General features: G+C 30.6%; 140 protein-coding genes, 2 tRNA genes and 2 pseudogenes (1 of these 144 running past the window's edge). 138 read left to right on the forward strand and 6 right to left on the reverse strand.

Annotation, left to right across the window (positions count from 1 at the left end; translation table 4 throughout):
- The first annotated feature begins 218 nt into the window (after nt 1–218).
- The 16 genes from P344_RS01125 (at nt 219) to P344_RS01170 (ending at nt 10,719) form a co-directional block, all read left to right on the forward strand.
- Nucleotides 219–479 (forward strand): hypothetical protein, encoded by a 261-nt coding sequence (locus P344_RS01125; RefSeq protein WP_038677548.1) that lies wholly within the window; start codon nt 219–221, stop codon nt 477–479.
- Nucleotides 480–493: 14 nt separating this feature from the next.
- The gene (locus P344_RS07785; protein WP_269078606.1) at nt 494–628 is read left to right on the forward strand and encodes a hypothetical protein; all 135 of its coding nucleotides are present in this window, start codon (nt 494–496) and stop codon (nt 626–628) included.
- Between the two features lie 481 nt (nt 629–1,109).
- Entirely contained in the window at nt 1,110–1,748 is a 639-nt protein-coding gene (locus tag P344_RS05950) for a hypothetical protein (RefSeq protein ID WP_025317058.1), read from the forward strand.
- A gap of 15 nt (nt 1,749–1,763) precedes the next feature.
- Nucleotides 1,764–2,057 (forward strand): hypothetical protein, encoded by a 294-nt coding sequence (locus P344_RS05955; protein WP_025317059.1) that lies wholly within the window; start codon nt 1,764–1,766, stop codon nt 2,055–2,057.
- Complete coding sequence (locus P344_RS05960) at nt 2,057–2,368, forward strand: hypothetical protein (protein WP_025317060.1); 312 nt, start codon at nt 2,057–2,059, stop codon at nt 2,366–2,368. Before P344_RS05955 ends, P344_RS05960 begins: the two co-directional genes overlap by 1 nt.
- The gene (locus P344_RS06270) at nt 2,355–2,510 is read left to right on the forward strand and encodes a glycoside hydrolase domain-containing protein (RefSeq protein ID WP_158500447.1); all 156 of its coding nucleotides are present in this window, start codon (nt 2,355–2,357) and stop codon (nt 2,508–2,510) included. Before P344_RS05960 ends, P344_RS06270 begins: the two co-directional genes overlap by 14 nt.
- Nucleotides 2,511–2,560: 50 nt before the next feature.
- Entirely contained in the window at nt 2,561–2,725 is a 165-nt protein-coding gene (locus P344_RS06540) for a hypothetical protein (RefSeq protein WP_156028506.1), read from the forward strand.
- 63 nt (nt 2,726–2,788) lie between these two features.
- Nucleotides 2,789–2,935 (forward strand): hypothetical protein, encoded by a 147-nt coding sequence (locus P344_RS06545; protein WP_156028507.1) that lies wholly within the window; start codon nt 2,789–2,791, stop codon nt 2,933–2,935.
- A 57-nt stretch (nt 2,936–2,992) separates the two neighbouring features.
- Entirely contained in the window at nt 2,993–3,178 is a 186-nt protein-coding gene (locus P344_RS01135; RefSeq protein ID WP_025317061.1) for a hypothetical protein, read from the forward strand.
- A 556-nt stretch (nt 3,179–3,734) separates the two neighbouring features.
- Entirely contained in the window at nt 3,735–3,974 is a 240-nt protein-coding gene (locus tag P344_RS01140) for a hypothetical protein (RefSeq protein WP_025317062.1), read from the forward strand.
- A gap of 17 nt (nt 3,975–3,991) precedes the next feature.
- Entirely contained in the window at nt 3,992–4,300 is a 309-nt protein-coding gene (locus P344_RS06550; RefSeq protein ID WP_148552276.1) for a hypothetical protein, read from the forward strand.
- Nucleotides 4,301–5,047: 747 nt separating this feature from the next.
- Nucleotides 5,048–5,230, forward strand: a complete 183-nt coding sequence (locus P344_RS01150) for a hypothetical protein (RefSeq protein WP_025317064.1) — start codon at nt 5,048–5,050, stop codon at nt 5,228–5,230.
- A gap of 225 nt (nt 5,231–5,455) precedes the next feature.
- Nucleotides 5,456–6,817, forward strand: a complete 1,362-nt coding sequence (locus tag P344_RS01155; protein WP_148552277.1) for a hypothetical protein — start codon at nt 5,456–5,458, stop codon at nt 6,815–6,817.
- A gap of 83 nt (nt 6,818–6,900) precedes the next feature.
- Nucleotides 6,901–8,901, forward strand: coding sequence for a type I DNA topoisomerase (gene topA / locus P344_RS01160; RefSeq protein ID WP_025317066.1), 2,001 nt, complete (start codon nt 6,901–6,903; stop codon nt 8,899–8,901).
- 142 nt (nt 8,902–9,043) lie between these two features.
- Complete coding sequence (locus P344_RS01165; RefSeq protein WP_025317067.1) at nt 9,044–9,367, forward strand: S1 RNA-binding domain-containing protein; 324 nt, start codon at nt 9,044–9,046, stop codon at nt 9,365–9,367.
- A 68-nt stretch (nt 9,368–9,435) separates the two neighbouring features.
- The gene (locus P344_RS01170; RefSeq protein WP_025317068.1) at nt 9,436–10,719 is read left to right on the forward strand and encodes a glucose-6-phosphate isomerase; all 1,284 of its coding nucleotides are present in this window, start codon (nt 9,436–9,438) and stop codon (nt 10,717–10,719) included.
- A 26-nt stretch (nt 10,720–10,745) separates the two neighbouring features.
- On the opposite strand, the gene coaD is transcribed toward P344_RS01170, so the two are convergent.
- Complete coding sequence (coaD, locus tag P344_RS01175; protein ID WP_025317069.1) at nt 10,746–11,168, reverse strand: pantetheine-phosphate adenylyltransferase; 423 nt, start codon at nt 11,166–11,168, stop codon at nt 10,746–10,748.
- Nucleotides 11,169–11,364: 196 nt separating this feature from the next.
- Between coaD and P344_RS01180 the strand changes: the two genes are divergently transcribed.
- From P344_RS01180 to P344_RS01280, 22 genes are all read left to right on the forward strand, one after another.
- Entirely contained in the window at nt 11,365–13,032 is a 1,668-nt protein-coding gene (locus tag P344_RS01180; RefSeq protein ID WP_025317070.1) for a ribonuclease J, read from the forward strand.
- A 113-nt stretch (nt 13,033–13,145) separates the two neighbouring features.
- Nucleotides 13,146–16,079 carry a DNA translocase FtsK gene (locus P344_RS01185; protein ID WP_025317071.1) on the forward strand — a complete coding sequence of 978 codons (2,934 nt, stop codon included), beginning with the start codon at nt 13,146–13,148 and terminating at the stop codon, nt 16,077–16,079.
- A 139-nt stretch (nt 16,080–16,218) separates the two neighbouring features.
- Nucleotides 16,219–16,401, forward strand: coding sequence for a hypothetical protein (locus P344_RS01190; RefSeq protein ID WP_025317072.1), 183 nt, complete (start codon nt 16,219–16,221; stop codon nt 16,399–16,401).
- Between the two features lie 381 nt (nt 16,402–16,782).
- Nucleotides 16,783–17,217: a hypothetical protein gene (locus P344_RS01195; protein WP_025317073.1), complete on the forward strand. Its 435-nt coding sequence runs from the start codon at nt 16,783–16,785 to the stop codon at nt 17,215–17,217.
- A gap of 30 nt (nt 17,218–17,247) precedes the next feature.
- The gene (locus P344_RS01200) at nt 17,248–17,481 is read left to right on the forward strand and encodes a hypothetical protein (RefSeq protein WP_038677551.1); all 234 of its coding nucleotides are present in this window, start codon (nt 17,248–17,250) and stop codon (nt 17,479–17,481) included.
- 3 nt (nt 17,482–17,484) lie between these two features.
- Entirely contained in the window at nt 17,485–17,682 is a 198-nt protein-coding gene (locus tag P344_RS01205) for a hypothetical protein (RefSeq protein ID WP_025317075.1), read from the forward strand.
- Between the two features lie 44 nt (nt 17,683–17,726).
- Nucleotides 17,727–17,924 carry a hypothetical protein gene (locus tag P344_RS01210; RefSeq protein ID WP_025317076.1) on the forward strand — a complete coding sequence of 66 codons (198 nt, stop codon included), beginning with the start codon at nt 17,727–17,729 and terminating at the stop codon, nt 17,922–17,924.
- Between the two features lie 498 nt (nt 17,925–18,422).
- On the forward strand, nt 18,423–19,289 hold the full coding sequence (locus P344_RS01215) for an energy-coupling factor transporter ATPase (protein ID WP_025317077.1): 867 nt from the start codon (nt 18,423–18,425) through the stop codon (nt 19,287–19,289).
- The gene (locus P344_RS01220) at nt 19,277–20,188 is read left to right on the forward strand and encodes an energy-coupling factor transporter ATPase (RefSeq protein ID WP_025317078.1); all 912 of its coding nucleotides are present in this window, start codon (nt 19,277–19,279) and stop codon (nt 20,186–20,188) included. The genes P344_RS01215 and P344_RS01220 overlap by 13 nt, the downstream gene beginning before the upstream one ends.
- 17 nt (nt 20,189–20,205) lie before the next feature.
- Nucleotides 20,206–21,171 carry an energy-coupling factor transporter transmembrane component T family protein gene (locus P344_RS01225; RefSeq protein WP_025317079.1) on the forward strand — a complete coding sequence of 322 codons (966 nt, stop codon included), beginning with the start codon at nt 20,206–20,208 and terminating at the stop codon, nt 21,169–21,171.
- A gap of 2 nt (nt 21,172–21,173) precedes the next feature.
- Entirely contained in the window at nt 21,174–21,911 is a 738-nt protein-coding gene (locus P344_RS01230; RefSeq protein ID WP_236681407.1) for a tRNA pseudouridine synthase A, read from the forward strand.
- An 80-nt stretch (nt 21,912–21,991) separates the two neighbouring features.
- On the forward strand, nt 21,992–23,263 hold the full coding sequence (locus tag P344_RS01235) for a hypothetical protein (RefSeq protein WP_025317081.1): 1,272 nt from the start codon (nt 21,992–21,994) through the stop codon (nt 23,261–23,263).
- A gap of 119 nt (nt 23,264–23,382) precedes the next feature.
- Nucleotides 23,383–23,459 (forward strand) — tRNA-Ile (locus P344_RS01240).
- Nucleotides 23,460–23,468: 9 nt separating this feature from the next.
- Nucleotides 23,469–23,544 (forward strand) — tRNA-Ala (locus P344_RS01245).
- 105 nt (nt 23,545–23,649) lie between these two features.
- Nucleotides 23,650–23,877: a FeoA family protein gene (locus P344_RS01250; protein WP_025317082.1), complete on the forward strand. Its 228-nt coding sequence runs from the start codon at nt 23,650–23,652 to the stop codon at nt 23,875–23,877.
- Nucleotides 23,864–25,882: a ferrous iron transport protein B gene (gene feoB / locus P344_RS01255; protein ID WP_025317083.1), complete on the forward strand. Its 2,019-nt coding sequence runs from the start codon at nt 23,864–23,866 to the stop codon at nt 25,880–25,882. Before P344_RS01250 ends, feoB begins: the two co-directional genes overlap by 14 nt.
- A gap of 113 nt (nt 25,883–25,995) precedes the next feature.
- Nucleotides 25,996–26,778, forward strand: coding sequence for a hypothetical protein (locus P344_RS01260; RefSeq protein ID WP_248679161.1), 783 nt, complete (start codon nt 25,996–25,998; stop codon nt 26,776–26,778).
- Complete coding sequence (locus tag P344_RS07300; protein ID WP_248679163.1) at nt 26,735–26,926, forward strand: hypothetical protein; 192 nt, start codon at nt 26,735–26,737, stop codon at nt 26,924–26,926. The genes P344_RS01260 and P344_RS07300 overlap by 44 nt, the downstream gene beginning before the upstream one ends.
- A 73-nt stretch (nt 26,927–26,999) precedes the next feature.
- On the forward strand, nt 27,000–27,449 hold the full coding sequence (gene rplI, locus P344_RS01265; protein WP_025317084.1) for a 50S ribosomal protein L9: 450 nt from the start codon (nt 27,000–27,002) through the stop codon (nt 27,447–27,449).
- Between the two features lie 2 nt (nt 27,450–27,451).
- Entirely contained in the window at nt 27,452–28,819 is a 1,368-nt protein-coding gene (gene dnaB / locus P344_RS01270; protein WP_025317085.1) for a replicative DNA helicase, read from the forward strand.
- A gap of 121 nt (nt 28,820–28,940) precedes the next feature.
- The gene (locus P344_RS01275; RefSeq protein WP_025317086.1) at nt 28,941–30,092 is read left to right on the forward strand and encodes a lipoprotein; all 1,152 of its coding nucleotides are present in this window, start codon (nt 28,941–28,943) and stop codon (nt 30,090–30,092) included.
- Between the two features lie 12 nt (nt 30,093–30,104).
- Nucleotides 30,105–30,572 carry a 23S rRNA (pseudouridine(1915)-N(3))-methyltransferase RlmH gene (locus tag P344_RS01280; protein ID WP_025317087.1) on the forward strand — a complete coding sequence of 156 codons (468 nt, stop codon included), beginning with the start codon at nt 30,105–30,107 and terminating at the stop codon, nt 30,570–30,572.
- A 24-nt stretch (nt 30,573–30,596) separates the two neighbouring features.
- Here P344_RS01280 and P344_RS01285 read toward each other — a convergent pair whose 3' ends face one another.
- A complete protein-coding gene (locus tag P344_RS01285; protein ID WP_025317088.1) occupies nt 30,597–31,073 on the reverse strand; it encodes a hypothetical protein in 477 nt (158 codons plus the stop codon).
- Between the two features lie 261 nt (nt 31,074–31,334).
- On the opposite strand from P344_RS01285, the gene rpsJ reads away from it, so the two are divergent.
- The 90 genes and pseudogenes from rpsJ (at nt 31,335) to P344_RS01710 (ending at nt 105,764) form a co-directional block, all read left to right on the forward strand.
- Nucleotides 31,335–31,640, forward strand: a complete 306-nt coding sequence (rpsJ, locus tag P344_RS01290; RefSeq protein WP_025317089.1) for a 30S ribosomal protein S10 — start codon at nt 31,335–31,337, stop codon at nt 31,638–31,640.
- 69 nt (nt 31,641–31,709) lie between these two features.
- Nucleotides 31,710–32,504 (forward strand): 50S ribosomal protein L3, encoded by a 795-nt coding sequence (rplC, locus tag P344_RS01295; protein ID WP_025317090.1) that lies wholly within the window; start codon nt 31,710–31,712, stop codon nt 32,502–32,504.
- 21 nt (nt 32,505–32,525) lie between these two features.
- On the forward strand, nt 32,526–33,152 hold the full coding sequence (gene rplD, locus P344_RS01300) for a 50S ribosomal protein L4 (protein WP_025317091.1): 627 nt from the start codon (nt 32,526–32,528) through the stop codon (nt 33,150–33,152).
- Nucleotides 33,152–33,439 carry a 50S ribosomal protein L23 gene (rplW, locus tag P344_RS01305; RefSeq protein WP_025317092.1) on the forward strand — a complete coding sequence of 96 codons (288 nt, stop codon included), beginning with the start codon at nt 33,152–33,154 and terminating at the stop codon, nt 33,437–33,439. Before rplD ends, rplW begins: the two co-directional genes overlap by 1 nt.
- Nucleotides 33,440–33,488: 49 nt before the next feature.
- Nucleotides 33,489–34,325, forward strand: a complete 837-nt coding sequence (rplB, locus tag P344_RS01310) for a 50S ribosomal protein L2 (RefSeq protein ID WP_025317093.1) — start codon at nt 33,489–33,491, stop codon at nt 34,323–34,325.
- Between the two features lie 108 nt (nt 34,326–34,433).
- The gene (gene rpsS, locus P344_RS01315) at nt 34,434–34,709 is read left to right on the forward strand and encodes a 30S ribosomal protein S19 (protein WP_025317094.1); all 276 of its coding nucleotides are present in this window, start codon (nt 34,434–34,436) and stop codon (nt 34,707–34,709) included.
- Nucleotides 34,710–34,732: 23 nt separating this feature from the next.
- On the forward strand, nt 34,733–35,071 hold the full coding sequence (gene rplV / locus P344_RS01320) for a 50S ribosomal protein L22 (protein ID WP_025317095.1): 339 nt from the start codon (nt 34,733–34,735) through the stop codon (nt 35,069–35,071).
- Between the two features lie 18 nt (nt 35,072–35,089).
- Nucleotides 35,090–35,818 (forward strand): 30S ribosomal protein S3, encoded by a 729-nt coding sequence (gene rpsC / locus P344_RS01325; RefSeq protein ID WP_025317096.1) that lies wholly within the window; start codon nt 35,090–35,092, stop codon nt 35,816–35,818.
- Nucleotides 35,819–35,821: 3 nt separating this feature from the next.
- Entirely contained in the window at nt 35,822–36,235 is a 414-nt protein-coding gene (rplP, locus tag P344_RS01330) for a 50S ribosomal protein L16 (RefSeq protein ID WP_025317097.1), read from the forward strand.
- The gene (rpmC, locus tag P344_RS01335) at nt 36,235–37,134 is read left to right on the forward strand and encodes a 50S ribosomal protein L29 (protein WP_025317098.1); all 900 of its coding nucleotides are present in this window, start codon (nt 36,235–36,237) and stop codon (nt 37,132–37,134) included. Before rplP ends, rpmC begins: the two co-directional genes overlap by 1 nt.
- Entirely contained in the window at nt 37,131–37,391 is a 261-nt protein-coding gene (rpsQ, locus tag P344_RS01340) for a 30S ribosomal protein S17 (protein WP_201773804.1), read from the forward strand. The genes rpmC and rpsQ overlap by 4 nt, the downstream gene beginning before the upstream one ends.
- Nucleotides 37,392–37,417: 26 nt before the next feature.
- Nucleotides 37,418–37,786: a 50S ribosomal protein L14 gene (gene rplN, locus P344_RS01345; RefSeq protein ID WP_025317100.1), complete on the forward strand. Its 369-nt coding sequence runs from the start codon at nt 37,418–37,420 to the stop codon at nt 37,784–37,786.
- A 10-nt stretch (nt 37,787–37,796) separates the two neighbouring features.
- Nucleotides 37,797–38,117, forward strand: coding sequence for a 50S ribosomal protein L24 (rplX, locus tag P344_RS01350; RefSeq protein ID WP_025317101.1), 321 nt, complete (start codon nt 37,797–37,799; stop codon nt 38,115–38,117).
- Between the two features lie 22 nt (nt 38,118–38,139).
- Nucleotides 38,140–38,679 (forward strand): 50S ribosomal protein L5, encoded by a 540-nt coding sequence (gene rplE, locus P344_RS01355; protein ID WP_025317102.1) that lies wholly within the window; start codon nt 38,140–38,142, stop codon nt 38,677–38,679.
- Between the two features lie 11 nt (nt 38,680–38,690).
- Nucleotides 38,691–38,876 (forward strand): type Z 30S ribosomal protein S14, encoded by a 186-nt coding sequence (locus P344_RS01360; protein WP_025317103.1) that lies wholly within the window; start codon nt 38,691–38,693, stop codon nt 38,874–38,876.
- A 19-nt stretch (nt 38,877–38,895) separates the two neighbouring features.
- Nucleotides 38,896–39,285 (forward strand): 30S ribosomal protein S8, encoded by a 390-nt coding sequence (gene rpsH, locus P344_RS01365; protein ID WP_025317104.1) that lies wholly within the window; start codon nt 38,896–38,898, stop codon nt 39,283–39,285.
- Nucleotides 39,286–39,305: 20 nt separating this feature from the next.
- Nucleotides 39,306–39,845, forward strand: coding sequence for a 50S ribosomal protein L6 (gene rplF, locus P344_RS01370; RefSeq protein WP_025317105.1), 540 nt, complete (start codon nt 39,306–39,308; stop codon nt 39,843–39,845).
- Nucleotides 39,846–39,866: 21 nt separating this feature from the next.
- Complete coding sequence (gene rplR / locus P344_RS01375; protein WP_025317106.1) at nt 39,867–40,223, forward strand: 50S ribosomal protein L18; 357 nt, start codon at nt 39,867–39,869, stop codon at nt 40,221–40,223.
- Between the two features lie 153 nt (nt 40,224–40,376).
- The gene (rpsE, locus tag P344_RS01380) at nt 40,377–40,850 is read left to right on the forward strand and encodes a 30S ribosomal protein S5 (protein WP_038677668.1); all 474 of its coding nucleotides are present in this window, start codon (nt 40,377–40,379) and stop codon (nt 40,848–40,850) included.
- 13 nt (nt 40,851–40,863) lie between these two features.
- Nucleotides 40,864–41,301: a 50S ribosomal protein L15 gene (gene rplO / locus P344_RS01385; protein ID WP_025317108.1), complete on the forward strand. Its 438-nt coding sequence runs from the start codon at nt 40,864–40,866 to the stop codon at nt 41,299–41,301.
- Nucleotides 41,298–42,731: a preprotein translocase subunit SecY gene (secY, locus tag P344_RS01390; protein ID WP_408069011.1), complete on the forward strand. Its 1,434-nt coding sequence runs from the start codon at nt 41,298–41,300 to the stop codon at nt 42,729–42,731. Before rplO ends, secY begins: the two co-directional genes overlap by 4 nt.
- A 21-nt stretch (nt 42,732–42,752) precedes the next feature.
- Nucleotides 42,753–43,391, forward strand: a complete 639-nt coding sequence (locus P344_RS01395) for an adenylate kinase (protein ID WP_025317110.1) — start codon at nt 42,753–42,755, stop codon at nt 43,389–43,391.
- A 23-nt stretch (nt 43,392–43,414) separates the two neighbouring features.
- Complete coding sequence (gene infA / locus P344_RS01400) at nt 43,415–43,633, forward strand: translation initiation factor IF-1 (protein ID WP_025317111.1); 219 nt, start codon at nt 43,415–43,417, stop codon at nt 43,631–43,633.
- Nucleotides 43,634–43,659: 26 nt separating this feature from the next.
- The gene (rpmJ, locus tag P344_RS01405) at nt 43,660–43,773 is read left to right on the forward strand and encodes a 50S ribosomal protein L36 (RefSeq protein WP_025317112.1); all 114 of its coding nucleotides are present in this window, start codon (nt 43,660–43,662) and stop codon (nt 43,771–43,773) included.
- Between the two features lie 18 nt (nt 43,774–43,791).
- Nucleotides 43,792–44,157: a 30S ribosomal protein S13 gene (gene rpsM, locus P344_RS01410; RefSeq protein WP_025317113.1), complete on the forward strand. Its 366-nt coding sequence runs from the start codon at nt 43,792–43,794 to the stop codon at nt 44,155–44,157.
- A gap of 13 nt (nt 44,158–44,170) precedes the next feature.
- A complete protein-coding gene (gene rpsK / locus P344_RS01415) occupies nt 44,171–44,560 on the forward strand; it encodes a 30S ribosomal protein S11 (RefSeq protein ID WP_025317114.1) in 390 nt (129 codons plus the stop codon).
- 16 nt (nt 44,561–44,576) lie between these two features.
- Nucleotides 44,577–45,530, forward strand: a complete 954-nt coding sequence (locus P344_RS01420; RefSeq protein WP_025317115.1) for a DNA-directed RNA polymerase subunit alpha — start codon at nt 44,577–44,579, stop codon at nt 45,528–45,530.
- A gap of 20 nt (nt 45,531–45,550) precedes the next feature.
- Nucleotides 45,551–45,910, forward strand: a complete 360-nt coding sequence (gene rplQ / locus P344_RS01425; RefSeq protein WP_025317116.1) for a 50S ribosomal protein L17 — start codon at nt 45,551–45,553, stop codon at nt 45,908–45,910.
- An 86-nt stretch (nt 45,911–45,996) separates the two neighbouring features.
- Complete coding sequence (gene map, locus P344_RS01430; protein ID WP_025317117.1) at nt 45,997–46,740, forward strand: type I methionyl aminopeptidase; 744 nt, start codon at nt 45,997–45,999, stop codon at nt 46,738–46,740.
- Between the two features lie 147 nt (nt 46,741–46,887).
- Nucleotides 46,888–47,589: a hypothetical protein gene (locus P344_RS01435; RefSeq protein ID WP_025317118.1), complete on the forward strand. Its 702-nt coding sequence runs from the start codon at nt 46,888–46,890 to the stop codon at nt 47,587–47,589.
- A gap of 38 nt (nt 47,590–47,627) precedes the next feature.
- Nucleotides 47,628–51,728, forward strand: coding sequence for an ABC transporter permease (locus tag P344_RS01440; protein WP_025317119.1), 4,101 nt, complete (start codon nt 47,628–47,630; stop codon nt 51,726–51,728).
- A gap of 12 nt (nt 51,729–51,740) precedes the next feature.
- Complete coding sequence (locus P344_RS01445) at nt 51,741–52,700, forward strand: lipoprotein (RefSeq protein WP_025317120.1); 960 nt, start codon at nt 51,741–51,743, stop codon at nt 52,698–52,700.
- A gap of 30 nt (nt 52,701–52,730) precedes the next feature.
- Nucleotides 52,731–53,891 (forward strand): Vmc-like lipoprotein signal peptide domain-containing protein, encoded by a 1,161-nt coding sequence (locus P344_RS01450; RefSeq protein ID WP_025317121.1) that lies wholly within the window; start codon nt 52,731–52,733, stop codon nt 53,889–53,891.
- Between the two features lie 171 nt (nt 53,892–54,062).
- Nucleotides 54,063–54,248 carry a hypothetical protein gene (locus P344_RS01455; RefSeq protein ID WP_025317122.1) on the forward strand — a complete coding sequence of 62 codons (186 nt, stop codon included), beginning with the start codon at nt 54,063–54,065 and terminating at the stop codon, nt 54,246–54,248.
- A gap of 303 nt (nt 54,249–54,551) precedes the next feature.
- Nucleotides 54,552–55,523 (forward strand): glycosyltransferase family 2 protein, encoded by a 972-nt coding sequence (locus tag P344_RS01460; RefSeq protein WP_025317123.1) that lies wholly within the window; start codon nt 54,552–54,554, stop codon nt 55,521–55,523.
- Between the two features lie 23 nt (nt 55,524–55,546).
- Nucleotides 55,547–56,368, forward strand: a complete 822-nt coding sequence (locus tag P344_RS01465) for an RDD family protein (RefSeq protein ID WP_025317124.1) — start codon at nt 55,547–55,549, stop codon at nt 56,366–56,368.
- A 40-nt stretch (nt 56,369–56,408) separates the two neighbouring features.
- Complete coding sequence (locus tag P344_RS01470) at nt 56,409–58,613, forward strand: ATP-dependent helicase (RefSeq protein ID WP_025317125.1); 2,205 nt, start codon at nt 56,409–56,411, stop codon at nt 58,611–58,613.
- Nucleotides 58,614–58,686: 73 nt separating this feature from the next.
- Nucleotides 58,687–59,550 (forward strand): LacI family DNA-binding transcriptional regulator, encoded by an 864-nt coding sequence (locus P344_RS01475; RefSeq protein WP_025331841.1) that lies wholly within the window; start codon nt 58,687–58,689, stop codon nt 59,548–59,550.
- Nucleotides 59,551–59,666: 116 nt separating this feature from the next.
- Nucleotides 59,667–59,930: an HPr family phosphocarrier protein gene (locus tag P344_RS01480; protein ID WP_025317127.1), complete on the forward strand. Its 264-nt coding sequence runs from the start codon at nt 59,667–59,669 to the stop codon at nt 59,928–59,930.
- 135 nt (nt 59,931–60,065) lie between these two features.
- Nucleotides 60,066–61,016, forward strand: a complete 951-nt coding sequence (gene tsaD / locus P344_RS01485) for a tRNA (adenosine(37)-N6)-threonylcarbamoyltransferase complex transferase subunit TsaD (protein WP_025317128.1) — start codon at nt 60,066–60,068, stop codon at nt 61,014–61,016.
- A gap of 29 nt (nt 61,017–61,045) precedes the next feature.
- The gene (locus tag P344_RS01490; protein WP_025317129.1) at nt 61,046–61,858 is read left to right on the forward strand and encodes a MurR/RpiR family transcriptional regulator; all 813 of its coding nucleotides are present in this window, start codon (nt 61,046–61,048) and stop codon (nt 61,856–61,858) included.
- A gap of 4 nt (nt 61,859–61,862) precedes the next feature.
- Nucleotides 61,863–62,705 carry a MurR/RpiR family transcriptional regulator gene (locus tag P344_RS01495; protein WP_025317130.1) on the forward strand — a complete coding sequence of 281 codons (843 nt, stop codon included), beginning with the start codon at nt 61,863–61,865 and terminating at the stop codon, nt 62,703–62,705.
- Nucleotides 62,706–62,787: 82 nt separating this feature from the next.
- The gene (deoD, locus tag P344_RS01500) at nt 62,788–63,498 is read left to right on the forward strand and encodes a purine-nucleoside phosphorylase (RefSeq protein WP_025317131.1); all 711 of its coding nucleotides are present in this window, start codon (nt 62,788–62,790) and stop codon (nt 63,496–63,498) included.
- A gap of 21 nt (nt 63,499–63,519) precedes the next feature.
- Complete coding sequence (gene asnS, locus P344_RS01505) at nt 63,520–64,887, forward strand: asparagine--tRNA ligase (RefSeq protein ID WP_025317132.1); 1,368 nt, start codon at nt 63,520–63,522, stop codon at nt 64,885–64,887.
- A 320-nt stretch (nt 64,888–65,207) separates the two neighbouring features.
- Nucleotides 65,208–65,519, forward strand: a complete 312-nt coding sequence (locus tag P344_RS01510; protein ID WP_025317133.1) for a hypothetical protein — start codon at nt 65,208–65,210, stop codon at nt 65,517–65,519.
- A 266-nt stretch (nt 65,520–65,785) separates the two neighbouring features.
- Complete coding sequence (locus P344_RS06560) at nt 65,786–65,935, forward strand: helix-turn-helix transcriptional regulator (RefSeq protein ID WP_148552279.1); 150 nt, start codon at nt 65,786–65,788, stop codon at nt 65,933–65,935.
- An 11-nt stretch (nt 65,936–65,946) separates the two neighbouring features.
- Nucleotides 65,947–66,105, forward strand: a complete 159-nt coding sequence (locus P344_RS01515; protein WP_156028509.1) for a hypothetical protein — start codon at nt 65,947–65,949, stop codon at nt 66,103–66,105.
- A 106-nt stretch (nt 66,106–66,211) separates the two neighbouring features.
- A complete protein-coding gene (locus P344_RS01520) occupies nt 66,212–66,700 on the forward strand; it encodes a hypothetical protein (RefSeq protein ID WP_236681408.1) in 489 nt (162 codons plus the stop codon).
- Nucleotides 66,700–67,170 (forward strand): hypothetical protein, encoded by a 471-nt coding sequence (locus tag P344_RS01525; protein ID WP_025317135.1) that lies wholly within the window; start codon nt 66,700–66,702, stop codon nt 67,168–67,170. Before P344_RS01520 ends, P344_RS01525 begins: the two co-directional genes overlap by 1 nt.
- Nucleotides 67,171–67,388: 218 nt before the next feature.
- Complete coding sequence (locus P344_RS01530) at nt 67,389–67,637, forward strand: hypothetical protein (protein WP_025317136.1); 249 nt, start codon at nt 67,389–67,391, stop codon at nt 67,635–67,637.
- A 269-nt stretch (nt 67,638–67,906) separates the two neighbouring features.
- Complete coding sequence (locus P344_RS06565; protein WP_148552280.1) at nt 67,907–68,200, forward strand: hypothetical protein; 294 nt, start codon at nt 67,907–67,909, stop codon at nt 68,198–68,200.
- 70 nt (nt 68,201–68,270) lie between these two features.
- The gene (locus tag P344_RS06570) at nt 68,271–68,510 is read left to right on the forward strand and encodes a hypothetical protein (protein WP_025317137.1); all 240 of its coding nucleotides are present in this window, start codon (nt 68,271–68,273) and stop codon (nt 68,508–68,510) included.
- Between the two features lie 314 nt (nt 68,511–68,824).
- Nucleotides 68,825–70,183 carry an FAD-dependent oxidoreductase gene (locus tag P344_RS01540; RefSeq protein WP_025317138.1) on the forward strand — a complete coding sequence of 453 codons (1,359 nt, stop codon included), beginning with the start codon at nt 68,825–68,827 and terminating at the stop codon, nt 70,181–70,183.
- Between the two features lie 3 nt (nt 70,184–70,186).
- Entirely contained in the window at nt 70,187–71,176 is a 990-nt protein-coding gene (locus P344_RS01545; protein ID WP_025317139.1) for a lipoate--protein ligase, read from the forward strand.
- 32 nt (nt 71,177–71,208) lie between these two features.
- Complete coding sequence (gene pdhA, locus P344_RS01550) at nt 71,209–72,312, forward strand: pyruvate dehydrogenase (acetyl-transferring) E1 component subunit alpha (protein WP_025317140.1); 1,104 nt, start codon at nt 71,209–71,211, stop codon at nt 72,310–72,312.
- The gene (locus P344_RS01555; RefSeq protein ID WP_025317141.1) at nt 72,312–73,301 is read left to right on the forward strand and encodes an alpha-ketoacid dehydrogenase subunit beta; all 990 of its coding nucleotides are present in this window, start codon (nt 72,312–72,314) and stop codon (nt 73,299–73,301) included. Before pdhA ends, P344_RS01555 begins: the two co-directional genes overlap by 1 nt.
- A gap of 15 nt (nt 73,302–73,316) precedes the next feature.
- Nucleotides 73,317–74,606, forward strand: coding sequence for a dihydrolipoamide acetyltransferase family protein (locus P344_RS01560; protein WP_025317142.1), 1,290 nt, complete (start codon nt 73,317–73,319; stop codon nt 74,604–74,606).
- A gap of 15 nt (nt 74,607–74,621) precedes the next feature.
- The gene (lpdA, locus tag P344_RS01565) at nt 74,622–76,007 is read left to right on the forward strand and encodes a dihydrolipoyl dehydrogenase (protein WP_025317143.1); all 1,386 of its coding nucleotides are present in this window, start codon (nt 74,622–74,624) and stop codon (nt 76,005–76,007) included.
- Nucleotides 76,008–76,074: 67 nt separating this feature from the next.
- Nucleotides 76,075–77,160 carry a DUF3137 domain-containing protein gene (locus P344_RS01570; protein WP_025317144.1) on the forward strand — a complete coding sequence of 362 codons (1,086 nt, stop codon included), beginning with the start codon at nt 76,075–76,077 and terminating at the stop codon, nt 77,158–77,160.
- Entirely contained in the window at nt 77,130–77,627 is a 498-nt protein-coding gene (locus tag P344_RS01575; RefSeq protein WP_148552281.1) for a hypothetical protein, read from the forward strand. Before P344_RS01570 ends, P344_RS01575 begins: the two co-directional genes overlap by 31 nt.
- A gap of 327 nt (nt 77,628–77,954) precedes the next feature.
- Nucleotides 77,955–79,214 carry a fructose PTS transporter subunit IIB gene (locus tag P344_RS01580; RefSeq protein ID WP_051413760.1) on the forward strand — a complete coding sequence of 420 codons (1,260 nt, stop codon included), beginning with the start codon at nt 77,955–77,957 and terminating at the stop codon, nt 79,212–79,214.
- Nucleotides 79,215–79,227: 13 nt separating this feature from the next.
- Nucleotides 79,228–79,707 carry a hypothetical protein gene (locus P344_RS06575; protein WP_148552282.1) on the forward strand — a complete coding sequence of 160 codons (480 nt, stop codon included), beginning with the start codon at nt 79,228–79,230 and terminating at the stop codon, nt 79,705–79,707.
- Nucleotides 79,707–79,874 carry a hypothetical protein gene (locus P344_RS07305; RefSeq protein ID WP_236681409.1) on the forward strand — a complete coding sequence of 56 codons (168 nt, stop codon included), beginning with the start codon at nt 79,707–79,709 and terminating at the stop codon, nt 79,872–79,874. The genes P344_RS06575 and P344_RS07305 overlap by 1 nt, the downstream gene beginning before the upstream one ends.
- Nucleotides 79,875–79,907: 33 nt before the next feature.
- Nucleotides 79,908–80,435, forward strand: a pseudogene (locus P344_RS07310) (aminotransferase class I/II-fold pyridoxal phosphate-dependent enzyme); the annotation flags it as partial.
- A gap of 174 nt (nt 80,436–80,609) precedes the next feature.
- Nucleotides 80,610–80,903, forward strand: a complete 294-nt coding sequence (locus tag P344_RS07315) for a hypothetical protein (protein WP_025317147.1) — start codon at nt 80,610–80,612, stop codon at nt 80,901–80,903.
- Nucleotides 80,904–81,070: 167 nt separating this feature from the next.
- Nucleotides 81,071–83,152 (forward strand): hypothetical protein, encoded by a 2,082-nt coding sequence (locus P344_RS01595; RefSeq protein ID WP_025317148.1) that lies wholly within the window; start codon nt 81,071–81,073, stop codon nt 83,150–83,152.
- A gap of 66 nt (nt 83,153–83,218) precedes the next feature.
- Nucleotides 83,219–85,462, forward strand: coding sequence for a hypothetical protein (locus P344_RS01600; RefSeq protein ID WP_025317149.1), 2,244 nt, complete (start codon nt 83,219–83,221; stop codon nt 85,460–85,462).
- A 128-nt stretch (nt 85,463–85,590) separates the two neighbouring features.
- Nucleotides 85,591–86,253 carry a hypothetical protein gene (locus P344_RS01605; RefSeq protein WP_025317150.1) on the forward strand — a complete coding sequence of 221 codons (663 nt, stop codon included), beginning with the start codon at nt 85,591–85,593 and terminating at the stop codon, nt 86,251–86,253.
- A 12-nt stretch (nt 86,254–86,265) separates the two neighbouring features.
- Nucleotides 86,266–87,012 (forward strand): hypothetical protein, encoded by a 747-nt coding sequence (locus tag P344_RS01610; RefSeq protein WP_025317151.1) that lies wholly within the window; start codon nt 86,266–86,268, stop codon nt 87,010–87,012.
- Between the two features lie 29 nt (nt 87,013–87,041).
- Nucleotides 87,042–87,764 (forward strand): hypothetical protein, encoded by a 723-nt coding sequence (locus P344_RS01615; protein WP_025317152.1) that lies wholly within the window; start codon nt 87,042–87,044, stop codon nt 87,762–87,764.
- A 36-nt stretch (nt 87,765–87,800) separates the two neighbouring features.
- A complete protein-coding gene (locus P344_RS01620) occupies nt 87,801–90,785 on the forward strand; it encodes a hypothetical protein (protein ID WP_025317153.1) in 2,985 nt (994 codons plus the stop codon).
- A gap of 18 nt (nt 90,786–90,803) precedes the next feature.
- Nucleotides 90,804–91,475 (forward strand): hypothetical protein, encoded by a 672-nt coding sequence (locus P344_RS01625; protein WP_025317154.1) that lies wholly within the window; start codon nt 90,804–90,806, stop codon nt 91,473–91,475.
- A gap of 12 nt (nt 91,476–91,487) precedes the next feature.
- Nucleotides 91,488–92,963, forward strand: a complete 1,476-nt coding sequence (locus P344_RS01630; RefSeq protein WP_025317155.1) for an AAA family ATPase — start codon at nt 91,488–91,490, stop codon at nt 92,961–92,963.
- Nucleotides 92,964–92,978: 15 nt separating this feature from the next.
- Nucleotides 92,979–94,541 carry a VWA domain-containing protein gene (locus tag P344_RS01635; RefSeq protein ID WP_025317156.1) on the forward strand — a complete coding sequence of 521 codons (1,563 nt, stop codon included), beginning with the start codon at nt 92,979–92,981 and terminating at the stop codon, nt 94,539–94,541.
- Nucleotides 94,528–95,010: a dUTP diphosphatase gene (locus P344_RS01640; RefSeq protein ID WP_248679165.1), complete on the forward strand. Its 483-nt coding sequence runs from the start codon at nt 94,528–94,530 to the stop codon at nt 95,008–95,010. The genes P344_RS01635 and P344_RS01640 overlap by 14 nt, the downstream gene beginning before the upstream one ends.
- A 249-nt stretch (nt 95,011–95,259) precedes the next feature.
- Nucleotides 95,260–95,862, forward strand: a complete 603-nt coding sequence (locus tag P344_RS01645; RefSeq protein WP_025317157.1) for a helix-turn-helix domain-containing protein — start codon at nt 95,260–95,262, stop codon at nt 95,860–95,862.
- Between the two features lie 25 nt (nt 95,863–95,887).
- Nucleotides 95,888–96,535 carry a hypothetical protein gene (locus P344_RS01650; protein ID WP_025317158.1) on the forward strand — a complete coding sequence of 216 codons (648 nt, stop codon included), beginning with the start codon at nt 95,888–95,890 and terminating at the stop codon, nt 96,533–96,535.
- 254 nt (nt 96,536–96,789) lie between these two features.
- On the forward strand, nt 96,790–97,611 hold the full coding sequence (locus P344_RS01655; protein ID WP_025317159.1) for a hypothetical protein: 822 nt from the start codon (nt 96,790–96,792) through the stop codon (nt 97,609–97,611).
- A gap of 616 nt (nt 97,612–98,227) precedes the next feature.
- Entirely contained in the window at nt 98,228–98,512 is a 285-nt protein-coding gene (locus P344_RS01660) for a hypothetical protein (protein WP_025317160.1), read from the forward strand.
- Nucleotides 98,467–98,982, forward strand: coding sequence for a hypothetical protein (locus P344_RS01665; RefSeq protein ID WP_025317161.1), 516 nt, complete (start codon nt 98,467–98,469; stop codon nt 98,980–98,982). Before P344_RS01660 ends, P344_RS01665 begins: the two co-directional genes overlap by 46 nt.
- Nucleotides 98,939–99,295, forward strand: a complete 357-nt coding sequence (locus tag P344_RS01670) for a hypothetical protein (protein ID WP_025317162.1) — start codon at nt 98,939–98,941, stop codon at nt 99,293–99,295. Before P344_RS01665 ends, P344_RS01670 begins: the two co-directional genes overlap by 44 nt.
- Nucleotides 99,296–99,353: 58 nt before the next feature.
- Nucleotides 99,354–99,563: a hypothetical protein gene (locus P344_RS01675; RefSeq protein WP_148552284.1), complete on the forward strand. Its 210-nt coding sequence runs from the start codon at nt 99,354–99,356 to the stop codon at nt 99,561–99,563.
- Nucleotides 99,564–100,081: 518 nt separating this feature from the next.
- A complete protein-coding gene (locus P344_RS01680; RefSeq protein ID WP_025317164.1) occupies nt 100,082–100,996 on the forward strand; it encodes a hypothetical protein in 915 nt (304 codons plus the stop codon).
- 36 nt (nt 100,997–101,032) lie between these two features.
- Nucleotides 101,033–101,623, forward strand: a complete 591-nt coding sequence (locus P344_RS01685; RefSeq protein WP_025317165.1) for a hypothetical protein — start codon at nt 101,033–101,035, stop codon at nt 101,621–101,623.
- A 1,032-nt stretch (nt 101,624–102,655) separates the two neighbouring features.
- A complete protein-coding gene (locus tag P344_RS06580; protein ID WP_156028510.1) occupies nt 102,656–102,802 on the forward strand; it encodes a hypothetical protein in 147 nt (48 codons plus the stop codon).
- Between the two features lie 11 nt (nt 102,803–102,813).
- On the forward strand, nt 102,814–103,155 hold the full coding sequence (locus P344_RS01695; protein WP_025317167.1) for a hypothetical protein: 342 nt from the start codon (nt 102,814–102,816) through the stop codon (nt 103,153–103,155).
- A 380-nt stretch (nt 103,156–103,535) separates the two neighbouring features.
- The gene (locus P344_RS06585) at nt 103,536–103,676 is read left to right on the forward strand and encodes a hypothetical protein (protein ID WP_156028511.1); all 141 of its coding nucleotides are present in this window, start codon (nt 103,536–103,538) and stop codon (nt 103,674–103,676) included.
- Between the two features lie 111 nt (nt 103,677–103,787).
- Nucleotides 103,788–104,606: pseudogene (locus tag P344_RS01700) on the forward strand (IS30 family transposase); the annotation flags it as partial.
- Between the two features lie 201 nt (nt 104,607–104,807).
- Nucleotides 104,808–105,305 (forward strand): hypothetical protein, encoded by a 498-nt coding sequence (locus tag P344_RS01705; RefSeq protein ID WP_025317168.1) that lies wholly within the window; start codon nt 104,808–104,810, stop codon nt 105,303–105,305.
- Nucleotides 105,306–105,383: 78 nt separating this feature from the next.
- A complete protein-coding gene (locus P344_RS01710; RefSeq protein ID WP_025317169.1) occupies nt 105,384–105,764 on the forward strand; it encodes a hypothetical protein in 381 nt (126 codons plus the stop codon).
- Between the two features lie 28 nt (nt 105,765–105,792).
- Here P344_RS01710 and P344_RS01715 read toward each other — a convergent pair whose 3' ends face one another.
- The gene (locus P344_RS01715) at nt 105,793–106,050 is read right to left on the reverse strand and encodes a ferredoxin (protein ID WP_025317170.1); all 258 of its coding nucleotides are present in this window, start codon (nt 106,048–106,050) and stop codon (nt 105,793–105,795) included.
- 106 nt (nt 106,051–106,156) lie between these two features.
- Here P344_RS01715 and P344_RS01720 point away from each other — a divergent pair, with 106 nt between their 5' ends.
- The 6 genes from P344_RS01720 (at nt 106,157) to P344_RS01745 (ending at nt 111,016) form a co-directional block, all read left to right on the forward strand.
- Nucleotides 106,157–106,858, forward strand: a complete 702-nt coding sequence (locus tag P344_RS01720; protein WP_025317171.1) for a hypothetical protein — start codon at nt 106,157–106,159, stop codon at nt 106,856–106,858.
- 18 nt (nt 106,859–106,876) lie between these two features.
- Nucleotides 106,877–107,548 (forward strand): (d)CMP kinase, encoded by a 672-nt coding sequence (gene cmk / locus P344_RS01725; protein ID WP_025317172.1) that lies wholly within the window; start codon nt 106,877–106,879, stop codon nt 107,546–107,548.
- Nucleotide 107,549: 1 nt separating this feature from the next.
- Nucleotides 107,550–108,866 (forward strand): ribosome biogenesis GTPase Der, encoded by a 1,317-nt coding sequence (der, locus tag P344_RS01730; protein ID WP_025317173.1) that lies wholly within the window; start codon nt 107,550–107,552, stop codon nt 108,864–108,866.
- A 13-nt stretch (nt 108,867–108,879) separates the two neighbouring features.
- The gene (locus tag P344_RS01735; RefSeq protein ID WP_025317174.1) at nt 108,880–109,884 is read left to right on the forward strand and encodes an NAD(P)H-dependent glycerol-3-phosphate dehydrogenase; all 1,005 of its coding nucleotides are present in this window, start codon (nt 108,880–108,882) and stop codon (nt 109,882–109,884) included.
- A 415-nt stretch (nt 109,885–110,299) separates the two neighbouring features.
- Nucleotides 110,300–110,539 (forward strand): hypothetical protein, encoded by a 240-nt coding sequence (locus P344_RS01740; protein ID WP_025317175.1) that lies wholly within the window; start codon nt 110,300–110,302, stop codon nt 110,537–110,539.
- A 213-nt stretch (nt 110,540–110,752) separates the two neighbouring features.
- Nucleotides 110,753–111,016 (forward strand): hypothetical protein, encoded by a 264-nt coding sequence (locus tag P344_RS01745; protein ID WP_025317176.1) that lies wholly within the window; start codon nt 110,753–110,755, stop codon nt 111,014–111,016.
- Between the two features lie 613 nt (nt 111,017–111,629).
- On the opposite strand, the gene P344_RS06275 is transcribed toward P344_RS01745, so the two are convergent.
- The 3 genes from P344_RS06275 to P344_RS07325 all read right to left on the reverse strand — a co-directional run bounded on the left by P344_RS06275 (nt 111,630) and on the right by P344_RS07325 (nt 112,796).
- Complete coding sequence (locus P344_RS06275) at nt 111,630–111,773, reverse strand: PTS transporter subunit EIIB (RefSeq protein ID WP_081717380.1); 144 nt, start codon at nt 111,771–111,773, stop codon at nt 111,630–111,632.
- A gap of 312 nt (nt 111,774–112,085) precedes the next feature.
- Nucleotides 112,086–112,370 carry an SIS domain-containing protein gene (locus P344_RS07320; RefSeq protein WP_025317177.1) on the reverse strand — a complete coding sequence of 95 codons (285 nt, stop codon included), beginning with the start codon at nt 112,368–112,370 and terminating at the stop codon, nt 112,086–112,088.
- Nucleotides 112,371–112,445: 75 nt separating this feature from the next.
- A complete protein-coding gene (locus tag P344_RS07325; RefSeq protein ID WP_330216934.1) occupies nt 112,446–112,796 on the reverse strand; it encodes a hypothetical protein in 351 nt (116 codons plus the stop codon).
- Between the two features lie 595 nt (nt 112,797–113,391).
- On the opposite strand from P344_RS07325, the gene P344_RS07330 reads away from it, so the two are divergent.
- From P344_RS07330 to P344_RS01760, 4 genes are all read left to right on the forward strand, one after another.
- Nucleotides 113,392–114,315, forward strand: coding sequence for a PTS N-acetylmuramic acid transporter subunit IIBC (locus P344_RS07330; RefSeq protein ID WP_236681411.1), 924 nt, complete (start codon nt 113,392–113,394; stop codon nt 114,313–114,315).
- Nucleotides 114,316–114,486: 171 nt separating this feature from the next.
- Nucleotides 114,487–114,903 (forward strand): PTS N-acetylmuramic acid transporter subunit IIBC, encoded by a 417-nt coding sequence (locus P344_RS07335; RefSeq protein WP_236681412.1) that lies wholly within the window; start codon nt 114,487–114,489, stop codon nt 114,901–114,903.
- 193 nt (nt 114,904–115,096) lie between these two features.
- A complete protein-coding gene (locus tag P344_RS07340) occupies nt 115,097–115,297 on the forward strand; it encodes an N-acetylmuramic acid 6-phosphate etherase family protein (RefSeq protein ID WP_236681413.1) in 201 nt (66 codons plus the stop codon).
- Between the two features lie 41 nt (nt 115,298–115,338).
- Nucleotides 115,339–115,343 carry the beginning of an N-acetylmuramic acid 6-phosphate etherase gene (locus P344_RS01760; RefSeq protein WP_236681427.1) on the forward strand. Its footprint extends 661 nt past the window's final position, so only the first 5 of its 666 coding nucleotides appear in the window; the start codon lies at nt 115,339–115,341; the stop codon falls past the right edge of the window.

The following is a 115,343-nucleotide window of genomic DNA, read 5'->3' on the forward strand; positions in this document are numbered from 1 at the left end:
GAAGATAATGACCATATTACAATAACTGAAATTTATTTAGTTATCTTCTTAATAAACTTCGTGCGGCTTTACTTAAAATTCCAGCAAATAATTTTCTACTACCCGTTGGTCAAGAAAATAATGTTAAAATTAAGGATATTAAAGATAACGGTTATGATTATAGTTATTTAGATTATGAGGTTACCCTAGACTTAACTTTAGAAGACTTATTAATTCCAATGTGCAATTATTTGATAACAATTATTAATAATATTTATCACAAGGAAATTGATCCTAATACTTTTAGTGTACAGTTTAAAAAGAATAGTTATGCAGATCCAACATTATTAGCTTTAACAACTCCAATTAGAAATTTATCAACTTTCACTAATCCCGAGGGGGATAAAAAACACTGGATATGAATTGAAATGTTTAATTCAATAGACACCTTGTTAAATATTTCATCAATTCCCGGGCTTCACTTAGCATTTAAGATTTAAAGGAGGATGCAAATATGGCATTAACATTACGTAATTTAACCACAACTTTTTTACTAACCACTTTGGTTGGTTTCTTAACTACTTTAACAGTTGCTTGTGCTCGGACATTTACAAACGCCAGTGGTGGAAACCATAGTTATGAGAATTAATAAAATTTTAGAAATATCAAAAATACTACTAATTACTTTTTTATTTTCCCCAATAAAAAATATATTATTGTCTTTTGTAAAACCATAAAGCGCTTGGCTAACATTAATTTCACCCAGTATGGTTGTGATGATTGCGGACCGGTTCCGGATGATAATGTTTATTTTCATACTTTTTTGGAAATGCTAAATTTACTTATTCTGTTTATTTAGCTGAATTGCAACCGTAATTTTATGGAATTCGCGATAATTTATTTAATTGTCAAAATGATAACCCGATCTTAACAACTTGAAAAAATAAATATACTAATTTAAAGTTAATTATTTTAAATAAACTTAGTTTGGATAAATTTAATGATCTATCACTAAGAGTAATTGACAATGATGATCCTAATATTGAAGTTCAAGCAAATTTTTAATATTTATTAAAGTGCATAATAATGCTTCTGGTTGCGACAAGGATATTTATCAAGGAACCCAATATATGCCTGATGCCATTGGTCCAAGTAAGTTGTCTACTTTAAGTTTTGATGTGCAGCCAATTTGAATTAGTATCTATACAAAGAATGATGCTCGTAGTGGCTTTCATAATTTAAAATTAGAATTAAAATTCAATGTTAACGGGCAAAATATTACCTTAACCCGTCCGTTACAATTGAATGTTAAAAATTATCAGTTAGTAATGGATGATTCCCAACAAGAGCCAAGTGAACGGTTTGGTTTTAATGCAACTTCTTATTCCTCAAATGCAATGAATTATGTTGAAAAAACGACTAATAATTTAACTACAAATAGTTTGAGTACAACAGCTGATCAAATTGGCTCCCGACCAACGAACATTCCCTATTATTTAACTGACACTTATCAGCCATATTTAATTGAACATTTAAAAACCTTAAAAAGAACAAATAACTTTTATTTATATGGAACTGGTTTTAGTCACCAGTTAATTCAATGAACAGGAAAATTATCAAAAAGTGGTTGAAGTGACCAGCAGTATGAAGATTATATTAAAAATAACAACTTTAGTGATATTATTAAAGATAAGAACTGGACATGAACATTTGATTTTACAGTGTTAGATGCCTATTTAAAATTAGCAGCTAAACTAGGATATCGATAATTTCTTTTTACAACAATGGATATCGGAAATTTTAGTTTTTGGTATTTAAAAGGAGCAAGTGCTACGCAAGGACCCCAACGTGATTTTAAAGTTTTGCTAGTTAATGCGAGTAATGGAATGCCAGGGAGTGATTTTAATAATTATTTGGAATTTTTACATAGTAAACTAATTAAAGCCTTATCTGAATATTGGCACCAAGTTTACCAAAAACTGGAATACAAAACTCTGGATGGTAAAACAATAACGCTTTATGATTCATTTGATGAACTGGCGGATAAAACGAATGAACTAACGATGAAAAAATATTAATGACAATGATCAGTAAGTATCATCTAATTAAGTCAAATGTTTTTGCTGGGTGAAGATTTAAATATGATCCGTTTAACAAAAAAGAAATCCAGGAAATCTTTTTGAACAAGTATAACCAAATGATTTTACAACAACGGGAAATTGTTCAAAAATTTAATAATTTAAATATTTATAAATTACGAAGTAATATTTTATGTCGTAAATCATTAGAAAATTCGACAATGATTTATAGTTCATGAAATAATTTCCCGGTCTCATATTTACAGTCTGATAATAGTAAGCAAGTATGAGAAACCATTGCTGGCTTATAAAGTAGGGGCGAATGGTTATGTCCGTTGGGCGTATAATTTTTATAGTGATGATTATTACAAATTAGGAGAAGTCAGTTCCGAGTTTGAAGCAGGGGATAATTTCTTAGTTTATCCGGGTGATATTAAAGGGCGCCTCGTTTAAGTATACGTTTTTTAAACTATTTAGCTGGAGTTCAAGAAGTAGATAAGATAATGCAGTTAATTGAGTTTTACCCCAACAAGCGTTATGACATTAACCGCGCGTTAAATACAATTGGATTTGCCGGAACCACAGCCCGGGATAATAAATATAAATGATATCCCCAAGATTTTACAATTAATGATGTTAAGTTTTTACAACCAGGTTTACACTACTAAAAAATAGTTGGGGAACAAGTTTATGAGTTATTTATGTATATTGATACATTTTAAGGAGGCACCATGAAAAGATTACTTTTAAGTTTAATGTCCTTAAATTTTACATTAACTGCTAGTTTGTCATTAATTAGTTGTCATCAAACAACTGTTAAAGCTGATATTTTTGACTTGTTAACGATTAAACCAGAAATTTTAACGAAGCATCATTAAACAATTGACCAGTTATTATGGGCTAACAATGGGAAGTTTGGTAGTTTACGCAACCATGTGATAGCGATTATTAGTCAAGAACTACCACAGTTAGACTTGTTAAAACTTAAGGCTGATATTTATTATGGTAATCAAACGACAGTTAATCCCGAATTATTAATTAATTTTAATGATATCAATAACTTAGCTCCAATATTTAATTTTGCTGTACATTTAATGCCCTCTAAATATGGACATTATTAAAATGAAAAATGAATTCATTTTGAAAAGCACATTGATTTTTTAAACTTAGATGTTTTCAAGAATGCAACATATGTTTATAATGATCACCCTTTAAAATTTAATCCTGCAGAATTATTAACAACTTTTATTAATAACTATAATAGTATTATTACGAGCAAAGCAGCTAATTCAGAAATCAAAACATATTTGCAAACCCAAAATCTAATTAATAACAATCTGGAGTTACCAACGGAATTTATTTAAAATTAATTATCAAAACTATCAAGAAAATTTAACTAATTATCTTACTTTTAAAGAAGACGATGCGAATTTAGTTTTTAATCCTGCTGATAAAGTTTTAGTTCAACAAGAATTAGCAGCAAAAGGATTGCAATTTCATACCACTAACTTTTTAACAGGCTGAAAAGTAACAATTGATGGTAGTGATTTTAATACAAATGATTGGCCTTATATTGACTGAAAAACCGTTACCAAAAACTTATGCTAAAACAACATTAGTTCAAGATGTAATTGAATTGAAGATACGAGAACTTATCTAGCCGCGCATATTGCGCATGTGTATAATTCCCATTTCTTAACTAGTCAAGATATTGAAATTGTTATTAAAAAAAGTTACCAACCAAATGCTGATGATGCGTGACCATTAACAACCCCACTAGTTAATTTATGAAAAACTGCCGACCATGGTAATTTAAATTATGCTTATGTTTGAATTAGCAAAAGTAATAATAGTTTATTAACAGTGGATAATAGTAAAAGTGTGGCCGGAACCCATATTACGTTTAAAATAAGTTAGAAAAGAGGAAAAACCATATGGTGAGAAAATTAGAAGTATTTAAATATTTTATTAGTACAAATCTTTGTTTGGTACTTTTTAGTATTGTGGTGGTGGGAATGTTTTATTGAAAAAATTTTCAAATTACTAAAAAAAAAGTATCTATTTTAAAAAGTAACCTTTTTTATTATGTGATTTATTTTTCATTACAAATTATAATCATCTTAACAATAGTTGACATTATATTATTATTTACAACTTCTAACTTCTATTTTATTAGTAACCCACCGTTAACTTGGTCATATTCATCATGGTTTATTTTGTCATTTATTATTAACGATAATTAGTGGTTTATTATTCTGTGGTTTTTGTTGTGTTTTATACTTTAAACGTTGAAAATTAATGTTATATTTTACTGATGATACTATGGGAATTTTTTTGATCAAATTAATTGGGTTAACTTAAACGCTAGCATAATAAAATATCACCAGGGATTAATTTTTAAATTTAATAACCAGTTTATTGAGTACCACGAAAATAATCCTTTTTCAAATTTCTTATTAAAAATTTTAAATTTAACTGTTTTTACCGAATAAGATCCTACTGTTTTCCATAAGGTTAATTTTTTAAGAATTAACAAATACTCATTTGTAAAAATTGATTCCCAAAAAAATGATGCTAATTTTATTACGAAAGTTTATCCCACCTTAATGTGAAAGCAACTAATAAATTGAACTATCTTATTTTTTTATTTTTATTAATCTTTTACTAATAATTTTTATTTTTGTAGCCGGAATTGTCCCCTGATCGCCTAAATTATGAGACTTTTATCATTATTCTCAACAAAAATATGTTTTAGTTACAAATAATATCATTTATATCCTTGCTATAATTATTGTTATTTTTAATTTTTTGATTTTAACCGGGTTGGGAATTAAATTATTTATTAATATTTATAGTCAGAATTGAAAAAGTTTACTTTTTAATATTACTAAAATAATTTGTAGTGTCATTATTATTACTTTAAGTCTTTACTTTTTAACAAGTTTAATTGATTTTTTGATTATTTTAATGATAAAATAAGTAATTCTGATGTGGTGGTTCCAATTAATGTAAATGATTTGCTAATTTTATTAAACCAAGACTATGTCAAAGGGATGGGAGTTGTCATTTTATTGCAAATTATTTTCACAGGTTATATTATTGAGAATTTAACATATGAATTAATAATTAATTTTCAGACCCACCCAACAAATTGTAAAAAAATTATTGATTAATCATCACTATTGATGAACTTTGTTTAAAATTAAGAAAGATTAATCCTCAACAATTAGGCCCGTCCAAAAAAATGGGAACGAAAGCGAATAAAATTTAAATTTTTATGATAAAATATATCAGTATATGGTCAAAGTAGTATAAAAGTTAGGGTGAAAAAAATGAATCCAATAGGCATGCATAACAATCTTTTTTATTGTTCCCCAAATTGTCAGGGTCATTTTAACGTGGGCGCAAATTATGGTTATTATCATCAATATCCAATTCCAGGGCAGTATCAGTATCAATATCCACAGTATCTGCAACCGCAAAATCTGCAACCACAACCTTGTTCGCCATTAGTAGCCTTTCAACAACCAACAATAATACCACCATTTCCAAATCCAATGGCATTAAATAATTTTGCTGGTTACCAGCCAAGCCAGTATCAACAATTTGCTCAGTATCCTAATATGTTACCACCACATAATATCGGTGTAAATAATGAAAGATTGTATGCACGGGCTCCAGAACCATACCAACCAAAGGTGAAAACTTATAATGCTCAGGATGAGTATAACTGGGCAGTTCATATTTCAGAAATTTTAGATGAGTTTGTTAATCGAAATCGTCCTAAAAATAAATTTAGTGCAGAGCATGATTCATACGATATAATAACAACTTTAAACAATTCAATTAACAACCTAAATAATGCAGTTAAACATAATCAAGAATTAATTAAAGCAGCTAATTTATCAGAACCATCTGCTCCAATTAGTAATATATCAACAGATGATGTTAAGAAAGAGCAAGTTTTAGCAGCTAAAGTTTCATCGGCGTTACCAACAACTGAAAACTTAACTGATGCTGACATTCCTTTAGTAACACCAAAGATAATAGAAACACCGTTGGAAAATGAAGGTAATCATAATCATTTATTTTTTGATCCTAGTGTTATTAATGAACTTGATGATCACGAGTTTTTGAACTTACCAGATGATGAATTAAGAGAGGATATCCAAGAATTTACTAAAATTGAGGAAATGCCCAAGGTAGAAATTTTAGACAATAATCACAGTTATCAACAAAGTTATGATGATGAAGATTACTACCAAGACGAAGTTAAATTAAATGATGAATTAGCAGGGATCTTAGAAGCAGTTGACGAAGAAGCGGGCGTTGAAAATACTGTTCCCCTTGCTACAATTTATAAGAATATTACTTTAAAAACGCCAACAGGAAAAGTTAGTGCCCAAGAAGTTTATGAATATATGTTTGATGAATATGGACATAATAAAGTTGGTCAGTTTGATGTAATGGAAAAGTTTGGATTAACTGATAAACAATATATTAAATTATTAAATAATTTTTATGATATTGACGGGCCAACACAAAAAATCAAACAACCAAAATTAAAACAGCCACGAAAAATTAACAAAAAAGCATTGATAATATCCTTAGCTGTGATTTTAACGCTTGCTGTTTTAGTTGCAATTTTAATTGTTTTATATTTTGAAGTACCATCTGTGCATGATAAATTCCAAATTGCGATTGATAAGATTAGTGGTGGATGAAATCAAATGATTATGTCAATTAAAAACAAACTATAAATAAATATTTATAGTTTGTTTTTTTAAAATCTATGTATAATAGAGTATGTAGATTATTTTGAGTTTTAAAGGAGTGTATAAAAATGGCAGGGACCTTAGTTATTCTGGAGTCACCTACGAAAACAAAAGCCGTTGCAAAATATTTAGGGGAAGGTTATACTGTTTTATCTTCAGAAGGTCATATTCGAAATTTGTCAACCAAAGGAGAATTTGGGCTCGGAGTTGATATTATAACTTTTGAACCAACTTATAAAATTGAACGTGGGAAAAAAGAAAAAGTTAAAGAATTAAAAACAGCAGCTAAATCAGCGGAATTAGTTATTCTTGCGACCGACCCGGACCGCGAAGGAGAGGCAATTGCTTACCACTTAAATGAAGTTTTAGCATGTAAAGATAAATCGCGTCGAGTACGGTTTAATGAAATTACAAAAGATGCTGTTTTAGAAGCTTTCCAATATCAAACTGATATTGATATGAACTTAGTTAAGTCCCAAGAAGCACGGCGTATTTTAGACCGTTTTATTGGGTTTCGGTTAAGTAAGCTATTACAGAAAAAAATTAAATCAAAATCAGCCGGGCGGGTACAATCAGTAGCCTTGAAATTAATTGTGGAACGGGAAAAAGAATATCAAAATTTTATTCCCAAAGAATATTGAACAGTTGAGGGGTTATATAAAAAAGCCGTTATTAAATTAGTTAAGTATCAAAATAAAAAAATTGAACTTAACAATGAAGCAAAAGTTTTAAAAGTAAAAGCTGCTCTCCAAAAAGACTATGAAGTTGTGGATATTAATAAAAGTGAACGTCAACGAAAATCTCCTAATCCCCACACCACATCAACAATGCTTCAAGAAGCAAGTAGTAAGTTGGGATTCCCGTCAAACAAAACTTCAATGATTGCGCAACAATTATATGAAGGGATTAAAGTTAAAGATAATTTAGTCGGATTTATTACTTATCCGCGGACAGATTCAATTCGGTTAAGCGAAAAATTTGTTCAAGATGCTTTTAACTACATTACTATTAACTATGGGCAAGAATATCTGGGGGAAGTTAAACAACCATCACAGAAAAAGAAAAATGTCCAAGATGCCCATGAAGCAATCCGCCCCACGGATTTAACAATGACACCAGACTTAGCAAAAGAGTACCTTTCACGTGACCAATGACGGTTATATAAAATAGTTTATCAACGAGCACTAGCTAGTTTAATGGCAAGCGCAAAATTATTAGGAACAACAATTAGTTTACTAAATAATGATTATGAATTTAAAATTACCGGTAGTGTTGTGATTTTTGAAGGATTTTTAAAAGCAGTTTCTTTAGATGATAATGAAGATCTCGCTAGATTACCAAAATTAAAAATTGGCCAGTTCATTAATTTAAATGAATTATACGGAATTCGTCATTTTACAAAACCACCAAGCCGTTATTCAGAAGCCCGATTAATTAAAACTTTAGAAGAAATCGGGGTTGGTCGCCCTTCGACATATGCTCCTATTATGAAAACGTTGCGTGATCGTGGTTATATTATGATTGAAAATAAAGCAATTAAAGCCACTGAACGGGGAATCTTAACAAGTGATAAATTACAAGAATATTTTAATGATATTATTAATGAATCCTATACTTCTTCAATTGAAGAAACATTAGATGTTATTTCGAAAGGGGAAAGTGAACCCAAGCCGTTATTAAAAGAATTTTGAGAACGCTTTGAACCACGAATTGAAAATGCGATGAATTTAATGGAAGAAATTCCGGTTGAAAAAGCGAGAATTATTTGTCCAGAATGTGGAAATGACTTAGTTTATCGCTATGGGAAATATGGAAAATTCATTGCTTGTTCAGGGTTTCCAAAATGTCGCTATATTCACCAGACGGGACCAAAGTTTGGGACTTGTCCAAAGTGTGGGGTTGGCGAAATTATTTTAAAATTTAACAAACGCAATCAACGTTTTAAAGCATGTACTAATTATCCGAACTGTGATCACACGGATTCTTATAAAGAAGAGAAGTCAGATGGCAATGGTGGAGACAATATTGAAGAAAAAAATGAGTTATATCGCATTAATTTTCTAAATTAGATAATTTTAGTAAAATTTAGAAAATAATTTGACAATTTTGATATTTCTGACTGGGAATTTATATAAAAAATTGTAATAATTAAAAAATAATTTTCCTAAATATAAATGTATAATGATAAAATAGAAAGGGGAATATAGCACTATGTATAGTAAAGGACAAGTAGTTACAGTTAAAATTACTAATATTACACCTTTTGGAGCATTTTGTGAATTAAAAGATGCTACTGGCTTAATTCATATCTCAGAATTTTCAGACTTTTTTGTCAAAGACATTAAACAATTTGTTAATTTTGGTGACGAAGTTGAAGTTGAGGTATTGGATTTTGATGCTGATAAAAAACAAGTAAAATTAAGTTATAAAAACTGTCGACCAGAATTACTAAAGAAGACAAATAGCCAGATTCAAGAAACTGGCGCTGGTTTTCAACCATTAAAAGAAAAAATTAATTCATTAACTAGCAAATAATAATTAATACCTAATTAGTGAGTTTTCATTGAAAGTTTAAAATTAGGAAGTGAGCGTATCAAATAACAATGATTAAAACAGATTTAACAAATGCAATATCAGAATTAGATTTTAATAAATATAATCAACAAATAGCTGCAATTCATCAAATGATCCATGATAATTCAGGTGTAGGCCATGAGTTTTTAGGATGAGTTGAATGACCACTTAATTACGATAAAGCAGAATTAGCAAAAATGAAAGCAGTAGCAAGTCAACTTACGAAAGAAATTGATGTTTTGTTAGTTATCGGCATCGGGGGAAGCTATCTCGGTTCACGAGCTGCAATTGAAATGATTAATGGATTGTATTATCAACCACAAGTTGAGATTATATATATTGGCAATACTATGTCATCAACATATACTCAACAAGTTTTAGATTATGTAAAAAATAAGGAATTTGGAATTTGTGTCATTTCCAAATCTGGAACAACAACAGAACCAGCAATTGCCTTTCGCTTATGTAAAGATTTATTAGAACAAAAGAAGGGTAAAGCAGTTGCCAAAACGAGAATTATTGCTGTGACAGATAAAGCAAAGGGTGCCTTAAAAGAGCTTGCCAACCAAGAAGGGTATCAAACATTTATTATTCCCGATGACATCGGGGGACGATATTCGGTGCTAACACCAGTTGGAATCTTTCCAATGTTAGTGGCCGGAGTGAATGTTGATGAAGTTTTTGCGGGAGCAAAGTTAGCTTACGAAGATACTTTCAGCCCCGATTTAACTAACCAGGCATATCGCTATGCGTTAGCACGGTATTTATTAAATACTCGTGACCACTATCAAAGCGAAATGTTAGTTAGTTATGAATTACAATTCCAAATGTTGAATGAATGGTGAAAACAACTGTTTGGAGAATCAGAAGGTAAAGATGGGAAGGGGTTATTACCAACTTCATGTATTTTTTCTACTGATTTACACTCATTAGGACAATTCATTCAGGAAGGTACTAAAAATATCATTTTTGAAACAGTGATCAAAATTAATAAACCAAATGGTGATTTAGTACTAACAGCTGACCAAGAAAATTTAGATGGCTTAAATTACTTAGCTGGTAAAACATTACATAGTGTAAATACCATTGCTATGGCGGGGGTTGTTTATGCCCACCACCAGAGTGGTAATGTCCCAAATATCATTTTAGAATTTGCGACAATGGATGCGAAAATGTTTGGTTACTTATCATATTGATTTATGAAAGCGTGTGCAATGTCAGCGTATTTATTAAAAATTAATCCGTTTAATCAACCAGGAGTTGAAATATATAAAACTAATATGTTTAAATTGCTGGGAAAACCAGGAAAATAACATATTTAAAAAAGTAGTTTTCAAAACTACTTTTTTAATTGGTTAATTTGTTTTAATAAGGTTGAAGAAATTTCAGTTAGTCCATAATCCACAATAAAAAAAATTGTTTCGAGATTATTATTTAACTTTTTATTTGCAAATGCTAATTCCATTTCGTATTTCAAATCATTATTATTTCTTAACCCCCGAATAATATAATTTGCCCCTAATTCTTTAGCAAGTTTACTTGTTAAGCGATTATCATTTGTTAAAACTTCAATCATTGGATTAATATCGGCACAAATAGTTTTAACAATTTTAGTTCGTTCAAAAATGTCACCTTGTTCTTTTTTTTCTAAATTAATCGAAACAATAACATATAGCTTTTCAAATAGTAAACTTGCCTTCTTAATAATATTAATATGTCCTTCATGAATCGGATCAAAACTACCTGGGAAGATCGCTTTCATCGTAACACCCCTGTTCTATTTTTTATTTTATCGCATTTTTTAAAAATATAAAATTAAGTTAAATATATTTTCAAAATTTTATTTGTTATTGTATAATATTTAAGATTATAGTTATATGGTTTCTTATTACAATTAATAGTAGACAATTTTTTAATTTAGAATGTTAATTAAAAAACTTCAGAAAGGAAGACGATTTATGTCAAAAATTAGTTTTTTTGCCCTTGGGGGGCTAGATGAGCGCGGGAAGAATTTATATTGCGTGGAAGTTGATCAAGATATTTTTGTTTTTGATGCGGGAACAAAAAATCCGGAACGGGGAATTTTAGGAATCGATGTTGTTATTTCTAATTTTGATTATTTAAAAGAAAATCGCAATCGCATTAAGGGGATTTTTATTACTAAACCTTCCGATGAATGTTCAGAAGCAGTTACTTATATTTTAAAAGAAGTCGCAATTCCAATTTACGGAAGTAAACTAACTGCTCATATTTTAAATTTTCATCTCCAACGTTTTAAAGTTCGTGGGAAAGAAGAACTGTTTAAAGTTGTTAACCCGCATAATGTTATTGAATTTGGACCTTGCAAAGTTGAAGTTTTTGCAACCACAACAAACATGCCAAATAGTTATGGTTATGTTTTGCATACTCCGGATGGGGTGATTATTTACCCGGGGGATTATATGTTTGATGCAAAAGCTGACCCTGATTTTGCCATGGATATGCAACATTTAACTGACATTGCTACCCATAATAAAGTATTATTATTTTTATCAGAAGCTTCATCAGCCTCACGAATGGACTATACGGCGCCAAACCATAAAATTAAAAGTTATATTGAAAGAGCAGTTAAAGAAGCACAGGGCCGCTTAATTTTAGCTTGTTTTGATCAGGACTTACATAAAATAAATGAATTATTTGATTTAGTGCGTGAAAACAATATTAATGTCGGAATTTATGGTCAAACTTTATTAGAAGCTTTAAAAGTAATTAATGCAAATAACCAAATGAACTTAGAAGGAATTAACCTTAAAACTTTACATGACGTTGTTAATGATGAAAAATCATTAATTATAGTAACGGGCAGTGGTGAACGTTTATATAGTCGGTTAATTAAAATTGCTAGTGGGAATGATGATATTTTAGATATAAAAGAAACTGACACCATTATTTTAGCAACTCCACCAAATCCGGGGAGTGAACTAAACCATGCGAATGTGTTAGATGAACTAGCCCGTACGGTGGCGAAAACAACTGCTTTATCAGATCGCAAAATCTGAACAATGACTGCTAGTTATGAAGATATTAAATTAATGACTTCGATTTTAAAACCACAATACTTTATTCCGGTTAAAGGGTTATATAAAGACTTTGTCAAAGCAAAACAAGCCGCTAACGAAGCAGGGGTTCCAGTTGAAAATATTTTCTTATGTGATAATGGGGAAAGTGTGAACTTTACAAATGGTGAATTTGATAAAGTAATTGGCAAAGTTAAAACTTCTGACTTATATGTTGATGGGATCGGTGTTGGTGATATTGGGGCTGTGGTGTTAAATGAACGAAAACAATTAGCAACAGATGGGGTTGTTATTATTGGAGTTTCAATTGATGCAAAAACAAAAGCAATTACTTCCCTAATTGATACCCAAATGCGTGGTGTTATTTATATTCAAGAAAATAATGATATTTTTAAAAAAATGCAAAAAGTAATTACCGATATTATTGAAAAACACCATAAAAAAGCAATTGCTGGAGAAATGTATGATGTTAATGAAGTTAAAAATGAAATTCGGAGTACCGTGTTATCTTTTGTTAAATTGGAAACCGGGAAAACCCCAATTATTTTAGCAATTGTAAATGAAATCTAAAATTTAGGATATCTTTTTAGTTTATGATATATTTATATTATAAATATTAATATAATAATTTTTTGGTATGGTCATATACATTATTAATTAATATTTCAAGGGGGCAATTTAATATGAGACGAAATTCTTATGATGATTATCCATTAAATGATCAAAATGAGACGACTGCCATCATTAAAATTGAGAAAAAACAACGCCGAAATGATTCAATCGGATGAATTATTGGATCATTATTGTTAATTTTCTTTACAATTATTGCGGTTGGTCGGATTACTTTAATTGGACAGTTTATTGATGATGTTATTTTTACTTTTCCCTTTGGATGGTTTAAATACATTGTTTATTTGTTGTGCTTAATATTAGGAATCACTATTTTTATTGGGGTCAAAATAAAGCTAAAAAGACGGGTTCGTCATATGATCCTGGTTTTTGCAATTTTAGCCTGTTGAATGGTAAGCAATGTGTTATTAATTGTGCAGTTTGCACACCACGAAATTAAATATTTTGACCAAGATAATTTTGTTAATATTATGAGTAATTATATTAACCACTGACAAAAAGCATCTATTTTTAATCCGCATCCTCGTAATCCCATTACTTTTGTGGGTTTTAATGGTGATTGAATCACGCTATATGCGGGTGGTGGAATTATTGGAAACTTTATTGCCGCAATTTTTTCTTATTTAACAATTTTTGGTTCATTAGCATTAGCATTATGCTTTACAATGTTATGGTTTAGTTGGGTCTTTACTGGTTCTCCAATCGGGATGTTCCGTTCAAAAAAATGTCAAAATAACCATGGGATTCGGGTTGTTAAATTAACATCTAATAAAAATTGCAAAGCCAATAAAAAAGTCTTGCAAACTAGTATTTACCAATCAATTAATATTCCTGACGATGAAATCTTTTCATCCCGCCAGGTTATGCACACAACCGAATCTTCGGATATTACGATTCAAATGCCTTCCTTTACTGCTGCTCATGACCAGCGGTTGATTGAAGATTTAATTGCTGATGATTATCAACAAACTCGAAATAATAAAAATAAAAAACAAAATTATGTTAATTTTAATGAGCCACCAAACCGTCCTCAACCACCGCTTAAACCCGTTTATATTCCGAGTGAACATGAATATATTCAACCCCGTTATCGTCGCCAAGATAATAATAAATTAAATGACGCCCCCTTTTATTCATCAGCATATGGTAATAATGTTGATTTGTCAAAAGCGCGGGAAAAATTAAATTCCGAATCAGCAATTACTCCATTTGGAAAATTATCTAATAACTCAACGATGAAGACAAGTGAACTTCGTCAAACTTCAATTTATGATGAAAATGATCAAACCCAAGAATTTAACATTCTGCCTGTTAATACTCCGGTCAAGAATGAACCAGAATTTTATGATGATTTACCAGAGTTAACTCCTGAACCAAAACAAACCCCAGAAAGTTATGTTTCACAAACTGATCAAATTTTAGAAGCGCATAATAAAGCAATTAATCGTCAGTTAAATTGCCATAGTCCTAATTATCATGAATCCCCACCACCAATCTCACAACCACGGAATGTTGAAATTAATAAAAATGCAGCAGTTAATCCTAAAAAATTAACAATTAATGAAAGTTATGAATTACCAAAATTAAGTTTATTAAATGAAAAAGTAGTTAATTATCAAAATAATGAAATTAATAAACAAGCCGCCCAAAATAAAGCGTTGAAAATTAATGAAGTTTTTCAACAATTTAATGTTGCGGCAAGTGTCCAGGGCATTAATATTGGCCCAACGATTACTAAGTTTGAAATTCATATGCAACCTGGGGTGAAGGTTAATAAAATTACTAGTTTAGAAAATGATTTAAAATATGCTTTAGCAACCCAAAATGTGCGGATTGAAGCACCAATTCAAGGCAAATCTGCGGTTGGAATTGAAATTGCCAACCAAATTAGTAATAAGGTAACTTTACGGGAAATTATGGAAAAAACACCATTAGAAAAACAAAACAATAAATTATTAGTTGCGATTGGGCGTAGTGTAAATGGTGAAATTATTTTTATTGAATTAGATAAGATGCCCCATTTATTAGTTGCCGGGTCAACGGGAAGTGGGAAGTCAGTATCAATTAACACAGTTTTATCTTCCCTATTATTGCGAACAAAACCCCATGAAGTTAAGCTACTATTAATTGACCCAAAACAGGTTGAATTAGCAGTTTTTAATAATTTACCGCATTTACTAGCCCCTGTAATCTATGATACAAAATTAGCAAATGGGGCGTTAAAAAAAGTTATTGGTGAAATGGAACGTAGATATAGTATTTTATCGGAAAAAGGTGTTCGTAATATTGAAACTTATAATGCGAAAGTTAAAGCAGAAGATAAATTACCATACATTGTTGTTGTCATTGACGAACTTGCTGATCTAATGATGACAGCGGGGAAAGACATTGAAGATTCTATTATGCGGATTACCCAGTTAGCCCGAGCAGCGGGAATTCACATGATTATTGCCACTCAACGTCCATCAACTGATGTTATTACCGGAGTTATTAAAACTAATATTCCATCACGAATTGCGTTTGCTGTAGCTTCCTCAATTGATTCACGAACTATTTTAGACCAAACCGGGGCCGAAAAATTAATTGGATATGGAGATATGCTATATGCCCCAGCAGGGCAAAATATTCCAACTCGTGCCCAAGGAGCTTATATTTCCGATGAAGAAATTGAACGGTTAGTTCAGTATTGTCGTAGTCAACAAGATCCAGAATATGAAGAGGAGTTTTTAAATATTGACCAACCTGGGAGCAAAGAACCGGGCGGTCAAAATAATTTAGACCCCTTATACCATGAAATTAAACGGTTTGTGATTCTGAACCAAAAAGCATCAACTTCACTAATTCAACGAAAATTCTCGATTGGATATAACCGAGCAAGTCGACTAATTGATTTATTAGAAGACAACGGGGTTATTGGTCCCCAAAATGGGGCTAAGCCACGAGAAGTTTATATCCAAAATCTTGATTTAGATGATAATGAATGATAAAAAATCCTTAATTTATTTAAGGGTTTTTTATGGATAATTATTTTTTGTGGTTCTTAATTTTAATTTAAAAAATATTTAACCTTTTTTAAAAATATGTTACAATTATGCGATCTAACTATGAAACAAAGGAGGTATTTTGATGCGCAAGGAAGTTACAACCAATAGTCTAGTAACTATTGATGATGCTTTAGTTTGCAAATATTGTCAAAATAATATTGAAAATATTAAAGTCTTTCTCCGAACAAGAGTATTTCCTAATTTATGGAATGAAAAGTTGCTCTTATTACCCCTTGCCGAGGGGGCAAAGTTTTGTCAAGAATAACCATAAGCAATTAATATTGCAATCATTATTTGCCATTTTAAACAATACTATTTAATTTATTCAGAAAGTAAAGGAAAAAATCAACATCATAATAATGTTAAATTTAATCCGAAGGTATTACAAAAAGTTGTCCACTTAAATCATCCGGACCATAATGTCCAAATGAATCTTGCCAATGCCAATATCCCGCCTGCAAAATTTAACTCGGCGTTACAAATTAAACCTAATTTAATTAAAATAGTAGTAAAGACTAAGAAAAAATTTAAGACACCGCTTATCTTTGGAATGGTATTTTTATTAATTGTTGGGTTATTGTTAGGAGCAAGGTAAAGAATAAAATTATTTACTAATTCAGCTGGACCTGATGAAAATAAACCCGTTATGCCAATTATTAACCTGCGTGATTTAGGCAATTTATCAAAAGACTTAACGGGGAATTATCAAAATTATTATATTAATATCAATGATACCTCAGAAAATAGTTTGCAATCAGCTATTAAACGAGTTGTTCACTATGACAATAGTTTATTAGATCCTAATTTAATAAGTTTAATTGATCATCCGTTAACAACTTTGCGAACAAATGATGTGCTAGAACCGTTAAAAACAAATAATATTGCAATTGATATTACAGTTCCTGTCCAAACGGGTCTGTTGTGAAATGGGAAAGCCACCATTAATTTAACAGTTCATAATTTTGGCCAAAAAATTAAAATATTTGATAAAACAATTGTAAATGTTAATCAAATTAATAGTTATCAATATGTTTTAACTTCTGATGATATCATTTATGATGCTAGCAATGATTGGGAATAAGTTTTAACTTTATCTTCACAAGTAATGAAAATGGATGCTGGTGAAATTAATGTTAGCCAAGCGCTTTATGGTTTTACAAAAGACAATAATATATTTTTTATTGGGGAAAATAAAAAAGTAATTAGTAGTATTTTTGATATTTATGGGGCTCCGTTAACAAAAACAATTAAAAAAGTTTTAATGATTCCGTTTACTAATGCAAGTACTCTTCAATATCAAAAAATTTTCTTTCTTATTTTAACAACTGATGGGTTTTTATATTAGTTATTGTTTGATCAACGAGATAATACTTTCCATGTTGTAAAAAAAATTGACTATTTTACAATATTTCCTGAAATAATTAATGATATTTATTATAATCCTTTAGCAAATAGGATTGATGTTTATTATCAAACTAGCTTTGTTTCTTTTCCAATTAAATTAGATCTTGATATTGAACATGATGTTAAGATAGACCATAATTAAATTTCAAATGATTTTAAATTTGCTAAAATTTTTATAAGAATGGAGTGGAAATTAAAGTAGTAAAAACTGCTCCTAGTAATCTTGTGGATGGCTTAATAATTATGGATAATAAGGTTGAATATGATTTTAAATTTCCACCGAATTATGCTGATATTTTAAATATCATTATGGATGATTCTGTTAGCAATAAAATTAAATATGCTTTAGTCAGTAATTATGATGCAACTTTAAAAAAAATATAACATTGAATTAATTAAAATTGGTGATGGTATAAGCACTGGTGATTTAGGAGATGATTTTGAAGTAGTATTATAAGATTTAACTAATAATTTTTTTGAAGATACTAATGGTCATTTGTATTTGTTTGGTAAGCAAAATAATGAGTTAATTCCTTTATATTCTTCACAAAATGATTGACAGCAGCCAATAGCTTATTTTAATGAAGAGTTTTTGAACCACCAAGTGCAATTTGCGAAGATTCCCCTGGATAATTTTATTTTTACACAAAAAATAGTGTTTATAAATTTTAGAATAAACTATTAAGGTAATTTTGAATATTATTTGGTAGTTTATTTTATTTAAAAAAAAATATTAAAATAAATTCCTTTATTTATAATTTATATATATAATATGTTTGTAATAAATAATTTATTTAGTTAATTATTAGATATTAGCAAATATTGCTATATAATTAATTTATAAATTTTGGGGAGAAAATACATATTAAGGTGATTAGTAAAATGGCAAGAAAGAAAAAAAATGTAGATATAACACTGGAAAAAATAAATAATATTTCATTGAAATTAACAGATATTGAATTTCGCTATCGAGAAAATCATCCCAACGCTGTTGATGGGGTTAGTTTTGAAATTAACCATGGTGAATATGTAACTATTATTGGTCATAATGGTAGTGGGAAGTCAACAATTAGTAAAATCATTATTGGTGTTTTGCGTCCTCAAAATGGTAGTGTTGAAATTTTTGGAAATGTGATGACTAATTTAAAAATGAATGGGATTCGAAAATTTTTAGGAATTGTTTTTCAAAATCCAGATAATCAGTTTATTGGTTCGACCGTTCGTGATGATATTGCTTTTGGTTTAGAAAATCGTCGCATTCCCCAACCGGAAATGCAACCAATTATTGAAAGAGTGGCAAAACAAGTTGGGATGCTAGATTTTCTAAATCATGAGCCCTTAATGTTATCCGGGGGTCAAAAACAACGTGTGGCGATTGCGTCAGCCTTAGCTTTGCAACCAGAAATATTAATTTTTGATGAAGCAACTAGTATGTTGGACCCCAAAGGGAAAAAAGAAGTTAAACAAATTATGGTTGATTTAAAAAATACTCGTGAGAAAACGATTATTTCAATTACCCATGATATGGATGAAATTTTAAATGCCGATAAGGTTATTGTTATGAATAAGGGGAAAATGGTTAAGTGTGGGAAACCAGAAGAAATTTTATATGATGAAGATTTCTTACGCTCAATTCATTTAGATGTGCCATTTGTTTCCAAAATAATTGATTCTTTAAAAGCAGCCGGGTTAAGTGTTAAGAATACCTTAAGTTTAGAGGAGTTGGTGGATGAAATATGTCAAAAATAAAAAATAAAAAAAATGATGAAGTTAAAAATTTAGAAAGTAGCGACATTGTTTTTACCAATGTTTCGCATGTTTATGCGCCAAAAACTCCGTATGAATTTAAATCGCTAGAAAATGTTAATTTAACTCTTTCACCGGGGGAAATTATTGCAATTATTGGTTCAACTGGAAGTGGAAAATCAACTTTAATTCAGCATATTAATGGATTATTAATTCCAACCACTGGTGAAGTTAATGCTAATGGTTTTATTATTAAAGCTAAGCAAAAGAAAATTAAAAATGTTAAACAATTGCGCAAAACCATTGGTTTAGTCTTCCAATTTCCGGAGTATCAATTATTTGAAGAAACCATTGAAAAAGATATTATGTTTGGTCCAGTTCACTTGGGTGAAAAAAAAGAAGTTGCCCAGGAAAATGCTAAAAAATATTTAGAAATGGTGGGGTTGCCCTTGAGTTATCTTAAACGTTCACCCTTTGATTTATCCGGGGGACAAAAACGTAGAGTAGCTATTGCCGGGATTTTAGCAATGGAAGGAAAAACTTTAATTTTAGATGAACCAACCGCCGGATTAGACCCTGAAGGAGAAGAAGATTTTATTGATCTTTTCAATCGCATTAATAAAGAGCAACAAAAACGTATTATTCTCGTTACTCATAATATGGACCATGTGCTCCAAATTGCTGATGAAGTAATTGCGATGAAAGAAGGAAAAGTTTTAAAAGTTGGAACTCCTTTTGATATTTTCCGCAATAAAGAATTATTAGAAGAATTATTAATTGAACCACCAAAAATTTATAATTTAATTTATAAACTACAAGAAAAAGGGTTAGATTTAACTAACCAGGATATTCGTAACATGGCACAATTAGCCGCAGAAATTGTTAAAATGAAAAAGAAATAAGAAAGGTTGTGTAAACAATGAGATTATCATTTGGGCGTTATATTGCTTATAATTCTCCGATTCATCGAATGGATCCTCGTGTTAAATTATTCATGTTAATTGCATTGATGGCCTCAATCTTTTTTTCAACTGGTTTTACTGGTTATGTGTTATTAGGATGTACAGTGTTAACAATTTTCTTTATGGCTCATTTACGAGCACGAATGCTCTTTTCTTTATTAAAACCAATTTTATTTATGTTTACGGTGTTACTAATTATTAACTGTTTTTTAATTACTAATGGTTATATTGGTTGACACTGAGGAGGAAAAGCAGAAGCGTTAGGACCATCGGCCCCTGGGGGAAAAGGATGATTTTGTTTTTCTGAAAAAGCTGTTTTTAATGCTTTATATATGGCTTGTCGGATTTACTTGATGATTATGATTACAACAATCTTAACCGCTACAACCCAACCATTGGACTTAACATTAGCCTTGGAAGACTTACTAAGCCCATTAAAATTAGTTAAATTTCCAGTTCATATTTTATCAACAATTATTTCAATTGCCCTAAGAATGATTCCGACATTAATTGAAGAAGCCGGGCGAATTATGAAAGCCCAAGCTTCGCGGGGGGTTGATTTTAAGAATGGTCATTTTAAAGATAAAATTAAATCAACCACATCGTTAATTATTCCATTATTAGTGTCAGCTTTCCAAAAAGCGGAAGATTTAGCTTATGCGATGGATGCGCGTGGTTATGACCCACATGCAAAACGTACCCGCTATCGTCATTACCATATTAATTTCACAGATATTATTATCTTTATTTTTGTTGCTGGGATTGCTAGTGTTGTTATTGCACAGTGAGCAACTATGGGCACAAGTGAAACATTCTATAATGTTTGACATTGAGAAGGTAGTGGCTGAGTTTTTGGCAAAATTAAAACCGGGTTTATTCCCCTACGAATTCCCCATATTGATGATTTTGTAATGGGATGATAATAATGTATTTACTATTAACTTTACAATATGATGGTTATGATTATCATGGCTGAGTAAAACAAAAAAATGCTAAGACAATTCAGGGTGAATTAGAAAAAGCATTTTTTCGTGTTTCCCACCAACAATTATGGATGTTAGGAGCAAGTAAAACCGATCAACAAGTTCATGCCTGAGACCAAAAGGTTTTAGTTAAACTACCGTTTATTCCTAATGATGTTGGATTTTTTATCAAAACTGTTAGTGCTTCGTTACCATTAGATATTAATATTAAAGATTATGAAATCCGGGATGAAAATTTTGGGGTGCGCAATGTCTTAGAAAAAGAATATGTTTATACAATTAATGATGGGGCGGTTGATATTTTTAATTGCCGTTATGAATTAAAATACCCAAGATCCTTAGATGTTAATAAATTAAATGAAATTGCCCAAGTTTTTATAGGAACCCATGATTTTTTTAATTTTTCGGGGGTTAAAAAAGGAGAAAATATTAATACTATCCGAACAATTAATAAAATTTGGATCGAACGAAATGATCATCATAAAATTTTAATCCATGTTCAAGCGAAGGCATTTATTCGCTATCAAATTAGGATGATGGTCCAAAATATTTTAGCGTGTTATGAAGGTAAAATTAGTTTAGCGGACATTAAAACGCAGTTAGCAAACCTTCCGGGGAGCAAAAAAACAAGTTTTTGTGCCAAACCCTATGGGTTATGTTTAGCAAAGATTACTTATTAAAAGATAGGGATTTATGATATAATGTATACAAATAAAAATTATGGTCATTTTTATCAAAATGTGATGGGGTGCTAAATATTATGAGTATAAATTCAAATTTTTATATTGTTCCGAATGAAGAAGGATTTTTAGTTAAATCAGCAACAAATGATGAGGTCGCATTATTTCGTTCACGTCGTGATGCTGAAGTTTTTATGTCTAGTTTAGAGACACCACAAAATCCAACTTATGTTCCTTTTCAACAACCGCTAGTGGCTCAACCAGTAATGCCACCAACTTATCCAATGTATCAACCACCAGTGGCACCAACTTCTTCACCACAAGTATTCTTTATTCAACAACCAGCCCAACAAACACCAATGATGTATCCATTTTATCCAATGGGATTTCCGGGGATGTATCCAGGTAATGGTTCTTGTGGTAGTTTTTGTGAATATCGTTGTCATGATCATGGTGAGCATCATCATCACCAATATCATTGACAACCCACAGGGGGATATAATGCCCCATCAAATAATGCGCCGATGGGTTATGGAAATATGAATAATAATGCAATGGGTTATAATAGCAATAATTCAGCAAGTGGAGCAAATTATCAAGGGACACCTAATTATCAACCCAACATGGCCCAAACTCAACCATCAAATTTTCAACAATACCAACCGCAAAATCAACAACAACCGTATATAACTGAAGAATTTGTTAATCCCCCAGTGTATGTTGATGATAATAATTTTAATCCATACAATAATGAAATGTATGCGCCCCCTGGTTACAGTGAAGGGTTAGGAAACATGGATATGACGGCAATGAACGCCTCAGCAGAACCACAATATAATAATGAAGTTTATCGTGGTCAAGAGGTTAATAATAGCTCGGAAAATAGTATCCCAAATACTACGTTTATGCAACCAGTATATTCGGAGTTAACGAATGAAAATCCTAATGAGGATAATAATAACTCACCGGCACAAAGTGAAAGTATAACAACAGTAGTAGAAACAGCAAGTGACCAACCATCTGTTGTGTCAAGTTCTGCACCGGAACAAGTTAAAAATCATAGTTATGTTGAAAATGAAAATGTTCAACAACAAGGTAGTTTAAATAACTTAAATTATGGGAATGAAGGTCAGAATCAGGATTATTTAAATGATGATTACACAAATGATTATATTAATTTCTTAGATAATGATTTATTAACCGCAGGATTATCAAAAAAAGAATTAAAACGATTAAAAAAAGAAGAAGAACGTCAACAAAAATTACAAAATAAATTAGCGAAAAAGAATGCAAAAAAAGGAAAGTCTGAAAATAAATTTGATATTGAAGACTTAAGTCAAATTGTCGAATAAAAGGTTCCAAGATAATAAATTATGGAGCCTTTTTCTTTAAAAAAGTGTAGAAAATTATCATTTTTGGTGAAATTAACTTGTTTTTTTAATTAAGATAATGTTATAATGAATAAGGTTTTCGGGCTATAGCTCAGCTGGTTAGAGTGCACCCCTGATAAGGGTGAGGTCGATGGTTCAAGTCCATTTAGCCCGACCATTTTTTAATGGGCTCGTAGCTCAGTTGGGAGAGTACCTGCCTTGCACGCAGGGGGTCGACGGTTCGATCCCGTTCGGGTCCACCATTTATATGTTATGTTAAAATAAAAAATGTTGGTAAATAGGAATATTTACTTTTTTTTATTTTAAAATAAGATATAATTAATAATGATAAAAAGAAGGTTGGAAATATGTTAGGAAAAGAATATTGTGGAAAAAAGGTAACAGTAGTTAGAATTAATCCGTTAATTGAAAATGAATTTTTGCATAAAATTCATCAAATTGGCATTTATCCGCAACAAGAAATTGAAGTTATTAAGTATCAAAATAAAATTTTACATATTAAAGTCAATAATATTGAATACGCAATTAACATTGACCAGGCAAAGTATATTGAGGTTAGATATGTCGTGTCATAATTCAGCTGTGAAATCACCTAAGAAAAAAGACAAAAATAATTACTTTTTATTAGTGGGGTCACCTAATATTGGTAAGTCAACTTTCTTTAATCATTTAACAAATAAAACTACAATTATTGGAAACTTTGACCGGACAACAGTTACGCCGATGGTTGGTAAAATTAAACAAACAAGTGATCTGAAGTTAATAGATTTACCAGGAATTTATAATTTAAATGCCCGTGGTGATGATGACAATGTTGTTTTAAATACTATTTTTAAAACAGATTTTAGCGGAATTTTAAATGTTTTAGGGGCTAATTCATTTTTACGTGATATGCATTTAACAATTCAGTTATTAGAAACCCAAAAACCCTTAGTTTTATCAATTAATATGGTTGATGAGTTAAAAAACCAACGAATTTTAAATAATAAACTAGCAAAAGTGTTAACTTGTCCTGTTGTGCTAACGGTGGCAAAAACTAATAAGGGATTAAACAATGTACAAAAAGAATTAGCATGTCCCCTAAATGCATTTAAATTAAATTATGGTCATAATATTGAAAGTAAAATTACTCAAATTACCGAAAAATTAACAATTAGCGGAATGTCAAAACGGTTTTTAGCAATTCAGCTATTAGAAAATAACCAAATTGCCATTGATTATTTAAAAAATAACCAGGAGAATTATGAGGAAATTTTAGCATTAGTTGCCGAAAATAATAATGCCAACCAGGAAGTTATTTACCAAGTACGTTTTGATTTTATTAAAAAGTTATACCAGGAAATTTTTGTGTTAGAAAATTCTTTTTTAGCAGTAACTAAAAATAAAATTAAGAATTGGCATGAAAAAGTAGACTATTTACTATTAAAGCGCACCTTTGGACTTCCAATTTTTGTTTTGCTCTTAGTTGGTTTAAACTACATTACCTTTGGTCCCTATACTGGTAGTTTTTTAAGTGAAAAATTAGATTATTTATTTAATGATCTGTTATTAACGCTTATTAAAGATAAGATGTTAATTACCAATTGTCCACTTTTCTTGACGGGCCTAATTTGTGATGGGATTTTAGCGGGTCTGTTTGCGGTGTTGCCATTTATTCCTTATATTTTGATCTTATTTTTATTTGTTGGATTATTTCAACAAAGTGGGTACTTAGCGCGCGTATCAGTCTTAACTGATCAGTTACTATCACCCTTTGGATTATCAGGACGGAGTGTAATTAATTTAATTTCTGGAATGGGGTGTAATGTTCCCACCATTATGATGGCTCGTAGTACAACTAATAAGAAAGAAAAATTTATTTCAATTTTTATTGCTCCCTTTATTTCTTGTTCCGCGCGGGCTACAGTATTTGCGTTTGTAGCATCAATGATTTTTACTAAAAACACGTGGTTAGTTGTTTTTATCTTACAAATTTTTAGTGGGTTAACAGCCTTATTAATTGGGTTATTATTTTCAAAAACAATGTTCCGTAAAAAAGCAAATTTATTTTTAATTGAAGTTCCAAAATGACGAACTCCTGACTTTTTAACGATTATTAAATTAATGTGGTTAGAATTAAAAACCTTTTTAATTCGTGCGGGAAAATTTATTTTATTAGGAAGTATCATTGTGTGATTATTTAGCCACTTAGGAATTCACGGAGTTTTAACTGACGAGCAGATTGACCAATCATTTATTGGCTATGTTGGTCGGGGATTAAGTTATTTATTTATGCCCCTGGGATTAAACGACTGACGAATGGCTACTAGTTTATTATTAGCCTTTCCGGCCAAAGAACTGGCTATTAGTAATATGACTATTGTGTTTGGTAGTCAAACCGCCATTAGTTCGTTCTTCAATTTAGCCAATGGTATTAGTTTTATGTTATTTTTCTTATTATATATCCCATGTTTATCAACAATGGCTGTAATTAAAAAAGAAACCAATTGAAAAATGTTAGTTTACAACTCATTATTTTCCCTTGCAACAGCCTATGTGATTGGTGTGCTTGGTTATTGAATCTTCTATCCCTTGATCTAAAAAATAGTAATTAGTGATACCATATTTAATAGTAAAAATGCAATTTTTTTTGATAAAATTATATAGAAAAATATATTTATAGGTCAAAGAATTTTGATAGATGGGAAGTAATTATGTCAATTTTTGATAAAAATGAAAATGAGAAATATGCTTATTTTTTAACGAATTTTAAAGAGCTTGTGGCTGATTGAGTTGTGATGGTTGGGGACCCTTATATTAAAACAGCGCTTGATACTGCTTCGATAAAATTGTTTGGAATGAATGTTGAAAAAGCAATGAGTTTTTTTGATATTGATTTACATAAAAACCAAAAATTATTAGATATTGGAGCCATTAATGAAGTTTATAGTTTAGGCTTGTTAAATGATATTGAACTTGAACACAATAAAAAATCCAAAAAGAAACCAGAAGTTTTAAGTAGAGATACTATCTATGACATTATTGATAAATTATTTGAATATGATTCTGATGTTTTAAGATTTTGTGAATATACTTTAAATGTTGTTTTAACAGTTGATGAAGCCGAACAAAAAGCAATTACTGCAATTAATAACTACCGTTCAATTGCCTTTATGAACTATTCAACGAGAATTTTTGAATTAATTGAATGGTTTGGAATTATGGTTAACCAAGTAACAGTAAATGGTCTGAATGCTCATAAGTTTGGTTCCCAAACTAATGAGCCCAGTAACAGTCATGCCAAAAAAAATGTAAATAATTTTCGCCATTATCATAAAAAAAATGTTCAGGAAAATGGTGATGACTTAGCACCTAATAAAGAACAAATTTTTACTGAATATTTTTCATACAATGGTAATATTAAAGAAAAAATTGTGCAAATGAAAAAAAATTTTGCCCTTACTAAATGAAAAGCGTGAGGAATTAAAAGAATTTAATCCAAAGTTAGAATATGAAATCTTTAATTTTTTAAACCATGCTGAATATCGGCCAGCCATTACGGTTGAAAATAAGGATTATGAAAAAGTTATGGATAAAGTTTTTAAAAAAGCAGTCTTATGTTTATATTTATTGGAAATGGAATAAGATCAATATATTTATAATATATTGATTTTTTTATCGGCATTTTTACGATATAATCATAAATAGGTGATTATCAATGAAAGTGATCTTAATAAAAGATGTCAAAGGAAAAGGAAAAGTAAATGATATTATTAATGTTGCGGATGGTTATGCCAAGAATTTTTTAATTAAAGAACATCTAGCAATTCCAGCCACTGAACATAATTTACAAAAATTACAAGCAGTCTTAGCTGCTAATAAAGCTGTTGAGAAAGCGGAAATTAGTGAACTTCAAAAATTAAAAGCCCAGTTGGAAAGTTTAACTTTAAACTTTAAATTAAAAGTCCATAATAATAAAGTTTTTGGCTCGGTTTCGTTAACCCAAATTGAAGACCGCTTAGCAAAAGAATACAATATTAAAATTAATAAAAAGAAATTTACTGAAAATCATAATTTAACAAGTATTGGTTTGCACTATTTAAAAATAAAATTACACCATGATATTATTGCAACCTTAAAAGTAATGGTTGACAAAAAGGAGAGCTAACCATGAGTGAATTAGTAAATGAAAATTTACAAAAAATTAATGTCATTAAGAATGCTGAGCAGAATGTTTTAGCGATTGCCGCGCATTCAATTTCGGGCGCCGAAGAAATTTTTGCGCTTTTAACTGATGAAGATTTTACAACAATGAATTATAAAGTAATCTTTAAAGCATTATATGAATTATTCGCTAATAAAATTGCCATTGATATTACAACTTTAAGTAACCAGATGTTAAAAGATAATTTATTAAATAAAATTGGGGGAATTGAATACTTAACTGATTTATTCCAGTCATATACAACCGATGCCAATCTTAATGAATATTTAGACATTATTATTAAAAATGCAACCGCGCGGAGATTAAAATCAGTTATTGATGGTATTAACAAAGAGATTGATTCCCACCAACCAATTGAAGAAGTGGTGAGCAAAGCTGAAAAAGAAATCTTAGATGTTAAACGAGAACGCAAGGGGAACTTGTTTAAGACTTCGTTTGATGAAGTTGACAAAGTCTTACAGAAAATTGAAATGTTAGAAAACTCAGGTGAAATTTTAACTGGTAGTCCCAGTGGTTTTAAAGATCTTGATAAAATGACATCTGGTTTTCAAAAGGGGGATTTTGTTATTTTAGCGGCCCGTCCTTCAATGGGGAAAACTGCTTTAGCCCTAAATTTTGCCGTTAATTGTGCCCACCAAACAAAAGATGCGGTTGCTATTTTTTCCGTTGAAATGCCAAGTGAACAGTTAATTCAACGGATGATTGGAACAATTTCAACTGTTGATTCAGCAAAGGTCCGTAATGGGAAAGGACTAACAGAAGAAGATTGAAAAAAAATTGCCAAAGCAGGGGATGCTTTAAAAAAAGCAAAATTATTTATTGATGATACTCCTGGTTTAAAAGTAATTGAATTACAATCAAAATTGCGTAAACTATGTCGTGAAAACAAAGTTTCGTTAGTTGTGATTGATTATCTTCAATTATTAAGTACTGGTTTGCATTTTGGTGATTCTCGTCAACAAGAAGTATCAACCATTTCTCGCCAGTTAAAAGCCCTGGCTCGGGAATTAGAAGTTCCTATTGTTTGTTTATCACAGCTATCCCGATCAGTTGAAAAGCGAGAAGATAAACGCCCAATTATGTCGGATTTAAGAGATTCGGGAGCGATTGAACAAGATGCGGATATCATTATGTTTTTATACCGCGAAGAATATTATAGTGCGCATGAAAACTGAAATGAAAATAATAATTTTAACGAAACCGAAAAAGCCCAGTTAATTCTTTCAAAACACCGAAATGGTCCGACCGGATCAGTGGACTTATTGTTTGTTAAAAAACATGGTTCGTTTGCCAACTTTGGTTTTCAAAAATAATTAAATTAAGGAGATTATTAGGGATAAAATCTATTAATTTTTAATTATTTTATTTGCTATTAAAAATAAAATAAAGTATGATTATTAAAGAAAGATTTACTTAGGAGGAGAAGAATTTTAAATGCGTAAATTATTATCAATTTTTACAGTAGCGACCTTAATAACAACATCAGCTTCTTCTTTAATAGCATGTAAGGCCGGGGATGGGCAATTATTGCCAATGTTTATTTATAATGGCGATAAAGGATTTTATCATAACCCAACAGCAAAAGAAGCTGATGGGGTGCTTGATCCATATTCATCAACTGCTGATACTCAATATAGTTTAAACGGGGGAGCAGTTAGTTTACAAACTAACATTGCGTTGCCATTCTTATATGGTCTTAATTTAACTGACGATAATAGTGGAGGTCAAAAAGGCGCAAAATGAAGTAAAGACCAAATTAATAGTGGTTTAAAGGCACAAAAAGATAAGTTAATTTCTTCAGCAACCGGGGATGCAAAAACAGCATGAAAATCATTCTTTAATAATTATTCAACGACTGCTGATTCTTTCTATACCCAAGTTGCCTTAGTTAATAGTGATAATACAAATGTTACAGTTGATGGGACAAATCCAAAACAAATTGTCCAAAAAACAAGTAATTACGAAAAAACCACAGATAAAAATTATGTTAGCAAAAATTCAGATAATATTATTGTAACAAAGGACTCATTAAATGTGTTAACACCAATTAAACAAGTAGTTGATTGGTTAAATAATCCTGCCAATAATTATAATACGCAAGCTAAAGATGCTTCGAATGATAAAGTATTACAATCAACAAGATATATTTTAGTTGAAATCCCAAATCTTACTTTTACTTTTGAGTTTACAAATGAAAATAATATTTATACTTTTAAATCAACAGTTCAACATGTAACGGGGGTTATTAACTATTTATCATATCGTGATCCTAATAGTAAAGATGATGCTAAAGCATATGGTCACCAATGATTCTTTGTGGGCTATAACTTCTATGATTTAGCTAATATTAGTGCTTATAAAGATGATGATTATCACCAATACCGCGTTAAAATGCTAATTTCGTTTGCGGATAAAGTAACATTAGCCCAAGGATTTGTTAATAAGGGTGATCCTGTAAATCCAATTAAACCAGAAGATGCAAGTAAAGTTGGTTCGAATGGTGTCTTTAAAGTCCGTAGTTCTGATTATTCAATTCCTGATCTAATGTGAACAATTGATTCAAATTCAATTAAGCATAATAATTAGTCCCGATTTCCGGTGGATATTAAAATTATTGTTGTTGGCACATTAGATAAAAATTATTTAACGGAAGGTAATAATTTATTTCTAACCCGGATTAAGAATTATAGTAAAATTGAAATTATTGAATTAAAAGAAATTAGTCAATATGATGTTGCTAAAAATATTAAAGCGCAAACTTCTCTTGTGAGCGATAAGCTAAGTAATTATTCAGAATATGTCAAAGTTTTATTAGATATTAACGGCAAGCAGCTGACTAGTTTACAATTAGCAAATTTTATTCAAGAAGTTAAAGATTTTCAAAATGCTAAGCTAGCATTTATTATTGGAAGTAGCGATGGTCTTGACCAGAATTTACTACCCAAAGTTAATTATCGCCTTAGTTTGGGATTAATTACTTTACCCCACCAATTATGCCGGTTAATTTTATTAGAACAGATTTATCGTTCGTTTAAAATTATTAATAATGAAAAATATCATAAATAAAATAGGTTAGTTTTTATTAATAACCTATTTTTTCTTTGTCTTTCAATTTTTCATATTAGCAGCCATTAATTTCCGTTTTCGTTGCCGCGCTAGTTCTGACAAACCGGTGGTTGATTTTTCCATTAATAATTGCTGATAGATTTTATTATTTTTTTGTTTTGCTAATTTAATAATTTTTACCCGGTCTGCAACCGTCATATGATTAATATCAATATAATTGGAATCAACTGTTTTATAAGCTGCTTTTTTTAGTTCATTATTCTTCTTCTGGGCGTTTAATATGATTTTATACATTGGATTGTTTTTATCAATAGTCTTTTTGGGGTCGCGCACAACTTTGCGCTGGGGACGTTTATTAATTTCATGGTTCCGGGAAAGTTTTCGTTGTAAATTTTCATCTTGAAATCGGCGTGATTCTAATTTAAATTCTTGAATCTTTTGGTAGCGATCATCGGCTGTTAAATTAACCGCTTGTTTATTTGGTGTTGGTTTTCTCCCCATTACCATCCATCCTTATGTCTAACTCTTACCATATTTACTAAATTCATTATTATTTTAATTATATCTTATAATTAGAACGCGTGGTTTATTTCTAAAAAAATTTCATTTTTTTGTCAGAAAACCCTTGCAATATTTATCATAATTCAATACAATTTAATAGCATGTATATTTTATGCGACATTGTTTTGGTCTATCAATGATACACTGATAACCGTTGTCAATAGTTCAGCAAAAAGTATAATAAAATTAGGAGGAGAATTTATGGCTCAGACAAGAATGAGAATAAAATTAAAAGGTTACGACCACCGTGTAGTGGACCAATCAATTTCTAAAATCATTGAAGCAGGACAAGCTGCTGGCGCAGAAGTTAAAGGACCAATTCCTTTACCAACTGATAAAGAAATTATTACAATTATTCGTGCTACTCACAAATATAAAGATTCACGTGAACAATTTGAGAGAAGAACCCATAAAAGAGTAATTGATATTATCAATCCGAGCGTTAAAGTTATGGATACCTTAACTAGAGTACAACTACCTAGTGGGGTTGAAATTGAAGTAAAGTAATTAGCTTTAAAATATTCTTTGTAAATTATATTAAAGATATACATGACGTATTTTCAAGGAGGAAAAGAAATGAAAGGAATCTTAGGACGTAAAATTGGGATGACCCAAGTTTTTGCAACAGGCGGACGGTTAGTACCAGTTACAGTAGTTGAAGTTCAACCTAACGTTGTTTTACAAGTCTTAACAAAAGAAAAACAAGGTTATGATGCATTACAACTAGCTGTTGAAGATAAAAGAGTTAACCTTGTTTCAAAACCAGATCAAGGTCAATTTAAAAAGGCAAACACAACACCTAAGCGCTTCGTAAAAGAAATCAGAAATATGAACGGTTATTATGCCGGTGATATTATTAAAGCTGACATCTTTACTGCTGGGGAATTCGTTGATGTGACCGGAATTTCAAAAGGGAAAGGATTTACTGGTTCAATTAAAAGACATAATTACTCAAGAGGTCCAATGGGACATGGTTCAGGGTATCATCGTGGCGTTGGATCAATGGGAGCTATTGCCCCTAACCGCATTTTAAAATCAAAAAAAATGCCAGGGCATATGGGAGCCGAACAAGTAACAATCCAAAACTTGGAAATTATTGCAATTGATGTTGAAAAAAATGCTTTATTAGTTAAAGGATCAATTCCTGGTCCAAAAAAACAATTTGTTATTGTTAAAGAAGCAATTAAGGGATTAACCCCAAATACACCAACAGAACTATTAGTGAGAACTGTGGAACCAACACCAGAATCAAAAGTTGAAGTAAAAGAAGAACAAGCACCTGCACCAGTGGCACCAGTCGAAGATAACCAAACTGTTGAAACACCAACAACACACGGTGCTTCTGAGCCAGCTAGTGAAGATGCTAAATAGTGTGGAAGGAAAATAAGAAACATGAAAGTACAAGTATTTGATACTAAAGGAACTAGTGTTAAAGAAATTAACCTAAATGATGCTATTTGAGGAATTGAACCGCACCAACAAGCAATGTATGATGCTGTGGTTGCACAACAATCAGCAATGCGTCAGGGAACACACAAAGTTAAAACAAGAACTGAAGTATCTGGTGGGGGAAGAAAACCGTGAAGACAAAAAGGAACTGGTCGTGCCCGTCAAGGTTCAATTAGAGCACCCCAATGAAAAGGTGGGGGAATTGTGTTTGGACCAACTCCCGACAAAAACTATATTAAGCATGTTAATCGCAAAGTTAGAAAACTAGCGATTAAATCAGCATTATCATTAAAAGCAAAAGAAAGCAATTTAGTTATTGTTGACCAATTTGCCCTAAATGAGCCATCAACTAAAACAATGGTTGAAATTCTAGCCAACTTAAAAGTTAATAATGAAAAATTATTAATTGTAACAAAACCAGGGGATGAAGTTATTGTGAAATCATCTCGTAATATTGAAAAAGTAAATATTATTCCTAGTGATGGAATCAATATTTATGACTTATTAAATGCGAATAAATTATTAGTTACCGAAGAAGTTATTAAAACAATAGAGGAGGTGTACGCATAATGCATATTACTAATGTTATTAAGAAACCAATTTTAACTGAAAAATCATATAACAATATGGCGCAAGGTGTGTACACATTCGAAGTTGCGCGTGGTGCTAATAAAGTACAAATCAAGAAAGCTTTTGAAAAAATCTTTGAAGTAAAGGTTGCAAAAGTAAATGTAATTAACTATGATCCAAAAGAAAAAAGAATGGGAAAATTTGTTGGTGAAACAACTCATACGAAAAGAGCCATCATCAAATTAAAACCAGGTGAAACATTGGATCTATTAGGAGAAGATAAATAGTTCCAGGATACAACTATCTGGATATTTGGCTTAAGGAGGATAAATACAAATGCCAATTAAAAGTTATAAACCAGTTACTAATGGGCGCCGTAATATGACAAAGCTTGATTATTCAGTCTTAACAACTGACAAACCAGAAAAGTCATTATTACAACCATTAAAAAAACGTGGTGGACGGAATAACCAAGGGATTATTACTACTAGACACCATGGTGGTGGGCATAAAACAAAATATCGTCTTGTTGACTTTAAACGCAACAAAGATAATGTTGTTGGAAAAATTGCCTCAATTGAATATGATCCCAACCGTAATGCTTTCATTTCGTTAGTGCATTATGTAGATGGGGAAAAACGATACATTTTAGCTCCCAAAAACATTCAAGTTGGAATGGAAATTATCAGTGGCGAAAAAGTTGATATTAAAGTTGGAAACAACATGAAATTAAAAAACATTCCTGAGGGAACATTAGTCCATAACATTGAAATACGTCCGGGGAAAGGTGGCCAAATGGCGCGCTCGGCTGGTTCATCAGTCCAAATCTTAGGAAAAGATGAAGATGGTAAGTATGTTACTCTTCGTTTAACATCAGGGGAAGTTCGCAAAGTGCTAGCGGAATGTCGTGCCACAATTGGTGAAGTGGGAAACGAAGACTACGCTTTAGTTAACTGAGGGAAAGCTGGTCGTAACCGATGACGTGGAATTCGTCCAACTGTTCGGGGATCAGTTATGAACCCTAATGACCATCCACATGGTGGGGGAGAAGGTAAAGCTCCGGTTGGTCGTAAAGCACCAATGACACCATGAGGGAAAAAAGCCTTGGGTGTTAAAACTCGTAATCAGAAAAAAGCTTCTACAAAATTGATTGTCCGCAGACGTCCTCAATAGTTTAATTAAATTGTTTTGATGGTCACTACTTAATTTTGTAAAGCCTAAGATAGTAAACATCACATTTAATTTAAAAAAGGTTATTTAGAAAAAAGGAGGTAAATGCAGATGTCACGAAGTCTAAAAAAAGGACCATTTGTTGATGAACATTTACTAAAAAAAGTAGAAGCTTTAAATGCAAATAGTAAAAAAGAAGTTATTAAAACGTGATCTAGAAGAAGTACAATTTTCCCAGAATTTATTGGTCATACTTTTGCGGTACATAACGGAAAAGAACATATTCCAGTTTATGTTACTGAAGATATGGTTGGTCATAAATTAGGGGAATTCTCTCCGACAAGAAAATTCGGTGGTCATGGGGATGACAAGAAAAAGAAAAAATAATTATTAGAAAGTGAGATATATAAATGAATGTACAAGCACACTTAAGAATGATTAGAATTTCAACCCGTAAAGTTCGTTTGGTTGCCGATTTAATTCGAAATAAAAAAGTTGGAGAAGCAATTGTAATTCTAGATAACACAAATAAAAAATCATCGGTTCCAGTTAAAAAACTGGTTAAATCAGCGGTAGCGAATGCTGTTAATAATAACGGGTTAGACGCTGATAAATTATTTATTAAAGAAATCTTCGTTAACGAAGGACCAACATTAAAACGTTTCCGTCCCCGTGCCCACGGAAGAGCATATGAAATTTTAAAGAGAACTAGTCACATCACAATTACCGTTAGTGATGGAGCACAATAAGAAAGGAAGATAACAAATATGGGTCAAAAAGTTAGTCCAACCGGGTTACGAATTGGAGTTATTAAAACATGAGATTCACGTTGATACGCTGAAAAACAAGATTTCGTGAATTGATTACACGAAGATATCAAAATTAGAAAAGCACTAATGCAAAAATTAAAAAATGCTAGTGTTTCTAAAATTGAAATCGAAAGAACTAAAAAAGAAATCGTTATCTTTATTAGAACTGCTCGCGTTGGTGTGGTATTAGGACAAGAAGGAAAAAACATTCCCGAATTAGTTAAATTAATTCGTAAAACAATTCATGATCGGAAAATGGAAATTAAAATTAATGTGGTTGAAATTAAAAATCCTGATATTGATGCACAATTAGTTGCCAATACAATTGCTGAACAAATTGTTAACCGGGCATCATTTAGAACTGCCCAAAAATTAGCAATTCGTAAAGCAATGAAAGCTGGAGCAAAAGGAATTAAAACATCAGTTTCAGGTCGTCTTGGTGGAGTTGACATGGCCCGCACCGAAGGATATTCGGAAGGAATTGTGCCTTTAGCAACCCTAAGAAGTGATATTGATTATGCGCTTGCGGAAGCTTTAACAACTTATGGACAAATTGGGGTTAAAGTATGAATTTGTAAAGGTGAAATCTTAGGAAGCCAACTAGTTTCATATACTGATGAAAAACCAAAATGAGAAAAAAAAGACTTTAACAAAAAACCTTTTAACAAGGATAAGGAGGCGAAATAGTTTATGTTAATACCAAAAAGAACAAAATATCGTCGTCCGCACCGAATTAGTTATGAAGGAAAAGCTAAAGGAAATACCAAAGTTGACTTTGGAGAGTATGGTTTACAATCATTAGATGGGGCTTGAGTTACTAACCGTCAAATTGAAGCCGCACGAATCGCAATGACACGTTATATGAAACGTTGAGGAAAAGTATGAATTAGAATCTTTCCCCACATGGCAAAAACTAAAAAACCATTAGAAGTGCGGATGGGAAGTGGGAAAGGAGCACCAGAAGACTGAGTAGCAGTTGTTAAGACTGGAACTATTATGTTTGAAGTCGCTGGTGTTGATGAAGAAACAGCAAGAGAAGCGTTACGTTTAGCAATGCACAAATTACCAGTACGTTGTAAAATCGTTAAAAGAGGTGAAGAATAATGTTAAATAGTGAGTTATTAAAAAAATCAACTGAAGAGTTAAAAAAACTAGAGGAAGAATCACGAGCAGAATTATTTGCTTTAAAATTCCAAGCGGCAATGGGAAACTTAGAAAAACCCCACCGTATCAGTTTACTAAGAAAACAAATTGCTCGCATTTTAACTATTATTAGTCAACGCCGAATTGCTGGGGAAAATACCCAAATTAACGTTAAAATTGATTTAAAAGAAACATATGCCAAAATTGAAAAAGAATCACAAGCTTTTGCTAAAGAACGAAAAGGCAAAATTGAAAAAATGATGGCCGACCAAGAGGCAAAAGAAAATGATTTTTCTTCATTAATGGATTTACCACTAGATGAAGCAATGCTTGGGGATGATGCTAGTGCAGAAGCTAGCAAACCAGTTGCGAACGAAGCACCTGTTGAAGCAGCACCAACAAAAACTGCGAAACCAGCAGCAAAAAAACCGACTCCTAAAAAACCGGTTGTTGAAAAACCAGTTACTGAGAAAGTACCACCATTGAAAGCAGTTTCCAAACCAGCAAAACCAGCAATGGTTACTGTTAAATCAGTAACTAGTGCAAAAGCAGAAATTGAAGTGGAAAAATTAGGACCAAAAACTGCGAAGGGAACTGTGGAAGCTAAAGTTGAAAAAAATGCCAAGGCAAAGCTAGCAGAAATGAAAAGTACATTAGCAGCAGGAACTGCTAAAGGAAAAGGAACTGGTGTTAAAATTGACATCAGTACTAAACAAAAAGCCCCTAATGCGAAAGAATATACATATGGGGCCAACTGAGAAGAAAACCGTGATAAAATTGCCAAAGCAACAATTAAAAAAGTTAGTGCTACTAGAGAAGCTGCCAAAAAAACAACTACTAAGAAAGGAACAACAAAATAATGGAAAGAAATTGTCGTAAAATTTTACAAGGACGAGTAGTTTCAGATAAATCTGATAAAACAATTGCCGTTCTTGTTGAAACATACAAAAACCACCCCCTATATGGTAAACGAGTTAAATATTCAAAAAAATATTTAGCTCATGATGAACAAAACGAAGCTCACATCGGAGATAAAGTAAGTATTATGGAAACAAGACCACTATCAAAAGTTAAACGTTTTCGTTTAATTGCGGTGATCGAAAAAGCGATTGGTTAAGATAGGAAAATTGTGAGGAAGAAATAATGATTCAACAAGAGTCTAGATTAAAAGTTGCTGATAATTCCGGAGCTAAAGAAGTTTTAGTTATTAAAAACTTAGGTGGTTCATTTTGTAAGTTTACTAATATAGGTGATATTGTTGTATGTACTATTAAAAAAGCTGTTCCTGGCGGAATTGTTAAAAAAGGACAAGTTGTTAAAGCGGTAATTGTCCGTACAAAACGGGGACTCCACCGCAATGATGGTAGTCACATTCGGTTTTCAGAAAACGCGGTTGTTATTATTAAGGATGATAAAACACCAAGAGGGACACGGATTTTTGGTCCAATTGCCAGAGAAGTTAAAGAAGCAGGCTTTAGTAAGATTGCTTCGTTAGCACCAGAAGTACTATAGGAGGATAGCCATGATAAAATTAAAATTTAAAAAAGGTGACTTAGTAAAAGTTATTTCTGGAAAACATAAAGGTGTTGAAGGTCCAATTATGAAAATCATTCGTGATAAAAACCGGGTTATAATTGAAGGAATTACTAATACTAAACATGTAAAACCTTCGCAAGACAATACTGAAGGGGGAATCCAAGCGGTTCCTGCTTCAATTCACATCTCAAATATTGCATTAATTGATCCTAAAAATAAAAAAGAAACCACAAAAATTAGTTATCAAATCAATGATAATGGTAAAAAAACAAGAATTGCTCGTAAATCAAAAGCACATTTGGCGTAAGAAAGGAATATCAAGATAAAATATGGAACGAATTGAAAAACGTTATAAAGAAGAAATTTTACCAGAGTTATTCAAAGAGCAAGGTTACCAATCAATTATGCAAGTTCCGAAAGTTACAAAAATTGTAATTAATGTCGGAGCTGGAGATGCGACTCATAATTCAAAAGCAATTGAAGATGTTGTTAATGAGTTAAGTTTAATTGCCGGATTACGTCCAGTAGTAACCTTAGCAAAAGGTTCAATTGCTTCATTCAAATTACGGGAAGGAATGCCAATTGGGGCAAAAGTTACTCTTCGCGGAAAAAAAATGTACCAATTTTTAGATAAATTAATTAATATTGCCTTACCACGGGTAAGAGATTTCCGTGGTGTTAGCAAAGATGCTTTTGACGGCAGAGGAAATTATTCATTAGGAATTAAAGAACAAATCATTTTCCCAGAAATTGACTATGATAAAGTTAAAAAAATTCGGGGAATGGATATTACTATTGTAACAAGTGCCAACAAGAACGAAGATGCTTATGCATTATTGAAAAAAATGGGAATGCCATTTAAAAAATAGGGGAAAGAAACATGGCTAAAAAATCATTAAAAGTTAAACAAGCTCGTCATCCAAAATTTAAAGTAAGAGGCTACACTCGTTGTGGAAACTGTGGACGTCCTCATGCGGTATTACGTAAATATAACTTATGTCGTTTATGTTTTAGAGATTTAGCTTACAAGGGACAAATCCCAGGCGTTAGAAAAGCTTCATGATAGAAAGAGAGACTAGATAATTATGATGATCGATCCAATTGCTGATATGTTAACAAGAATCAGAAATGCTAACCAACGGCTACATAAAAGTGTCGTAATGCCAGCAAGTAAAATGAAAGTTAAATTAGCTGAAATTTTAAAATCAGAAGGTTACATTGAAGATTTTAAAATAACAGGAGAAGTTAAAAAAGAATTAAGTATCTTGCTAAAATATAAAGGAAAAACAAAAGTTATTTCAGGGTTAAAAAGAATTTCAAAACCAGGACTACGAGTTTATGTAACTGTTGATAGAGTACCTCAAGTATTAAATGGATTAGGGATTGCAATCATTTCAACTAGCCAAGGGGTTATGACGGATAAAATGGCAAAACAAGCTCACCTCGGTGGAGAAGTTATTGCTTATGTGTGATAGAAAGTTGCAGAGGTAGCAAAATGTCTCGAATTGGAAATCGTGAATTAAAAATTCCAACCGGTGTTGAAGTTACAGTCCAACCAAATAATGTTATTGTTAAAGGCACAAAAGGACAATTAGAACAAAAAATTCCTAATGTTATCAAAGTCGAAGCAAAAGATGGGGTTGTTAAAACAACCAGAGTTAACGAAGTTAAACATACTAAACAATTACACGGAACTATCAATTCATTAATCCAAGGAATGATCCAGGGAGTTAGTGTCGGGTTCAAAAAAGAATTAGAAATCTCAGGGGTTGGTTACAAAGCTAACTTACAAGGTGATAAACTAATGTTAAACTTAGGGTTCTCCCATCCAATTGAATACCATATTCCAAAAGGGATTACCCTAACCGTTCCAAAACCAACGCAAATTACGGTGGAAGGAATTTCAAAACAATTAGTAGGTGAAGTTGCTGCTAATATTAGAAACTTTAAAAAACCAGAACCTTATAAAGGGAAAGGGATTAAATATAAAAATGAACACATTATTCGTAAAGAAGGAAAATCAGCTGGTAAATAACAGCAGGGAAGGAAAGAGAAGATGAATAGCAACTCACGTAGTAATAATCGTAAAAAAAGACATTATCGTGTGCGTAACAAAATTTCTGGAACCTCACAACGACCAAGATTGAATGTGTTCAAATCAAACGGCCACTTTTATGCCCAATTGATTGATGATGTGAAACAAACAACTCTTGCTTCTGCATCAACTTTAAAAATGAAAGATTTAAAATCAACTTCAAACATCGCTGCTGCTGAACAAGTAGGAGCTGAAATTGCTAAATTAGCAATTGCTAAAAAAGTTACCAATGTCGTATTTGATCGTAGTGGGTATTTATACCACGGAAAAGTAAAAGCATTTGCAGAAGCCGCCCGTAAAGCTGGCTTAAAATTCTAATAAAGGAGAAAGAAAATAATGGCAGAAAATAAAGAAGCATTAGCAGTTAATACTAATGAACAAGGAAAACCAGCTGGACAAGCACCCGTAAAACCGCACCAAGAAGGAAAACCAAATTTCCACCAAAACAAACCTTTTAATAAACAAGACAACATGTTTGAAGAAAAAGTTGTTGCGATTAACCGGGTTACAAAAGTAACGAAGGGTGGTCGTCACTTTCGCTTCGCCGCTGTTGTTGTGATTGGTGATAAAAAAGGAAAAGTTGGCTTTGGAACTGGAAAAGCTAATGAAGTGCCTGATGCAATTAAAAAAGCAATTAAAGAGGCTAAAAAACAATTAGTAAAAGTTCCAATTGTGGGAACAACAATTCCTCATGAAGTTATTGGCCACTTTGGGGCTGGGAAAGTGATGATGAAACCAGCCAAAAAAGGGACGGGAGTAATTGCTGGGGGACCAGTGCGTGCTGTGATTGAACTTTCAGGATTAGCAGATGTTTATACGAAATCATTAGGATCAAATACCCCAATTAATATTTTACGAGCAGCTTTTGAGGGATTCAAAGAATTAAGAACGGCGGACCAAATTGCCAAATTACGTGGTAAAACACCAGAAGAATTAATAGGATAAGGAGCTTATATTAATGAAATTACATGAATTAAAATATAGTGATGGCGCTCGTCATGAGAAAAAACGCTTAGGACGAGGAACATCTTCAGGAACTGGGAAAACTTCTGGAAAAGGTAATAAAGGTCAAAATGCTCGTACTGGTGGAGGAGTGCGCCCCGGATTTGAAGGGGGACAAACTCCAATCTTTCGAAGAATTCCTAAAGTAGGATTCACCAATATTAATACCAAAAACTATACAATCTTTAATTTAAAAGATTTAGAAAAATTAAATGTTAGTGAAATTAATCACCAAACATTAGCTCAAAAAAAATTAATTAAATCAGAAAAAGAATTAATTAAAATCTTAGGTAGTGGTACAATATCTAAGAGCGTCAATGTCAAAACAAATAAAATTTCAAAAGCAGCCCAACAAGCAATTGAAGCGGCTGGAGGGAAAGTAGAGGTAATATAATAGTGAAAACCAAAGCTAAAAAAAGAAAGGCCAAGAAAGCAGCACAAGTTGATCTTGTCAAATCAAATAATTTTTTTGTAAAAAACAAAGATCTAATTAAAAGAATTGCTTTCACCCTAATTGTTTTAGTCGTAATTCGGTTAGGAAGTTATTTGACCGTGCCCGGAGTTACCGTTAGTCCTAATATTCAAGATTTATCAAATACTGATCAGTTCTTCAGTTTAATCTCAATGTTAGGGGGAGGAACTTTAGGAAAATTTTCAATTTTAGCTTTAGGAGTTTCGCCATATATTACTGCCTCAATTATTGTCCAGTTGTTATCAACGGATGTGATTCAACCATTATCGCGCTGAGCGAAGGGTGGGGAAAAAGGTCGTAAAAAATTAGACCGCTTAACGAAATGATTAACAATTCCCTTTGCAATTATGCAGGGGGTAGCCACAATCTTTACGATGGCGAACCAGGGAATTATTAGTCCGAAGTGATTAACTAATGATTTTGGAACCGGAAGCCCAATTTTCTACTACATTTTAGTTCCGTGTGCTTTAATTGCCGGAACCATGTTTATGTTATGAATTGCTGATCAAATCACAATTCGTGGAATTGGAAACGGAGTTTCAATCATTATTTTCGCTGGAATTGTGGCAAAGTTACCAAGTAACTTAGAAACAACCTTTAAGTTTTGAATTTCTGGTCAAGAAGACATTAACCTATTATTTGATGGGATTTTAAAATTCCTCGTTTATGTGGTGATGTTCTTATTAGTAATTTTGTTTGTCGTTATGCTAAATGAATCAGAACGAAAACTACCAATTCAACAAACCGGAAGTGGACTGTCCTCGGGCGGCGAACAGAACAAACCCTTCTTGCCGTTAAAAATTAACTCGGCTGGGGTAATTCCTGTTATTTTTGCCTCAGCTTTAATTTCCGCTCCAATTACAGTTTCACAAATTATTAGTGTTTCAAACCCTAATAACGGGTTTGTCCAGTTTACGAATAATTACTTATCATTTTCAACTTGACCAGGAATTATTATTTATGCTATTTTAACAATTCTTTTCACATTCTTGTATTCACAAGTGCAAATGAATCCTGAAAAAATTGCTGAAAACTTTCAAAAGGCGGGAACTTTTATTCCCAGTGTGCGACCAGGGAAGGAAACTGAAAAATATATTAAGGGAACAATTAACCGCTTAAGTATTTTAGGGTCAATCTTCTTAGCCGCCATTGCGATTTTACCATATGTTATTAGCAAACTAACTAGTTTACCAAGTGCCTTAGCAATTGGGGGAACTGGATTAATTATTATGGTGTCAGTTGCGTTAGAAACAATGCGTCAAATTAAAGGGCGAATTACGCAACAAGCCTTCATTGATAAAAAATCACAAAGTTTGAACCAAGATTCAAATGATAATTCATACTTGTGATAAGAAAGGTGTGTTATTAATTTTATGGGTAATATTATATTATTAGGAGCACCAGGCAGTGGGAAGGGAACCCAATCAGAAAAAATTATTGCTCAGTTTGGCTATAACCATGTCTCAACTGGTGATATTATTCGAGACAATATTCGTAATAACACCGCGAAGGGAAACTTAGCTAAAAAATATTCTGAACAAGGGAAACTAGTTCCTGATGACTTAATGATTGAGATGCTAGAAGATTATTTACAAACAGTTCAGGGCGGAATTATTTGAGATGGCTTTCCCCGCACTGTTAATCAAGCCGAAAAACTAGATGAATTATTAGCAAAACGAAATGCTAAAGTTGATCATACGCTATACTTTGAAATCGCGGAATCAAAACTAATCGATCGGATTATGGGACGATTAATATGTCCAACTTGTAAAAGAACTTATCACATTACATTCCATCCTCCGAAAGTGGCTGGAATTTGTGATTATGATCAAACCCCACTAGTTCGTCGCGCGGATGATACCGCTGAAAAAGTACAGGTAAGATTAGCAGAATATAAACGAGATACTGAACCATTAGTTCAATATTATCTTAATAAGCAAAACTTATCAGTTATTGATGCTGATATGGAAGGTGACGCTGTTTGAAATCAAATAGTTGCAATTATTAAGTAACAAAAGAGATTGGAGGTAATAAAATGGCTAAATCTGATTTACTAGATGTTCAAGGAAAAGTTTTAGAAGTATTACCAAATACAATGTTTAAGGTCGAATTAGAAAACGGCGCAGTTATTTTAGCTCACGTCTCTGGTAAAATTCGTATGAATTACATTCGCATTTTACCGGGCGATTTAGTAACTGTCGAAATGTCACCATATGATTTAGAACGTGGGCGTATTGTCTTTCGACACAAATAAATTAAGTTTGAGGAGGAGTATGCACGATGAAAGTACTATCATCAGTCAAAAAAATTTGCGACAAATGTCGGGTAATTAGAAGAAAAAATCGCGTTATGATAATCTGTCAACAACCAAAACACAAGCAAAGACAGGGATAAAAGGAGGAAAATAGAAGCATGGCACGTATTGGAGGAGTCGATATTCCAAATGATAAAAGAGTAGTTATTGCCTTAACTTATATCTTTGGAATTGGAAAACCACTATCTCAACAAATCTTAGCAGATTCTAAAATCTCAGAAGATGTACGAGTAAAAGATTTATCAGAAGAAGAATTAACTAAAATTAGAAATGAAATTGCAAAATACAAAACCGAAGGGGACTTACGTCGTGAAGTTGCCCTAAATATTAAACGATTGATGGAAATTGGAAGTTACCGGGGAATGTGCCACCGTAAAGGGTTACCAGTTAGAGGCCAATCAACAAAACAAAATGCGCGTACTGCTAAGGGACCACGAAAAACAGTAGCGAATAAGAAAAAATAGAGGAGTGTAAATTATGGCTGTTAAAAAAGTAACTAATAAGAAAAAAGTTAAAAAAAATATTAATAAAGGTGTAGCCCACATTCACTCAAGTTTCAATAACACAATTGTTACTATTTCCGATGAAGGCGGGAATGTAATTTCATGATCATCAGCAGGAGCAATGGGATTTAAAGGAAGTAAAAAATCAACCCCATATGCTGCGCAAATGGTTGCCGAAGCGGCGGGAAAAGCTAGTCAAGAACACGGAATGCACAGCATTCAAGTTGAAGTAAAAGGACCAGGTCCGGGTCGAGACGCGGCAGTAAGAAGTTTACAAGCAATTGGGTTAGAGATTACTTCAATTAAAGATGTAACTCCAATTCCTCATAATGGGGCTCGCCCACCAAAAAGACCACGAGGATAAGGAGAGTGATAGTTAGATGAAACAATTTATTAGACCAGAATTTAAATTAGAAGTGGAAGACAAATCAAACAATTATGGAAAATTTTTAGTTGAACCATTAGAACGTGGATTTGGAATTACCCTGGGAAATGCATTGCGCAGAACATTGTTATCTTCAACACCCGGGGCGGCAGTGTTTGCCATCCGTATTAAAGGAGCCTCACATGAATTTACCGCAATTCCCGGTATTGTCGAACATGTTACGAAAATTATTTTAAATATTAAAAACCTTGTGTTAAAAATTGATCAAAATATTATTCCCGATGGGGAGTCAGTAATTTTAAAAATTAATTCTAACAAGGAAGGTGATGTGTTAGCAAAAGATATTGAATTACCAGCCGGTGTTGAAGTAATCAATACGGATTTACATATTGCCACAATTGCGAAGGGTGGAGAATTAAACTTAGAATTACATGCTCGTAATTCTCGGGGATATAAATCATTTAATGATAATAAAAAAGAAAAGAAATATGCGGACTTAATTGTCATTGATTCAAACTATTCACCAGTGCAAAAGGTTTCTTATACGGTGGAACCAACCAAAGTAGGAAAAAATGCTGATTTAGAAAAATTAGAAATTGAAGTCCAAACTGATAGTTCAATTACACCGGTTAATGCTATTGCAATGGCGGGTAAAATTTTATCGGAACACTTAGAATTCTTTATTAACTTAAATGAAGCAATCAAAACAACCCAAGTTATTTCATCTGAAACTGAAAAAGAAGAAGATGAATTAGATCGTAGTATTGATGAGTTAGAATTTACTCAGCGTTCACAAAACTGTTTGAAACGTGCTAAAATTGAAACACTTCGTGATCTAATATCAAAAACCGAAGAAGAAATCCAAGAAATTCGAAACTTAGGTAAAAAATCATTAACTGAAATTAAAGAAAAAGTAGCCGCTTTAGGTTTATATTTTAGAAGAGATTAAACAGAAAGGAGCAACAATTCATGTCATATCAACAAAAAAGAGGTAAAAATACATCATGACGCAATGGTTTAATGCGCAATCTTGCAACGGAGTTAATTATTAACGAAAGATTAGAAGTAACAGAAACCAGAGCAAAAGAATTGCGTTGCCATGTTGACAAATTAATTACCTTAGGAAAACGTCAAGATTTACATGCTCGTCGAAGAGCGGCTAGTTTCTTAAGAGATATTGAAGCAAACGAAAAAGAAACGGCTTTACAAAAATTATTTAATGGCATTGCCAAAAAATACAAGGATCGCAATGGTGGTTATACCCGAATTTTAAAATTAGATAATCGTCGTGGTGATAACGCCCCAATGGTAATCATTGAATTAGTATAAGCAACCTTTTTAGCTAATGGTCCCACGTGGCTATTAGTTTTTTCTTTCTTATGTTATGATAGATAAGTAGAAAAGATGGTGAAAAAATGATAACCTTGAAATCAAGTGAAGATTTAGTCAAAATGCGGGTTGCTTGTAATGTGTTAAAATTAGTCCACCAGGAATTACGAGCAATGATTAAACCAGGAATAACCGGGGTGGAACTGGACAAAAGAGCGGAAGAAATTATTCACCAGCACCAGTGCCAACCAAATTTTAAAGGTTTATATGGTTTTCCCGCCACAATTTGTGTGTCAATTAATGATGTTTTAGTCCACGGCATTCCTAATAATACACCCCTGAAAAATGGTGATTTAGTGTCAATTGATGCTGGGTGTGCCTACCAAGGGTTTAATAGTGATGGTGCTTTTACAATGATTGTGGGAGAACCGCTAAGTGACTTACACCAGCAACTAGTGGATATTACAAAAAATGCGTTAGACCACGCAATTGCAATTCTAAAACCAGGAGTTCGGATTGGTGATATTGGCCATGTTATTCAAGAATATGTCGAAGGGAATGGTTTTTTCTTGCCCCAAGAATTTACTGGTCATGGAATCGGAAAAGAATTGCATGAAGATCCCCACATCCCCAATGTTGGCGAACCCCACACGGGTTTACGTTTGCAAGCAGGAATGACAATTTGTATTGAACCAATGGTCCAAATTGGAACCGCAAAAATTAAAATGCTTAGTGATGGATGAACCCCTGTTTCGGTTAATGGGTTGCCAAGTGCCCATTTTGAACACACTATTTTGATTACCGAGACTGGACATGAAGTTTTAACTTAATGTGTTTTAATAATCAAAAATCTAGTTTTTAACTAGATTTTTTAATTTTTACATTAAAATTTTTTAAAAATCTCTAATTTTTGCCCTTTTTATCTGATTAAATTAATGTTATAATAAATTAACTCTTACTAGGAGGCTATGAAAAAAATGAAAGTTAATTTTAAGCAATTTTATCGTGGTTTTATTAGTACTATTTTAGCTTTATTTAGTGCTTATATTTTAATTTCTTCATCATTTTCAATAATTTATCCCCAGGGAAAACTTAATTTTGTTAATATTATTTTAAATTTAACTTATTTAGTTTTCGTTAGTTTTGTGATGTTATTTTTTGTCGGTATTTTATTACAAATTATGTTGAATTTTAAAACTTATCAGCACCAAGCAAATATTCAATGAAAACAAGTTCTAAAAGTTAATTGATTAATTATTATTTTATGAATTTTTAACTTATCATTATTTTCATACTGTTTATATGTTACTGTTATTTACAATAATTATTTTGATAAACATTTTTATCAAACCTTTTTAATTTCTTTTTATTTGTTCTATGGAATTTTTTCAATCGGATTTGTCATCACTTTAGTATTATTTCGAATTTATATCGCTTGAATTAAAGATATCAGCAATATTACTGATTTAAATAATTTGACAATTTTAAAATATTTAGCTCACGATGATTTAGTTAAAACAGCACCATATAATTTTACGATTACTTTCCCCAATATTTATGAACTACCAATTGCGTGGTTTTTACTAGAAGAAGCTAAATTAATTAGTAATTTGCGAAAAACGCATTTATTAACCCAGTTTAAAAAACAAACAACACCACCACATCTTTTTTGTTTTTAATTTATTAAGCAAAAAATAAAAAGAAGGTGAAAAGAATAATGTCCGGTTTTAAGTTATTGTTTCAAAATAATATTAAAAATACAATCAAAAACAAAATCCAATTTATTGGCTTAGTAATTTTAGTATTTTTAACTTGTTTAATTTTCACAATAATTGAAGTTTCCAAACAACGTGTTGAAAACGTTTATCATAATTTTATTTCTGAAAAAATGAGTAACCAACATGATTTTATTGTTGATTTTTCCCAAACTAGTTATGTTGAAAACGCCGCTAGTGGAGCGGATCAATTCTTAGCAATTTCAGATGTTGAAGTCCGCCAAAATGCAATTTTAGATTATTTGCAAGCAGCAACGATGAATTCAGATTTTCAATTTAATTTTAATCGGGTGGAAGCACGAGTTTTTAACTTAGGCAATAATAAAGTTATTAAATCAGTGACCCTTAATCCCCACCAAACAATTGATAAATTTGTTGTGAGTGCCGGAATGCCTCTAAGTTTTTACCAACAATATTTAAATTCCTTAAATAATGAAACTATGCATTGGGTTTATTTAACTCCTGAATTTGCCAAAAAGAATAATATTAAAATTAATGATGTCATTCGTTTACAAGCCGATAGTTACGGAACAACAATTAAAGTTAAGGATAGTGAATTACAACCAGTTGATTTAAGCCCTTATCAAAAAGAAGACATTAATAAGTGGTTGTCAAAATCACCATATGCTGCACAAAATTGGTTACGGGTAGTTGGCTTTGGGCAGTCCGCCGATTTTATTACACCAATCATTGACCAGTTCCATCCGTTTCCTAATATGAATAATGAAGGGTTGGCATATGTTGACCAAAAATTATTTGGACTAGTCAACGATACTGTCCGGGATGCTAATAATCAAAGCTATGATATTACGAGACTAGATATTACTAAACAAGTTTTAACCCCAGCTAGTCAATCTGATCGTGAAGTTTATTATGTTGGAAAATTTACTAATAACTATCGTGATGAGGTCAAGGAAAGTTTAATTAACAATACCCTGAACACTTTTTTAAATAGCAAGTGGGGCGCTACAATTGGTTTACATGCATATTATAGTAAAACGCTTACGGGTAATACCCCAGTTCTTACTTTCCGAACTGATAAGCGCTATCCTTTTGCTAAAAGAACAACTTATTTCTTAACAACCTTAAATGGTTTTATTGCTGGTTCTTATATTCTAATTGCGGTTATTTTAATTATTTCTTTCTTCGTGTTAGTCCTAGTTATTAAACGTCAAATTGAATCTACTGGTCCCCAAAATGGGATTTTACGAGCTTTGGGTTACCGTCGTCGGGAAATTATCAGTAGTTATCTAAGTTATCCACTCTTAATTGCCCTAGCAGGGGGAATAGTTGGATATTTATTAGGAATTTTAAGTCAATCAATTATTCGGATTATTTTTGGGGCCTACTTTAATCTTCCGTATACTGGTTTTGCTTTAGCACTCTGGGCGTTAGTAATTTCTTTTATTGCGGTTTTTGCGTTATTAACGGGGGTTACAATGATTAGCGCCACAATTATGATGCACTCAAAAACCCCATTGCAACTAATTAAGAAAGAAGAATCCTTTTCCGCCGGACAAATTAAAAAAATTGTCCAAAGAATTTGTACCGTTCGTAAAACATTTGATAATCGGTTCCAAGCAGTGCAGTTCTCTAATTCATTGGGAAAAATGTTTGGTGTTTCGTTGACAATGATTATTAGTACTATTCTAATTACAATTTCAACAACAATTCTGTTTATTTTACAAAATAATATTCGTTATTCTTATACGGGTGATGATTACAATACCTTAGTTGAATATCAATCACCAGTTTATAATCTTCCCACAACTTTCTTAAAAACATATGACCCAACCCAACAACCATGAGATATTAATAATAGTGCCTTTAGCAATACTAACATGACGCGGAATGCGGACGAGTATATCAAGGATTTTGAGCAAGCAACCATTAATCCTGAAAATTACTCACCAACTTATAATGCTACTGAAATGCGGTCAATGTTATATAAAAACATTTCAAAAGAATTTTTAAAAAGTAATAAGTTAAGTGTGCCCACTGGTGATCAGTATTTATTAAGAGCAGTTTGTATGAGTACCTGGGGTGATTATAAAGACTATGGATTAGGAAACTTAACTAAAGCAACGCTTGAAACTTATTTAGCTAATCCTGATAAGGCAAAACAACATATTAATGAATTAGAACAGTATCGATTATTTTATTGAAAATATCGTGAGACAATTGCCTTAGATGTGAAACGACCACAATACTTCACTAATAACAATTTAAATTTAGATGATAGTTTAAATAGTGAATTGTTTACTAGAAGTGATTACCAAAAAACATTTGGTACTAGTTCGACCATTATTGTTTTAGATAATAATCATTTTCGCCCCGGGCTCGAAGCCCCACTCAAAACATCATTTCGAAAAGTGTTGGATAGTGGGAATGCCCAAGATTTTAATGCTAATTTAAAAAAACCAATGTATGATTTATATGATTGAATTTATGCATTCTTTATCAATAATGTTAGCCAATGTTTTACCCAGGGAGTTTATACGCGTTCTCCCCAGGCAGTACGAACTGAAATGGCGGCAGCTTTTAAAGATAATAGTAAAAGTTTTAATTTAGCATTCGGAGTGGTACCGTTTAATCCCCACACTGATGACCGGGGAACAATGTTCCATGGCCAAGTTAATAATATTAATGTTGATGTATATGGAATTGACCAGAGTTTTAACAACCAAACTTTAAGTGATGGGAAATATACCTTAAATGATAAATTATTTGCTAATAGCAATAATATTGTTATTAACCAAACCCTTGCTAAAAGGTTAGGATTAACAACTGGTGATCAAATTACGAGTAAGGTTCTTCGCCAAGCTTTATTTAAGAATAGTGTTAATGGCTATCAGGAGGATGCCCAACAAATTCTAAATAGTTGGGATGAATCACAAGTAACCGGAACTGATAGTAGTGGTCAAACCGTTGGAAAACTACTATTTAATAGTACAAATAATTACCAAAATGATGTATTAGGAGAGAAGGGAAATAATAAAGTTTTAGATAGTGCTTTAAATCCAAGTGATCCTAATGCAACAAATCCTACTATTTTAAATAATAAAATTGTTGATGGTAGTTATCTCTTAGGAAATGATAATGGTAATGAAGTCTTTAATATTGTTGGTGTAAATAACCAGTATGGTAGTGCTCGGGCTTGAATTAACAATGAACGAGCAAATGCCATTTTAGGTTATGACCAGACGCGTAATCATTTATTACGGTTATTTATGAATGAATGGCAAAATTCATTTGTTAAGTCATTACCAACGTTATCAGTACCTTATCAAACAGCCCTTAGTGCCTTAGAAACTTTTATTAAAAATAACCAAAGCACCCCAATTAATCAATTATGAACGGCTTTTGTTAATAATTTTCAAAAACAATCATTGGCTGTTAATTGAATTAAAGTTTTTGAAAATGAATATCCACTTTTTAATTATAAATTATCAAAAAGTGTAACTACCGATGATATTCAAAGTGGTTTGGCAACTGTTCAAAGTTTTGGTGATTATAGTTTCTATGGATTAAACGGGGGAATAGTTGGAACGACAGTTTATCCATCGTATTCAGAAAGATCATTTAATAATTTATTGCCAATTGCAACGGCCAAGGAAATTTTACAAAATTTAGCCCAGGCGGTTCTTGGGGTTATTGCCTTTATTATTGCAATTTCCTTCATTCTAAGCTTTATAATTATTATCTTAACAAGTAATGTTGTTATTGCCGAAAACCGAACAATCATTGCCACAATGAAAGTTCTGGGTTATAGTAACCGTTATATTACAAAATTAGTAATTGGAATGTACATTCCTGTTATTGTAATAATGACCATCGCCGGGTTTGGTTTTGGCTGATTATTCTTAACAATTGGCATTAATGTTTTAACTAATATGGGAATGGTCTTCCCCCTAATGATGAATGCAGCGATCCCAATCATTGTGATTGCGAGTGGCTTTGTTTTATACCTAATTGCATATTTAATCAGTTGATTTAGTATGAATAAAATTAATCCGTTAGTGGCAATTATGTCAGCAAATTAAAGGAGTGACAACATGAAAAAATTATTAACAATTCTTGGCGCACTTACCATTGTGACATCTTCAACAAAGGGTGTTGTCAGCTGCCAAACTGGCAGCGGTAATTGAAATGATATTCCAGTTGACCCACCTGTCTTAGCATTTGATGTGAAAGGCTTTCCTGGTGTTAATTTTAAAGATGTTAATCCTCAAGATAATAACCAAACAATTCCGATGTTATTTGCCCAACTAACAAAAATTTTTCAAGGAACAAAATGAGATTTTAATACCTTGCATCAGCAAATTAAGTTTAACGGATCGCTAATTACTAATCCTAATCCAGATTTATACCGAAATGGTGAGTATAATATTGTGATTAATGATAATACTAGTGAAAATGAACTAACAATTAATAAAACGGTTGTTAATTCAAACCATATTGCGGATAAAGTAAAAAATTTAGATTTGGGGACTGTCGATGATGCTCGTCCTAAAACAATCTTGATTGCTACTGTTTTTAATAATATGGGCTTAATTTCCGAAATTGATAAATTTGGAAGGTTCTTTATTGGTGAAGAAACCGAAGCAATTTGGAATCAGCAAATTGCCAGTGTTCCCCGTTTAAAAATTGATTCAAATAGCGGAACTGCTATTTTAGAAACAGGGAAGGATCATTGAACAGACCATGATGATCCGCAAAAAGACTATTATGAGACAGTTACTGTTCATTTTACAGTTAAATCAAAACAACCTCCTACCAATCCAATGGATCTTGCTAATTCAGGATTGTCCACTAATTTAGGTAAATTACCACAAGTATCAATTTTGCAGATTATGATGATGTTTATTACCCTAAATTTTGCGGGAAATCTTGATAAACTAAGTGAACTCTTAAATGATTTATATGTAAAAAATATTACTAACAATTCTGCTGATATTGAAGCTTGATCAGGCTCAAAATATTTTAGCGGAGCACTTAAAGTTAATTTTAGTTAAATTAAATTTATTAAAAAGGAGATGAACAAAATGAGAAAATTAATGATGATTTTAGCATCACTAACAATTACGGCAACCACTGCAACTACTGTAGTTGCTTGTAATAATGGGACAAAAGAAAACAAAATTAATGTCAAAGATAAATACCAAGTTGTCCCAACAGTTAAAAATATTAGAGCTGCTATTCAAAAAGATGGAGTAAATCCTGATGATGTTGATATTGATATTCAACCAGGAATGAAATCGGCTATTATTCGTTATATGCCAAATACGCCTAACTTACCATTTTTAACAAAAAAGATTGCCTTAGATTGAGCAACAACTGATATTAATAAGATGTTAAAAATTCTTTCAGTTCCCTACAGTGAAAATGATCTTGGTAAATATGTTAAACCAGAAACAGCATTAGCAATTATTAATATTTTAAATGGAACCCAATTTACTCTTGGCCAGGTGAATGTTAACGTTGACAATGATAGCCATATTATTACGCTAACTCCGAAATCAGGTAGTGGTTTAACTGGGAATGCGGTAACCATTGATGGTCAGCCAATTACTTTTAATGATATTTTCCAAGAAACAAATTTAGGAACAATTTATATTGACAAAGATTTATATGATAAATATATTAGTAACCCGAATTATAACATATTATTTATGGCTGCTGCAATTATGGAATTTGGTGGTGATCGTAACCGTTTCCCCGCTTATTATAAATCAACCATGGCTACTGCCATGATTAATGCCATTGGTTCAGTGGTAGTTAACATTGACCCTAATACTAAGAAAGGAACATTTTCAATGGAAACAAAAGTGGATGGGGTTATTGCCCAATCAGGATTTACCTTTAATTTTACAGTTGATACTAACCCGAGAACATATTTAACCCAAAATAATACTAAACCAACATTAGGTGAAGTTATTGATGTTAATTTACCAGGAACTTATACAGAGCAGAATCTTGACCAGTTACGTTATGATTTAGTTAAACAATTATTAGGAGAAAATTTTGCTAATAAATACAAGGATATTTTTTATGATGAAATTTGAGTATTAAGTTTTGATGCTAATACTAAAAAAGCAGTACTAACACCAAAACCAGGTTCGAAAATCTTTGAAATTTCAGATCAGGATGCTTCACCATTAACTGGAATTCCAGATTATACCTTAAATGTTACTTTTGGTGGTTAAAAGGTTATTAAAAAAGATGTTATTTAGCAATAACATCTTTTTTTCAATATTTTCCTAATTAAATTTTTTATTTTATGAAATTCTTAATTTTAGTTTGATATTTATTTTAAATTGAGATACTATATTAAATATCACTTTATTAGAAGAAATGATATAGGGGGAGAGGATATTATGAGGTTTTTCTCAAAAGTTAAAGAGTATAACTGAGTATATAAAACAGGTTCAAGAAAGCGAAGTGGGTCTGGAAGTTGAGATCCCTTTAATTATAAAAGAATTGCTCGCATTGAAAGAGAATTAATTCGTTTACGTAAAAAAGAAGAATCCCAAAATAAAGATCATCTTTATTTTGGTCGTTAAGAATTAAGAATAAACACCTAACCAATAGATACTTAAAATAAATAGTTACTTTATCGTTAAGTCCTTTCATTTAGGTGTTTTTATATGCCTTAATAAGTTTTTGAAATACTGTCTTTTAATGATAATACTATATTTATTATAAATTTAATTTTAAATTATAAGAATTTTTATAAAATTATTTCTATTATAATATTATATTTTTATCTTAAAATCTTAAAATGAGGATATATTTTAAATTACTAAAAATTAACAAAAATAAGATATAATTATAGTAATAATAAAATTGTAAAAGGATGTCGGATTATGTTTTTATCAATTATTTTTGTAACCCAAAATCACCCAGTAAAAATTCTACGAACATTATCATCAATAAAGGCACAAAGCGATAGTGATTATGAAGTGATTTTAGTTGATGATTCTGGATTTCAACCAAAATCAACAGCGTTAGAATTATTAAGTGATAATTTTTATAATTTCGATAATAAAATTCAAGTGATTTCAAGTTTACGTGGGCAAGGGTTTTCATATGCAGTTAATGCTGCAATTAATATCGCGAATGGAAAATATTTTTTAGTTTTAGATGAGGGACAAATTTTAAAAGAAAATGCAGTTGCAACTTTAAAAACAAAAATTAAGGCAAATCATAAAGAACTAGTTCCAATTGATATGTTAGAATTTAAGTTATACTACAGTACCATTAAGGGAGAAAGCTATCTTCGGAATGATTTGAATAAACTATTAACCCCAAAAATTCAAAAAGAAGTTTTTGCCAATGTGCATACTTTAATTAATACAAAAGTATTTCGAACACAGTTTATTCAAGACCATAAAATTGAATTTATTAATTATGTTCGTAATGATAGTTTATTTATTTACAAAGCACTAGCTAATAGTGATGGTTTTTTAGCGATTAATGATGTTTTAGCAGAATATGAATTAGGAACAATTAATTATAGTGTTTTTGATCTTTTAAAACAATGAGTTCATATTTTTAACTTTTATCGCGAAATTGGATTATATAAAGAGTACCATGAAGAATTAGAATATGCTTTTATTCGGTTCTGTTTAATTAGTTTCTTGCGAATGGTTCGTTTACAAAATAATAAAAAATTAGCAATTAAGGGAGTTGTCAGTGCCCAAAATAAAATTGAACGAAGATTACGACATTTTAAAGATAATAAGTATGTGCAAAATATCAATGATGAAAAATTTGCGCCAATTGTGCAGGATATTGAAGGATATCTTAAAAATTGAAAACTTACTTATGCAAAATAAATAGTTAAGAATGATGAATACCAATGAAAGTTATTGATAAAAAAACCACCCGTAAAAACCATCCTTCAATCTCAGCCACAGATTTTGGTGATGCTGAGCAAATAACAACCAAATCTGACCTTTCGCAACCAGAGAGCGAAAATAATAATGAGCAACTTGGTGATGATGAATACAACTACCACCAGTTATCACGCCCATTAAGAATTATTTTTGCTCGTTTTTTAGATTTAATCTTATCAAGTATTATTCCATTAGTTCTTTCGTTAACAATGCGTCAATGGAATCCTAACCACAATGTCTGAGCACCAATTGTGGCTATTATTGCAACGTTTATTATTTTCTTTTTTTATTTTGTTATTATTCCGTATGTATGGACCGGAAAAACCTTGGGAAAATGGCTAATGCGGATTACCTTAGTTACTACAAATAATAAATTACGAATGAATGTGATTTTTACCCGCGAATTGTTTATTATTTTTATTCCTTGGTTTGTTGAATTAATTTTTAACTTTGTTTTTGATGTAATTTTTAAAGTTAACTTGGGTGAAATTTTGGCGGGACGTTCAGAAACTAGCCAAATTGCGTCAATTGTGATGAAAATAGTTACCACATTTTATTTTTTATGGTACTTAGGACTTGTTTTTGGTGTATATTTAAATAAGAACCATCAAATATTATTTGATAAACATTTTAATTTATTTATTGTTAAAATTAAACCAAATCAAGTTAAAAAACCAAAAAAGAAACGCGAAGCAATTACGCGCAACAAAGAACATGTTCATTTGAAAAGGGACCAACCAGGGAATATTTCCGATGAAGCATTAAAGGAAATTGAAGATTTATAAGGTAAATACTAGGTAGAAAGAATAAAGGGGTATCTTTCCAATGTTAAATGAATTTATTAAAGATTTGAATCCTAACCAACGCGAAGCGGTCTTAGCAATTAATGGACCGGTCCGGGTAATTGCCGGGGCTGGCAGTGGTAAAACACGCGTTATTATTAATAAAATTGCTTATTTAGTTCGTTATGGAAATCACAAACCATGAAGAATTTGTGCATTAACGTTTACTAATAAGGCAGCTAATGAAATGAAAAACCGAATTGTTAATTTAATTGGTCAAGAGGGCCGAAAAACTTGAATTTCCACTTACCATGCCCTGTGTGTTCGTATTTTACGCGAAGATATTGAAACCTTAGGTTATCCGCGCAGTTTTAAAATTATTGATACCACCGACCAAGACCAAATTATTAGAGCAATCTATAAGTCGGCAAACTTAAAATATGATGCCCAAGAAAGTTGGATGGTAAAGTCGCAAATTAGTAGTTGAAAAAATGATTTTTATTCACCAAGTCAAGTCATTGATGGGGCTTATGAAAATAGTGATAAAAAACGATGAGGCTATGTTTATAAAGAATATGAGAAAAGACTAAAAGAATTAAATAGTTTAGATTTTAATGATTTAATTTTGTTTACCCATCGTTTATTTTCTTACCATAAAGACATCTTAGCAAAATGACAAGATCGTTTTGATTATTTATTAGTCGATGAGTTCCAAGATACGAATGATTTACAATTTGATATTATCAAATGATTATCAGAAACAAAAAAAAATATTACTGTGGTTGGTGATCCTGACCAAACAATTTATTCGTGGCGGGGAGCTAAAATTCGGTTAATTTTAAACTTTGAACATTATTTTAAAGAAACCCAAACAATTATTTTAGACGAAAACTATCGTTCTAGTCAAAATATTCTATCACTCGCAAATGATTTAATTGTTAATAATGCTAATCGTATTAAAAAAGAATTGTTTACTAGTAAAGAATTGGGTGTCAAACCAATTTTGTACCATGCTAGCAGTAGTTTAGATGAAAGTGATTTTGTTGCCAGCAAAATTAACCAACTGGTGAAAAAAGAGAACTACCACTACCAAGATATTTTAATATTATATCGCGCTAACTATTTATCCCGTGATATTGAAGGCTCCCTTGCTGATTATGGGATTTCTTATCGAATTTATGGGGCCTTTAAATTTTACGAACGGAAAGAAATTAAAGATGCCTTAGCACTATTAAAATTAGTAGTTAATAATGAAGAACTCTCTTTAGATCGGGTGCTATTATTTACTCCTAAAATTGGACCAAAAGCAGTGGAACAGGTGAAAGCAATTCTCAAAGAGCATCAGTTAAGTTTTAACCAATTATTACTTGATCATTTTGATTTATTACCAAATAGTTTAAAAAATAATTTAACGGCGCTTAGTGAAGCAATTTTTGATGCTAATAGTTTATTACAAGACACCCAAAGTGTTAAAATAGTCATTGAAACCTTACTAGAAAAATCAGGTTATCTAAAACGCCTTCAAGATAATTTAGAAACTGAACGCGTAGAAAATATTAAAGAATTAATTGACGGGATTGCTAAATTTGACTTCCAAAATTCTGATTTGCAAGGTCTCGAATTAGTTAATGAATACTTACAATTAATTAGTTTACAAACTGACCATGATAATGATGAAATTAATGATGATAGTGTTTCATTAATGACAATTCATAATGCGAAAGGTTTAGAGAAAAAAGTTGTTTTTATTGTTGGTCTTAATGAAGGTATTTTTCCTTCAATTCAAGCAATTAAGAGTGGTGAAAGTGAATTAGAAGAAGAGCGCCGAACTTTATATGTCGCAATCACCAGGGCAAAAGAACTCTTATTTATTAGTTATGCGGATGGTTATTCATATGTTACCGGGAATGAAAGATTCCCTTCGCGGTTTGTTAAAGAGTTAAATCCGGATTTTTTAGAAATAATTGAGAGCGATTTATTAGGAACAACTGTTAAGTATAAAAGTAATTATAGTTTAGATAGCGAATGAGAAAATAGTTTAAATAATTTTTCGAATAAGGCCCTTAACACAAGGTCACAATCCGCCCAGGAAAATTGATCCATTGATGATGGTGTTAGTCATGAAATTTTTGGGATTGGCGTTGTTGTTAAAAAAATCGGATCTAACATTCAAGTTATTTTTCCCAGTCCGATTGGTTCAAAAATTATTTCAGCTGATAGTAAAGCTATTAAAAAAGTTAAGAATTAGCTAGGTTTAAAAATGAGGTGGAGATATAAAAATCAAGAATTATAAGGAAATTGCTAAGATTGCTGGTTGTGGGGTGGGGACAGTTTCACGCTACTTTTCGGGAGGTTCGATTTCGGAAGAAATGTATGAACGAATTGATGCGATTGTGCAACGGAGCAATTTTGTTGCTAAAAACCCTAAAAATATTAATAATATTGGTGTAATTACACCTAGTATTTTAGATTATAATACTAATCTCTTAATTGAAAAAATAGCAAAGAAATTATGAGCGCAAAAATTATCTTTAAATATTATTTATTTTGATTATCAACACCAACAGTTGCAAGACATTATTGAAACCCTTTTGCAGAAGAAAACTAAAAAAATTATTTTACTATTAAACAATCTTGATGAATTAAATCACGAAACTTTGCAAACAATTGAAAAATATCATAATAATTTAATTATTTATGGTCAAAAGTTGGCAAATCATAATTGTGTTTATTTAAACTATAAAAAAATGATGTATGATTTAACTTTACAATTAATTGACAAATATCAAAATGTTTTATATGTCAGTACAGTGTTAGAAGATAAAAAAGAACTTTATCGTGGTTATTTTAAAGCTTGTTATGATTCTAAAGTTGAACCACGATACTTGCATTTAAAAACAACGAATTTTAAAGAGGATCATCATTTGTTAGCCAACAGTATTGATGATTACCAAATGGCCGCGGTTATTTGTGTTGATGAATACAGTTATTTACAAGCCCATAGTTTACAACTTGCTAATTTAATGATTGCCAATTTATATTCTCCCGCCTTGCAAAAAGGATATTTGAAAGCTAATAGTTATATTAATATTAATTTTGAAAGTATTACTGATAATTTGGTGCAGTTATTAATTAATGATAATTCAGAGAAGTTAGCAGTTGAAATTCAACACCAAATTTCCTAACTTACTAGGGATAGGTAGGTTAAATTATTTTGATTTTTAAAAATAAATTTAAAAAAAGTTAGGATTTGTATTAATTTTGATATAATAATTTTGTATATTTTGAAGGAGGAAATCAAATGGCATCATTTAAAGCTGTTATTATTGATCCTGTCGGAATGCACGCCCGCCCAGCAGCCCTAGTTGTTGGAGAAGCAAGTAAATATTCTTCAGACATTTCTATTAAAACTGCCGATAAAGAAGGAAATTTAAAATCAATCATGAACGTGATGGCCTTAGCAATTAAAACTGGAACTGAAGTTGAAATAATTGCCAATGGTAGCGATGCGGACAATGCTATTGCAGGTATTCAAAAAGTAATGAAAGATAACAAAGTTATCTAGTCTTAGAAGATTCAATATACACATTAATGAATAACATATTTTAGTTCTAAAATATGTTATTTTTTGTAATTTTTTTCCATAATTATGTTGTTTAATTTTCCGTTTAGGATATAATTAGAAGCGAGGTGTATTAGTATGTGGATTTTAGCGCTTGAAACAAGTTGTGACGAAACAAGTGTTGGGATTATTCGTAACAGTCAGGTGAAAACGAATGTTATATCATCACAAATCGCCGACCATATTAAATATGGTGGGGTGGTTCCAGAATTGGCAGCAAGATTACATTTAAATAATCTAAACACTGTTTTATCTTCCGCATTCCTAGAAGCAAATATTAGTCCCTTTGACCTTGACTATATTGCTTATACAGAAAAGCCCGGATTAATTGGTGCGCTTCATATTGGAAAAATAGCCGCTGAGACCTTAGGCAGCTATTTAGACATTCCAGTTATTAAAACAAACCATTTATATGGTCATATTTATGCTGGAGCAATTGACCATCAATTTAAGTTTCCCATGCTAGCAGTATTAGTTAGCGGGGGGCATACTCAAATCGTGTATTTAAGAAAGCATTTAGATTTTGAAATCCTTGGTACAACATTAGATGATGCAATCGGTGAGTGTTATGATAAAGTAGTACGAATGCTCGGATTAAATTATCCTGGAGGACCAGTTATTGACAAACTTGCGCAACAAGGAAATCCAAATACTTATCGATTTCCCTTACCATTAGATGATGGAAGTTATAACTTTTCATTTAGTGGTTTGAAATCAGCTTGTTGAAATGTTATCAATAAAGCACACCAAAATCATCAAGAAATTAATTTAAATGATTTTTGTGCTTCATTTCAAAAAGTTTGTGTGGAAATAATAGTAAAGAAAACTATGAAAGCGATAAAAGAATATCACCCAAAAATGTTAACGCTAGTCGGGGGAGTATCGGCCAATTCTGCCCTACGTGCGACATTTAAAAGTTTAGCACGAGATGGTTTAGAAGTTATTATTCCTAAATTAGAATATTGTACTGATAATGGTGCAATGATTGCTCGTGTAGCTTATCAAATGGTTTTAAATAAAGAACGCTAAAAACAATTAATTTAAGGAGTGAACAAAGAATGGCGTCATTTTTATCGAAATTAGAAACTTTTGATTCTAAAAATTTTACAAAGAAAGAAAATGAAATTATTAAATTTATCAAAGAAAATATGAAAGAAGTAACAACCATGAATATTGAACTATTAGCCCAAAAAGTAAATACCGGGTATAGTGCCATTTATGGATTGCTGAAAAAAATGCAAATTAGAGGTTATCGTGATTTTTTAATCTCAGTTGCTAGTGATGTTGAAATTAAGTCATTAGACTTTGAAAATATGGAAAGTTTAATGAAAAAAAATTACTTTGATATTATTAACCAAAACGACAGTATGATTAAAACTGAACTAGTGGAAAAAACATTAGAAGCAATTAAAGGAGCATACCGTATTTTTGTGGTTGGGATGGGTTCAACTAATGCCTTATCAACAACATTAGCGTTAGAGTTATACCGTTTTGGTTTTAATGCCTTTGACTTGGATGAAAGTGAAGAAGACTTATTAATTAGAACTAAATTTATGACTAAGAATGATTTAATTATTGCTTATTCATTATTTGGGGACAACGAATCAATTAACAAAGCGTTACAAGTCGCCAAAGAAAAAGGAGTTAAGATTATTGCCATTTCGGGAAAAGATATGTCAAAAGCAGTTAAATTAGCTGATTGAGCGCATATTATTTCAACTCCGAACCAAAGAGCGAATGATCATCGTATTTATGTAAATAAACTATTACCTTGAATGTACTTTACCGATGATTTAATCAATAAAGTATGAGAATCAGATATCGTTGATCGAGATTTTGTATTATCACAACAAGCTAACCAATGGGATTAAAAGTATGATGGACAACAATAACAATATTTCAATCTTATCTAAATTATCGATGATACAAGAAAATTTAACGAAGAAAGAAGCAAGGGTAGTTGATTATATTCGCGAAAATGTTAATAATCTACGCGATATTAAAATTGAAGATTTAGCGAAAGCAACCGGAATTGGTTATTCGCCAATTTATTCTTTAATTAGTAAACTGGGATTCTCTGGTTATCGGAATTTTATTATCGCCTTAGTAGCTGAACAAGAACATTTAAACAGTAATAATCTAAAATTTGAGGCAACGGAAGATATTTATAATTATTATTTAGATGTCATTCAACGTAATAACCAAATTTTTGATAAGGATAAAATGTTAGCAACCGTGAATTTTTTAAAGAAAGCCCGTAATGTTTATATTGCGGGAATTGGAAATACGGGGTTAGCTGCTAAAGAATTATCAAATCGCCTATTCCGTTTTGGTTTTATGTGTAATGTTTTAAATGAAGATGAAGACAGTATTAAAATGCGTGCGAGTTTATTGCATGAAAATGACCTGTTAATTTGTATGAGTTTATTGGGGCAAACTGCATCGGTTATTGAAGCCGCCAAAGAAGCCAAAGATAATAAAGCAAGTGTGGTGGCCATTACTTCCAAAAGTAATTCGGAATTATCCAAGTATGCGGATATTACTCATTTAATTATTTCTTCCGCTTTATATGAAAAAAGTGAGATTTTCTTATCAACCCTTTTACCATTAATTTATTGGAATGATAATTTAGTACAGTTATTGTTATCAACAGACAAGGACCGTGAATATTTAGATATTCGGTTAAAAACTAATAAAATCATTAAAAAATATCGTTAATTCAACGGAATTTATATTCCGTTTTTAATTTTTATAGTAAAATATTTATAATTACGTAGTTAGAGAAAGAAGGATAACATTTATGACACCACATATTAAAGCAAAAAAAGAAGAAATTGCCCCCGTTGTTTTAATGCCTGGGGACCCCTTACGAGCAAAATATATTGCGGAAAATTTCTTAGACAATTATAAGTTAGTTAATGAAGTACGGAACATGTTTATGTATACTGGTGAATACAAAGGCAAAAGAATTACCATTGCCGGAAGTGGAATGGGCTGTCCCAGCATTGGAATTTATTCATATGAATTATTTAAATTTTATGATGTTGAAACAATTATTAGAATTGGGTCAGCGGGAAGCTATGATCCTAATGTTAAAATTTATTATCTGGTCAACGCCTCAAAAGTATACGGAGAAAACTCATACGCTAAAATTGTTGCTGATATTGATGAACAAGTAATTACTGCTCCTGGGAAAGTTTATGAAGTAATTAATGAAACCGCGCAGGAAATCAACCAACCCATAGTTACGGGAACTATTCACTCTTCGGATGTCTTCTATCGTAAGCATCCTGATGATTGAAAAAAAATTCATGACCAATACCAAGCAGTTTGTGTGGAAATGGAATCATTTGCATTATTTGCAAATGCCATTGAACTAAAAAAAAATGCGGCTTGTTTATTAACAATTTCTGATTCATTAGTAACAGGAGAAAGTACCAGTCCTGAAGAACGCCAAACTAACTTTGTAAAAATGATGAAGTTAGCATTGGAAAGTGCAATTAAATTATAAAATATTAAAAGGAGTAGGAAAATGGAAATCGTTTTTGACTTATACCAATATAAAATTAAAGACCAAACTAAAATTGAAGTTTTAGGGTGGGTAAGATCAAATCGGAATAATGGGAAATTAGGGTTTTTAGTTATTAATGATGGGACTTGTTTTGATGATTTACAAGTTGTTTATAAAAAGGAAGCCATTAGTAATTTTGAGGAAATTGCTCGTGTGCGCTTATCTTCCGCAATAAAAATAAGCGGAATTTTTACCCTAACGCCAACTGCTAAGCAACCATTTGAATTGCAAGCAACGGCCATTGAAGTATTAGACTTAGCAGATGAAAATTACCCCTTACAAAAAAAAGAACATTCCCATGAATATTTAAGAGAAATTGCGCACCTGCGGGCAAAAACAAAAACATTTAATGCTGTTTTTCGAATTCGTAGTAGTGCTGCTTTTGCAATCCATGAGTACTTTAATCGTCAAAACTTTGTGTATGTCAATACCCCAATTATTACGGGAAACGATGCGGAAGGAGCCGGCGAATCATTTATCGTGACAGTTCGTGATGATGACAAATATCACGAAGACTTCTTTGACAAAAAAGCAAGTTTAACAGTTTCAGGACAGTTACACGCTGAAGGTTTTGCCCAAGCCTTCCGGAGTGTTTATACATTTGGTCCAACTTTTCGGGCTGAAAATTCAAATACAACCCGTCATGCTGCTGAATTCTGAATGATTGAACCAGAAGTTGCCTTTAGTGATTTAAACGATATTATGAAGCTTGCGCAAGGAATGATTAAGCATGTTATTAAATATTTATTTGATCACAATCATTCTGAACTAAGCTTTTTAACAGCAAATGTTGATGCTGAATTATTAACAAGATTACAAAATGTTTATGAAAGTGAGTTTGCTCAAACTTCATATACAGCAGCGATTGATTTACTATTAGCTGCCGTTAAAAACGGGCATCAGTTTGTTAATAATGATATTTTTTGAGGAATGGATTTACAAACTGAACATGAACGTTATCTTTGCGAAGTTGTCAATAAAAAACCAACATTTTTAATTGATTATCCAAAATATATCAAAGCATTCTATATGAAAATTAATGATGATAATAAAACAGTTGCTGCTTGTGATTTATTAGTTCCCGGAATTGGTGAGTTAGTTGGAGGCAGTCAACGGGAAAATGATTATCAAAAAATTGTTAATCGTTGTTTAGAAATGAAAATTCCAACTTCCGATTTACAATGATATTTAGATTTACGCAAATACGGATACTATAAAAGCTCTGGTTTTGGGTTAGGATTTGAAAGACTATTAATGTATGTTACCGGAATGACTAATATCCGTGATGTGATTGCCTTTCCGAGAACACCAAAAAACTTATTATTTTAAAAGTTTTAATATTATTAGAAACTTTTTTTATTTTTTAACAAAAAAATTAAAAAAGATAATTATTTTCTAATAATTATAATTTTTTAATAAAATTATTATTTTAAATACAGAAAGGATATTCTAATGAAAAAATTATTTACATTATTAAGGGCCTTTACCTTATCAGGAGTTAGCACAACTTCATTACTTGCTTATAACTATAACACAAAAATGATATTAATGAAACATACGTCCAAGCAATTTATATCTCATTCTTTTTTGTTCCTACTTCAGAAGGACAAACAAAATTATCTACTAAATTAGGACAAATTCCAGTTGATATGACTGAAAATATTGCGAAAACTTCTGATTTGATTGAATTAAAAGATTTTAATATTGATAAGGTTGCCAAAATTGTCAACAATGATCTTGCTCGTTTAGCTTCGGTATTAAAAATTATGAATAATAAAACCTTCTATGACTTTAGTGATGTTACTCTGTCAGCGACCGACTCCAATTATTTTGTCCATCAGAACAATGAAGTAAAATGAGAAGTTAATATTACCTTAACTCATCTAGTTGATAGTTCAAGTTATGTTGATAAAATTCACTCAAAAGGTTCTTTTGCTGCTACTTTTAAAAATAGGTGATAGTATGTACTACAAAAATTATTTTTAACTGAATCACTGCTAATCTTTATTAGTTAACAAAGTTTTTAATAATATTTAAATAATCAGATAATTTAACAATTTAATTTATTAAGAAAATTTACATTATAAACTTTCTTATTTTAATAATCTTTAATTTCATTAATATAAAATTTTACATTTAGATAAATTTTTTTATGATAAAATACTTATGCATATTAATATAAAAAATTAAAACTTGCTAATTTATTAAAAGATTAGGAGGAGTTAATTTGAATAGTGTTATTAAAATGTTAAGAATTCATTGGGGTTGAACCCAACAGGAATTAGCACAAAAAACTGGAGTTCAGCAATCAACAATTTGTCGAATTGAAGCAGTTTGTTTTTTTCAACTAGTTGAAATAAAATTTTACGAATTTTAGTTTCTTTAAAAGTGGATATTAATAATTTTTATCAAAAAATTCAACGTTATAATGTAGCTAAAATTCATGACTTTTTAACATATCTGATTAATAATTCAACAGTTCGGTTAAAAATTATTAAAGATTCTAAACTAGTTCCCGAAAAACTTATTCAGATGTTGCTTGAATAATGATTAGTTAAGTAGCATCTTTTCATTTGTGTTGCCAATATTTTTCATTCTGGGTGGAAAATGTTATAATTATAAAAATCAAAGATAAGAAGGGGTTAAAACGGGAATGATGGTGTGAGATTATTATTTTATTTTTGATAGTAACGGGATTGGCCAAACTTTACGATGTATTTGTAAATCAGAAAAAGATGCCATTGAGGCATTACAAGACTGTTATTTAGATAATAAATATAATGAGGATGTTATTAAGCAAATTTCGTTTTGTTTAGTTTTTAGTTACGATAGCACAACTGAAACCTATGAGTTTAATAAAAGAGAAACCCAGAGTTTTATTGATAGTTTACCATTATGTAAACAATGTAACCGGATTCGTAATAAATTAAACAACGAAGGAATTTGTTCGGAATGTGAAAATGAATTAATTGGGTTAGCAACATTTAAATGTGATTTATGTAAAAAACGAAGAATTACCCACGATGATTTTGATCGGGAATTATTTGGGAAGCTAATCCTGGGAAATAAAACTTATACAATTTGTTTTAAATGTGCTGAAGAAAATTATAAGCCATTTAAAAAAGAAAGGGCGGTTAAATAATGAATACCCAAAAAAATTTATACATTGTTTATTATGTAGAAAATCTAACTCAACCAAGTGGTGCGAAAATTGTAAAAGTATTTACGAATCCCGAAGAAGCCCAAAAATATTTATTAACCAAAGTAACTGTGAACGGGAAAAAGGTTAATAAAGATGATAAATGAATTATTCAGGTTTATTCTTATGTTGGTTCAAATGACCGCTATGAATTTTCAAAGTGAGAAACCGGCCAGTTTAAAGGAACGATTGGAATTTGTACCCACTGTCATGAGTATTTCTTGAGAGAAAATAATCAAAATATGTGTGCCGATTGTTTCAATTTTGTAAACCAAGGTTTAAAAGAATGCGATGTTTGTCATCAGTTTTTTAACCCAATTGGAACAAAATTTATTTCGAATGGTGATGTCTTTCCATCTCTTGCTTGTATAAATTGTTCAGAGCTTTTATTAAAAAATTTAAAAGTGAAATAATTATTTTAAAAAAAGAGTGACTATTTTGCAAAATATTGTAATTAAACAACAAGATATTATGATGGCAAATCACTTAGATAAATTTAATCGTTAATCACGACATTCCTTTAATTATTCTTGGAACTTATCAAAATTATGCGTTGGGTTTACAGTTTACATCGGTCAAAAAATTGTAGGGAAAAGCCATTGACTATTTTGACCACATGACTCTTAATAACATGTATGATAATGAATGTTATCATAGTGAGACAAAAAGTTTTGATGAACTTTGAAATGACTTTTTTAAAAAAGAGAAAAAGTTTGAAACAATTGATCTTGATGATGGTTTTGAGTATTGATCACGAGCAAGTTTAAATGATTTATATTTGTTTAATTTAAATGATATTTTAATTTATAATTTTGATATCAAAAGTTGTGTAATTGATAGTAAGTTTGAAGAAATTATGATGAAGTTAAAAAAATATTAATGGGAGAATGATGTTATTAATACAATTGTTAATGATACTAATCGCCATTTAAAATAAATGAACGGAAGCTAATAAAATGTTAAAATGAAACGATAAAATTCTTTTTTATATCCGCTTAGGGGAGGGTGATTAATTTTAATAACTTCTTTTTTAGTAACGGACTTAATTTTAGCAATTATCCATCCCCAACCACAATTTAAAGATTTAAATTATTCAGAACGCGTATCAAATTATTATTCTTTTTTACAACCCAAACTAACTATATTGTAGTGGTTTACTTTTTTGCTTATTTATTTGAAAGTAAATTTAAACATAAAAAACCAAGCTATTTAATTAAATTAGTGGTTACGACTTATATTACGGTGACAATGCTCTTGTTTTGATTTGGAATTATTACGAAAGCCCAGGATTCTAACCAGTATGATGCTTATCATTGAGTATCAACAGTTATTTTACATTTAATTATTCCAAGTAGTATGATTGTTATACTTATGATTAATATTATTATATCCATTCTTATATTTCCTAATTATTTCTGTGCGGGGCAGTTTACGTTATTATAGTGATCGCTCGTCGGGCACTTGGTACCCATATTTCTTTCTAAATGTGCATCAACATTTTGGATGGTTAATTATGATTTTTTCTGTATTATTAATTATTGGTTTGTTTGTGGGATTACAGTATTTATATATTTATATTAATAATTTATTATATATTAAATATAAAGGTCAAACTTTGAACAAAACAGTAAATGAAAAAATCTTTGGGATTAAAGAAAATTCTGTTTCCAATCCTTTACCAATTATTAGTTTTGAACCAGAAATTGCAGAGCAAGATGATAGTAGTTTCTTTTTGCCACCATCAAATCCATAAAATGAGTATTAATTTTCTAAAATATTTTAAATATTTAGTATTAATTTTTATGTCAATTATTTTTTAATAAAAATAAGATAAAATTAATAAAAATTGGTAAAAATTGCCAATTTTTATTATTTTTTATAACTATTTAGTATTATTTTTGGTTTTTTATTTTCTCAAGGTATATAATGAAATTACGATATGATTTACAATACTATGAATAAAATCTATTGCTGATTTTTTTATGCAAGTTTATTCTGTTAGTTATATCGAAAGAATAAAAAATACTAAAATTTTGTAATGATAAATAAGGAGGAGGCATACAGAATATGAAAGTTATAGTAGTAGGAACCAACCACGCAGGAACAACTGCGGTTAGAACATTAAGAAGATTGGACCCATCAGCAGAAATTGTTACTTATGATAAAAACAATAACGTATCATTTTTAGGATGTGGGATTGCTTTATGAGTTAAGGGTGAAGTACAAGATCCCCAAGGATTATTTTATGCTTCACCAGAAATCTTAGAAAGTGAAGGAATTAAAGTTAATATGGAACATGAAGTTCTTAATATTGACAATAAAAAGAAAATTATCCATGTTAAAGATTTAAAAACGGGAAAAGAATTTGATGATAATTATGACCGTTTAATTTTAGCAATTGGATCATGACCAATTATTCCCCCAATTGAAGGAATTACAATGGAAGGAGTTCACATTGTTAAATGATACCAACACGGAGCATTAGTTAAAAAAGCTAATGAAGATCCAAACATCAAAAATGTTGTAGTTTGTGGAGCTGGATACATTGGTGTTGAATTAGTTGATGCTTTCCACGCGAAAGGTAAAAATGTTACTTTAGTCGATATTTCTGATCGTATTATGCCAAGATATTATGATAAACCATTCACTGATCGTGTTGAAAATGCAATGAAAGCAGCCGGTGTGCATTTAGCAACTGGTGAAAAAGTTATGAAATTTGAAGGTGAAAATAAAAAAGTAACTAAAGTTGTGACCGATAAAGGAAGTCATGCTGCTGATATGGTTATTTGAGCAGTTGGGTTTAAACCAGCCACTGAAATGTTAGAGGGAGTTGTTGACTTAGATAATAATAAGGCAATTATGGTTAATGAATTTATGCAAACATCCGATGAAAATATTTTTGCCGTTGGTGATTGTATTGAAGTTTATGATAATGCCAAACAACGTCCTTGCTATATTGCCTTAGCAACAAACGCGGTGCGAACAGGAATTATTGCTGCGGTTAATGCTTTAAAACCAGCAGGATTAGCTTCCCCAGGATTTCAAGGGTCAAATGCAATTAATGTTTTTGATTGATGTTTAGCATCAACGGGAGTTACTGAAACAGTTGCGAAAGAATTGGGAATGGATTATGAACAAATTACTTTTGAGGATAATGACCGTCCAGAATTTATGTATTCATATAAAAAAGTCCTAATTAAAATCTTATGAGATAAAAAAACAAGAAAAATTATTGGAGCACAAGTAGGTTCTGAAAATAACCATACTGAAGTTATGTATATGTTTTCATTAGCAATTATGAAAGAGGTAACAATTGATGAATTACCATTAATTGATATCTTCTTCTTACCACACTTCAATAAACCATATAACTTTATTACGCTACCTGCCCTAGAAGTCTTGGGATTAAATTACTTTAAAAAATAGGTAATGATATACTTTAATAATCCCTCAACTGATGTCTATTTCAATCTTGCTTTAGATGAGTATCTACTGAAACATGATTTTGGGGATGAGATTTTCTATCTTTGACAAAATAACAATACTGTTGTTGTTGGTAAAAACCAAAATACATTAGAAGAGATTAATCTCAAAGCAATTGAAGAAGATCAGGTTAATATTATTCGAAGATCTTCTGGTGGGGGTGCTGTTTATCAAGATAAAGGAAACTTATGTTTTTCCTTTATTGTTGATAAAAATAGTCCACTAGCAAAAAACTATCAAACAATTTTACAACCTATTATTGAAGTATTACAAAAGTTAGGATTATCAGCAAAATTTGCGGGTAAAAATGATATTGAAATTAATGGCAAAAAAATATCCGGTAATGCCCAATTAACCTATCAAAATCGTTTGTTGCATCATGGCACAATTTTATTTGATGTTGATTTAGCAAAATTACCAAAATATTTAAATGTTGATCAAAGTAAAATTATTTCGAAAGGAATTAAGTCAATTCCTGCTCGCGTTACTAATATTCGTCCATTATTAAAAACAGATATTACAATTGAACAATTTCGCAATTTTATTATCCAACAATTAGTTTCCGACAAGGGAGTCCAAGTATTAGATTTACCAGCCCAGGTGATTGCAGAAGTAAATAAATTGGCTGATGAAAAATACCGGACATGGGATTGAAACTACGGGAGTTCACCAGAATTTACCTACAAACATAAAATTCGTTATGAAGGTAAAGGAACAGTTGATGTGCGGCTAAATGTTGAGCAAGGTAAAATTACAAAAATTAAAATCTTTGGTGATTTTTTAGGTTCCCAAGGAACCGAACAGCTGGAAGCCGCGTTAATAAATTGTAAATATACGTGTACGGATATTAAAAATGTTCTGGAACAATTTGATATTCAAGCAATTTTTGGACAAAACTTTACAACAGATGAAATTATTGATGTTGTAATTAATTAAATTACTTAAGTTAAAAGGAGGCAAAAGAAAAAATGTATTTTGATAAGTTTGATTCATTAAAAAATGAAATGGTTCAAATTATGGATAAAACTGGGAAAATCATCAATCCTGATTTAATGCCCAAAATCAAGGATAAAGATGTTGTTGAAGCTTACAAACTAATGTGTTTATCAAGAAAACAAGATGAATTTCAAAATAAAATTCAACGCCAAGGAAAAATGTTATCATTTTTAAGTTCAACTGGCCAAGAAGCTTCAGAAGTTGCTTATGCAATGCAATTAATTAAAGGTAAAGATTGATTTTCTCCAGCTTATCGGAACAATGCTGCTTGATTAGCAGCGGGAATTCCAATGCGTAACATTATGTTATATTGGTGTGGAAATGAGCTAGGAACAAAAACACCAGAAGGAATTAATGTGTTACCAGTTAATATTCCGATTGCAACCCAATATTCCCATGCAACTGGTCTAGCCTTTGCAGAAAAATATAAGGGAACTGATGCCGTTGTAATTACAACAACTGGTGATGGTGGTTCTTCGGAAGGTGAATTCTACGAAGCAATGAACTTTGGAAAATTACATGACGTTCCAGCCATTTATATTGTGGAAAATAATCAATATGCGATTTCAACTCCGCGTAAAAAAGCAACAAAAGCAATTAACTTTGCAGTAAAAGCGATTGGGGTTGGAATTCGGAATGTTATTGTGGATGGTAATGACTTCTTTGCTGTTTACGGAGCTGTCCAAGAAGCAATTGCGCTTGCTCGAAAAGGGGAAGGACCATCATTTATTGAATGTAATACTTACCGCTTAGGGGCCCATTCTTCTGCTGATGATCCAAAAGTTTATCGGGATGAAGAACAATACCAAGATGCTTTAACAAAAGATCCTCTAATTAGAATGAAAGCATATCTAATTGATAAAAAATTATGATCAGAACAAGATCAAGAAAAACTAGATAAAGAACAAGAAGAGTTTATTAAAAATGAATTTGCCTGAGTTGAACAAAACAATGTTGTTGAACTAGAGGACATTTTTAAATATACTTATGCGGAAATGCCAGAATTCTTACAAGAACAATATGAAGAAGCAAAAGCATACTTTGCCGCGCACCCAAGTAAAGGAGGACACCACTAATGGCTACTTTTAATAATATTCAAGCGTTAACGCATGCTTTAGACTTGGCAATGGAAAAACACCAAAATGTTGTTATTTATGGTGAAGATGTTGGGTTTGAAGGTGGGGTCTTTCGTGCAACAATGGGGTTACAAGCAAAATATGGTGAAAAACGTTGTTTTGATGCTCCAATCGCGGAAGCAACACTAGCAGGAACGGCAGTGGGAATGGCTATTAACGGGTTACTACCAGTTGTTGAAATGCAATTTGAAGGATTTGCTTACCCCGCAATTCAACAATTGTTTACACACATTGCTCGTATGCGTAATCGTAGTCGTGGTCGTTTTACTTGTCCGTTAGTTATTAGAATGCCAATGGGTGGAGGAATCCGTGCGTTAGAACACCATTCCGAAGCAATGGAAGCCATGTTCGCTCATAACCCGGGATTAAAAGTGATTATTCCTTCAACTCCTTTTGATACAAAAGGGCTATTATTAGCGGCAATTGAATCACCAGATCCCGTAATTTTCTTAGAACCAACAAAAATTTATCGCGCATTTAAACAAGAAATCCCGGATGAATATTATACTTTACCAATTGGTGAAGGTTATAAAATTCAAGAAGGAACTGATTTGACAATTGTTACTTATGGAACGCAAACGGTTGATTGTCAAAAAGCAATTGAAGAATTAAAAGCTGCTGGTGATCAGACAAACATTGAATTAATTGATTTACGAACAATTCAACCATGAGATCGCCAAATGGTTATTGAATCAGTTAAAAAAACAGGGCGTTTATTAGTTGTCCACGAGGCAGTTCGTTCATTTAGTGTGGCCGCTGAAATTATTGCCACAGTTAATGAAAAATGTTTTGAATACTTAGAAGCACCATGTGCAAGATTAACTGGTTATGATATTGTGATTCCCTTTGACCGTGGTGAACATTATCATCAACCATTAGTGGGAAAAATTGTTACAAAAGTCAAAGAAATTATGGCTTATGAAATTTAAAGGAGGAATTTTCGGATGTTAAAATTTAAATTTGCCGATATTGGTGAAGGATTAACCGAAGGAGTGGTTGGTGAAATCAATGTTAAAGTTGGTGACAAAATTAAAGATGGTCAAACAATGTTTTCCGTGGAAACCGATAAAGTAAATGCTGAAATTCCTTCCCCAGTTGATGGAACCATTACAAAAATTAACATGAAAGTTGGCGATACAATTTTTGTGGGGGATGTTGTTATTGAAATTGATGATGGGACCGTTGATAGTGCTAGCCCATCTTCAGAACTACCATCAGCTGCACAATCAGCCGAAGAAGAAAAAGCGGCCGGGGTGGTTGGTGCAGTTCCAATTTCAAACACTGTGATTGCTGCACGTTCGTTACCAACAACTAATAATAGCCAAACTATTAATAGTAAAGTGCTAGCAACCCCTGTTGCCCGTCGAATGATGAGTGACTTAAAAGTTGATTTAACTAAAATTCAGGGAACCGGACCAAACGGTCGAATTAAAAAAAGTGATATTCAAAATGCTAGTCAACATAGTGCTGGACCTGTTGCAGCAGGACCAACAATGATGATGCCGAATATTACAATGTCAAATATTAAAACAACTGGTCAAGTTAACCGGTTACCAATGAGCCCAATTAGAAAAGCAATTGCTAAACAAATGACATTATCAAAAACAGTAATTCCCGAAACAACATTAATCAAAAATGTTGATGTTACTAAATTAATTGAATTACGTAGTCAGTTAAAACAACAAGCTGAAAAGCAAGGAATTAAGTTAACCTTTATGCCATTCTTTATTAAAGCTTGTGCGATTGCCTTGCAAGAATTTGCGATGCTAAACTCTTCTTATGATCAACAAACAGAAGAAGTAGTTTATAAACAATATTATAATATTGGAATGGCTGTTGATACCCCACGGGGATTAATGGTTCCTGTTATCAAAGGAGCAGACCAGTTACATATTTTACAAATTGCCCACGCTGTTAATGATTTAGCTGAGCGTACGCGCGATGGTAAACTTAAAATGGATGAAATGAGTGATGGGACCTTTACCATTACTAACTTTGGGTCCGTGGGAGTTGAAATAGCTACTCCTGTTATTAACTATCCCGAAGCCGCAATTTTAGGAGTTGGAACAATTGAAAAAAAACCAACAGTTGATAAAGAAAACAATATTGTCATAAAATCAATTTTACCATTATCACTATCAATTGATCATCGTTTAATTGATGGTGCTGATGGGGGGCGATTCTTAATGCGTTTAAACGAGTTATTAGAATCCCCAGCTTTATTGTTAATATAGTAAGGAACTTAAAAAATGGATAATAAATTTGATGTAATTATTGTTGGAGCTGGTCCGGGAGGTTATGTGTGTGCTATTAAAGCAGCCCAAGAAGGATTAAAAACTTTAATTGTTGAAAAAGAATACTACGGCGGAGTTTGTTTGAATGTCGGATGCATTCCAACCAAAGCGCTTTTAAAAGGAGCGAAAGTTTATGATATGATTCAACATGCTGATATGTATGGAATTGATATTAAAAACTTAACCGATGTTGCTCCGAACTGAGTTAAAATGCAAGAACGCAAATCCAAAGTTGTTGGCCAGTTAACAAAAGGGGTTGAATACTTATTGAAAAAAAATAAGGTTACCTTAGTTAAAGGGAAAGCAAAGGCTTTGGATAAAAATACAATTGAAGTGAATGGTAACAAATATACTTGTGATAATTTAATTATTGCAACGGGAAGTGTTTCCAGAAGTTTACCGCTCCCTGGTTTTGATAAGGCAACTGCCGATGGTTTTGTTATTAGTTCAACCGAAGCATTATCATTACCCCAAATTCCAAAAAAATTAGCCGTTATTGGGGGTGGAGTTATTGGGGTTGAATTCGCCTGTCTATATCGTCGTTTAGGAACCGAAGTGACTATTTTACAAGGTTTAGATACAATTTTAGAAATGTTAGATAAAGATGTTTGCGAAGAAATGACTAAACTACTAATTAAAAACAAAGTTAAAATTGAAACTAGTGTTAAAATTAAAGAAATTAAAGGGAAAACAATCATTTATGATAACAAGGATGGTCAAGAAGTTAAACTAGCAACTGATTATTGTTTAGTATCAGTTGGACGGGTTCCTGTGTTAACTGGGTTTGAAAATATTGGTTTAAAAATTGGTGATCGTAAAAATATTGAAGTAAATGATCAATGTCAAACTAATCTCCCTGGTGTTTATGCAATTGGAGATGTTGTTGGGAAAGCAATGCTAGCCCATGTTGCTTCGGCACAAGGAATTGTCGCAATCAATAATATTAAGGGTTACCAAGATAAAATTGATTACAATAAAATTCCATCATGTATATATTCGCACCCCGAAGTAGCGATGGTTGGCTTAACTGAAGAACAAGCAATTAAGCAAAATATTCAATATAAAGCTTTTAAATTTCCTTTAAAAGCAAATGGAAAAGCCCTGGCGGATGGTGAAACAGATGGCTTTGTTAAAATTCTTTGTGAACCTAAATATGGTGAAATTTTAGGAGCTCATATTATTTGTGCAACTGCGACAGATATGATTTCTGAAATTACCTTATGTATGGAAATTGAAGGAACAATTTATGATTTAGCAAAAGCTGTTCATCCCCACCCAACTTTATCCGAAATTATTATGGAAGTTGCTCATGGTCTGGAAGGTCATCCAATTGGGATTTAAAAGATTTAAAAATTCTCTTTTTTAAATCTTTTAATTTCGTTATAATACCTATAAAGGTGGGCATTACATGAACATAACTAATAAAACCAAAAACTATATTAAACAAGATCTTAATCATTTAGTGACAACAACTTTTCCCAACCAAAAAGTAAAACAACGGTTTGCCAAAAATTTTTACTATGTTTTGGGATGATTATTATTAGCAATCTGAATTGTTGGAGTAGTAGTTAGTGCGATTATTTTAAGTGCGATGAATAAAATTAATAGTTGAACCACGCCTATTATTACTTATTTTATAACAGGATTTTTATTTATTGGTGCAAGTATTTTCTTATTTAGTTTTTATCGAAAAAATAAAAATTATTTAATGAATATTATGAATCATCTTAATTGGTTAAAATACTACGAATTTGCTTTTATGCATGATTATAATCCCGAAGTTACCTTTAATAATATGAAACCCGGCTTTGATTTAAAGCCAATTCCATCCGCTCCGCAATTACAACGCAATAAAACAGTCTTTCATACCATGGGTGAAAGTGTGGGCTTTGTTAACCCCCGGGTTTTTAATCGCAATGATGATTTAGTTTTTAATTTAGAATTTAAAAACCAGTTATTATCCTTGGGAACAATAACCCAAGAACGTGATGCGTTAGCGCTTGATGTTGCTGCCACAGTGGCAGCCCGGATGCTCGCTGATTTTAATAAACAAGATTGTTTTATGTATTTAACTTACCAATTAGCAAAAGAAACCGGGGTTAATGGTCGCGTTATTCCTAACCAAGGAAAATTAGAACAATATTTATCTCGTCATAAAAATGACCAGTTAGAATCTAGTGAATTTGAAAAAATATTTGATGTTTATAGTAATAATCCGGTGCTGGTGCGGAAACTATTAACACCGAAAGTAATGGTTAATTTAATTGATTTAGCCAATAAATATCATCGTTTAGTCCCAATGATTATTGAAAATAACGAGGTTACCTTATTATTATCGGAAAATGCTATTAATAATAAACTAGGTTTAGTTAAGATTAATTATGCAGATGATTTAGATAAGATTGCTAAAAATATTAGTGATAAGATTGCAACTGATCTTTTTACTTTAAATTATGGGTTGGAATGGCTAGCAGCTTATGGTTTGGTTGATTAAGAGAAAAGAAGAATAAAATGGCAATTGAAATTAATGTTTTAAAAATTGATTATTTACAAATTTTATTTTCTGATTTAAATGAACAATATTTAACCCAACCAATTGAAGAAGATTTAATGTTATATGATGGTGATCTGCAAGTAGAAAATTTTCGGATGAATTATCAAAATTCTTATGAGGAAAATGACTGGGCTTCTTTTAAACTGAAAATTACTTATCAAGAACTTTTAAATAAATTTATTATGATAGCTCAACATTTAAATTTTCATAAAGCACCAAAGATTAAAGTAATTTGTAAATTAAAACCCCATCAGAAAGCAATTATTTCTTGCTTAGCAAGTGTTAGTTGTAGTAATCCTGACCATCCGGCTGCGAATAATCTTGCCATTAATATTTTAAATCCCGCGTTTAATAAATTCCCCATTAATGCCATATACTCACATTCTTTAATATCTTTATTATACTAAGATATTCTTATTTAATTTTATAAAATTAAATAATTATGATGGTTATCATTTTAAAACTGGTTAAAATTTATCATCTTAAATATTTCGTTGTTAATTATGAATTACAAAATTTTTAAGTAAAAATAAACCGAGAAGTTACGAAAAAAAATAGGTAATTTGCTAGTAATATGTTAATATTTTATACGGAGTTATTGGTCGGTTAGGAATTGGGCGCTTATTTGAGGGAACTATTAAAGTCGGACAGGAAGTTGCGATTGCCTTAATTATTCCGGCTAATAAAGCAAGTGATATTCATTTAGAAATTTTAAGTTCTATTGTTAAAAACTATTGGATTCTGAGATCCGTTCCCAGTTAAAAACATTAACGGAGAAAAGAGCAGTTCTTAAAATTTTAACAGCAACGGATGAGAAAACTAGTGAAAATTCTAATTCCGATTATAAAAGATATATTATTGGGATTACAGCTTGCCCTGCGGCAGTAGCCCATACTTATATGGCGGCGCAAAAATTAGAAGATTATGTCAAAGCAATGGGGTATGCGGTAAAAATTGAAAAACAGGATTCTAATGGATTTGAAGATAAATTAACTAGTGAGGATGTTAAAAATGCGAATGTTTTAATTATGGCAACTGATATTAATGCTGCCGAACAAGAACGCTTTGTTGACATTCCAATTTTAAAAGTTGCTGTGGCTGACCCGCTGCATAATGTGGAAAAAGTTTTTAATAATGCTCTTAATTTAGCACGCAATATTTCTTCGCAGCAGATTCCGGTTATTAAACAAGAAGATAGTAAACTACCAAAAAATCGCCATTGATTTAAATTACATTTTAAAGCGGGAGCAGTTAGTCTAAAAAATGCTGTTTTAAAGGGAATTTCTTATGCGGTACCAGTTATTGTGGCCGGGACGGCGATTCAAGCAATTATCACTATTATTAACCAAGTTGCAGGGGTTAATTATATTACAGCTCATGCCAATTTGTTAAATACATTAGGAAATGTTTTGGGCAAAGCATTAAGCATTTTATTAGCACCTGTTTTAGCTGCTTATATTGTTTATGCAATGGCCGATAAACCAGGGTTAACCCCAGGCTTTTTAGGAGTACTTGCCTGGGTATATGTTACAAAAACATCAAGCGATGGAATTGTCATTGTTGATGGTTTAGGTTTTTTAGAAGGTTTAATCATCGGTATTATTGTTGACTATCTAATGAAACTATTTAAGAAATATTTAGTCAGCAAAAAAATTCAGGGAGTTTTGACTTGATTTGTATATCCTGTTTTAGGGTCTTTAATTAGTATGTGTTTAATCCTATTTGTGATTGGCCAACCAGTAATAGTTGAACCCAGATTAAATGCTGCACATAGTCTTCCCGATACTGCTCCTCCTAACATAAACGACGGAATAACGCGAAACGGATCGGATAACGCAAATGGAATAGCCCCTTCTGTAATTCCCATTGATGATAATAATCAAGAAATTTTTCCTGCTTCTTTTTCATATTGATTTGAGAATTTACGTCCAATCACCGTTACTAAAGTTGTTGTTCAACCGGTTCCAATCTCGGCTGCTCAAAAGGATGCATAACGAACTAATAAGGTTGGGTTGGTTAAAGTACCACCTACCACCAGTAAATGCTTGGGAAAACGAGGCAAAAGAGAATGTTCACGCCACTTTATTGAACGGGCCACCTAAATCAAACACACACATCATGCCAATAATAACTCCTAACACTGCCGCAGCATTTGAAGTTTGAATAGAAGTTAATCCACTAAAAATAACATTAATTAACAAGGCTGCTAGGGGAGGCTTTATTACGATGTCGGGAATTCAGTTAACAACAATTGGTTTTTTAATTGGTACTGCAATTTTGTTATGACTAGCCTTTGCCCTACTAGAATGTGCTATTTCAATAATCTTATTGTTAGGATTAAAATATTTAAAAACAAAACCAGTGATTGAAAAATATTTGCAATTATGAACATTAAATATTTTGTCATTAGTAATTTTACCATATGTTAAAAAACAGCATTCTAAAAAAACAATGCTTAAAAAAGAAACTAAAAGTGGTGAGCAATAATGAAATATAATTTTGATATTTTTGTAGATTGTTCGCAAAATCATGAGCGCAAATGAGATAAGACTTATATTAATAGTAATTATCATTTACAAGGACCAAACGTGATTAATTCATCAATTGCTGACTTAGATTTTGCGACACCAGTACCAATTAGTTTAGAAATTTAAGAACGAACTCTCAAAGGTGTTTATAGTTATACTTATATTTCTAATGATTTATATACAGCAATTAAAAATTGGTATCAAACAGAACATCATCTAAAAATTGATGTAGAAAATATTAAACTAGTACACGGAAATGTAAATGCTTTGCGCCAATTAGTCCAGGGTTTAACAGATCCGAACAATTATATTTTAGTTCAAACCCCGGTTTATGGACCATTTAGAAAAACAATTTTACATAATCAACATCAAGTTTTAGAAAATTTCTTAGAATTAACTGATGATCGTTATCATATTAATTTTGATAGTTTTACTAGAATTATTAAAGAAAAACAACCAAAAATATTTATTTTATGCAATCCCCACAATCCCGGCGGGATAGTATGAACAAAAGAAGAATTAACAAAAATGGTTAATATTTGTGCGCAATATAATCTTTTAATTATTAGCGATGAAGTTCATAGTGACTTAACTTTTACTAACTATCAATTTTATTCTTTATTATTGTTCAGTTCATTGTATGATAATATTATTATTTGTAATTCTCCTATAAAGCTTTTAATTTAATAATTTAAGGGGGGATTAAAATTATCATATTTAATTACTTATAATAACGAGTTACGAAATAAAATTGATGATCAATATGAAAAAAATTTTCTTACTTCTCCAAACGTTTTTACAGTTTCTGCATATATAGCAGCTTATAATAGTGCAGATGTTAAAGAAAGAAAAAAAGAGTTATTGTTATATGTTCAAAAAAAATTTTCAATATTTAAAAAAACATTAGTTACAACTAATTTAAAAATTATGAATATAGAATCATCATTTTTGGTATGAATTAATTATCGAAATACCAAAATTACACCAACAGAATTTAATGCGCTATTATTAAAACATCAACTAATTGTTTGTCAAAAGGATAATTTTTATGGTGAAGACCAGTATTGTTTTCGGATTAATATTGGGACTTCCCTAACAATTCTCAAAAAAATTATTGCAATTTTGCAGCTTATTTTTGTAGAAGAGGAGAATTAAAAGATTAAATTGTAATTTTGCAAAATTTTGCTATAATGAAAGTAGATTATATAGGAAATAGTCTGAAGGGTTTTATTTAATATTAAAAAATATGATTAATAATCATATTTTTGGTATTATTAATCTTAAATAAGGGTTTATTTAGGATTAGAAAGGTGTTTAAATTAATGGCAAAAAAACCAGGAAGTTGAAAGGCACTTAATAAAATTACAAAAACAGTTAGTGTTGCGAGCTGTAAAAAATCAGTGATTGCTTCTTTTTGTGCGACATTATATATTGGTGCTCTAATTCCCGGAGCTTATTTTGGTGTTCAATTTTTACAAAATATACTAAGTTATAATGGAATTAAAACAAACGGTAAACTACCGGATATTAATGAGGGTGATTATTTTCAAGTTGATTTTACTAATACCCCTCTTCGTGATAATTTTAAAGGGCAAAAGACTTTTGAAGAATATAATGTTCCAGCTAACCCAACAACGGGAGTTGTTGAGCGAATTAATGTTCGTGCAACTTCTTTACGATTAGAATATGCTTATAATTATATTTTTAACCAAGCACCAAAAACATATATTTCTCGCAATTTTTTGTATAAAAATATTTATAAAGATCCTAATAAAATTGCCATTTTTAAAATTTATACCGATGCCTATGCTCAACATGAATTATCATTAAAAGATGTACAACGAAATAATTTAAATTTAGTTAATAATATCTTATATCTAAAAATTAAATATAATGGCGAAATTCAAAAAAACTTGATTATTATGCCAACCATTTTTATTGGAACTGAAGGGTTTTTATCTAATTTTATTCAGTTTAAAATGTTTGAAAGTATGAAGAAAGATGAAGATAAACCAATTGTTTGAACAAACCAAAAAAATATTTTAGGAAAACAAGCAAATGGATTAGTTGTCAAGGGTGAAACTAATGGTCTAAAATTAGATGATGAAGTATATGACCAATATCAAAAATATTTTAATAATTTATATTTAGAAAATAAAGGGGATAATAAGGAATTTGTTGGTGATTATAACCCTTATAGTAACTTTGTCATTTCTAGTGTTTCTGAGCAAGACCGCTTGAATCCCTCTTTACCATTGTCGACTATTGATGATTATGAATATTTATTTGATATGAATGCGATTATTAATGATTCGAACCATCATTTTAAAACTACTAATTTAACAGCTAGCAAGTCATCATCATCTGCGCTTGGCAAAGATATCAAAATTAATACTAAATATGTCCCCCAGTTATTTGTTTTTCTAAAAAATGTTTTAGCAACCACAAAAAATCCTAATTTAGTTTTACCAAAAGACATTGTTCCTGATGATTGAAAACCACTTTATGATTTATTAACACCAAAAACATTAGATATTAATAAACCAGAAGAGTTTTACTTTATGTTCTTACCAGAGGGAGAAACTATTCAAAATATTTTAGAAAATAATATTAATAGTCAAATTCGGGAATTATTAAATGGGGAAATTCAGTTTGTTGATTTAGTCGATAAGATGAAAACTGATATTTTAACTAATCCCGTGGATCCAAAGTACCAATGGTTATTTAAATGAAATATCCTTCCATTTCAAACATATGCCAATAGTGAAACAAGTGATTATTTAAATGTTAAAAAACGAACTATTCAGGAAGCAAAAGATTTAGAAATTAATTTACCATTTATTAGCAGTTCAGAATTTATTACAATTGATCATCCCCAACTTCATCATATTCTTAATTTAAAAGGAACAGTAAGTTCGCCGGGGATGTTAGATTTTAGTAATTTAGCCCAACGAAACTACTTATTTAGTAACTATTGAAATACAACTGGGGTTTATGGTTTAGCATCAAATCAAAATAATGTCATTAAAATTGACCCCCGCTTAGTTAGTGATACTCGCCAATTGCAGAGCTTAATTTTAAAGGGATTTACTGACAACACCTGAAAATTTGTAGAAGATATTAATAACTATACAGCCGGAGTCTATAATGTTTTAAATGGTTATACCAAAGTTCAATACGAAAGTTCGCTAAGCAATGATTATAATATTGAATATAATGTTTTAAGTCAATATCATATTAAAAATGATTTTAATGCCTGAACCACTGATTTAGTAAGTGGGGATAGCGCAAAATATTATCAAAATACCGCATTAGATTTAATTTTAAAATTAAAAAACCCTAGTGGGGTTGAAAAACAGTTTCAACAGATTCTTTTCCGTTTTAACTTACATTATGTAGTATAATTTTATTAATTACGGTATAATGTATATACTAAAAGTGGCATTTTTTAACATAAGTGAGGTGAGAAAATGAAAAGGTTATTAGCAATCTTAACAGCAACCATGTTAGCAACTTCGTTAGTACCAACGTTGGTTGCTTGTGGTAATTCCCACTCAGATATTATTGATGGCAAAAAGAATGTTTCAACTGAATTTACTTTAACCAATAGCGTTTATGTTTCTTCAGAAACAAAAGATATTAATGCTGATATTTTAGCCGCGGCTAAAAAAGAAGGGCGAATTGAACAAGGACTTGATCTGCAAATGGGAGATATTACTGACCAGGAAAATAACATTTTACCTCCTAATATTGGGGATCAAGAAACAGGTTATATTGTTTTTACCTTAAAAGATAAACCAGAAATTAGTTATACTGGTTCAATTACCATTTATTTCACTCTTATTAATAGTAGCCCCGTTGATATTAGCCAAGATGTTGACCTATCACTTACGTTAAAAGATGTTACTAAATATGATGATTTAACAACGCTCCAAAATGAAATTTGAGATGAAGCTAAAACGCAGTTTACTGCTAACACACCAGATGATATTAGTGGTTATGATTTATTGGGATTAGCTTTACCAACTAAGTTTAACCAAGTATTAAGTGAACAATTGATTGCCAAATATAATGGTAAGTTTGATAGTGGAATCAAAAAATATAAGGGGACAATTACAATTAAATTAAATATTATTAGTTACTATATTAACTTACCCCTAGAACTAAAAAATGATGTTGGGGATAATGATACTTTATACCAATTTATTTGACAACATGTTAAAAATAGTCCTGAATTTAGTACGGATCCCCGGGTTTCTGCTACTTATAAGGATTATGACATTGACTTTAGTAGTGTAGTAGAGCCAGGACGTGGACAAAGCACCAACTTTAAGTTCTTAGCAACTCCGAAAGATGAAAGTGTTAACCATTATCTTCGTGTAGAAGGAAATCTAACCAAAGATCATTATACAATGCCAAAAGATATTAGTTTAGCGGTTCCAATTATTGTTTATGAAAAAGATCGCTATCAAGTTGATAAAGCAAAAGTTTGAAGTGATGCAATGGCAATTGCTGGTTTACCAGTAACTCCCGCAATGAAAGATTTTGATCTAAGTGGATGAGATTCGGTAATTAGAAATAATTGACCAAATATTGGGACAAAACATGCAATTACGTTAGTTGCTAAAAATAACAATACGAACCATGTCTTTAAAGGCGACACGACTATTTATGCCATCATTATGAATGATGGGGTGGTCAAGACAATTAATACTGGTCCAATCTTATTATCATCTACTTCCAAACCAACTGTTAATTCAATATTTGTTTCAACCTGATATTATGCAGTGGGAAAATTTGGGGGAGAAATTTCAACCAAATTAACAGATTATGTGGATAGTAAAGGGAATAGCACTATTGATAAATCAGGATTAGAAGCTGCTTATAATCAAGCCGTTGCAACTAAAGGATGAACAGATTATGCAATAAAAGTACGGGGCGATGCGCGAACAACCGGAAAAGATGCTGATTTAACAATTACTGGGAAGTTACGAATTATTGATAATCCATTAACTAAATCAGTTCCAATTAATTACTCAACGCGTGATTATAAATTTAACCAAGATCCCGCAACGATTGATCGCCAAATTAAAACATTAAACACAAGAATTTGAAATGATATTATTGGTTTTTCATCATTTAATAATGAAGCGTATACTTTATACGGAGTGTCAAAAAAATTATCTGCTTGAGATAGTGATTATGAGCAAAAAGTCGCCGTCGCAATTAAAAACTTTACGCCGGGAGGAAATTCGAATATTCCATTGGAATTAAAATTCAAATTAAAAGACCAAAATATCTATGCGGGAGAAATTACCGTTCAGATTACTTTAAAATATGATAGTAATAGAATTCCAATGAATCCTAGTGGTGATTCAATTGATGCAACAGCGAATAGGCCATTAGTATTCTACTTAGATAATTTAAATATTCAAAATCCAAAAGAATATATTCGCAACTTAATGATAACAATTTGGCATAATGCAATTACTTACAATTACGAATTGCAGAAAAAATACCCAAATCTGTTATTACCAACTTCAAACTATAATTACTGAGATGATGAAGTTGTGAGTCGGGTAGTGTTACCAACAGTTGATAACCCAGTTTCAGATATTACCTTAGATAACATTATTCCAAAATATAATGGATTATATGAGGGAACAGTTATTATTAAGATTAAAATTATTTATGATATTAATCATTGTCCATAAGAAGAGGGAGCCCTCTTCTTATTTTGGAAAAAAAGTTAAAATTTGCCTTTTTTTAATTAAAAAATGCTATAATCAAAATATGAATTAGGTAAATTGGCAGATAGGGCATAATACAATGGGTGAGATTAATGGACAAAATTAGTGAAAATCAAGAACTAAATTTACAAGAAACAATGGTTGGCGATGATAATCAACAACAGCCATATTTTTTAGCGAGTACAGAACCAGTTAACCAACCAGTTCCGATTCCGGAAGATTTACATCTTACGCGGATGTATTTTAGCAGTCTCGCTGAAATTTTTGGGCGGTTATTTATTTTAATTTCCCAAGGATTAATGATGGGTGTTATTATTATCGTTTCTGCTTCTTTAGCAATGATTGCAACAACCCAGTTGCCAATTCCCGCCGCTTTTAACCAATTTGGGGTGGCTGATGGTGTTTTTCGCGGAATGACTGTGGTTATTGCCTTGGGAGGTGTTATTTTTAGTTTAGTTTTTGTAATTCCAATTTTAATTGTCCGTAATATTCGGTTAGTAAAACTAACAGGAATCTTATTAAATTCACTAGGTTTTTTATTTGGACTAGTAATGTTAGGATTAAGCATTATTTCTTATTTGTACATTCCCGTTCGGTTAAATTTTCCCGGGGTTATTTTAGCCGCTCTTTGTTGTTTATTAATCTTTATGGGTAGTGTGCTGTTATGAAGCGCTGCGATTCATAAAAAAAGCAAATTACGTAAAGCAATTGTGGCCAGTGAGCAGTTTAAAGCAGTTATTAATCCTGAACAATAAGGAGGTGGGTTAATGGTTAACACGGAAGAAAAATTATTATCCAATAATTCCACGGAAGAAACACCTCCCGTGCGTGAATTAAAATTTGTGGAAGATGATCGCCCCGAGAGTCTTAAAAAATTGGACCGTACCGTTAGTGAAAAAGTTATCAGAAATTTAGGAAGTTATGAATTAAAACAACGTATGCAGTTTAAGCATCATGCTTATAATTATGATTTAGGAGCATTTCGCTATTATTTTAAAGATTCAGTGGAAAGCTTTGGGCGGATTGCAATTCTTGTTGGTTCGCTAATGATGGTTATAACGGTGGCATTATTTATTTATCCATTAGCCCAAACAGCAACGAGTGTTATTTTGTCAATTATTGGGTCGAAAATGGTGGGAATTGTTGGTTCAAACCTTGATTTGGTAAAACCATATCTTCAGATTGCCATTATTAGTTTATTATTTTTATGGCTATCAATAACTATTATTATTGTAGTACCTATTTTAGTGTGCCGAACAATTAAAACAATGCGGATTTGGTTAGTTGTTGTGGCAATTATTGGTACTGTGAATGGTCTGGGAATAATTGGTCTGGCAGTTGTTTATTCATTATTTATTGCTAATCCAGTTAATTGAAAAGCCACCATTTTAGGTGGGGTTTCGTTAGTAATCTTTCTGTTGGGAACTATTATTGTTAGTGTTAATTTAAAACATTATTATCGTGAATTAGAAAATAATGTTGCCCAACAAATTTGAACAATTCGTACTCGTTAATAACGAGTTACGGAAAGGGGGGTCAAAAAATGATTGGAAAAGTAAGCACTAAACGCGAAGAACTAGCGTTACAATGAAATACGCGCATTGAAGTTGCGACTCGTCTTTTAATTTTGGGATTTTCGGTGCTTGGAATGTTTATAGGCTTTTTCTTAGCTGCTGGTTGTTCAATGAGTTTTAATTATATTAAGAATATTACGGGACTAATTACGCACAAAGCCTTTGAAACACAATACATTATTGCGGGAGTTATTGGTTTAATCATTAGTTTATTCTTTTTTGCTTTCATTGGGATACCGTACTTACGACTACGCCGGGCAACAAGCTTTAAACCATGAATTATTAATTCCACTGTTTTTACCTTATTTTATTATCTTTTTGGCATTGTGGTGATTTTTTATTTTTGAACCCAGTATAATTATAATAATAATTATTTAATTATTGCCTTAATCGGGTTTATTATTTGTCCAGTGGTAATTATCATTTGTTATGCTTTATTATGACGAGAAGTTGGCAAACAATGAAAATTGCGAAAAGTGGTAGAGTATTTACAAGATGAAAAAAGTTACCGGGCAAATGATGAGAAGTTAAAAAGATTAGAACAAGAACGCTTAACTTTAATAGAACAAGAAACTTATAAATATGAACAGGAAAAGTTAAAATTGCAAAATCTCCATCCTAATGACCATATTTTAAACCAAGAAACAGTTGTCAATGAAGCGGCCATGGTTGATGTTGATAATCAGGAATAATATCAATCAATAAAAAAACACGAGGAGGTGAATTATATGAGTGATAATTTTAAGGATAATGAACAGGTATTATCCCCACCAATTAAACATAAAACCCGACAAATTAATAAAAAAACTAATTTAAAAATTTTTGCCGTTATTTGTTCAGTTGCGATCGCCTTAGGGATGGTGGGAATGATCTATGTTTTTGTAGCGCCCTCTTCATATAACGAAACTGACCCGTGACAGGATGCTATTCCGCTAGGAGATAAAATTACAAATTATATTAATGGGTTATTATCCAAAGATTTAGCACAACCCGAAAATCTTAATACTTATGTTCATTTTACTTTATCAGAAAAACCAAGTATTGATAATTATGCCAATAGTAAAGATACCGATTTAATTCGAAATGTCTTCCAAGCTAGTGATTGAATTAGTGCCGACTTAACAAAAGTAGAAGAACTACTAGAGGAAACCGGGGCCAAATTATCAGGAACCAACATTATTTATAAAGGTTCCCAGATGAAATTAACCTTATTACCCCGCGTGTTAAGTTATCCTTATAATGGCGGAGATGATAAATATGGTTTAATGTATTTAGATACTAGCGTCGCCAACAAAGGGATGTTTAGTTACAAAATGCGCTTTGCCTTGGAACTTATGGCGAGCGATGGCGCTAATAATTATATTGATTTAAAAAAACGGGTTGATTATTGATATGAAATCCCCCATTTAATTACCATTGCGCAGTTGCTAAATTTAGCAAATAATTCTGAAATTCAAAAGTTTATTCAAGATACTAATTTAGATTTGAATACTACTAATGAACAACTTTTAAGTAAGTTATTAAAACAGTATTATTGTTTAAATAATGATGATCACGACCAAAATATTATTGTTAACCAAGAAATTACAGGTATTAATGATAAACCATTTGCCCCAATTAAAGCGTCGGGAGTTTCAGCTGATGATTTTTCTGTCAATGTTTTATATGATAGTCGTAAAATTAATAGTTTTGACCAGTTAGGAGCTAGTTTATTCAATAACCACCAGGCGGGTTATGAAACAATTGCGAAAATTTTTAATACCTTAAATGTTCAAATGCCAATTTTTTCAAATGTTGGGGGCAATGGTGGTTTTACTTTATATGATAAGACTCCCGTTAAACCAAATCCCCAAGATAATTTTGTGTTGCCAATTGGAGCCGATAAAGTTAATAGTTATCAGGGTTATATTAAAGACTTAGGGATTGAAAGTGATAATATGCAGATTTGAAATTCTGAGCACCAAATTTTTCATAACCAAGTGCAAATTGCCTTTTTAGATACAAAGAGAATTCCCACAGATTTATACTATAACCAGCAAACTTATACAAATCGTGCCCTTAATTTAGATAGTTACCAGTATCTTAATGATTTTCAAGCGGTTGTTGATAATATTCAATATGATGATGCCAACGCTGATCTTGATTTGCACTTAACTCAGTTAATTCCAACGGTTAAAAATAACTTAACCAGATATTTATGAAATAATTTAAATGATCCGAATGCTCCGCGGGATGTTAATTTAAAAGAATTAACAATTTCAACAAATGGAACCGGCGAAATTAGGGGAACAACTAATTCCTTAAATCCTCCAGTTAACGGGCAAGAACAGGGTAATGTTAATAAAGTTTATCAAGATCGTGTCTTTACATTACCCAAAGTTAATGTCAAAGCTACTTTTTGATTAAATGATGCTAAAACGCAAACAAAAGATATTAAAACGGCATTTACCTTACCATCAAAAGTTGTGCAAGATCCCCGTGGCGTTGATAAAAATGATTTAAATACTCAATGAATTATGGACAAAGTTAAGGATAAAATTAGTCATGAACATTTTTCAACTTTAACTAGTCAATATAGTTTTGAAAATAAAATTAAAAGTACCTTTTTAAACACCACTGTGGAGTGAGCCCGTGCCTTTCCTCACGGAGCTAAAGGAGAATACCCGGTTAACTTACCAATTTTAAATGATTTTAATTTTGAAATCACTCCGCCGAATGGTCGTAATAATGGCAGCAATTTAAAAGTAGGAGCCTATAGTGTCAAAGTACGTGCCTTAGGTTCTTCATTAAATTTTCAAGGAATAACTACTTTCTCAAACATCCAAGTTGTTAAAGCTAATTTTACTGATTTATTTTTACCAGTCCTTTCAATGTCAACAATGGAAACTAATGCTGATTTATACAAGCGAATCCAAGAAAATATTATCCGAACCGCTCAGAATAATGGACTAGAATTGGAAACAAGAGATTTTACAATTCTGGGTCTTAACCCTGGTGATCAAAATCACTTAATTCCTGGTCATCGGGCAATTCACATCAATGGTGGAGGTCGTGGTGATAATTTAATTAGCGGAGCTACCACAATTGATGTGACAGTTACAAAGGCGAATTTGGAAAGTTATTTAGGGAATCAAATTAATTTAAGAGCTTATACTATGAATGATCATGGTAATGATATTATTGCCCAAGCCCAAGAACAATTACGCAAAGGACTTAGTGGATTAAATTTAGACCAAAGAATTATTAATAAGTTTAATTTTATCTTATATGAACCAAATGGTCGGGTGGCAAATCCGAACGAGAAAATGGTCGGCGGAGTATATACTTTAACAATTATTGCTGATAATAGTGGAGACAATCCCTTCTATGGTAGCATTCAAAAAGAAATTAATGTTCCCCACAAAAGTTTGGACAAAATAAGAACGGCGATTGTGGTTAATGCCAACGAAATTAATTTAATAGCCAGTCCACCTACGACAGTTAAAACATTACAGGATAAGTACCAAACCAAGATTATAAATTATTTTAACCAAAATAATTGAAATCTTAGTAGAATATCCTATAATATTGAAGTAAAACTAAATAATAATTGGTTACAGCCAACCACCCAATTACAAGCTGGGAATTATTATATTCATATTAGCTTTACTGGTAATTATTTAGAAAATGGGTTTGTAGAATTTAACATAACTCTCCAAAACCCAACCCAATAGAAAGGAAGAGTAATAAGGATGAATAAAAAACCAACTTATGGCAGTAAATTTCCTGATTTAGAGTTGCTTGATAACGCCGAGCAACGTGCTAAATATGAAGAAGAAATTGCGGAATTATCAGAGCAAGAACAAAAAAAATTTAATTATATCTCACCAACTCAACATAATGATTTTTCCCAACGACGCATGTACTGAAATAGTACAATGGAACAAGTTGGCAGAGGATTTATTATTTTTGCTCAAATCTTAGCAATTACTCTTGCCTATTTTATTGGTCAGAAAGTTATTTTGATTACTGTCGGTAGTTTTGTTAATCCAAACTTAGAAATTGCCAAGGAGATCTATGTTCGTGATTTCTTATCATATGGATTCTTAATTATTACAGTTTTATTTGGCTTATTGTATTTTATTCCAATGGCAATTTGCCGTACGGCAGGGGCAGTTTATGGGTGAGCGATTGCTTATATTATGTTAGCAATTTTATATTTCTTATTCCTAGAAATTATTTGTGCTGTTTTATTAGTTTTATCAAGTATTAAAGTATCATCAAATGATAGTGGAGATATTAATACTTGAATTCCTGTTTTTATGATTGTCGTGTTGGTAATTACTTCAATTTGAATTGTGGGAGCTTGTATTTTATTAGTAAAATCTGATGATGTAAAACGCAAAATCAGTTTAGAAGTGTAGGGGGAAGATAGGATGACATTAACACAAAGATTAGAAGAGTTAACAAAACAATTACAAAAAGATGTTTATGAAAAAAAGGTTATTTTTAAGTTAGCAATGTTAGCAATGCTAAGCGGGGAATCAATTTTTCTGTTGGGGAAACCCGGGATTGCGAAATCATTGGTAGCCCGTCGTCTTAAACATGCTTTTAAAAATGGAACAATTTTTGAATATTTAATGAACCGGTTTTCAACTCCCGAAGAAATTTTTGGTCCAATTTCAATTGAAGATTTACAGCGGGGAGTTTATAAACGGCTAATTGATAAGTACTTACCAACTGCTGAAATTGTCTTCTTGGATGAAATTTGAAAAGCGGGACCTTCAATTCAAAACACCTTATTAACAATTATTAATGAAAAGATTTTTCGGAACGCTGGGGTTGATATTAAAGTACCAATGAAATTATTAATTTCTGCTTCTAATGAATTACCAGCTGAAGGACAAGGTTTAGAAGCCTTATATGACCGTTTTATTATTCGTTATATTGCTCAAGGTTTAAAAGAAGAGGAAAACTTTAATGATATGATTGCCGGAGTTACCAATTTAGATGTCCAAGTTGATGAGCGCTTACAAATTACCCATGAGGAATATAATGTGTGACGGAAAGAAATTAACCAAGTTAAAATGGAACAAGATACTTTTGATTTTATTAACCGTTTTCGAAAAGCGATGTATGTTGCCACTGAAGGGCAATATTATATTTCGGACCGACGCTGAAAGAAAATTGCGCATTTAATGAAAGCATCGGCTTATTATAATGGTCGCGATACGGTTGATAAACCTGACTGATTAGTGATTCCATACTGTATTTGAGATGATGAACAGCAAGAAGAAGAATATACAGCAATTTTTAATGAATTTTATTTAGATGCGTTAACATTTGATGTTAAGCAAAAGAAAATTCGTCTTGACAAGGAACTAGAAGAATTAGCGCGTCAGTATGATGATATTCAAGAATCAATTATTAAAAAAAGTGAATACTATGATATTTTTGATGGTAAAGTGCAGGGAACTTTTCACCGTATTTTCTGATCAGATGCCCAATATCCGGTGTGTTTCATTCGGGTAGAAGATTTTATTGATGCTCGTCATAATAAAGAGCAGTCAACCTTAGTTGAATTATATTATGGGGAAGAGTTAGATAATATGCATGATGTTATGCAAACAGAGGTTATTTATTTAAATGATAAAACACTAAAAAACTTAACTTTAAATTCTAACATGACTGTTGAAGTTAAAAATGCAAAAGGGGATAATAACGCCGCTGAAATTGAACAAAAAATTTTAGCCGTTGAAAAAGAAATTGATAGTTTAGAAACTGCGTTTCCTGATGAAAAACACCGCCTCTTAGCTGAACCATGTATTTTTTTCAAAGAAGCTTATTATTTAGCAGTTAATAATGCTTTTGATGGCCAAGAACTAAAATTTGATGAATCAACACCTAATTAAAGGGGGAATTTGTTGATGAAAGGGTATTTAGAAGATCACTTAGATAAAAAAATGAATACTTACTTATCTAAACTAAAAAATCAGGATTTACAAAATCCTCATTTTGTGTTGTTTAAACAAAATAATAAGTGATTAGCTGATACTTTTGATCAACAAATTACTGCTTTTTATGATGAAAAAATTAAAAAAGAAATTCGCAGCATTACCTTACCAAGTGAAATGGAAAAAGAAATTTATTTATTAAACTGGGTTAAAGTTAATGGTTATAGTGCTTTAAAAGAAAACTATGCCAAAACTCAAGATTTTTTGTTTAAAGTTAAATCACCATTTTATGACCGGTTAAATTTTTATCGTTATGAGTTTAATAAAAAAGACAATGATCCCTCATTGTTATTTAAAGATTTTATTAACAGTTGGGAAGGAATTTTAATTAAACGGATCGCGGATTATCGCTTTGCAAAAATTGAAGAATTACGAAATAAATATTTGCAAGAACTTTATAATCGGATTGAAATTATGCAAAAAACTAATAAACTACTTAAAACAGTTTGAAACTTTTTTGGTTTAATGTGAAATTCGGAAGAAAACCTAACAAAAAGTTTAAAAATGGATGCCATTGAAAAGTTTGCCGAGTTTTTAAAACAAAATCCCGCTATTATGGAAATTGCTACTTTATTAGGGCGCTACCAAGGAGAAAGTAAGCTAATTGAAGAAAGATTAGCCGAAGAAATTGTGATGGATTATGAATGACAGCCAATCGGAAATTCTCCCGAAGAAATTGTTGGGGCTACCGAATCAAAAGATTTAGAGCACATGTTTCCGACCGAATTAGTTCTTTTAAAAGATCCTGTTTTAAAATACATTTTTTATAAAAAATTTATTGAAGGAAAATTAACTACTTTTGAGTTTATTTCGCAAGATCAGGTCCCGGTCGAAAAGATTAAGTTAAATATTGTTAAAACAAGAGTTCCAGAAGAAAAAGGACCGATTATTTTATGTATTGATACTTCTTCTTCGATGCGGGGTAACCCTGAACAAATTGCCAAAGCCTTATCTTTAGCAATTGCTAAAATTGCCTTTCAGGAAAAACGCCCTTGTTATATAATAAATTTTTCAACTAATTTAGATGTCTATGATTTTTCTTCAGTTCGCAATTCCATTCCGAACTTAGTTAAATTTCTATCAAAAAGTTTTAGTGGGAGTACGGATATTGAACCAGCAATTAACCATGCGTTAAATGTGATGGAGAAAAATGAATATTTTAATGCTGATTTGTTAATGATTAGTGACCTTTTAACTTCTGATTTATCAGAACGAACAACAGTAAAAATTAACCAGTTAAAATTACGCCGTAATCGTTTTCATGCAATAGTGATTGGAACAATGGGGCATGAATCAGCAGCAAGTGCTTTTGACAATGCTTGAATCTATGATCCACGTGATACCTTTGCATCCGAACGAATTATTGCCTCATTAACTGACCAAGTTGTAACTAAATATAATAATCATCCCGAAGCCAAAAATTTATTAAAATTAATTAAGGAAGGAAAGATGGATCTGAAATATGATAAGCAATAACGCCCTAGTTAACTTGGCGGCTAACCAAACTAAATTAGATCATCATATTTATCAAAAACATAATATTAACGAAGGAGATACTTTGGAAAAACGAATTTTAGCTTTTTTAATTGAATTAGCTGAATTTATTAATGAACAACGTGATTTTAAATATTGAAGCTTAAAACCACCCTCAGAACGATCGGTATTACTTGAAGAATATATTGATGGCATTCATTTTTTAATTAGCATTGGGAATACTTTAAAAGTAGATTTTAATGAATTTAATTACCAACCAAATGTTTTAAGTTTGCAAACTAATTTAACAACAATTTATTTGAATTGTTTTGTTGAATATACTAACTTTATTAAAGACCATAGTATTGCGAATTATTTTAATGTTTTAACAAGTTATTTTGTGATTGCCGAAAAATTAAACTTTACAGAACAAGAATTGTTAACAGCATATAATCAAAAAAAATGCTACTAATTTTGCTCGCCAAGCTAATAATTATTAAAAAAACTAAAATATTTTTATCTTCTTTTTTTATTTAAAAAATAATATTATTTTTCTTTTGTTTTTTTCTGTTTTTTGCTATAATTTTCCTTGAGTTAAAATTACTTGTAATTTTACTTAATAAATGAAAATATTACATAATTTGCATAGAAAAAACAGGAGAAAATATGAGGTCTAACTTAACAAGAAAGCAATTTATATAATTGCATTTTAGAAGATATTTTGTCGGGTCGGTATCGTCCCAATGCCGTTCTTAATAAAATTCCTTTTTGTGCTAAATATGATGTTAGTAAAGAAGAAGTCAATAATGTTTTTGCCGCTTTAACTGATGATTATTTAATTTCCTATGATCAAAATAAAGGGTATTTTATTAAGAAATATTTAGAACCAGAAATTAAACAGTTAGTATATTTAAACTATACGATTACCACAATTCGATTTATTAAATTAATGCATAGTTTAACTCCGAGTGTAATTGAAAAAATTAACAGTTGTTTACAAGAATTAAAAAATCTTAGTTATAAAAAAAATGATTTAACTAAAATAATGCAGGTAATTGATAATGTTGTTAATAATATTACCCAAATTGTCAAAACACCATTATTAGATAATATTTTAAAAAAAGCTTTTAACTTATGATTATATACTCGAAAAGTAATTGCTTATAACATTCAAATGCATGGTAAACAATTAATTAATTTTTATATTAAGGTGCTGGAGTTAACTTTAAACCAAGATGAAAAAACTTTACGGGATTTTTTATTAAGTTTTATCAATATTTGAGAAACTGCTTTTTTAGAATACTATGGCAAAATTTTAAAATAATTTTATTAATGGAAAGGAACTAATCATGGCCCTGAAAAAATGAACTGACCAGGAAATTATCATTGATTTGTTAACGAAAATTGCTAATAAAACTTATCAAGTTAATGAACCAATTAGCATTTTTAATCTTATTGATACATACCAACTTTCGGAAGTACAAGCCAAATTCTTTTTAAATAAGATTGCTGATAGTTTTTTATTAAAAATTACTAAAAATGGGGATTATCTTGTGCGCCAATTAACGATTGCCGAAATTGAAGATATTTTTTTAATCAGAGCTTCGATAGTTGATATGAAATATACACGGTTAATCAAAGCACTAACTTCGAAGAATAAAAAGGAATATTACGAAATCCTAGCAGAAGTTCAAAGCTGGGATCCCAACAATCTTTACCAAATTATTGAAATTGAGACAAAAATGTTTTATTTTTTAAACCGGGTAGTTCCCTGTGATTTAATTAATAATATTTTTGGGGAAGAAGCTTTATTATCCTTATTTTTGCGGATCTATAGTTTAATTAATATTCCTGATCAACCCCATAAAATTAAAAATTTTTATCTAAAAATAGCCAACTATTTAATTAATAATAAAATAAAAAACTTACATCATTTTATTTATGAAGCTCTTAAAAATGACCAGGATACATTTATTAGGGTATATTTAAATAATTAAAAATTTTTTATTGTCTAAGTATAATAATTATTTTTACAATGATAATTATTGTGATTTTCTTAGAATAATTTATTATAAAGGGTATACTTAAATTTAAAAATAAGTATGAAATACTATTGTTAACAGAGTACTAAAAGTGCCTAACAAAAAATATTTGTTAGGCACTTTTTCATAAGATATAAAGGAGAATATAAATGCCACAGAATGAAGAAAATAATTAACTAAAAGTAAGATTTAAAATAACAGCAAAAATTATGAATCTTGTTGATAAAACTACTAAATGCTTAATTTCTGAAGAATGGAATGTCGATGAGACATTAGAAAATCTTAAAGAGAGTACATTAAAATTATCTAATTTTAAGAACATTCCATTGAAGAAACTTAACTTAGTTATGCAAGAAGTATGCTCAATTGGTTATGATCTCAAAAAAGATGGAAGTAATTATAATGGAATCTTTAGAATTAATTCCTGAACAATTAAAATTATTAATAAAAGTCCGAAAATAGCAGGAGTATTACAAATGATAAGTGCTATTATTTCTTTTACGCTTCCCGTTAAATATGATGTTTGAAAAAAAGTTAATATTTATTTATTATCCGGAGAAGCACTTAGTTATGTGGGACGACCATTTATTGAATGAAAATTGCACCATAAAGATTGATTAACGCATAACCAGCAAACAGTTTTAAAATTATTATTAGTATTGAGTAATTTTTCCGTGGTTACATCGGGGATTTATAATATTATTTATAATTATGGGGAAGATTATAGTGTCTGAGAATTTCTAAAAGCAAAAATTTTTAGCAATGAAATTTCTAAATTTGCTTTAGCTGCCCAACTGGTATCCCTCACCCAAGCTATAACTACTTTTGCACCTGATCGTTGTAAAAATATTATTAAAAGTATTATTTCGGGGATCATAATTACCCGAGGTAGTTGTGAACTTAAGTTCGCTTATGATTTAATTAGGCGTTCTGTACGATACGATGAACCGGCAAAAAACAACTCTTGTGAGATTGTTTTTTTTATTTTTATATTAAAAAACACAAATTTATTTGCATTATTCATCAGATAGTATCTTTAAATTTAGAACTTTTATCATAAAAACAGATTAAATTCTGTTTTCCCTATACAAAATAAACGATATTTTTATAAATCCTTTCAATAAAGATATTATCCGATGAATAATGCAGCACTTAAAACTTAATATTTTGATGCTAAAGATGGATAACTCATCTATGGCACGAAGCTTTAAAGAAAGTGTGAAAGCGAATGGATTTATTACTCCTATTTATTTCTTTAATTCTCGGCAAGATTAATCCCTTGCGAAATGTCAGAGCGCTTGTTTTTTTGCTTGTTTTCATAAAAAGAGTGCTGTTAAACCGAAAAAAACAATATCGGACACTAAAAAAACAAGAGGGTTGGAACTCCAAAAGGTTATTTTCTTTATATAAAGTTATGTAGGGATGGATGAAGCGTAATTAATAACTGGGTAAACTTGTTTTATTTCCGTGGAAGATAAACTCTCTTTAAATATAAAGTTTTATGATCGCCACCACCCACGACCGAAGTGAGGTGGATAGCTAATTAACTAATTAAATCAAAATATAAATATTCTTACTAAATATAAATATTAACCAACAAAGGAATTTTCTGTTTATTTAAAAAATAAAAGAAAGGAATAAAATATTATGCAAGAATATAAAAGTAAATATATTAATAAAACTTGAAATGAAATAACAACTTCGTTTGATTGAGTTAATTGTCAACCAATTGATTGTCGTATTTCGCATCACAAAAATCATTATGATTTACAATGTTTAGAATGAGCAAAAATGTATTTAAATTTATTTAAAAATAAATGAAATGTTATTAATTGATACATGCAACATTATAAAATTAATGATATTTTAGATTTGGCTGCCGAGGGTTGAAAGATATTACAAATTGGGAAAAAAATAAAACAAATAATTTAAAATATATTATTGCAATTGATCCTGCCGGAGTTGGACAAACTGGGATTATTATTTATAATGTTTTGCAAAAGAAAATAATTAATAATATTACTTTTCATTTTAACTCTGAAGAAGAAGCAATAAATAATATTTACTTAATATTGAACAAATTTAAAAATCAAACCTGTTCTTATTTAAATAAAGTTATTGTAATAATTGAAGATTATCAACTTCATAAGGGATTAAAAATAACAAACCCATTATCTACTCCTAAATTTATTGGTGGTTTAAAAGTTTTATGCAAATATCTATTTAATTTAAAATATGTTTTACAATCACCTGTTGTTAAGAAAAACTATCTTTATAAAGGAAATATTAAAATGACAGAACATGAATTAGATGCTTGAAAACACCTACAATATTTTTTAACAAAAGGAGTTGATAAAAATGGCACAAACAAAAAGCAATCTACCCAAAAAATTACTAACTAATAAACCTAAAATAAAAAATAAAAGAGTTAATAAATTAGAATTAACTGTTAGACTGCATGAAAATCCGATTAAAACTAAAATTAAAGCGCTTGTTGCTGATGGTGTTGAAGTTGATGTTTGTTCTCCGAAATGTCAGTGAGAAGGATTAAATTATTCAACATTATCAATATATAACCTATATGTTTTAACTGAGTTTTTAAAATTAAGAAAAGATGATGAGATAAAAATTAAAGGCTTAGTATTTAATCAATTAAACTTAAAAAATAAGCGTTACTTTTTATCTTTTCGAGTTGATAGTTTTGAAATTATTTAAAAAGCGATTAGAAAAAGAACAAATACAAATATTAAAGAATAAGGAAGGAATTGAAAAAATGGTAAAAAATGTAAAATATATTCTTATTGATGAAAACAATAAACCAATTAAAAACGAAGATGATAGTTTTGATATTAAAACAGCAGAAATTATTTTAGAAAATTCTGAAGAAATTAATGAATTTAATGCAAGTAATTTAGAAAATAGCAATCAACAAATCAACGACCTACAAATCAAAAACACTGAATTAATTTCACAATTAGAATAACAAACACTGCAATTAAAACAAATTGAAATTAATAATTTTAATAATTCTTTAACTGATAATAAAGAATTTAAAAATGTCTTACTAAAATCTTATGATATTAATGATGACATTGAAGTTATTAAAACACACTTACAAAGTGTTTATGATGAATTAATTAAGGTACAAACCGTTAATACCGGTGGTGTACCAAAAACAGAAAACAAAGAAAACAATATTTTAGATACAGACAATGTATTTAATAAATAGAAAGAAGGAAGTAAATTATGACACAAAACCCACAAAGAATATTTGGTGATATTGCTAACCAAGCTACACAAAAAGAGCGTGAAGCATTTGTTGACCAATGATATTTACAAACTTATCAACAAAAATTTAGTTAAGAAGCATTATTTGCTTGAAAAGAAGCTAATAAATTTGGTTTAACATATAAAAGAAAGAAAAATATTAAATACAATGAGGGTTTAGGAAAAGATGGACAAGTATTTAATACTGATGATAATTTATTAAAATACTTAACAGTGAAATTAGAAGATGGTGTTGTTGAATTAGATACAATTTTAACTTTTGCTCGTAAATTAGACCCCATAAAAAGTGATTTTAATCCCAATCTTTGGGCTGCCGATATTGAGCAAGCAATGGATACAGAAGTTGCTTATAAACGCAATAAAATTTTAGAAATTATTAATAAAGGAATAGTTACAACTATTCAAGGTAAAAAAGTAGATGACACATCAGAAACAGTTATATTGGGTTCTGCTGATTTTATTCGTGGAATTCGTAATAAATTATATTTACAACTTGGAGCAAACGACCAAATAAATAGCGTAATTGCAACAAGTGGAGCAATGAAAACTGTTGAAGGAACAACATGCTATATGGTTCCAAAAAAATTACCAATTATTAATAAAGATGGTTCAGAAGGAACAATTAGTTTGTTACCTGATAGTGTTAATGCAATTGCCTTTAAATTTAGTAAAAAATATGACCCTCTTATTTTACGAAAAAAAGACCATACTCCTTTAAGGGTTAGTGCTGCTGCGTTAGGTACTGGGATGAGTAATACGTTGATTATGGAAAGAGTTTTATATTTAGGTGGAGCGGTAGTTGAATTGAAAGGGATTATTAAACATATTGTTGCTAAAATTAATATTAGCAAAATTAATAAATTAGATAAACCAACTATTCATGTTGTAAACCCAACACAAACAACAGCAGAACAATTAAAACCACAATTTAAAAATGTTATTTTAAAAGCGGTTAAAGCAGTAGATAGTTCTTTAACTGAAAGTGATTATGATTACTTTATTGAAAGTAAGGGTGAGGATTGACCAATTAATATTACAAACAATAAAACTGTTGCAGTTCAAATTGAACGTAAAAACAACGCTACTGGTCAAACAAACCCGATTAATGTAGTAATTAAAAATTCTTAATATTACTAAAAAATAGTACTTTTTCGTTGATAAATTATGCCAATTGGAACAAGCAAAACTGCTCTGATCTATGCTATTAAAAAAATACCAACAAGATTGTCAATTCAGCAACAACAAAAAAGTTTTTGTTTACAATTATTAGAATTTTTAGGAATTCAAGTTTTAGCTCTTGGATTGTCAGTTTTAACTGGCGGGATTGCTTCTGCTATTGGTTTAGGAGCAGGATTATCTAATTTTGCTGCAGCACTTATATCGTTTGGAGTAGAAACGGCAACTGATTTTACCGTAAATCAAATATATGATAGTTTAACTTTAAAAGTAACCGCAAAAAGTACTGCCTTGAATTTATTACCAGCAATCGGTGGCGTTGGTAAATTAATTCGTGCTGCACGAACAACTAAAATTTTAAAATTAGCAAAAGATACTAAATTACTTGAAAAATTAGGAGTAATAACAGCTAATAACTTAGAAGATGTTGTAAAACAAGTTGCAGGTGCAGGTAAAAAAATTTTATTTGATAAATTAATATTTGATTTTACAAAGCAGGTTAATAATGAAACTTTATTATATACAATTGGAAAATTAGCCCGAACTGATTTTATAAAGGTTTTAAGGTTTCTAAAATAAACACAATTAATAATTTATTAAAAATTATAAAAAAAACCTTCAAAAAATAAGTCCTAAATTAGTTCAAAAAATACCACGCATAAATGAAAAAAAATGCTAATAAATGACTATCTGAGTATGGATTAAATATTGATAAAATAAGCAAAATTAGTACTAATGAATGATATGACATTATGAATAATCTTCATAAAAAAGGTGTTGGTAAAAACCTTCTATTAAATGATAATTTAATACGTGGCAGTAAAATATATCATAATAAATTATTAAATATCTTGCATCAAACACCAATTAAATTGAATAAAGTCTTAAATTATTTGAACCCAAATTTTTATATTTAAAAAGTAAATAAAAAATTATTAGCCCCAATTGAAAAACAAATAATTACAATTAAACAAAAAGTAATTAGTAAAATTACCTATAAAACTAAAAAAATATTATCTAAATTTGAAACTAAGGCTATTCAAAAAAGCCAATTATTACCTTTTGCTGCTTATGACTCTGTTGTTTTTTAGCAGTTAAAATTGTTCCTTTATCGGTTGCAAGTGAAGTTGCTTTAACAATATATTATAAAAACCCAAAATATGTCCCAATTGTTGTGATGACAACTTTAATCAAAGCAGAACAGTTTGTTTTGGTTCCTGAACCTTTTAAATTCTATATGAACAGCGATTGGTTTATTGGATGAGGTTTTAAAAAAAACAAGTTTGTTTAATTTAGTTTCTTTTGTTCCACTTGCTTATCAACAAGTAGTAAAAGATAGTTTTAAAATATATCTGACAATTGCTAAGGTATTAAAGTTGTAAGAACAATTTAAAAATAACTTTAATAAAAATAAATTGTTAAATACGCTAGAAGATAATACTATTGCTAGTTTATTGGGCGGTAGCTTAGCATTTCAAACATACAAACAATTTAGAATAAAACAAAATTTAAGCAAAACAATTAAAATAAAAACACTATCAAGTAGCAAGCAAAAAGTTTATCTTAAATAAAATCAAATCAAAAAGAAATAAATGATAAGGAGATGATTAAATGTTAAATGAATTATGACAAAATGTTACTTTGGAAAATTATAATAATTTTAATCCAATGACAGGTAAAATTACACAAGTTCCCGTTCGCTATAATAAGTGTTCTTTAAAGGTAATGTCGAATTATGATTTAAAACATTTGCTTTAAGAGCCCAAAATATGATTAATTCATATTTAAATTATCCATTTTCAAAATTAAAATTTGAAACATTTAAAGACTTGTTATTAAAGAAAATTTGTATTAATTTGAAAATATTTGGGGTTTCATCATTGTTTTTTATATCAGGAATTATTATATGTTTTATAGGAGAAAAAACATTAGGTATTTCTTGACCAGCATATGTTATTGTTTCAGCAATGCTTATTGGCGCTGGAATTATAGTTTTGATTATTGAAACAATTAGATTTATTAAAACCCACAAAAAAGAACAAAACAGAGATAGCATTGAAGATGTTATTAAAAAAGATGAAACAAAAATCTACTTACTAATCAAAAAATAGATACTAAATTAATTAATAACTTTTTAAAAATACAAGATTTTACTAATAAGAATTGATATAACGAATATAAAATCAATAAAAATGGCAAAGGTGCATACTTTATTTTTGCTAATAATTCAAAACTTAATTTTATTACCATTGATTTTTACAATGACCAATATGATAAATTAGGTAATTTAGTATCTTGTACTTTTGATTATGACCCTTATCTTAAAAATAACCAAAGTGTTTTTATTACTGAAAAATTAGAAATTGATTATGTAACTAAACAAGTAAAAGTTATTAGAAAGTTAAAAACACGATTATACAGTACTATTACTGATTTATATATTGATGATGTTAAATGAAATAACTATACAACATTACAAAGAGAAGAAATATTGCCACTTAATTTTATTCCAATTGAAATTATTCCGAATAATCCTAATTTTGAACCTTCTGCTCGTTATGGAAAACAATTTGCTAGTATCTTAGATATTATTGCTGAAAAGATAATGTTAGACCCATTATTCCATTATTAAATAGTGATAAATTTACAATTAATACTAATGGAGTTTACTGGTGTTGTTGATCAAGAAATTAGCAAAATGTTAGCTTTATTTATTGAAAATGATTTGTTATTAGTTGAAGTTAATACTGTTAAAAGAGAAATTAAGCGATTTAAAAATATACAAGATTATAAACAAAAACGTAAAAAATGCATTAAAAAACTAACTGAATTTACAAAAAAGAAGTTAGATTTTATTAAAATAAGATTTAATAAATACCATGATACATCCGAATAATTGATTTATCGTTATTTCTTGGAATTTGGTGTTAAATTTCCTGTTTGTGTTAAAACATTGTATAAATGAATATGTTTAGGTGAATACGGATTAAAAAAAGAAAATTTACCTCATCGTGGTAAAAAATATAAAACAAAAGGAAAATCTGATAATCGTGGTCAATTAACTAACTTTAAATTAATTTGAGATATTGAAAATAAAGAATCTAATGTTGGTTGATTTGAAATGGATACTGTTGTGGGAAAAGACCATCAGTCTAGTAATTTGGTTTTAGTAGAACAATCAAGTAAAAATTATTTTGTAGTGAAATTAAAAAATAATACTGCTAATGAAGTTTTAGAAAAATTTAAAAATATTGCTAAAAGTAATAATTTAATTGGGAAAATTAAAGGAATAATAACTGATAAAGGAAAAGAATTTAGTAAATGAAAAGAAATGGAAATATTTGCTGAAACACAAGTTTATTTTTGTGATACGGGAAAACCACAACAAAAACCACTAATTGAGCATATGAATGGTGAATTTAGATATTGAATTTCTAAGGGAGTTGATTTTAATAATATTAGTCAAAAAATGATAGGTTGAATAGTTAATGTTATAAATGATAAACTCCGATCATGTTTGAATTGACTAAGTGTAAAAACATTTTTTTTTACAAAATTTTAAATAAATTTATTAGTTAAAATTTAATAAATTATTTTTAGTGTGCTTAAATATGAGTAAAATAAGATAAAATTATAAAAATTTAATTTTTTCTGAAAAAATTATTGCAATTTATTAAAAATATTTTATTATTAACTTAACAAGATATGAATTTGCTGTTTGTATCTACACAGCGCCTTATAAAGAAATTAGATAGCAAAAAATATGCTGCTAATTATCGGGGTTGCTATCTTAGGGGTTGGCATTCCGATTGCTTTAAACTACTTTGTTGATTTAATTGCTTATTCAACACCATCTTTAAATTGACTAAAACAAAAATTAATGTGGAAATTCAAAGGTGCTAATTGTGAAAATATCAGTGGTCAATCAGAATTTTCTAGATTCCTTGATTCAGAATCACAAGATTGTCCTTATAGTAATCAACCGCGCGTTAATCCAATTATGAATAGTACTTGTCCAAATGGGTTGTTTATTACAAATGAAAAATTTGCGGAACAGGATAAAATAGTAGTTATTAATTCTGAAAATATGCAAGCTACAGTTGACACACAAAATAAATATATTTGAAATAACAAAAGAAATCAAAATATTTTAAAAGAAAAGCAGAATGAACTAGCACAAAGAAACAAGAAAAATGTTAGTAATGTTATTGTCCTTCAAGAATCAGAATCAGAAAAAGAAACATCTATTTTTTGTTGTTAATAAGTTTTTAAAAAATATTTTTTGCCATATGTTATAATTATATTAGGAGTAGAATTGTTATTTAGCAAGGGGGCGACTATGAAAAATACCGAGGAATGTGAAGTTGAACTAACTGGAATTATTGAAAATAATAGCCAACATTTACTTCCACAATACATTAGAGACATTGCAATTGCTAAAGAATGATTAGAGGAATTAATTGCTCGTGAGAGTGTAACTAACGAAGACTTATTGGCAATAAATAAATTATTAATTGACTTACTAGCAAAGATTAGAATTGATCAACAATGCCAACACCAAAAAATTACTGCAACACCACTTGAAGTTGATGTTGAACAAATGACTGTGAGTTGGGATCTTTTTTGTGAGGGTTGTTCAATTCGCAAAGAAAAGACTAGTAGCTTAGATTTATCAGTACCTTTATCAGAATTAGCAAAAGCAATTCCTTTTAATGATTAAAAAAATAACATTTATCAATGTTATTTTTTTATTTTTTTTCATTATCAGGATTTTCAATACTTTTGTGGTGATTGCGATATTCTTCTAAGGTTTTAATAAAAATAGCTTGGGTTGGACAAACAATTTGGGCATCAACTAATTCCACATCATTTTCCTTTGTATTTGCAAACCCATCATCATCCATAAAAAATGTTTTCGTTTCGTCAACCATTACACAACAACCACAAGCAATACACAAGTTAGTATTTACATAGGTTCTTTTTTTATCAATATTACGATCAGCCATAATTTCACCTCTTAATTTCCATAAACATTATATTATAAAATTTATTGATATTATTATATAATTCTTATATAAAATAAAAAGTGGTTTATAAGGAGGCACGATTAAATTGGAAACGAGAATGGAAAAGTTTGCGCAATTACGAGAAGAGATTAAAAAAGAAATTGAGCTGGACCAAGAAATTAATGAAGTTAAAAAGGTTGTTAATAATTATATGAATAAGTTAAATGTAATTGATCTGGGGCATTTTAATAGCATTAAAACTGATTTTGAACAAGAATTTAGTTGGGAAAAAGTTTTTCTTGATAAAAACCCGGATGAACAACCATATTCACCTAATTTTAAATATGACCTCCAACAATTATTAAACCAGATTAAAACTGAAACTAAGCAGGAAGATTTAATAGCGTATAATTCCACTGCTGATGCTGGAAATATTATGCATAATATTTTAATTAGTGAAACATTATTAAATAAACCAACATATGAAAAATACCAGTCAATATTAGAAGATATTTTAAATAAAAAAGTTGATTATCTTAACGAGATTGAAGAAATTAAAAAATCGTTACCAAATTACTGGATTAATTCTTCTAACATTGATTTTGGAACGATTGCCCAAATTCGTAAAAATGATCATCGCTCCACTAATGAAATGTTAAAAGAAGCAAGCAGTTTAGTGGAAGAAAAGCATACTAATATTTTAGCATTGTTTAGAAAAACAAAACTTCGTGATAAATATCCCTTAGTTTTTATTATTTTTGTTATTATAATAATGATAGTTGCGATTGTTTTGATGGTAACATTATAAATTAGGGGATGTGAAAAGATGAAAATAAATATTGCAATTGATGGCCCAGCAGGGAGCGGGAAATCTTCGGCTGGGGCTGAATTAGCTAAGCAAATTGGCTACCAGTTTATTGATACGGGGTTAACTTACCGGGCTTTTACTTATTATTGTGTTGTTAATAATGTTGATTTTAATGATTACCAAGCCTTGCAGGCTGCGATAAAAAATTTTAATTTTCAAGTGGTGGGTGATGATATTTTTGTAAATAATGAAAATGTTACTGATCAGTTACAACAAGAAATTGTGTTAAAAAGTATTAATAAAATTACCGGGTTAGCTTTCATTCGGGAAGCAATGGTTGAATTACAACGGAGCTTAGCAAAAGATCATGGGGTTGTCATGGTTGGCCGTGATATTACGTCAGTTGTTCTACCGACTGCAGAATTAAAATTTTTTTTAACAGCTAGCATTGAAGTTCGTGCTTTACGCAGATGAAACCAAAATAAGGTTAATAATATTGTTCCAAATGATTTAGAACTTCTAAAAGAGCAGTTGACAAAGCGAGACCAAGCAGATATGCAGAGAGCAACCGGACCATTAGTAGTAACTTCCGATGCAATTGTGCTTAATAATAGTAATTTAACATTTGCTGAAACTATTCAGGCGTTGTTAAAGTTATATAACGAAAAAATTAAAAGCGAGGAACAATAAAATGGCACGAAAAGGAACTGTCGCAATTATTGGGCGACCTAATGTTGGGAAATCAACTTTATTTAACCGGATTATTAAGGATCGCTTATCAATTGTGGAAGATACCCCGGGAGTAACCCGTGATCGTATTTATGCATATAGTGAGTGACTAACCAGAGAGTTTTTATTAATTGATACCGGCGGTATTACCCTTGACCATCAAGCGTTATTTGCCGAAGAAATAAAAATGCAAGCGGAAATTGCGATTAATGAAGCGGATGTGATTGTTTTTGTTGTTTCTTATAAAAAAGGCATTAGTCCCGATGATGAAATGATTACGAAAATGCTTTATAAAGCAAAAAAACCAGTGATTTTAGCAATTAACAAGTATGATAAACAAGAAAAAAATAATGAATTGTATGAATATATGGCTCTGGGGTTTGGCGAACCAATTGCAATTTCTGCTAGCCATGGAATTGGCATTGGGGATTTATTAGACCAAATTATTTCTTATTTAGATGAATTACCCGTTAAAATTAAAAATAAGGGGATTAATTTTTCAATTATTGGGCGACCGAATGTGGGAAAATCATCCTTAACCAATGCCATTCTGGGCGAAGAACGCGTAATAGTTTCTGATATTGCCGGAACAACTACCGATTCAATTGATACAACCTTTACCCTCAATAAAACTGAATATACGGTTATTGATACCGCCGGAATTCGTCGAAAAGGGAAGATCTATGAAAAATTAGAAAAATATAGTGTTCTCCGCGCGGTGAGTGCCATTGAACGCAGCGATATTGTCCTTTTATTAATTGATGGTACCCAAAAAGTAACTGACCAGGATACTAATATTGGTGGTTTGGCATTTGAACAAAAAAAACCAGTTATTATTGTAGTTAATAAATGAGATGCTATTACCCAAAAAACAGAACGGACAATGAATGAGATTGAAAAACAAATTCGTGGTTATTTTAAATATTTAAATTATGCCAAAATGGTTTTTGTTTCAGCCCTGGAAAAAAAACGGTTGAATGTTTTATTTAGTGCCATTGAAGAAGTTTATGCCGGGTTAAAGCAGCGGGTTAAAACTAGTGTCTTAAATGAAATTTTAGTAAAAGCTCAGTTATTAAATCCGCCTCCTGATTTTAATGGGGGGCGGGTAAAAATTTATTATGCTACCCAACCGGAAAGTACAATTCCAACGTTTATTATGTTTTGTAATAATCCCCAGTATGTTCACTTTTCTTATAGAAGATTTTTAGAAAATCAAATTCGTGATTATTTTGGATTTAATGGGGTACCAATTAATATTTTATTTAGAGAAAGAAAGTAAAAGAGGGATAACAATGAAAAAAACTACTAGTAATATTACCATTATTGGGACCGGTGCTTATGGAACAGTTTTAGCAAATGTTTTAACAGATAATGATCACCAAGTTATTATGTATGGAATTGATGAAACTGAAATTGTTGATATTAATAATAATCATTTAAATAGCAAATTTTTTGGTGATCTAAAAATTAATCGGGAAATTAGGGCTACTAATAATTTGCATGAAGCTTTAGAAGATGCTGAGTATATTATTTTAAGTGTTCCAGTGGTTGCACTGAAAACAGTAATTGCCAAAATTAATACTACTCTAACAAAACCAGCTGTTTTTATTAATGTTGCGAAAGGGTTGGACCCCGATACCCATGAAGTTTTATCAAAATCAATTCCTACTTTGATTAAGCCAGAATTATTAATTGCTTACGGGGGATTATATGGTCCAAGTATTGCCAAAGAAGTTTTACTACGTAAACCAACTTGTATTATGGCAGTGTCGGAAAATTTAGCAGTTGCCCAGGCAATTAGAGAATTATTTCATAATGAGTATTTTGTTACCTTTGCCGGCCAAGATGTAATTGGCGCAGAGTACGGGGTTGCACTAAAAAACGCTGTAGCCATTGCTTCGGGAATTTTTAATGGTTTGCATAGTTCTGATAACGCCAAAGCATCATTAATTACGATGGGATTAAACGAAATTAAAATCTTTGCGTTAAAAAAAGGTGCTAAAATTGAAACCTTTTTAAACTTTGCGGGACTAGCAGATTTAATTTTAACAGCAACTTCTGTCAAGTCTCGAAATTATTCCTTAGGTTTTGAAATTGGCCAGGCTGATGATGCCAAAAGTGTGCTGGCAACCCATGCGAAGACAGTAGAAGGTGTTTTGACTTGCAAGACGATCTATTTAGAAGCCGAAAAGCATCATCTTAAATTACCATTATTTAATGGCTTATATGATATTTTGTACAATAATAAACGCCCAAGTGCGATCATTAATAGTATTTTTCAAAAAGCAATTATTTAGGATAAAGTTGCTTTTTTTTGTAAAATCACAATATTTTTGTATAATCAATATATCAAACAAATATGACTTTTTTTATGGTATTCTTACAATCTCATTTTTGATTATTACTAGAATATTATGGTTAATAATTTCGCGATATTTTATTAAAAAGGGATTTTTCAATAAAATATTTTGGGTAAAATTAATCTCATTTTTTAATTTTATTACTTTGTTCTCCGCTATTTATAAAATTATCCTTGTCTGGATTGTGATTTTATATGCGAATTTACCATTTTTTATTGATATAATTTAAACGTCTTTTTCCTGTTATTTTTAGTTTTTCTTTTAATGATAATCATTGTTAGTCTAGTTTTAAAAAATTTAATAGATTTGGGACACTACTGCGTAATAGTCTTTTTTGTTGGTGGTTTTTTTATTGTACATTAATATTATGCTAGATGAAATTTTAATTTTTTTAATTATTGAAATTAAATCACTACCATTCTTTGAAAAACTAATGGCCCAAACTATTAATGCGAAAATATTATTATTTTTAGTAATTATGGTGACATTAATTAGTACCGTGATTATTTATGAACTAAGAATCTTAATTAATAAATTAGCATTTTATCAACCAATTGTTGAGAATCATAATGCCTTCTTAACTTTTGTATAAAAAATTAGTCCAAATAATTTTATTACCCAAACTCATCGCTTATGGGGAATTGGTATTAATCCGAAGTACCACCAGGTTTTACAAAATTAGATTAAGGCAAAATAATTAACTTATAAAAAATAAATTATTTATTGCAACTTTTACTGTTATTAATTTAACAAAATACTAAATAAAATAATATTTTAATGGACCACATTTTAGAAGGAGGAAACAATGTTTACTTTACCAATTCAAAGGAATTTATTTCGCCAGTTAGTCTGAGGACTTAATGAGATTATTAAGGTGGAAGTAGCTTTCAGTAATCTTAATCCAATTATGGCGCTTAAAATTGAATTATATTATGTGAAAAAACAAAATAATGTTACGATCAATAATAATAACTTAGTCGAGATGTTTTTAGAAGTTATTAATCGCAGAGAATTAACTTTAAATACCTCAACGGTTTCATTGATGACAGAATATCAAAAATTATATTAAAGATATTTTCATCAAGCAGTTGATATTAATGTAGTTATTAGGGATATTAATGACCAAATTAAAAAGGTTTTTGATAATTATTATCTTGAAACTGAATTAAAATATTTGAAAAACTTTTTAGGTAGTTATTTAATGTAAAGACTTCTCAAACAAAAATTATCATCATTAAGATTAAAAATTAAAATAAATATTAAATAGGAATTTATGTTAGTTAAAACATTTCAAATTATTAGTTTTGCCCTTGATGTTGAAGAAATCTTTTATTATCCGTTTATTAATCACACCAAAACACTACTTTTTTAAAAAGAAAAGATCCCAATTGATCAAATTACAATAAAATTAAAGGTTAAATACTTTGAACCCACCGTTGAAAACTACCAACTTATTTATGATTATATTTATAATTCAATTGTTCTTGATCATGCGAAATGATATCCAAATGCAGGTGAATTTACTTATCACAAATTTTTTAATCTTGAAAAATTATTATCTGGTCTTGAGAAATCTCGTTTTAAAATGCTTAATTATTTAAAGGTTGGTTCAGACACCGTGAGTTATTTTCCCTCATCACTTTTTTTTAAATATTTTAGATACTAATAATTCTGAATATTTATTATATTTTGATGTTTATACCAAATGTGGCATTCGCTTTAATATTTAATTGTAATCGTGTTAAACAATTAGTATATGATATAACATTATCAGCTTTTATAACATCAATCAAATCTTTGGCAGTTTGTTTTGCATCTTTTACCATATGATAAAACTCCTCCTATAACTAAAATACCTATAACTAAAATACCTATAACTAAAATACCTATAACTAAAATACCTATAACTAAAATAATAAAACAAATAGAAAAATTAACAAGAAAAATAACACTTTCTGGTAATTCATATCAAAATCTGTAATTTTATCTCGCAAAGTTTTTTTAAAACTTATTAATAATGTGTTGTCCAAAATAGTTTGGTATTTTTCTAAGTCTGATGATAACAAATTATAATAAATAATATCCACCAGTGCAAAAAGCAGCGTAAAACGGCTGGTTGAAGAAATTGTACGTTCAATTTATTCATTACTACTAATAGTAATTTGATAGTCAGCAATCTTAATAATCGTATTATTTGCTTTTTTACATACTAATAAGATAGGACACTCATTTTCTTGCGCAATTCTTGCCAATTTTATTAAATCTTGGGTTTCGCCTGAATATAACACCACAATTGTTAAATCTTCACTGGTACTATTTTTAGCTAAGAAATAACCATTATGAAAATCATTAACACTAATAGCGTTAAAACCTAATCGTAAGATTTTTTCTTGGAAGTCTTTAACAAAATTATATGTTCCCACCCACCACCGCAAAAATATTGATGCGGCAGACTGTTTTTATTTTATTAATTATTTCACTAATCTTTTCTTTATGACCTAAAGTCAAACAAAAAGTATCATGTAAACTCCGCACAATATTATGATATGATAAATGCCATAAATAAAACCATTATTATCGGCCGATTTTAAAATATCATCTTCTGCTTTAATATTATGGTTAAAATATTTCACAACATGAATAAGTTCTTTATAACTATCTAAATTTAAGTATTTAGTAAACCGGTTAATTGTGGCAACCGAAGTATAAGTATACTCTGCCATTTCTTTAATGGTAATTTCCGGAATGACGCTTAAATTCTGAACAATATATTTTGCAATAAAAGAAAAACGATGATCATCATCTAAACTTATTTTTTTTATTTCCCGAATAATTTCATTTTCAGTTATTTTAACCCTCCAAAATTAATATTTTTTTCTTTTATTAATTGCTTCAATAATAAACCACATGATCATTACCACAATCAACCCAATTCTGGCAATTGATAATAAGACAATAGCTAGTGTTAAATAATGAAACGCATAAACAATTCCCCCAACAGCGTCAATGAGAGTAAACCCTATTAGACTGTGCTATAAATTATTCATTTTTGAATAGTTGTAAAATTAAACATTTAAATCTCCATTTTTTCATTTAACACTTTATAAAATTACATTATAAAATTAAATATTTTCCTAATAATTTTATTTTGTTTCCAATTTAATCCCTAACCCAATAAAAAAATATTTATAATTCTTGTTATTAAAAACTAATAAATATTTGTTAATTATTAACTTCTGTTATTAAAACAGTATCATTAATAATATTAATTCATAAATCGGCATATAAGTCAGCTAACTTGTTATTTTAGATCATCCCCAGCGGTTGGGTTTTACCAAGGTTTGTATTTGCTTGGTTAAGTTTCACAATGTGATGAATTTTTTATAAAATTCGTGACTTTAATGATAATTACAAATTTTAAAACCTAATCAGTTGGTCAAAAAATTGCATAAGTCTAATATTGATCTTGAAAGGTTAAAAGCAACCCCAAATGTGATGGGCGTTTTAACACCTTCACCAACAGAGTTGCAAATTGTTTTAGGGCCTGGTTTTGTTAATAATGTGACCCAAGCATTTGGAAAACTGGTTAACATTGAACGTTCAGAGTATTCAGAGGGAGCTAATCCCAGTAGTGAGTTTATTAGTGCCGTTGATGCTGCTAAACAAGTAAAAGGTGAATTGAAACAAAAACAAAATTATATTCAAGTATTTTTTACAAAGTTTTTAAAAATCTTTTTACCAATGATTATTGGATTTATCGGGGTTGGGATCTTATCGGGGGTTGCGGGAATTATGCAATCTTCGTACGGCGGAGTAATGGACGCTGCCCACGCCCCGGCATCTGCTCTCTCATGATTTAATGCCTTAGGGTTGATTCTAAATATTTGGAAGAATGCTTTTATCATTATTGTTGAATGACGAACTTATGAAGTATTTGGAGGAAGTGGAGTTTTAGGCGCAATGACAGCCGCCATTTATTCACCATCATTTTTTTCACTAGTAGTCCCAATGTTTATTGTTAACAATGGTGATCAGACAGTTAATTTCTTAGGAATTCATATTAATGATCCATTTAATAACTGATTAACTGTTGGATACCGTCCAGTTATTAATGATAAAGGGTTATTTAGAATTTGGATACTACCCATCAGGAAATATCTTAGGGACCTTATTAACCATAATCGCTGCGTTATGAATTGAAAGAGGAGTTCGGAAATTCATGCCCGGAGCTTTAGACACCGCGGGAACATAAACAATTACTTTATTTGTACTATTGTTATTAAATGTGTTCTTAATTGTTCCAGTTTCGGGATATCTATATGAAGCAGTTGCTTTATTCTTTGCTCACCTATATACCAATCCATTTAAATTCTTTGTGCTCGTCACCATCTTCCCTTCCCGGTGGTGGCCTTTAGGATCCACCAAGGGTTTGTTTCAATCTATACAATTTTGATTAAAGAAATCGGAGTTAACGGTCTATTTCCAATCTTGGGAATGGTCGGAATGGCTTAAATTGGAACGGGAATTGAATTGTGATTTATGGCGACGAATAGTAGTCTCTTACGCCGTCAAATTCAAGGGGTTCTAATTCCGACCGTTTTCGGAATTGGAGAACCAATGACTTATGGGGTAACATTATCAAGAATCCGTCCGTTCATCACCGCCTCAATTGGTGCTGGGTTTGGAGGATTCTTCATTGGAGCTGTTTATATGTGAGTACATATCACATTTGGTTTAAACTCAATGTTTGGGCCATCAGGTATTTTAGCGACATTTATGATGACAACTGATAAAGGAAACATTGGTTTAGCAGTTGTAATCTACTTAATTGGTTGTGCAATTTTAACTGCCGGAGGCTACTTAGTAACAATGTTCGGTTATTCGCGCATTGTACAAGTCGGAGGTCGCGAAATGAAACAACTTTATAAAAAAGACAACAAATATCAACTTTGATAACAAATTTTATGAACTTGTGCTTTTATAACTGTAATTGGAATTTTTGTATACTGAACCGTAGAATATTACAAATTACCAAAAACAGAGCACTTAAAAATTAAAGAAGCAAAAGTGGAATAAAAAAATCTATTAAAATTATCGAAGCTATTTAAAATAACACAATATAAATATAATATGGGAAGAGAATAACAACATGAAAATTGATTTAACGAAAATTGATACTGAGCAACAAAACGTTAACATTATGAATATTGACAAAGAGACCACTGAAGGTATGCTGACAATTATTAATAATGAAGATACCAAAATTGCCCCAGCGATTAAAGACAAAATTTCAGTTATTGCAAAAGTTATTGATTTGATATTTCCAAAGTTTAACCAAGGGGACGGGTAATCTACCTTGGGGTGGGAACATCAGGACGAATTGGAATTCTGATGCT

Origin of the sequence: Spiroplasma mirum ATCC 29335, from assembly GCF_000565195.1 — a bacterium.
GTDB classification, from domain to species: Bacteria; Bacillota_I; Bacilli_A; order Mycoplasmatales; family Mycoplasmataceae; genus Spiroplasma; species Spiroplasma mirum.